Source organism: Streptomyces sp. P9(2023) (assembly GCF_032436795.1).
Classification (GTDB): Bacteria; Actinomycetota; Actinomycetes; order Streptomycetales; family Streptomycetaceae; genus Streptomyces.
Map to the genome: position 1 here is coordinate 1 of NZ_JAUPWM010000005.1, position 108146 is coordinate 108146.

The window sequence follows — 108146 nt, forward strand, 5'->3', positions numbered from 1 at the left end:
CCGGAGGCGACGCCCGCTCCCGAGGCCGAGCCCGCTCCGGAGGCGACGCCCGCTCCCGAGGCCGAGCCCGCCCCGGAGGCGACGCCCGCTCCCGAGGCCGAGCCCGCTCCGGAGGCGACGCCCGCTCCCGAGGCCGAGCCCGCTCCGGAGGCGACGCCCGCTCCCGAGGCCGAGCCCGCCCCGGACGCGGCACCCGCCCCCGAAGCGGATGGCGACACCCGACGTAACCCCACCGACCCCACCACCCCCGCCGGAGGCGATCCCGCGTGAACGACGCAATGGACGTCGCCATTCGGCTGCTCGTCGTCTTCGCCGTCTTCCTCGTGCTGCCCCTCGTCGTCGGGCAGACCGAGCACAAGGTCATGGCACACATGCAGGGGCGCCTCGGGCCCATGTACGCCGGTGGGTTCCACGGGTGGGCCCAGCTCGTCGCCGACGGGGTCAAGTTCGCGCAGAAGGAGGACGTCGTCCCGGCCAACGCCGACCGCCGCGTCTTCCAGCTCGCCCCCGCCGTCGCCCTCCTCCCGTACCTCCTCGTCCTCGTCGCCATCCCCATCGGCCCGAGCGAAGGCGCCGTCGGCCAGGTCGTCGACGCCGGCATCTTCTTCGTACTCGCCGTCATGGGCGTCGGCGTCCTCGGCAGCCTCATGGCCGGCTGGGCCTCCGCCAACAAGTTCTCCCTGCTCGGCGGCCTCCGCACCGCCGCCCAGCTGCTCGCCTACGAGCTCCCGATGCTGCTCACCGCCGCCTCCGTCGCGATGGCCGCCGGCACCGTCTCCCTCCCCGGCATCGTGAACGCCTTCGAGTGGTGGTGGCTGCCCTGGCAGATCGTCGGCGCCCTCGTCTTCTTCGTCGCCGGTCTCGCCGAGCTCCAGCGCCCGCCGTTCGACATGCCCGTCGCCGACTCCGAGATCATCTTCGGGGCGTACACCGAGTACACCGGCCTCCGCTTCGCGCTCTTGCTGCTCGCCGAGTACGCCGGCATCGTCGTCCTGTGCGGCCTCACCACCGTCCTCTTCCTCGGCGGCTGGCACGGCCCCTTCGGCGCCGACGGCCTCGGCTGGGTCTGGACCCTGCTCAAGACCGCGATCCTCGCCTTCGTCGTCATCTGGCTCCGGGTCAGCTACCCCCGGCTCCGCGAGGACCAGCTCCAGAAGCTCGCCTGGACCACCCTCGTACCGCTCGCCCTCGCGCAGATCGCGCTCACCGGCATCGTGAAGGTGGCGATCAACTAATGCCCACCGCGTCTCCCGACCACCACCCCTCATCGACGCCCTCCGGGCGGCCCCGCTCTTTCCCCGGCTCCGGCCTCGCCAAGGGCCTCGCCGTCACGCTCCGTACGATGACGAAGCGCTCGCACACCGCGCAGTACCCGGACAAGCAGCCCGAACTCCCGCCCCGCACCCGCGGTGTCATCGGGCTCTTCGAGGAGAACTGCACCGTCTGCATGCTCTGCGCCCGCGAGTGCCCCGACTGGTGCATCTACATCGACTCCCACAAGGAGACGGTCCCGGCCGCCGCCCCCGGCGGCCGCGAGCGCAGCCGTAACGTCCTCGACCGCTTCGCCATCGACTTCGCCCTCTGCATGTACTGCGGTATCTGCATCGAGGTCTGCCCGTTCGACGCGCTGTTCTGGTCGCCCGAGTTCGAGTACGCCGAGACCGACATCCACGAACTCACCCACGAGCGCGACAAGCTCCGCGAGTGGATGTGGACGGTCCCCGAACCGCCCGCGCTCGACCCGCGCGCGGAGGAGCCGAAGGAGTTCGGCGCGGCCCGCAAGGCCGTGGAGAAGGCCGCCGCCGCGGCGGCCGCCGCGGAAGCGCGGGAGGGGCAGGAGTGAACCTCGCCGCCACCACGCTCGCCGCCACCACCCCCGGCTTCCTCTCGCCCTCCGGCGTCGAGATCGCCTTCCTCCTCGTCGGCCTCGTGACCCTCGGCGCCGCCGTCGTCACCGTCACCACCCGCCAGCTCGTGCACGCCGCGCTCTGGCTGGTCGCCACGCTCGGCGGGCTCGCCGTCGAGTACCTCCTCCTCACCGCCGAGTTCATCGCCTGGGTCCAGGTACTGATCTACGTCGGCTCCGTCGTCGTCCTCCTGCTCTTCGGGCTCATGCTCACCAAGGCCCCCATCGGCCGCTCCCCGGACGCCGACTCGGGCAACCGCCCCGTCGCCCTCGCGGTCGCGCTCGCCGCGGCCGCCGCCCTCGTCTGGGTGGTCGTCGACGCCTTCCGTACGACCTGGATCGACCTCGACGGACCGGCCCAGGGCTCCACCGAGGTCACCGGCGAGATGCTCTTCCGGCACTGGGTGCTGCCCTTCGAGGCGCTCTCCGTCCTCCTCCTCGCCGCACTGGTCGGCGCGATCGTCCTGTCCCGCAAGAACGCCAAGGAGGCCCGGGACTGATGCATCTCGCCTACCCCGCCGTCCTCGCCGCCCTGCTCTTCTGCGTCGGCCTCTACGGCGTCCTCGCCCGCCGCAACGCGATCCTGGTCCTGATGTCCGTCGAGGTGATGCTCAACGCCGTCAACCTCAACCTGGTCGCCTTCGACGTCTGGCTCCGCGACGCCCTGCACGCGGGCCAGGCGCTCACGCTCTTCACCATCGCCATCGCCGCCGCGGAGATCGGCATCGGCCTCTCGATCGTCCTGATGGTCTACCGCAACCGCGGCAGCTCGGACGTCGACCGACTCCGCGACACCGCCGAGACCACGCCCGATCCCACGACCGGCCCCACCGCCGACACCGCGGAGCCGACCTCCGACGCCGACGAGAAGGCCGAGGCCGCCGCGTGACCACCACGACCCTCGCCCTGCTCGTCCCCCTCCTCCCCTTCCTCGGCTCCGCCGCCGGCCTGCTCCTCGGCCGGACCGCCCCCGGCTACGTCCGCCCCCTCGCGGTCCTGCCGACGCTCGCCGCCGCCGTCCTCGCCGCGATCGTCGCCGTCCGGCAGGGCGGCGGGAAGACGATCGAGGCCGCCACCCAGCTGACCCCCACCGGCTCGGTCCCCATCGACCTGGCCCTGAACATCGACGGCTTCGCCGCCCTCGTCGCCGTCCTCGTCGGCGTGGTCGCCACGTGCGTGCAGGTCTACTCGACCGGCTATCTGCGCGACGACCCGCGCTACCCCTCGTACGCCGCGCTCGTCTCCCTCTTCACCTCCGCGATGCTGCTCGTCGTCTACTCGGGCGACCTGATGGTGCTCCTGGTCGGCTGGGAGATCATGGGCATCTGCTCGTACTTCCTCGTCGGCCACTACTGGGAGACCCCCGAGGCGCGGGCCGCCTCCCTCAAGGCCTTCCTGGTCACCAAGCTCGGCGACGTCCCCTTCCTGTTCGGCCTCTTCGCGCTCGCCACGGACGCGGGCACGTTCCGGATCGACGGGATCCTCGAAACCGTCCGGCGCGACGGACTCGACCACCCCACCCTCATCGCACTGCTGCTCCTCGCCGGCGTGGCGGGCAAGTCCGCGCAGTTCCCGCTGCACAACTGGCTCCCCGACGCGATGGCCGGCCCCACCCCCGTCTCCGCGCTCATCCACGCGGCGACGATGGTCGCCGCCGGTATCTACTTCGTGGCCCGGCTGCTGCCCGTCTTCACCTCCTCCGCGGCCGCGCTGACGGTGCTCGCCGTGATGGCCGCGGTGACGATGGTCGGTTCGGCGCTCGCCGCGCTCGCCCAGGACGACATCAAGCGCGTCCTCGCCTACTCGACCATCGGCCAGCTCGGCTACATGGCCGGCGCCCTGGCCGTGGGCGACCGCGGTGCCGCCGTCTTCCACCTCATGGCCCACGGCGCCTTCAAGGCCCTCCTCTTCCTCGCCGCCGGCGTCGTCATCCACGCCGCCGGTACGAACTCGCTCTCGGCCATGTCCCGGATGAGCGGCCTGACGAAGCGGATCCCCGACGCGTACTGGACGATGACCGTCGCCCTCCTCGCGCTCGCCGCCCTGCCCCCGTTCGCCGGCTTCTTCTCCAAGGAAGCCGTCCTCGTGGCCGCCGAGCACACCGCCCTCGGGGACCGGACCGTCGCCCCCGCCGGGGCCGGCTGGACCGTCCTCGTCGCGGGCCTGCTCACCGCCCTCCTCACCGCCGCCTACGCGATGCGCCTCTGGCTGCTGGCCTTCCGGGGCCGGGGCGCCGAGGCCCCCGACCACGGTCGCCAGCCGCTCGCCATGACCACGGTCCTGTGGGTGCTCGCGATCCCCTCCCTCGGCTTCGGACTGACCGTCACGTACCTCGACGACTGGTTCGACGGGAACGACCTCACCCCGACCGTCACCACCGCCGTCCTCGGCACCGGCATCGCCGTGATCGGCGCGGCCGTCACCTACGCGGTCTGGCGCACCCTCGCCACGAAGGCCCCCGCCCGGGAGGCGGTCGCCGCGCACGTCGCCCACCCCGACGCCGACGCGGGCCAGGTCGAGGCCGAGGCGCTGCACCTGCCGCACCCCGCCGAGGACCCGACCGACCCCGGCCGCGCCCTGCTCGGCCCCCTGCACCGCCACGCGGCCGCCGGCTTCCACCTGGACGCCCTCTACGCCGCCGTGTTCGTCCGCCCCGTCCTGGCTGCCGCCTCGCTGGTCCGCTTCCTGGACCGCGAGGTCGTCGACACCTACGTACGCGGCGCGGGCACCGGCACCCAGTGGCTCGGCTGGCTCGTCCGCCGCGCCCAGACCGGCAACGTGCAGACCTATCTGAGCGCCCTGCTCGCCGGCTCCGTCGTCCTGGCGATCGCCGCCGTACTCGTCGCCGCCGGAGCGTGAGACGTGATCGATATCAGCGAATCCGTGATGCAGTTCCTTCTCGCGTTGATCGTCGCCGGCCCGCTCCTCGGTGCCGTCGCCGCTCTCCTCCCTGCCCCGCCCGGGCTGAAGGGGAAGTCCCCGGACCAGGCCGTGCTCCGCCACGGCGTGGTCGTCACCGGCGTGATCCTCGCCGCCGCGATCGTCCTCACGCTCGGCTTCGACCACGACCAGCCGTCGAGGATCCAGGCGAGCACGGACATCAAGTGGATCCCCGCACTCGACGTGCGGCTCCACCTCGGTGTCGACGGCATTTCCCTCCCCCTCCTGGTCATGACCGCGCTCCTGACCTTCCTCTGCGCGCTCTACAGCTACTTCAAGATGCCGAGCGGCCCTTCCCCCAGGGGCTTCGTCGCACTCCTCCTCGTCCTCGAGTCCGGCACCCTCGCCACCTTCGCCGTCCTCGACCTCGTCCTGTTCTTCCTGGCCTTCGAGATGGTCCTCATCCCGATGTACTTCCTGATCGCCCGCTGGGGCGGTGCAGGCAGGCAGGCCGCCGCCTGGAAGTTCATCCTCTTCACGCTGCTCGGTTCGGTCGTCATGCTGCTCGGCCTGCTCCTCATCGGGCTGAAGGCGGGCACGTTCGACATGGTGGCACTGGCCACTGACAACGGCCGTGGACTGTCCACATCCGTGCAGGTCATCGCCGTTCTCGCGATCGGGATCGGGCTCGCGGTGAAGACCCCGATGTGGCCGCTGCACAGCTGGCTCCCGGACGCCCACACCGCCGCCCCCACGGTCGGCTCCGTCCTCCTCGCCGGCGTCCTGCTGAAGATGGGTACGTACGGGTTCGTCCGGATCCTCCTGCCGATCACGCCCGACGGCATGCGGACCTTCGCCCCCTACCTCGCCGCCTTCGCCGCGGTCGGCATCGTCTACGGATCCCTCGCCTGCCTCGCCCTCACCCGCCCCGGCGTCAACGGCGACCTCAAGCGGCTGATCGCGTACTCCTCCGTCGGCCACATGGGCTTCGTGCTCCTCGGCATCGCGACCATGACCCCCACCGGCGTCAACGGCGCGCTCTTCGCCAACATCGCCCACGGCCTCATCACCGGCCTGCTGTTCTTCCTGGTCGGGGCGCTGAAGGACCGGTACGGCACCGCCGACCTCGACACCCTCGCCGGCGCCACCGGCGCGGCCCTCTACGGCCGGGCCCCGCGCCTGGGCGGCCTGCTCGCCTTCGCCGCCGTCGCCTCCCTCGGCCTGCCCGGCCTGGCCGGCTTCTGGGGCGAGATGCTCGCGCTCTTCGGCGCCTTCGAACCGGCCGAGGGCCTCAGCCGCCCCGCCTTCCTCACCTTCATGGTGATCGGCGGCATCGGCACCCTCCTCACCGCCGCGTACCTCCTCCTCGTCGTCCGCCGGGTCTGCATGGGCGGCCCCCGGCCGAGCGGCGAGACCACGATCGCCGACGTCCAGGGGTACGAGTTCGCCGCCTGGACCCCGCTCGTCGCCCTCACCGTCCTCGCCGGACTCTGGCCCGCGGTTCTCCTCGGCCTCACCGACCCGGCCGTGCAGAAGCTCCTCGCGGGAGGAAACTCGTGACCCCCACGACCCTCGTCCAGTCCGTCGACTGGCTCGCGATCGCGCCGCCCACCCTCACCGCCGTGGTCGCCCTGGCCATCCTCGTCGCGGACCTCTTCCTCCCCGCCCGCCACAAGCAGCTCCTCGGCTGGACCGCGATCGCCGGGCTCGTCGCCTCGATCGCCCTGCTCGTCCCGCTGCGCGCCGCGGACCGCTCGACCTTCTGCCTCACCACCGAACCGGCCGCGACCGCCGCCTGCAGCTACACCGTCGACCGGTTCACCCTGGTCATCCAGTTCCTGGTGTTCGGCGGCGCGCTGCTCGCCGCCCTGCTGTCGCTGCCCGACACGCGCGACAAGCTCCCCGCCGGCGAGTTCTGGTTCCTGCTGCTCTCCTCGGCCGCCGGCGCGGCACTGCTGCCCGCCTCCCGCGACCTCGCGACCCTCGTCGTCGCCCTCGAAGTGGCCTCACTGCCCGCCTTCGCGCTCGTCGGCATGCGCCGCGGCGACCGGCGGTCCAGCGAGGCGGCGCTGAAGTTCTTCCTCTCCTCGGTCACCGCGACCGCCGTGACCCTGCTCGGCGTGAGCTTCGTGTACGGGGCGACCGGCACCCTCCACCTCACGGAGCTCGCCCAGCGCCTCGACGACGTCCCCGGCCAGTTGCAGACCCTCGCCCAGGCGGGCGTGGCGCTCACGCTGGTCGGCTTCGCCTTCAAGACGGCCGCGGTCCCCTTCCACTTCTGGGTCCCCGACACCTACATCGGCGCCCCCCTGCCCGTCGCCGGCTACCTCTCGGTGGTCGGCAAGGCCGTCGGCTTCACCGGCCTCATCCTGGTGACGGTCGTCGCGTTCCCCTCGTACGCCGACGTCTGGGGCCCGGCGCTGGCCGTGCTCGCCGCGCTCACCATGACCGTCGGCAACGTGGCCGCCCTGCGGCAGGTCTCCACGCGCGCGTGGAGCGCGGTCCGGCTGCTCGCCTGGTCCTCCGTGGCCCAGGCCGGCTATCTCCTGGTGCCGATCGCCGCCGCCGCGTACTCCAGCGACGACCAGATCGGCGCCACCGTCGCGTACGCCCTGATGTACGCCGTCGTGAACCTCGGCGCGTTCGCGGTCGCCGCCCTGGTCGCCCGTACGCACCCGGAGAACCGGATCGCCGACTACCGCGGCCTGTACGCGGCCAGTCCGCTGCTCGCCCTCGTCATGGGCTTCTTCCTGCTGAATCTGGCGGGTCTGCCCCCCGGTATCATCGGCCTCTTCGCCAAGGTCACCGTCTTCTCGGCGGCGGTCGACGCCGGCCTCGGCTGGCTGGCCGTGATCATGGCCATCAACGTCGTGATCGGCCTCTACTACTACCTGCGGTGGACGGCCCTGCTGTTCCGCTCGCCGGAGGCGGAGGCGGAGGCCGAGTCGGCGGGGGAGCGGGCTCACGCGCGCGTGCCCGCCCCGATCACCCTGGCGATCGGGCTCGCGGCCGTCGTCGGCGTCGTGCTGTCGGGCTACCCGCAGTTCGCGCTCCGATTCGCCGCGAGCACCCTCTTCTGACCCCCCACAGAGAACAGCATCAAGGAGCTTCACCCGTGCTGAACGGTTTCAAGGACTTCATCCTCCGCGGCAACATCATCTCGATGGCCATCGGTCTGGCCGTCGGATCGGCGTTCACCGCCGTCGTCACCGGCTTCAGCAAGGCCTTCATCACCCCGCTGATCGGTCTGGCCACCGGCTCGGTCGGCGACTTCAGCGAGGCCAGCTTCAAGATCCGCGGTGCCGTCTTCCCGTACGGCCTGCTCATCGCCGCCACCATCGCCTTCGTGATCACCGCCGCGGTGCTCTACTTCTGCATCGTCGTCCCCATGGCGAAGATCCAGGCGAGGTTCGCCAAGGAAGAGGCCGACGCCAAGTCCGAGAAGCGCGACTGCCCCCGCTGCTTCACCGAGATCCCGGCCATCGCCACCCGGTGCGCCCACTGCACGAGCGAGGTCGAGCCCGTCGTCACCGCACTGGAGAAGGCGAGCCTCCTCCCCACCCCCCGCTGATCGCGGGTACGCATCACCCGTACGGCCCGCACCGCCCCCTGTGAGGGCCGGGGAACCCGCGCCTCCCGCCTGGCGTTGACCAGTACGGGAGGGTCCACTGGACGAGGTGGACCACCACCGAGCAAAGGGTTCCCCTGCCGCACCACTTGGAGGGCGTACCGTGCACCGCCGGCACAACGGGCTGAGGACCGCCGTACTCCTCGGAGGGCTCTCGGCCCTCATCATCCTCATCGGCAGCTTCTTCGGACGTACCGGGCTGATCGTCGCGCTCTTCGTGGCGCTGGGCACCAACGCGTACGCCTACTGGAACAGCGACAAGCTGGCCCTGCGGGCCATGCGGGCGCGCCCGGTGAGCGAGTTCGAGGCCCCCGCGCTCTACCGGATGGTGCGCGACCTCTCCACCCAGGCCCGCCAGCCGATGCCGCGGCTCTACATCTCGCCCACCCAGGCGCCGAACGCCTTCGCGACCGGCCGGAACCCGCGGAACGCGGCGGTGTGCTGCACCGAGGGCATCCTCGCGATCCTGGACGAGCGCGAGCTGCGCGGAGTGATCGGCCATGAGCTGAGCCATGTCTACAACCGGGACATCCTGATCTCCTCGGTCGCCGGAGCGCTCGCCTCCGTGATCATGTTCCTGGTCAACTTCGCCTGGCTGATCCCGGTCGGCCGCTCCAGCGACGACGACGGCCCCGGCCTGCTCGGTATGCTCCTGATCATGATTCTCGGTCCGGTCGCCGCCTCGGTCATCCAGCTCGCGATCAGTCGCTCCCGGGAGTACGAGGCGGACGCCTCGGGCGCCCAGCTCACCGGCGACCCGCTGGCCCTGGCCAGCGCCCTGCGCAAGCTGGACGCGGGCACGAAGCAGCTGCCGCTGCCGCCCGAGCCGAAGATCGAGACCGCGAGCCACATGATGATTGCGAACCCCTTCGGAGCGGGCAGAGGCGTTTCGAAGATGTTCTCGACGCACCCGCCGATGGCGGAACGCATCGCCCGACTCGAGCAGATGGCAGGTCACCGCCCGTGAAGACAATCCTCAACGTCATCTGGCTGATCCTGTGCGGCTTCTGGATGTTCCTCGGCTACATGCTGGCCGGCGTCCTGCTGTGCATCACGATCATCGGCATCCCCTTCGGCCTCGCCGCCTTCCGGATCGGCGTCTACGCCCTCTGGCCCTTCGGCTACACGGTCGTCGACCGCCGCGACGCGGGCGCCCCGTCCTGCGTGGGCAACGTCCTGTGGCTGATCCTCGCGGGCTGGTGGCTCGCGCTCGGCCACATCACCACCGGCATCGTCCTGTGCATCACGATCATCGGCATCCCGCTGGGCATCGCCAACTTCAAACTGATCCCGGTCTCCCTGCTCCCCCTGGGCAAGGAGATCGTCCGCACGGACCAGGCCGCCTACCCGTACACGGCCCACTGACCGCACTGACCGCACAGACCCCACCGACCGCACGCGTCCTCACGGACGCGGCTGGTGTTCGCGTCGTCCTCGGTTGACCGCGTAGGCGACCGCGCCCGCCGCGAGGACGCCGAGGCCGGCCAGGACGGCGCCGGGCGGGAGCGAGAAGGCCAGCGCCCCGCAGCCGGCCAGGCCCAGGGCGGCGAGGGGGCGGTGGCGGCGGCCCAGGGTCCAGGCGGAGGCGTTGGCGATGGCGTAGTAGACCAGCACGCCGAAGGACGAGAAGCCGATCGCGTCCCGTACGTCCGCCGTGGCCGCCACCACGGCCACCACCGAGCCCACCGCCAACTCCGCCCGGTGCGGCACCTGGAAGCGGGGGTGGACGGCCGCGAGCGCCGACGGCAGGTGCCCGTCCCGGGCCATCGCGAGGGTCGTACGGGACACCCCGAGGATCAGCGAGAGCAGCGAGCCCAGCGCGGCGACCGCCGCACCGGTCATGACGACGGGAACCAGCCACCCCGCGCCGGCCGCCCGGGCCGCGTCGACCAGCGGGGCGGGGGAGGCGGCGAGGGCCTGCGGCCCGAGGACGGCCAGGACGCACACCGCCACCGCCGCGTAGACGGCCAGCGCGATGCCGAGGGCGATCGGCACGGCCCGCGGGATCGTCCGGGCCGGGTCGCGTACCTCCTCGCCGAGCGTGGCGATCCGCGCGTACCCCGCGAACGCGAAGAAGAGCAGCCCCGCCGCCTGGAGCACCCCGCCCGCCGTCACCTCCGAGTCGAGCGCCAGCCGCCCGAAGTCGGCCTCCCCCGAGGCGAACGCCGTCACGACCAGGGCCGCCAGGACGGCGAGCACCAGCGCCACGACCACCCGCGTCAGCAGCGCGGACTTCCGTACGCCGCCGTAGTTCACGGCCGTCAGCGCCACCACGGCCGCGACCGCCACCGCGTGCGCCTGCTCCGGCCACACGTACGCTCCGACCGTGAGCGCCATCGCCGCGCACGAGGCCGTCTTGCCGACGACGAACGCCCAGCCCGCGAGGTAGCCGAGGAGCGGCCCGAGGCGTTCGCGACCGTACACGTACGTGCCGCCGGACGCCGGGTAGCGGGCCGCAAGGCGGGCGGAGGCCATCGCGTTGCAGTACGCGACGAGCGCCGCGACCCCGAGCGCCGGCAGCAGCCCCGCTCCCGCCGCCCCGGCCGCCGGGCCGAGCGCGACGAAGATCCCGGCGCCCACCATCGAGCCGAGCCCGATGACGACGGCGTCGAAGACGCCGAGGGAGCGGCGCAGTTCGTGTGTCATGCACGGCACACTACGGGTGCCCGCAACCGTGCCAGGCGCCCCCGCGTCCTTCCTGGCATGAACGTCATCAGCTGGATCGTCCTGGGCCTGCTCGCGGGCGTCATCGCCAAGGTCCTGCTCCCGGGCCGCGACCCGGGCGGCCTCATCGGCACGACCCTCATCGGCATAGCCGGCGCCTTCACCGGCGGCTGGATCTCGTCCACGTTCCTGGACCGCCCGATCGCCACGGGCTTCTACGACACCGCCACCTGGATCTCGGCCATCGGCGGCGCGCTGGTGCTGCTGATCGCGTACCGGATCCTCTTCGGCCACTCGCGCTCGCGCTGAAGCCTCAGAGTCCGGTCTCGCGCAGGGTGATGTTGAGCCGTCCGGTGAGCCCGAGCGCGGGATCGGCCGTACCGGCAAGGACTTTGGGCACACCGTGGTACGCGAACCGCGAAGGCCCGCCGAAGACGAACAGATCCCCGGACACCAACTCCACGTCGGTGTACGGCTTCCCCCGGGTTTCGGTGTTCCCGAACCGGAACACGCAACGGTCCCCGAGGCTCAACGACACCACCGGGGCCCCGGATCGCTCTTCCTTGTCCTGGTGCAGCCCCATGGCGGCGCCGGAGCCGTAGAAGTTGACGAGGGCGGTGTCGGGGCTGAAGCCGAGGTCCTCCCCATAAGCCTCACGCACCCCCTCCCGCCCCAGAGTGCGCAGCGACTCGGGCAGTGGGAGATCGACGGTGTCGAGATACCGGTACGGAACCCAGCGCCGCCCCAGACAGAGCGACCGCACCGACATCACCCCGCCGCCCGGCAGCACGGTGTGCCGGTACGGGACGGGCCCGCGCCCCCACTCCCGGCAGGCGGCCACCAACTCCCGCTGCCGGTCGAGGGAGAGCCACCCCGGCACGTGCACGGCACCGGGGCCGACGACGGCCCGCTCACGCGGGAAGAGCGTGTCCATCACACGGCCAGGGCGCCTTCGAGCCCGAGCAGCCGCTCCTTGCGCTCCAGACCGGCGGCGTACCCGCGCAGACTCCCGTCCGCACCGATCACCCGGTGGCAAGGGCGCACGACGAGCAGCGGGTTGCGCCCGATCGCGGTGCCGACGGCGCGGACGGCGGCCCCGGAGGACCCCACGATCCGGGCGATGTCCCCGTACGAGACGGTGGCCCCGTACGGGATCTCCTCCAGGGCGCGCCAGACCCGGCGCTGGAACTCCGTACCGCCGTCGGCGAACGGGATGTCGAACCGCTCGCGCCGCCCGGCGAAGTACTCGGCCAGCTGCCCGGCGATCTCCCCGAAGGCCTCGGGCGCGTGCCGCCAGCCGTCCTCGACGGCGGCACCACCCTTCTGCCCGGGCAGGGACAGCGAGACGAGCTCGACCGGGCCCGCCTCACCGGCGGTCTCCCCGACGAGCAGCATCTGTCCCAGGGGCCCGTCGACGTACGCGTACACCGTCATGGCTGTTCCTCTCCTCGCGCTCACTACCCGTCCAGTGTGCGAGGCCCGCCGGCGCGGAAGCTGGCGGTTTTCGGACACGCAGTTCGCTCGCGGCGGCGAGGTGACTAGCGGTAGTTCACGAACTGGATCGCGAAGTCGAAGTCCTTGCCCTTGAGCAGCGCCTGCACGGCCTGCAGGTCGTCCCGGCTCTTCGAGCTGACCCGCAGCTCGTCGCCCTGGACCTGCGCCTTGACGCCCTTGGGGCCCTCGTCGCGGATGACCTTGGAGACCTTCTTGGCGTTCTCCTGGGAGATGCCCTCCTCGATCGTCGCGAAGAGCTTGTACTCCTTGCCGGACAGCTGCGGCTCACCCTCGACGTCCAGCGACTTCAGCGAGATCCCGCGCTTGATCAGCTTGGACTGGAAGATGTCGAGGATCGCCATGACGCGCTCCTCGCCGTTCGCCTGCATCAGGATCTTCTCGCCCGACCAGGCGATCGAGGCGTTGGTTCCCTTGAAGTCGTAGCGCTGAGAGATCTCCTTCACGGCCTGGTTGAGGGCGTTGTCGACCTCCTGCCGCTCGACCTTGGAGACGATGTCGAAACTGGAGTCGGCCATGACGTGAGGCTCCTTGCGTCGAATGCGTTGCGGTTGCGTTGGCGTACGAGGCAAGCCTAGTCATCCGATCACCCCCGAACCGCTGATCAATCCGGTGGCGAACCACCCCCGGGGATCGGGTATCGTTTACGTCGTTGCCCCGGAGCGCAGCCGAAAAGCGGCTCCGAGCAGCGCTATCCCATGGCGGTGTGCCCGAGTGGCCAATGGGAACGGACTGTAAATCCGTCGGCTTAGCCTACCCAGGTTCGAATCCTGGCGCCGCCACGCGATACAGAAGGTCCCCGGTGCTTGCACCGGGGACCTTCTTCGTTGTGGGGGTCTCGCGGACTACTCGCCTGCCACTGCCTTCACCGCGACCGCCACCGGGCTTGAGCCGGCGATGAGTTCCAGGGTCAGGCCCGCCGTGGCCGGGGTTTCCAGGAGTTCGGCCAGGACCGCTGCCACGTCGTCGCGGGAGATCGGGCCGCGGCCCGTCGTGGCCTCCAGACGGACCAGGCCCTTGCCCGCGTCGTTCGTCAGCATGCCTGGGCGCAGGATCGTCCAGTCCAGGGCCTCACGCGCGCGTACGTCGTCGTCCGCCGCGCCCTTGGCCCGCAGGTAGGCGTCGAAGACCTCGTCGCCCTTGTGGGTCGCGTCGGCGCCCATCGAGGAGACGACGACGTACCGGCGTACGCCCGCCCGTTCCGCCCCGTCCGCGAAGAGGACCGCCGCCCCGCGGTCCACCGTGTCCTTGCGGCCGGCCCCGCTGCCCGCGCCGGCGCCCGCCGCGAAGACCGCCGCGTCCGCGCCCTGCAGGACCGCCGCGACCATCTCCGGCGTGGCCGACTCCAGGTCCAGGACGACCGGCTCCGCGCCCGCCGCCCGCAGGTCGTCGGCCTGATCCGGGTTTCTGATGAGGCCCACCGGCTCGTGCCCCACCGCCGAGAGCAGCCGCTCCAGACGCAGGGCGATCTGACCGTGTCCTCCAGCGATGACAATGCGCATACTCACGACCGTACGACGGGACCGGCCGGAGGGCTTCCCGGCTCGGGACGTTCCGGCCGCGCCTGGCGCGGCAGATCCAGCGCCGCCGCCGAGTCGCAGTACTCGCGCACCGCGCTCGTCCGGGCCACCACCCGCCCCCGGTGCACCACGATCCGGCTGTACGCGAGGGACAGCACGCCCGACAGGCGCTCGCCGCGCACCGCCAGGAGCTCGGCGGGGAACCCCGCCTCGACCCGTACCTCCGCCAGACCCATCGCCGTACGCGCCGCCGCGCTCACCGCCCCGTACGCGTCCTCCACCGGCAGCCCGCCCAGCGAGGCCAGCAGGTACGCGGCCTCCAGCGGATCCCCGCGCCCCACCGGGTTGGAGACGTCCCGCAGCGCCCCGCCGCCGGCCGCGAGCCGCACCCCCGCCGAACGCAGCAGCCGCACCGGCGCCGCCCCGCGCCGCTCCGTCGCCTCGCAGCCGCCCTGCGGCAGGCACACCACCGTCACGCCGGCCGCCGCCAGCTGGTCCGCGGCCCGCCGCGCCACGTCCGAGGGCAGCCGGGCGAGCCCCGCGCACGGGCCGATCGTCACGCCGGGCCGCAGCCCGCCCGCCATCGCCGCGAACCGGGCGAGCCGCGCCGGCTCGTCCGCGTCCGTGTGCAGGTCCACCGGGCAGCCCTGCTCGGCCGCCACCTCCAGGACCGCCTCCACATACCCCGCCGGGTCCGGGTCGAGGTCCGGGCAGCCGCCCACCACGCTCGCGCCCATCTTCACCGCGTCCCGGAGCATCGCGAGCCCGTCCGCGCCCGCCGTGCCGGTCAGCAGCCGGGGCACCGCGACCGTGGTCAGGTCCACGAGCCCGCGCAGCGAACGCCGGGCCTGCAGGACGGCCTCCAGCGGGCCGAGCCCGTGCACGTCACCGATCCGCACGTGCGCGCGCTGCGCGGTCGCGCCGTGGCCGAGCTGGAGCAGCGCCGCCTCGGTGGCCCGCCGCTGCACCTCCTCGGGGGCGTACGAGACGGGGCCCGGGGAGTCGGCGCTGAGCGCGGTGTCGGCGTGCGCGTGCGGCTCGGCGGGGGCGGGGAGCAGCAGGTAGCCGGCCAGGTCGACGCGGGCACCGACGGCGGTGAGGCTGCCCGCCGTGCCGACGGCCTCGATCCGGCCGCCGACCAGCCGTACGTCGACCGTCCGGCCGTCCGTGAGCCGGGCGTTGGAGAGCAGGAGCGAGGCGGAGTCGGCGGTGGCAGCGGACCGGTCGTCGGGCGGCTGGGGCTGCTTGCTGTCGGCTGACATCGGCCTCCTCAAGGCTCCTCGAGCTCACGATCACGTTCAGCTCAAGATCAAGATCACGCAGCGTGGGGCCGAGCCTAGGGGCGACCCGGTCGCCCTTCGAGGAGGTGGGCAATAGTCGTACTGATGAGGCCACGTGTGGCGTACGGGACGGGCGTGGCGGGCACGCGCGCGTGCCCGCACGAAGAGCGCGCGCGTGCCCGTCGGCTGGGCCGGGAAACGGATTTGGGCGATCGGCGGAGGACCGTGTAATGTCTTCATCGCTCGCCCCAATAGCTCAGTCGGTAGAGCGTCTCCATGGTAAGGAGAAGGTCTACGGTTCGATTCCGTATTGGGGCTCTGGTGAAGAGGAACCCGCCTCCGGGCGGGAACCCGATCATCAAAGCGGTGTAGCTCAGTCGGTAGAGCAAGCGGCTCATAATCGCTGTGTCACCGGTTCAAGTCCGGTCACCGCTACACACGGTAGCCGATTGTGGGGTCGGTCCTTCGATCGGCTACTCTTTTATGCGTTCATCCGTCCCATCCGTCCAAGGAGCACTCACGTGGCTGCCACCGACGTCCGCCCGAAGATCACGCTGGCCTGCGTGGAGTGCAAGGAGCGGAACTACATCACCAAGAAGAACCGGCGTAACAACCCGGACCGTCTTGAGATGAAGAAGCACTGCCCTCGCTGCAACTCGCACACGGCGCACCGCGAGACGCGCTAATCAGGCTCGTTCACGAGGCCGTCCCCGCCAGGGGGCGGCCTCGTGTCGTTTGTCGGCAACAAATCCAGGAGGTATCGAGTCCATGGCGCTCGACCAGTCCTTCGTGGGCCGGACCTATCCGCCCACCGCGGCCTACGAGGTCGGCCGGGAGAAGATCCGCGAGTTCGCCGAGGCGATCGGCGACGCGAATCCCGCCTACGTCGACCAGGAAGCGGCGAAGGCCCTCGGCCACCCCGATGTGATCGCCCCGCCGACCTTCGTGTTCGCGATCACGTTCAAGGCGGCCGGTCAGGTCGTCGAGGACCCGCAGCTCGGCCTGGACTACAGCCGTGTCGTGCACGGCGACCAGAAGTTCGTCTACACCCGGCCGGTGCGGGCGGGGGACCGGCTCTCGGTCACCACGACCATCGAGGCGATCAAGTCCCTCGCGGGCAACGACATCCTCGACATCCGCGGTGAGGTGCAGGACGAGACCGGCGAGCACGTCGTGACCGCCTGGACCAAGCTCGTGTCCCGCGCGCCCGAGGAGGCCTGAGCCATGACCGCGAAGATCGCTTACGACGAGGTCGAGGTCGGCACGGAACTGCCGACGCGGTCCTTCCCCGTGACGCGCGCCACGCTGGTGCGGTACGCCGGGGCCTCCGGGGACTTCAACCCGATCCACTGGAACGAGAAGTTCGCCCGCGAGGTCGGTCTGCCGGACGTCATCGCGCACGGCATGTTCACCATGGCCGAGGCGATCCGCGTCGTCACGGACTGGGCCGGTGACCCGGCGGCCGTCGTCGAGTACGGCGTGCGCTTCACCAAGCCCGTGGTCGTACCGAACGACGACGAGGGCGCCCTGATCGAGGTCAGCGCCAAGGTCGCGGCGAAGCTGGACGACAACCGGGTCCGGGTGGACCTGACGGCCGTCTCGGCGGGCCAGAAGGTCCTGGGGATGTCACGGGCCGTGGTCACGCTCGCGTAGCGCGAACAGTGGGGGAGGGCGGTCGTCGCGTCGAGCGGTGGCCGCCCTTTCCTTGGGCTTGCGTAGTTAGTGATTGAGTACTAACTTTGAACTCATGGTCAGGATGAGTGCGGAGGAGCGACGCGAGAGCGTGATCCGTGCCGCGATGAGCGAGTTCAGTCGCGGCGGGTACTACGGCACGTCCACCGAGGCGATCGCCAAGCGCGTCGGCGTCTCGCAGCCGTATCTCTTCCGGCTCTTCCCCGGCAAGAAGGCGATCTTCCTGGCCGCCTCCGAACGCTGCATCGGCGACACCGTCCGGCTCTTCGCGGAGGCCGCCGAGGGGCTGTCGGGCGAGGAGGCCCTGCATGCCATGGCCAACGCGTACACCCGGATCATCGCCGAGGACCCCGACCGGCTCCTGATGCAGATGCAGGTGTACGTGACGGTCGCCGCCGCGGAGGCGGCCGGCGACCACGAGTTCGGCGAAGCCGTGCGAGCCGGCTGGATGAGGCTCTGGGAGACCGTCCGGATCGCGCTCGGCGCGGACGTCGAGGAGACCACGACCTTCCTGGCGTACGGGATGCTCGTCAACACCCTTGTCGCCATGGGCTTTCCGCCGGAGCACAAGGTGTGGGAGGGGTTCTACCCGTCCGCCCGGCGGCTCGGCCGTCTGGAGAAGTAGGGCCACCGTCGCCCTGCAGAAGTAGCGCCACCGTTGTCCCGCGTACCGGCTTTTGCATGATCGTGAAAGTTAGTCATCAATAACTAACAACCGGAATCCGAGACCTGCTCCGAGACCTGCTCCGAGACCTGAGAGGCACACGATGAACCAGCCCGTCGCCCGCCGCGGTTCCGCCGCCTGGGCCCTCGTCATCACCAGCGTCGCCGGCTTCATGGCGGCCCTCGACAACCTCGTCGTCACCACCGCCCTGCCCTCGATCCGCGAGGACCTCGGGGGAGCGCTCGACGATCTCGAATGGACCGTGAGCGCGTACACGCTCACCTTCGCCGTGCTGCTGATGTTCGGCGCGGCTCTCGGCGACCGGTTCGGCCGCCGCCGGCTCTTCGTCGTCGGCATCGCGGTCTTCACCCTCGCCTCCGCCGGTGCCGCCCTCGCCCCCGGGATCGACGCGCTGATCGCCGCGCGCGCCGTGCAGGGCGTCGGTGCGGCGATCATGATGCCGCTCACGCTCACGCTGCTCACGGCGGCGGTCCCGGCGGCCAAGCGGGGCATGGCGTTCGGCATCTGGGGCGCGGTCAACGGACTGGCCGTCGCCTCCGGGCCGCTCATCGGCGGCAGCCTCACCGAGCACATCTCCTGGCAGTGGATCTTCTGGCTGAACGTTCCGCTCGGCCTCGCCCTGCTCCCGCTCGCCCGGCTGCGCCTCGCCGAGTCGTACGGCACCGGTGCCCGCCTCGACATCATCGGCACGCTCCTCGCGAGCGGCGGCCTCTTCGGCATCGTGTACGGGCTGATCCGGGGCCCGATCGACGGCTGGACCTCCGCGACCGTGCTCACCGGCCTCGTCGCCGGCGGCGCGCTCCTGGTCGCCTTCGTCCGCCACGGCATACGCGGCAAGGCGCCGATGCTGCCGATGCGGCTCTTCCGGAACCGCGCGTTCGCCGGCATCAACGCGGCGAGCCTGCTGATGTTCCTCGGCATGTTCGGCTCGATCTTCCTGCTCAGCCAGTACATGCAGGGCGTCCTCGGGTACTCGCCGACCGAGGCGGGCCTGCGGATGCTGCCGTGGACCGGCATGCCGATGCTCGTCGCGCCGCTCGCGGGCGCGCTGTCCGACCGGATCGGCGGCCGCCCGGTCGTCGCGGCCGGTCTGGCCCTCCAGGCGCTGGGCCTCGCCTGGTTCGCGCTCGTCGTCACCGCCGACGCGTCGTACGCCGTCCAGCTCCCCGCCCTGATCATCAGCGGCATCGGCATGGCGCTGTACTTCGCCCCGGCGGCCAACCTGGTCATGTCCAGCGTCCGCCCGTCCGAACAGGGCATCGCCTCCGGCGCGAACAACGCCCTCCGCGAGGTCGGCGGCGCGCTCGGTGTCGCCGTGATGGCCTCGATCTTCGCGGCCCAGGGCGGCTACGGGTCGGCGCAGCAGTTCGTCGACGGCCTGGAACCCGCGCTCTGGGTCGGCGCGGGCGCGGTCGCCCTCGGTGCCGTGTCGATCCTCTTCGCCCCGACCCGCCGCCGCCAGGCGCGGGACGCGGAGGCGGCGGAGGCGGCAGAAGCCGGGAAGCGTGACCTGATCACCGCGTGACGCCCGCGCGAGCCGCCCCTTCCGCCCGAGCCGGAAGGGGCGGCTCCGCGCGTGGCCGCCCGCCCGGGGATCGCGGATCACCCGCGCCGGGCTCCGCGCGTGCGCCGCGACGGGTCGGGCCCCACAGGCGGCTGCCCCCCGGGCGGCCCCCTGGGGGCGGGGCTCCGCCCCGCCGGGCCCGCCCGCTCGCGACGGGGCGCTCGCCACGGGGCGCTCGTCGACACCCCGCGCCGCCCGCCGTCGCGGCCCGGGTCCCCTCGCGCGCGAGGGGCGGAGCCGGCGGCCCGTACCCTTGGGCGCGTGCAGGAACTTCACGACGCTCCCCTCGCCCCCCTGACCACCTTCCGGCTCGGCGGGCCCGCCGCTCGGCTCGTCACGGCCACGACCGATGACGAGGTGATCGGCGCCGTTCGCGAGGCTGATGCCTCCGGGACTCCGCTGCTGGTCATCGGCGGTGGGTCCAACCTGGTCATCGGTGACAAGGGGTTCGACGGGACCGCTCTGCGGATCGCCACCGCCGGGTTCGTGCTCGACGGTACGAAGCTGGAGCTGGCCGCCGGGGAGGTCTGGACGGATGCCGTCGCGCGGACCGTCGAGGCCGGGCTCGCCGGGATCGAGTGCCTCGCCGGGATCCCCGGATCGGCGGGCGCGACCCCCATCCAGAACGTCGGCGCGTACGGCCAGGAGGTCTCCGCCACCATCACCGAGGTCGTCGCCTACGACCGCCGGGCCGACGAGACGGTCACCCTCACCAACGCCGAGTGCGCCTTCTCGTACCGCCACAGCCGCTTCAAGGCCGACCCGGACCGCTACATCGTGCTGCGCGTCCGCTTCGAACTGGAGGACGCCGAGGGGCTCTCCGCGCCGATCAAGTACGCCGAGACCGCCCGCGCCCTCGGCGTCGAGGCCGGCGACCGGGTCCCGCTCGCACAGGCCCGGGAGACCGTCCTGAAGCTGCGCGCCGGGAAGGGCATGGTCCTGGACCCGGCCGATCACGACACCTGGTCCGCCGGCTCCTTCTTCACCAACCCGATCCTGTCGGCGGGGGAGTACGAGACCTTCCTCACGCGCGTCGCCGAGCGGCTCGGCGACGACGTGACCCCGCCCGCCTTCCCGGCGGGTCAGGACGGGCAGGTCAAGACCTCCGCCGCCTGGCTCATCGACAAGGCAGGCTTCACCAAGGGATACGGCTCCGGCCCCGCCCGGATCTCCACCAAGCACACCCTCGCGCTGACCAACCGGGGCGAGGCCAGCACCGAGGACCTCCTCGCGCTCGCCCGCGAGGTCGTCGCCGGCGTGCGCGACGCCTTCGGGATCACCCTCGTCAACGAGCCCGTGACCGTCGGCGTCAGTATCTGAGCGTGGAGATCGATCTGAGGGTGGAGATCTGAGCTTGGAACCCTTCCAGGGCCCCACGTTGTCGAGTGGGTGACAGGCTCCCCGGACGAGGAGCCGCACACTCGTCGAGGGGGGAGCCGTGGAGGGGACCGGTCCACCGGACTTCGCCGACTTCGCGGAGTCGTCGTACGCCTCGCTCCTGCGCACCGCCCGCCTCCTGACCGGAGACCCGCACGCCGCCGAGGACCTCGTCCAGGCGGCCCTGGTCAAGGTCTATCTGCGCTGGGGCGGCGCGGACCGCTGGGACTCACCGCAGGCGTACGCCCGCAAGGTCGTCGTCAACCTCTACGCCACCTGGCGCCGCCGCCGCTGGCACACCGAGGTCGTACGCCCCGGCGACGACCGCGCGCCCGCGCCCGACACCCACGACATGGCCGGCGGCGCCGACGCCCGCCTCGAACTGGCCCGCGCCCTCGCCGCCCTGCCCCGCGCACAGCGCGCGGTGGTGGTCCTCCGCTTCTACGAGGACATGTCCGTGGAACAGACGGCCGGGCTGCTCGGCTGCTCACCCGGAACCGTCAAGAGCCGGACCAACCGGGCCCTGGAACGGCTGCGCACCACGGGCGCGCTCGCCGGATACGCCGGACCCGCGCGAAGGGGTGCCTGATGGACTTCTCCGAGGAATCCGTACGCCGAGGGCTGCGCGATCTCGCCGACGGGGACGCGGGACCGGCACCCGTCGGCAAGGTCGTGGCACGTGGGCGGCGGATCCGGCACGTTCGGCGCTCGCTCGCGGCGGGCGCGGCGACGCTCGTGGTCACGGCCGGGGCCGTCGTCCTGGGCGTGCGCTGGACGGATCCGGCCCCGTCGCCACTGGCTCCGCCGCCCCCGGGCCCGACCGCGCCCTCGTACCCGTACGACGGGAAGTACCCGCCCCAGCCGCCGTCCGGGGACCACGACCCGCTGGACACCGGGCCCCGCGCCCCCGTGGAGAACACCCGCTACCGCTACGACCTCTCCGCCGTCTGCGACCTCCGGTACGCCGTCTTCGGCGGGCGCCTCTGGGAGCGGGCCGACGGCGGGTCGTCGGTCGCCGTGCGGTGGGCGGGCGACCGGCTGCGCGGCTACATGAGCTGGACCGACGGCCGCAGTTCCCGCTCCGAACCGGACACCGCCGTCTTCGAGACCGACCCCCCCGCCGCCCTGCCCGCGCTCCGCTTCCGCCCGCTCGCCGGGCCCGCGCCGGAGTGCCTCGGTCAGGAGCCGGCGCGGCGGCACGGGGACGCCCCGGCCGGCACGCTCGGCCCTGAGCGGCCCGAACCCGGGGTCCGGTACCCGTACGACATGACCAAGGAGTGCGAGATGCGCTACGCGGTCTTCGCGGGCCGCCTGTGGCGGGCCGAGAGCGATGGCTCGCCCCAGACGATCATCGACTGGGTGAACGACCTTCCGCTGCCGGCCTTCATGACCCTGACCTCGGAGCGGACGGCGGTCCTGGAGTGGCCGGCCGGGGTCTTTGAGACCCCGAGGACGAGCACGTACCGCCCGGTGGAGACCCGGGGCGACGACTGCGCGTAGCCGACTCTCCGCAGGCGGCCGGCTCAGTACGCCACGCCCACGCCCTGCTTGACCGTCGCCGGGTCGTCGAGCACCGTCAGCATGGCGTGGGCGACGTCCGCGCGGGCGAGGGTGCGGCCCCGGGGCGGGGTGCCGCCGACGACCGTGCGGTAGCGGCCGGTGACGGGCTTGTCCGTGAGCTTGGGCGGGCGTACGGACGTCCAGTCCGTGGCGCTCGCCGCCAGGTCGGCCTCCATCACGCGCAGGTCGTCGTAGGTGTCCTTGAAGACGGAGTTGATGACCGTGAGCACGGCCTTGTCGAGGACGGACTGGTCGTCCGGGACGGGGCCGAGCGGGGCGGCGCTGACCACGACGAGCCGCCGGACGCCCTCCGCGTCCATCGCGCCGAGGACCGAGCGCGTCAGCTTCGCGGCGATGCCGGCGTCCGCGCGGCTGCGGGCGCCGAGGGCGGAGAGCACCGCGTCCTGGCCGGTGACCGCGCCACGCAGTGTGCCGGGGTCCGTGAAGTCCGCGCGGTAGACCTCCAGGCGCTCGCCCGTGAGGGCGAACCGCGCCGGGTCCCGTACGACGGCCGTCACCTGGTGGCCGCCGTCCAGCGCCTGCCGGACGATCTCCTGGCCGACTCCACCGGTCGCTCCGAAGACGGTGAGCTTCATGGCAGGCCTCCCTGAGATGGGGGTGGGTAAGTGTTCACTCACCACTAGAGTGGGTGAGTACTCACTCACCCGTCAAGTGTGGCTGGAGCATGCATGGACCAGAAGCCGACCCGCCTCCGGATCACCGACGCGGCCCACACCCTCATGCGCACCGTGGGCCTGGCCCGCACCACGACGAAGCAGATCGCCAAGGAGGCGGGCTGCTCGGAGGCGGCGCTCTACAAGTACTTCCCGAGCAAGGAGGACCTGTTCGTGACCGTCCTCAACGAGCGGCTGCCCCAACTCGGCGGACTCCTCGGCACCCTCGTCGCCGACCCCGGCGGCCGGGGGGTCGAGGAGAACCTCACCGAGATCGCCCGCCAGGCAGCGCTCTTCTACGAGCAGACCTTCCCGATCGCCGCCTCGCTCTACGCCGAACCCAGCCTCAAGCGCCGCCACGACGACGTCATGCGCGAACTGGGCGTCGGCCCGCACCGGCCGATCGAGGGCCTCGCCGCCTACCTCCGCGCCGAACAGCAGCACGGTCGCATCGGTCCCGACGCCGACCCGCTCGCCGCCGCCTCGCTGCTCCTGGGAGCCTGCGTCCAGCGCGCGTTCGCCTGGGAGATGACCCCGGACGGCCGGCCCCCGCAGGACCTCGACACCTTCGCGAGCTCCCTCGCCCGCACGCTGATGACGGGCATCGCCGCACCGGAATGACGTTGCCGCGCGGGGTCCCGCCGGGCCACGCTGTCTCCCATGCGCCTACGAGTCCGTGAGTTCAGGCCCCGAACCGGCCCGCGGGAGCACCGCGTCGTGCAGCCCTGGCACCCGCTGCGGCACACCACGCTCAACGACCCGCTCGGCGACAGCTGGGGCTATCTCCTCGGGGACCACGACGGGCTGTCCCGACTCGCCGCCCTGTTCTCCTTCGCGGCCTTCTCCCGCCACACGATCGTCCACGTGCCACTGCGCGAGAGCCTTCCGCGCACCTACGCCCCCGGGGTGCCGGTCGACCTCGTCCTCGCCCACCCCTCGGCCGGCCTGCGTCCCTCCGCCTGGCCGCGGCTGAGGGCCCGCCTCCGGGACGGCCGCCCGCTGACCGTCCGTACGAACGAGGAACGCACCGCCGCCCACGCGGCCACCTGGGACACGGAGTGGGAGCGGCGCCACCGGCGCGCGACGCACTGGCTTCGGCCGGAGGTGCACGCCCACACGCTCTTCCTCTTCGGCGGCCGGGACGTCTTCGCCGCCGCGGCCACCGCCCTGGAGGCGGCGGCCGGCTTCGGCCCCCTGCAGAAGCGCGCCCTGCAAGGACACGACGCCCTGGTCGCGTCGTTCACCTCCTACCTGGAGCCCGACCACCGGTGGGACCGGCTGGAGATCGGCATCGGTTTCCAGGCCCACCCGCCCCTGCACCGCTTCACCCCGCCGGGGCGGCCAGCCAGTCGTCGACGCCCGCGAGCAGCTTCCGCCTGACGTCCTCCGGGGCCGCCGACGCGCGGATCGACTGGCGGGCCAGCTCCGCCAGCTCCGCGTCCGTGAAGGCGTGGTGGCGACGGGCGATCTCGTACTGGGCGGCCAGCCGCGACCCGAACAGCAGCGGGTCGTCGGCGCCCAGGGCCATCGGCACGCCCGCCTCGAAGAGCGTCCGCAGCGGGACGTCCTCGTGCTTCTCGTACACCCCGAGGGCCACGTTCGACGCCGGGCAGACCTCGCAGGTCACACCCCTCTCGGCGAGCTTGCGCAGCACCCGCGGGTCCTCCGCCGCCCGGACACCATGTCCGATCCGCGCCGCCCGCAGATCGTCCAGGCAGTCCCGTACGGACGCGGGGCCCGTCAGCTCGCCGCCGTGCGGGGCCGCGAGCAGGCCGCCCTCGCGGGCGATCGCGAACGCCCGGTCGAAGTCACGGGCCATGCCCCGGCGCTCGTCGTTGGAGAGCCCGAAGCCGACCACGCCCCGGTCCGCGTACCGCACGGCGAGCCGGGCGAGCGTACGGGCCTCCAGCGGGTGCTTCATCCGGTTCGCGGCCACCAGGACCCGCATCCCGAGCCCGGTCTCCCGCGCGGCCGAGTCCACCGCGTCCAGGATGATCTCCATGGCCGGGATGAGACCGCCGAGCAGCGGGGCGTACGAGGTCGGGTCGACCTGGATCTCCAGCCACCCCGAACCGTCCCGCACGTCCTCCTGGGCCGCCTCGCGCACCAGCCGCCGGATGTCCTCCGGCTCCCGCAGACAGGACCGGGCGATGTCGTACAGCCGCTGGAACCGGAACCAGCCGCGCTCGTCGGTGGCCCGCAGCTTCGGCGGGGTACCGCTGCTCAGCGCCTCCGGGAGATGGACGCCGTACTTGTCGGCCAGCTCGATGAGCGTCGTGGACCGCATCGACCCCGTGAAGTGCAGGTGCAGATGGGCCTTGGGCAGCAGGCTGATGTCGCGGAATACGTGCTCGGAAACGTGCTCGTAAGGGTGCTCGGAAACGTGCTCCATTGAAGGATCTTGCCGCACCCGAATGGACGAATACAGCCCCTTTCCCCGATCGGGGCCTGGCTAGAACGTAAAAACGGGCCCCCGGTTCCGAAGAACCGGGGGCCCGTGGCAACCCACTCACGGTGAGTACGTACGTCAGTCGCGGGCCTCGGCCAGCAGCTTCTGGAGCCGGGACACGCCCTCCACCAGGTCCTCGTCACCGAGCGCGTACGAGAGCCGCAGGTAGCCGGGGGTGCCGAAGGCCTCGCCCGGGACGACCGCGACCTCGGCCTCGTCCAGGATCAGCGCGGCCAGCTCGACCGAGCTCTGCGGGCGCTTGCCGCGGATCTCCTTGCCGAGGAGCGCCTTCACCGACGGGTACACGTAGAACGCGCCCTCCGGGGTCGGGCACAGGACGCCCTCGATCTCGTTGAGCATCCGCACGATGGTCTGGCGGCGCCGGTCGAAGGCGCGGCCCATCTCGTCGACCGCGTCCAGGTTGCCCGAGACGGCGGCGAGCGCGGCGGCCTGCGCCACGTTGCTCACGTTGGACGTGGCGTGCGACTGCAGGTTCGTCGCGGCCTTCACGACGTCCTTCGGGCCGATGATCCACCCCACCCGCCAGCCGGTCATCGCGTACGTCTTGGCGACGCCGTTGACCACGATGCACTTGTCGCGCAGCTCGGGCATGACCGACGGCAGCGAGACGGCGGAGGCGTCGCCGTACACCAGGTGCTCGTAGATCTCGTCCGTCAGCACCCACAGACCGTGCTCGACGGCCCAGCGGCCGATCGCCTCGGTCTCGGCCTCGCTGTAGACGGCGCCGGTCGGGTTGGAGGGGGAGACGAAGAGGACGACCTTGGTCCGCTCCGTCCGCGCCGCCTCCAGCTGCTCCACGGAGACGCGGTAGCCGGTGGTCTCGTCGGCGACGACGTCGACCGGGACACCGCCCGCGAGCCGGATCGACTCGGGGTACGTGGTCCAGTACGGGGCCGGGACGATGACCTCGTCGCCCGGGTCGAGGATCGCGGCGAACGCCTCGTAGATCGCCTGCTTGCCGCCGTTGGTCACCAGGACCTGGGAGGCGTCGACCTCGTAGCCGGAGTCGCGGAGCGTCTTCGCGGCGATCGCGGCCTTCAGCTCGGGCAGACCGCCGGCCGGCGTGTAGCGGTGGAACTTCGGGTTCTTGCACGCCTCGATGGCGGCTTCGACGATGTAGCCGGGCGTCGGGAAGTCGGGCTCACCCGCGCCGAAGCCGATCACCGGGCGCCCGGCGGCCTTGAGGGCCTTGGCCTTGGCGTCGACGGCGAGGGTCGCGGACTCGGAGATCGCACCGATGCGGGCGGAGACCCGGCGCTCGGTCGGAGGGGTAGCAGCGCTCATACGGCCATGCTCCCAGACCCGCTTCCCACCCGGCACACAGGTTTCAGGGAGCGGACAGGAACGGTCATTCCTGGTCGTAGCCGGGTTGGCGGGGGCTCCCACGTGCTTTCTGTTCGACGCGGGGCTGATGAACACGTACACTCACTGCTCGTTGGCCCTCACCAACCACATCTCACGATGCGGTAGGTTGGGGAAGCCGCAAAGGGTCGTAGCTCAATTGGTAGAGCACCGGTCTCCAAAACCGGCGGTTGGGGGTTCAAGTCCCTCCGGCCCTGCTACACACACCGCCAGGATGTGTGCGCATGTACGTACTTCAATGCACCGCCGTGCGGATCCACCCGGCACGGCACTGCCATGACCCGGGATCAGGTGAGAAGCGTGACGGACGCCGTGGGCTCCATCGACATGCCTGATGCCGAGGACGAGGCGCCGGACTCGAAGAAGAAGGCCCGCAAGGGCGGCAAGCGCGGCAAGAAGGGCCCGCTGGGCCGTCTCGCGCTCTTCTACCGCCAGATCGTCGCGGAACTTCGCAAGGTCGTCTGGCCCACTCGCAGCCAGCTGACGACGTACACCACCGTAGTGATTGTCTTCGTTGTCATCATGATCGGCCTTGTGACCGTGATTGACTATGGCTTCCAGGAAGCAGTCAAGTACGTCTTCGGCTGACTTCTTGTTCCACCCCATCTGTATCCAGGAAGAAGCAGCCACCGTGTCTGACCCGAACCTGAACGAGTCTGTTTCCGAGGACGAGCTCGACATCCTCGAGGCGGCCGACGAGGACCAGGCTGAGGCTGCTGACGCCGCTGCGGGCGAGGCGGCCGAAGAGGCCGCTCTGAACGTCGAGGACGAGGTCGAGGAGTCCGAGGACTCCGACGAGGACGTCGCCGACGCCGAGGACGCAGAGGACGAGGACGACGTCGAGGAGTCCGACGAGGACACCGACGTCGACGCCGAGGCCGAGACCGAAGAGGTCGAGGAGGTCGAGGAGGAGCCCGCCGCTCCCGTCGACCCGATCCAGGCCCTGCGTGACGAACTCCGCGGCCTGCCCGGCGAGTGGTACGTGATCCACACCTACGCGGGCTACGAGAAGCGCGTGAAGGCCAACCTGGAGCAGCGCGCCGTCTCGCTGAACGTCGAGGAGTTCATCTACCAGGCCGAGGTGCCCGAGGAAGAGATCGTCCAGATCAAGAACGGCGAGCGCAAGAACGTCCGGCAGAACAAGCTGCCCGGTTACGTTCTCGTCCGCATGGATCTGACGAACGAGTCCTGGGGCGTCGTCCGGAACACCCCGGGCGTCACCGGCTTCGTGGGCAACGCCTACGACCCGTACCCGCTGACCCTGGACGAGATCGTCAAGATGCTCGCCCCCGAGGCCGAGGAGAAGGCCGCCCGCGAGGCCGCCGAGGCCGAGGGCAAGCCGGCTCCGGCCCGCAAGGTCGAGGTCCAGGTGCTGGACTTCGAGGTCGGCGACTCGGTCACCGTCACCGACGGCCCCTTCGCCACCCTCCAGGCCACGATCAACGAGATCAACCCCGACTCGAAGAAGGTCAAGGGTCTGGTCGAGATCTTCGGTCGCGAGACCCCGGTCGAGCTCAGCTTCGACCAGATCCAGAAGAACTGACCCTCCCGGACCCACCCGGGGCACAGGTTTCCGACCCAGGTCAGAGTGGCTCTCACAGCCGCTCTGACCTGCTCGGTTTTTAGCCGCAGCGCTATACCCGTTATCGTGGTGCGGTATGCCTCCATCCGGATGACCGGATGGCGGGCTGAACACTCTCACTAGGACCCGGAGAGAGCAATGCCTCCCAAGAAGAAGAAGGTCACGGGGCTTATCAAGCTCCAGATCAACGCCGGTGCGGCCAACCCGGCCCCGCCGGTCGGCCCCGCACTGGGCCAGCACGGCGTCAACATCATGGAGTTCTGCAAGGCCTACAACGCCGCGACCGAGTCGCAGCGTGGCATGGTCGTGCCGGTGGAGATCACGGTCTACGACGACCGTTCCTTCACCTTCATCACCAAGACTCCGCCGGCCGCCAAGCTGATCCTCAAGGCCGCGGGTGTGGACAAGGGCTCCGGCGAGCCGCACAAGACCAAGGTCGCCAAGCTGACGGCCGCCCAGGTCCGCGAGATCGCCACGGTCAAGCTCCCCGACCTGAACGCCAACGACCTTGACGCCGCGTCGAAGATCATCGCCGGCACCGCCCGTTCCATGGGCATCACGGTCGAGGGCTGATCACCCCCCTCGTGACCTCCAGTGGTAGGGCCGGCGCGGCCCGCACCACGACTCCATACCTGAACCAACAGGAGCAGAAGTGAAGCGCAGCAAGGCTCTCCGCAGCGCGGACGCCAAGATCGACCGGGAGCGTAACTACGCCCCCCTCGAGGCCGTCCGTATCGCCAAGGACACCGCCGCCACCAAGTTCGACGGCACCGTCGAGGTCGCCTTCCGCCTGGGCGTCGACCCGCGCAAGGCCGACCAGATGGTCCGTGGCACCGTGAACCTCCCGCACGGCACCGGTAAGACCGCCCGGGTCCTGGTCTTCGCGACCGGTGACCGTGCCGAGGCCGCAGTTGCCGCTGGCGCCGACATCGTCGGTTCCGACGAGCTCATCGACGAGATTTCCAAGGGCCAGCGCCTGAACGAGTTCGACGCCGTCGTCGCCACCCCGGACCTCATGGGCAAGGTCGGCCGCCTCGGCCGCGTCCTCGGCCCGCGTGGTCTGATGCCGAACCCGAAGACCGGCACCGTCACCCCCGATGTCGCCAAGGCTGTCAACGACATCAAGGGCGGCAAGATCGAGTTCCGCGTCGACAAGCACTCGAACCTGCACTTCATCATCGGCAAGGTCTCCTTCGACGAGACGAAGCTGGTCGAGAACTACGCCGCGGCTCTGGAGGAGATCCTCCGTCTGAAGCCGTCCGCCGCCAAGGGCCGCTACATCAAGAAGGCGACCCTGACGACGACGATGGGCCCCGGCATCCCGCTGGACTCCAACCGCACCCGCAACCTCCTCGTCGAGGAGGACCCGGCCGCGGTCTGAGCCCCACAGGCTCACTGAGTGGTCAACCGGCCCCCAGCCCTCTTCGGAGGGTCTGGGGGCCGGTTTTTTTCGTACGGGACCGTCGGTGGGGTGGGCTACCGTTCCTTCGAACGACGAACTGAAGATCAAGGGGTGGGGACTCATGGGCAAGACCGCGTGGAAGCGCGCCGGCGTCTCGCTGGTGGCCGTGGCCGTCGTGGCCGGTGTCGCGGGCTGTCAGGACGGCGACGGGGGCAGGAAGGCCGCGGACGCGCCGGCGAAGCCGCAGCTCCAGACGCACGAGGCCGTCACCAAGGTCATCCAGGCCGCGTACGAGAAGACCTCGGCCGCCAAGTCCGCGAAGCTCAAGATGACCATGACGATGCCGGCCGGCCTGGGGGACGGCGGCACCGTGGAGATCACCGGCGTCCAGTCGTGGAACCCCGGGGCCATGGACATCACCATGGACGGCTCCGTGCTGAAGGCCGGTGCCCCGGACGCTCCCGAGCAGATGCGCATGATCATGCTCGACAACGTCATGTACGTGGACATGGGTACCGAGCGGGCCGCCGGGATGGACGGCAAGCGCTGGATGAAGCTCGACATGAGCGCCGCGGCGAAGAGCGGCGACGAAGAGCTCCAGAAGTCGATGAGCAACAGCTTCGGGCAGATGAACCAGGACCCGGCGCAGCAGCTCGCGCTGCTCCTGGAGTCGCCGAACCTCAAGCACGTCGGCCCCGAGAAGATCAACGGCGTCGAGACCCAGCGCTACAAGGGCACGCTCAGCGTCGAGCAGATGCTGGACGCCAACAAGGCGAAGTCCGCGGTCCTCTCGGAGAAGGAGCGCAAGGAGCTCCTCGCCAAGGTCGAGAAGGTCGGCCTGAAGGGCTACGACACCGAGGTCTGGGTCGACGCCGACGGTTACCCCTCGCGCATGGCCGTCGGGATGACCATGGGCATGGGCACGGTCCAGCTGAGGGTCGACTACACCGACTACAGCGCCAAGGTCGCCGTCCAGGCCCCGCCGGCCAAGGACACGTTCGACCTCGCCGAGATGCTGAAGGGCATCGGCGGGGGCGCCGGCCAGGCCTGAGCCGGCTGAGCCGTACGGGCGGATTTGCTCCCCGCCGCCACCGTCGCGTACTCTTCCACAGAAGCCAAAGACCGCTGGTCGTTGCCGTGTCCCGTAAGGGATCCGGTGGCCGAAGGTTCGCTGAATTGCGAACGACCCGCGTAGGTGTTCGTGGAAGAGTTCCCGGATCTGATTCGGTCGAGCTACGCCCCGTGCCCCTGCGCCGGGGCGTTTTGTTTTGTTCAGCCCCTTCTGAGCGGTCCTCATCACCCGGAAGGAGGCCGACGCTCTATGGCAAGGCCCGACAAGGCTGCCGCGGTAGCCGAGCTTGAGGACCAGTTCCGCAGCTCGAACGCCGCTGTGCTGACCGAGTACCGGGGTCTCACCGTTGCGCAGCTCAAGACGCTGCGTCGTTCGCTCGGTGAGAACGCCCAGTACGCCGTGGTGAAGAACACGCTGACCAAGATTGCGGCCAACCAGGCCGGGATCACCGCGCTGGACGAGCACTTCGCTGGTCCGACCGCGGTCGCCTTCATCACCGGTGACCCGGTGGAGTCGGCGAAGAGCCTGCGTGACTTCGCCAAGGACAACCCGAATCTCATCATCAAGGGCGGTGTCCTTGATGGTAAGGCGCTCTCCGCCGATGAGATCAAGAAGCTTGCGGACCTCGAGTCCCGCGAGGTTCTGCTCAGCAAGCTGGCCGGCGCGTTCAAGGGCAAGCAGTCTCAGGCTGCCTCGCTCTTCCAGGCGCTGCCGTCGAAGTTCGTCCGCACCGCGGAAGCGCTTCGCGTCAAGCTCGCCGAGCAGGGCGGTGCCGAGTAATTCGGCTCGCGCACTGATCCACGCCGCCTAGTGCGTGGGTCGTAGCGGGCCGTTACGCCCGCCTCTATACACATCCGGCACCTGCCGAATTAGTGGAAGGATCGCCCATCATGGCGAAGCTCACCCAGGACGACCTCCTCGCCCAGTTCGAGGAGATGACCCTCATCGAGCTCTCCGAGTTCGTGAAGGCCTTCGAGGAGAAGTTCGACGTCACCGCCGCCGCGGCCGTCGCCGTCGCCGGCCCCGCCGGCCCGGGCGCCGTTGCCGAGGCCGTCGAGGAGCAGGACGAGTTCGACGTCATCCTCACCGGCGCCGGCGAGAAGAAGATCCAGGTCATCAAGGTCGTGCGCGAGCTCACCTCCCTGGGCCTCAAGGAGGCCAAGGACCTCGTCGACGGCACCCCGAAGCCGGTCCTCGAGAAGGTCGCCAAGGAGGCCGCGGAGAAGGCTGCCGAGTCCCTCAAGGCCGCCGGCGCCTCCGTCGAGGTCAAGTAACACCTCGCGAGTCTCCTGCCACGCGCCGGTAGGCGCATGTCAGGAACAGCCTCAGGCGCTGTTCAGGCGCCTCGCCAAGGGCGATCACCCATCCGGGTGGTCGCCCTTCGGCGTACCCGGGACGGGCGTGGCGACGGGTGTGAGAGCCGCCCCCGGCGGAGTATGGTGATCTTCGCCGTGCGCCCCCGCTGACCGGGGGGCCTTGACGAACCGCACGCAGCGCGCAATTCTCAGGACGCGTCGTCACAACGATCCGTATCCGAGGCATGGATCGACGGCGGAACGGGCAGTATCGAGGTGCGCCGCACGGCGCGAGGTACCGCGGAGTTGAGAACAACGAGGGTTGCGAATTACTCGCCCTGGACATCAGTGGGCCAAGTGGCTACACTGACCCTTTGCGCTGCCTGTTAGCTGCCCCCTGCCCGTCACCTGGGGCATACCCTCGCGAGAGCATTGTCGGCAGACCTGACCTGACCTGGACTTTTGGCCATATCGGGAATTGTCTGTCCCTCTGCGTCGCTGGGGACCGGTACGCGCGTAGTGAGTCCGAGCCCTCGGAAGGACCCCCTCTTGGCCGCCTCGCGCAACGCCTCGACCAATACGAACAACGGCGCCAGCACCGCCCCGCTGCGCATCTCCTTTGCAAAGATCAAGGAGCCCCTCGAGGTTCCGAACCTCCTCGCGCTGCAGACCGAGAGCTTTGACTGGCTGCTCGGCAATGCCGCCTGGAAGGCTCGCGTCGAGGCAGCTCTCGAGTCGGGACAGGACGTCCCCAGGAAGTCGGGTCTGGAAGAGATCTTCGAGGAGATCTCGCCGATCGAGGACTTCTCCGGGTCGATGTCGCTGACCTTCCGCGACCACCGTTTCGAGCCCCCGAAGAACTCGATCGACGAGTGCAAGGACCGTGACTTCACGTACGGCGCCCCGCTCTTCGTCACCGCCGAGTTCACCAACAACGAGACCGGCGAGATCAAGTCCCAGACGGTCTTCATGGGCGACTTCCCGCTCATGACGAACAAGGGCACCTTCGTCATCAACGGCACCGAGCGTGTCGTTGTCTCGCAGCTGGTCCGTTCGCCGGGCGTCTACTTCGACTCCTCGATCGACAAGACGTCCGACAAGGACATCTTCTCGGCCAAGATCATCCCGTCCCGGGGTGCCTGGCTGGAGATGGAGATCGACAAGCGCGACATGGTCGGTGTCCGCATCGACCGCAAGCGCAAGCAGTCCGTCACCGTTCTCCTCAAGGCTCTCGGTTGGACCACCGAGCAGATCCTGCAGGAGTTCGGCGAGTACGAGTCCATGCGCGCCACCCTGGAGAAGGACCACACCCAGGGCCAGGACGACGCTCTGCTCGACATCTACCGCAAGCTGCGTCCGGGCGAGCCGCCGACCCGTGAGGCCGCTCAGACGCTGCTCGAGAACCTCTACTTCAACCCGAAGCGCTACGACCTCGCCAAGGTCGGCCGCTACAAGGTGAACAAGAAGCTCGGCGCGGACGAGCCGCTGGACGCCGGTGTCCTGACCACCGACGACATCATCGCCACCATCAAGTACCTGGTGAAGCTCCACGCGGGCGAGCAGGAGACGGTCGGCGAGTCGGGCCGGGAGATCGTCGTCGAGACCGACGACATCGACCACTTCGGCAACCGTCGTCTGCGTAACGTCGGCGAGCTCATCCAGAACCAGGTCCGTACGGGTCTGGCTCGTATGGAGCGCGTCGTGCGTGAGCGCATGACCACCCAGGACGTCGAGGCGATCACGCCGCAGACCCTGATCAACATCCGGCCGGTCGTCGCCTCCATCAAGGAGTTCTTCGGCACCAGCCAGCTGTCGCAGTTCATGGACCAGAACAACCCGCTGTCGGGTCTGACGCACAAGCGTCGTCTCTCGGCGCTGGGTCCCGGTGGTCTGTCCCGTGAGCGGGCCGGCTTCGAGGTCCGAGACGTGCACCCGTCCCACTACGGACGTATGTGCCCGATCGAGACCCCCGAAGGCCCGAACATCGGTCTGATCGGTTCGCTCGCCTCGTACGGCCGCGTCAACGCGTTCGGCTTCATCGAGACGCCGTACCGCAAGGTCACCGACGGCCAGGTCACCGACGAGGTCGACTACATCACGGCCGACGAAGAGGACCGCTACGTCATCGCCCAGGCGAACGCGACCCTGAACGACGAGCTCCGCTTCACCGAGCCGCGCGTTCTGGTCCGCCGCCGTGGTGGCGAGGTCGACTACGTCCCGCCGACCGAGGTCGACTACATGGACGTCTCGCCGCGCCAGATGGTGTCGGTCGCGACGGCCATGATCCCCTTCCTCGAGCACGACGACGCCAACCGTGCCCTCATGGGCGCGAACATGATGCGTCAGGCGGTGCCGCTGATTAAGTCCGAGGCCCCGCTCGTCGGTACCGGCATGGAGTACCGCTGTGCCACCGACGCCGGTGACGTGCCGAAGGCCGACAAGGACGGTGTCGTCCAGGAGGTCTCGGCCGACTACATCACCGTCGCCAACGACGACGGCACGTACACCACGTACCGGATGGCCAAGTTCTCCCGCTCGAACCAGGGCACCTCGGTCAACCAGAAGGTCGTCGTCTCCGAGGGCGACCGGGTCATCGAGGGCCAGGTCCTCGCCGACGGGCCGGCCACCGAGAACGGTGAGATGGCGCTCGGCAAGAACCTGCTCGTGGCGTTCATGCCGTGGGAGGGTCACAACTACGAGGACGCGATCATCCTGTCGCAGCGCCTCGTGCAGGACGACGTCCTCTCCTCGATCCACATCGAGGAGCACGAGGTCGACGCCCGTGACACCAAGCTCGGCCCGGAGGAGATCACCCGGGACATCCCGAACGTCTCCGAGGAGGTCCTCGCCGACCTCGACGAGCGCGGCATCATCCGTATCGGTGCCGAGGTCGTCGCCGGCGACATCCTCGTCGGCAAGGTCACGCCCAAGGGTGAGACCGAGCTGACCCCGGAGGAGCGTCTGCTCCGCGCGATCTTCGGCGAGAAGGCCCGTGAGGTCCGTGACACCTCGCTGAAGGTGCCGCACGGCGAGACCGGCAAGATCATCGGTGTCCGCGTCTTCGACCGCGAGGAGGGCGACGAGCTTCCCCCGGGCGTGAACCAGCTGGTCCGCGTCTACGTCGCCCAGAAGCGCAAGATCACCGATGGTGACAAGCTCGCCGGCCGTCACGGCAACAAGGGTGTCATCTCGAAGATCCTTCCGATCGAGGACATGCCGTTCCTCGAGGACGGAACTCCGGTCGACATCATCCTGAACCCGCTGGGTGTCCCGTCCCGAATGAACCCGGGACAGGTCCTGGAGATCCACCTCGGCTGGCTCGCCAGCCGCGGCTGGGACGTCTCCGGCCTCGCGGACGACTGGGCGCAGCGCCTCCAGTCCATCGGCGCCGACGTGGTCGCCCCGGGCACCAACGTCGCCACCCCCGTCTTCGACGGTGCGCGTGAGGACGAGCTCGCGGGTCTGCTCCAGCACACGATCCCGAACCGCGACGGCGAGCGCATGGTGCAGCCGACCGGTAAGGCGCGTCTGTTCGACGGCCGCTCCGGCGAGCCGTTCCCGGACCCGATCTCCATCGGGTACATGTACATCCTCAAGCTCCACCACCTGGTCGACGACAAGCTGCACGCCCGGTCGACCGGTCCGTACTCGATGATCACCCAGCAGCCGCTGGGTGGTAAGGCCCAGTTCGGTGGCCAGCGCTTCGGTGAGATGGAGGTGTGGGCGCTGGAGGCATACGGCGCCGCGTACGCCCTCCAGGAGCTGCTGACGATCAAGTCCGACGACGTGACCGGCCGCGTGAAGGTCTACGAGGCCATCGTCAAGGGCGAGAACATCCCTGAGCCCGGCATCCCCGAGTCCTTCAAGGTGCTCATCAAGGAGATGCAGTCCCTGTGCCTCAACGTGGAGGTGCTGTCCTCGGACGGCATGTCCATCGAGATGCGCGACACCGACGAGGACGTCTTCCGCGCAGCGGAGGAGCTCGGTATCGACCTGTCCCGGCGCGAGCCGAGCAGCGTCGAAGAGGTCTGACGGGAGTCCGGTCCGGGGGCTCAGCAATGAGCCCCCGGCCGGCCCCAGGACCCCCGTTTCAGACCCCAAGACTTACAACCCTGAGAGGGATTGACGCATAGTGCTCGACGTCAACTTCTTCGATGAGCTCCGGATCGGTCTGGCCACCGCTGACGACATCCGTCAGTGGAGCCACGGCGAGGTCAAGAAGCCTGAGACCATCAACTACCGCACGCTCAAGCCTGAGAAGGACGGACTCTTCTGCGAGAAGATTTTCGGTCCGACGCGGGACTGGGAGTGCTACTGCGGCAAGTACAAGCGTGTCCGCTTCAAGGGCATCATCTGTGAGCGGTGTGGCGTCGAGGTCACCCGCGCCAAGGTGCGCCGTGAGCGGATGGGCCACATCGAGCTCGCCGCTCCCGTCACCCACATCTGGTACTTCAAGGGCGTCCCGTCGCGCCTGGGGTACCTGCTCGACCTCGCGCCGAAGGACCTCGAGAAGGTCATCTACTTCGCCGCGTACATGATCACGTTCGTCGACGACGAGCGTCGTACGCGTGACCTGCCCTCGCTGGAGGCGCACGTCTCCGTCGAGCGTCAGCAGATCGAGAACCGTCGCGACTCCGACCTGGAGGCCCGCGCCAAGAAGCTCGAGACCGACCTGGCCGAGCTTGAGGCCGAGGGTGCCAAGGCCGACGTGCGCCGCAAGGTGCGCGAGGGCGCCGAGCGTGAGATGAAGCAGCTGCGCGACCGTGCGCAGCGCGAGATCGACCGTCTCGACGAGGTCTGGAACCGCTTCAAGAACCTCAAGGTCCAGGACCTGGAGGGCGACGAGCTCCTCTACCGCGAGCTGCGTGACCGCTTCGGCACGTACTTCGACGGTTCGATGGGTGCGGCTGCTCTGCAGAAGCGTCTTGAGTCGTTCGACCTCGAGGAGGAGGCCGAGCGCCTCCGCGAGATCATCCGTACCGGCAAGGGCCAGAAGAAGACCCGTGCGCTCAAGCGCCTCAAGGTCGTCTCCGCGTTCCTGCAGACCGCGAACAGCCCCAAGGGCATGGTTCTCGACTGCGTGCCGGTGATCCCGCCGGACCTGCGTCCGATGGTGCAGCTGGACGGTGGCCGCTTCGCGACCTCCGACCTGAACGACCTGTACCGCCGTGTGATCAACCGCAACAACCGTCTGAAGCGTCTGCTCGACCTCGGTGCCCCCGAGATCATCGTGAACAACGAGAAGCGGATGCTCCAGGAGGCGGTCGACGCCCTCTTCGACAACGGCCGTCGTGGTCGCCCGGTCACGGGCCCCGGCAACCGTCCGCTGAAGTCCCTCAGCGACATGCTGAAGGGCAAGCAGGGTCGATTCCGTCAGAACCTGCTCGGTAAGCGTGTGGACTACTCCGCGCGTTCCGTGATCGTCGTCGGTCCGCAGCTGAAGCTGCACCAGTGTGGTCTGCCGAAGGCCATGGCGCTGGAGCTCTTCAAGCCGTTCGTGATGAAGCGCCTGGTCGACCTGAACCACGCGCAGAACATCAAGTCCGCCAAGCGGATGGTCGAGCGCGGCCGCACGGTCGTGTACGACGTCCTCGAAGAGGTCATCGCCGAGCACCCGGTTCTGCTGAACCGTGCGCCCACGCTGCACCGCCTCGGCATCCAGGCCTTCGAGCCCCAGCTGGTCGAGGGCAAGGCCATCCAGATCCACCCGCTCGTCTGCACCGCGTTCAACGCGGACTTCGACGGTGACCAGATGGCCGTGCACCTGCCGCTCTCCGCGGAGGCGCAGGCCGAGGCCCGCATCCTGATGCTGTCCTCGAACAACATCCTGAAGCCGGCCGACGGCCGTCCGGTCACGATGCCGACCCAGGACATGGTCCTCGGTCTGTTCTTCCTGACCACCGACGGTGAGCTCCGTGACACCAAGGGCGAGGGCCGCGCGTTCGGCTCCACGGCCGAGGCGACCATGGCGTTCGACAACGGCGAGCTCGCGCTGCAGTCGCCGATCGACATCCGCTTCCCGATCGGCACCGTTCCGCCGCGCGGCTGGGTTCCCCCGGTCCGCGAAGAGGGCGAGCCGGAGTGGCAGCAGGGTGACTCGTTCCGTCTGCGGACGACCCTGGGCCGCGCGCTCTTCAACGAGCTGCTGCCCGAGGACTACCCCTTCGTCGACTACTCGGTCGGCAAGAAGCAGCTCTCCGAGATCGTCAACGACCTCGCCGAGCGCTACCCCAAGGTCATCGTGGCGGCGACGCTCGACAACCTGAAGGCGGCGGGCTTCTACTGGGCGACCCGTTCCGGCGTCACCGTGGCCATCTCCGACGTCGTCGTGCCCGAGGCCAAGAAGGCCATCGTCAAGGGCTACGAGGAGCAGGACGAGAAGGTCCAGAAGCAGTACGAGCGCGGTCTGATCACCAAGGAAGAGCGCACTCAGGAGCTCATCGCGATCTGGACCAAGGCGACCAACGAGGTTGCCGAGGCGATGAACGCGAACTTCCCGAAGACGAACCCCATCTTCATGATGGTTGACTCGGGTGCCCGAGGAAACATGATGCAGATGCGTCAGATCGCGGGTATGCGTGGTCTGGTGTCGAACGCCAAGAACGAGACGATCCCGCGTCCCATCAAGGCGTCCTTCCGTGAGGGCCTCACCGTCCTCGAGTACTTCATCTCGACGCACGGTGCCCGTAAGGGTCTCGCCGACACCGCCCTGCGTACCGCCGACTCGGGTTACCTGACCCGTCGTCTGGTGGACGTCTCGCAGGACGTGATCATCCGCGAGGAGGACTGTGGCACCGAGCGCGGTCTGAAGCTGCGGATCGCCGAGAAGGGTGCCGACGGCATCCTGCGGAAGACGGACGACGTCGAGACCTCCGTGTACGCGCGGATGCTCGCCGAGGACGTCGTCGTGGACGGCAAGGTCATCGCGCCGGCCAACGTCGACCTGGGTGACGTGCTCATCGACGCGCTCGTGGGCGCCGGCGTGGAGGAGGTCAAGACGCGTTCGGTCCTGACCTGTGAGTCCGCCGTCGGTACCTGTGCCTTCTGCTACGGCCGCTCGCTGGCCACCGGCAAGCTGGTCGACATCGGTGAGGCGGTCGGCATCATCGCCGCCCAGTCCATCGGTGAGCCCGGTACCCAGCTGACGATGCGTACCTTCCACACCGGTGGTGTGGCCGGTGACGACATCACCCAGGGTCTGCCCCGTGTCGTCGAGCTCTTCGAGGCCCGTCAGCCCAAGGGTGTCGCCCCGATCTCGGAGGCGGCCGGCCGCGTCCGTATCGAGGAGACCGAGAAGACCAAGAAGATCGTCGTCACCCCGGACGACGGCAGCGACGAGACGGCGTTCCCGATCTCGAAGCGTGCCCGTCTGCTGGTGGGCGAGGGCGACCACGTCGAGGTGGGCCAGAAGCTCACCGTGGGTGCCACCAACCCGCACGACGTGCTGCGGATCCTCGGTCAGCGCGCGGTCCAGGTCCACCTGGTCGGCGAAGTCCAGAAGGTCTACAACTCGCAGGGCGTGTCGATCCACGACAAGCACATCGAGATCATCATCCGGCAGATGCTGCGCCGTGTGACGATCATCGAGTCCGGCGACGCGGAGCTCCTGCCGGGCGAGCTGGTCGAGCGGTCGAAGTTCGAGACCGAGAACCGTCGTGTGGTCACCGAGGGCGGTCACCCCGCCTCCGGCCGTCCGCAGCTGATGGGTATCACCAAGGCCTCGCTGGCGACGGAATCCTGGCTGTCGGCCGCCTCCTTCCAGGAGACGACCCGAGTCCTGACGGATGCGGCGATCAACGCCAAGTCCGACAGCCTCATCGGCCTCAAGGAGAACGTCATCATCGGTAAGCTCATCCCGGCCGGTACGGGCCTCGCCCGCTACCGCAACATCCGGGTCGAGCCGACCGAGGAGGCCAAGGCCGCGATGTACTCGGCCGTCGGCTACGACGACATCGACTACTCGCCGTTCGGCACGGGCTCCGGCCAGGCCGTTCCGCTGGAGGACTACGACTACGGTCCGTACAACCAGTAAGCGAGTCGCTTGAAGTACCGCAGGGCGGTCACCCCGTTTCGTACGGGGTGGCCGCCCTTCGGGGTTTCAGCGGCTCGCGATCTCCCACAGGGCGAAGCCGAGGCCGGCGGTGGCGGTGAGGGCGGCGACCGAGGCCAGGGGCCAGCGGGCGCGTTCCAGTGCGTCGAGGCGGGCCTCGTGGTCGGCGAGCTGCTTGTCGGTCTGGTCGCTGCGCTGGACGAGCAGCGCGAGCGAGCCGTCGACCCGGGCGAACCCGGCCTCAAGGGTGCCGCGCAGCCGTTCCAGTTCCAGCGCCACCGCCACCGGGTCGTTCGGGTCAGACTCGGTCATCGGCCGCCCCCGGGGTGGTGCGCAGCCAGGAGGGCAGCAGGTTCTGTACGGCCGGTACCGCCATCACCCGGGTGAGCGCGCCGGCGGCCGCCAGCGCCCCGGCGATCAGGGGGAGGGTCGCCGGTACGCCCGCGGCCTCCACGATCGCGGGCAGGACGACGGCGATGCCGACCGCGGTCTGCAGGACGGTACGGGCGGTGCGCCTGGTGTTCTCGGACAGGGCCATGGGGGCTCCTCAGATGTGGGGGACTTTGAGCGCGTTCCAGGAGGCGGCGCCCGGCCAGCCGTCGGCGTCGGAGCCGCGGAAGCCGAGCTTGCGCTGCCAGGCGGCGTACGACTGGCGGTCGGACTCGGACCAGCGGGGGCTCGGGCCGACCTGGTAGCGGCCGCAGCCCTCGGCGACCAGTCGGCGGCCCATCGCGGTGACGATCGGGGAGCTCGGGGTGGTCTTGAAGAACGACGTGCCCGGGAAGGGCTGGTAGCGGGGGGTGGCCGGCCCGGGCGGGGGCGTGGGCTTCGACGGCGCGGAGCCCAGCCGCTTCTGGACCCGGTCGCGCATCCCCGGCATCGCGAAGCCGCGCGGGTCGCTCTTCCAGTCGGACCACTCCAGGTGTCCGATGACGGACTTGGCGCCCCAGTCGTGGGCCCGGCAGAGCGCGGCGGAGGTCCGTTCGATGGCGTCGAGCTGGGCGGCCGGCCAGGGGTCGTCGCCGTTGCCGAGGTTGACGCACTCGAAGCCGTAGAAGCGGGAGTTGCCGTCCACGGCGCCGGGGCTGCCCTGGTGGTGGCGGGGGGTCGGCGGCCGGGTCCCGTAGGTCTCGCTGATCACGGCCTGGAGGACCGAGGGGTCGCCGCCGCCCGCGTGGTTGGCGCGGCCGTTGGCGATGAGGTGGACCGTGCCGTCCTTGGCGATCACGCCGTGGCAGAGCGGGCCCGGCAGTCCGGTGTAGCCGTTGTAGCAGAGCTCGACGGACGAGGCGGTACCGCTGGAGACGGTGTGGTGGATCATCACGCCGACGACGGGGCCCCAGGCTCCCGCCTGGTTGCGGTGGTGGGTGCGCCAGCCGTCGTGCTCGACGACCTTGACGCCTTCGGCGCGGAGCGCGGCGACCAGCCGGTCCGCCGAGAGGGGAGTGGCCATCCGGTGTTCCTCCAGACAAGCGAATGCCCCGGCCTTCGGGGCGCGGGGGCGGGGGTACGGGTGGGGCGCGGGGGCTACGGAGCGGGCTCGGGCTCCGGGTCGGGAGTCGGGGGCGGGGTCGGGGTCGGCTCGGGGTCCGGGGCCGGCGGGGCAGGCGCCCACGTCGCGCACAGGGCGGCGTACGCGGTGCGGCGGCTCTCGAAGTCGGCCAGGGCGGTGGTGACGGCCACTTCGACGGCGGTCGGGTCGGGGACGACCGGTTCGCCGTTCTCGCCGTTGACGAGCACCGTCGCGTAGCCGCGCAGTACGGCGTCCCGGACGCCGGTCTCGCTGGTCTGGGCGGTGACGTACACCGACGGGTACTGGCCGGTGACCGGGTCTCGCTCCAGCGTGTTGCCGAGGGTGCTGTCGTAGACGCGGACGTCGAGGGTGTGGCCGCCCTCGGTGACGACGGCGCGGCCCGCGTAGTCGATGGCCACGCCCCAGGGCTGTGCGGGGTCGATGTTCATGGTGGTGCTCCGATCAGGTCTGGGTGCCGTAGATCAGGACGGGCTGGGCGTAGACCGTCCCGCCGCCGGCCATGGCCTGGATCTCGATCAGCATGGTCTGGCCGAACCGGGTGTTCATGTCGCCGGGAAGCAGGCCGGTGTGGTCGTACGTCGAGCCGGCCGTGACGGTGGGGCCGAACTGCTGGCCGTCGACCAGGACCTTCACCTGGCCGGTGGCGCCGGTGGACACCGCCGTGTTCACGGACAGCCGCAGCTTCGGCTGCCAGACGGGGTTGAAGGAGCGGGCGACCGTGGTGAAGCCGGCGCTGGTGGTGGACGGCCAGTGGGCCTTGTCGACGTTCATCGGCGGCATCAGGTTCAGCCAGGGCCGGGCGAGGCCGCCGGTCATGATGTCGTCCGCGAAAATCTCGTGGCCGTAGCCGTCGAAGATCCGGAACAGCGGCCGGTTGATGGTGACGCCGCCGGTCTGGGCGGGCGGGCGGATCTCGCTGACGGCCGGCCGGGTGTTCACGGCCGTGGACAGGGCCTTGAGCCGGCGCTCCATCTGGTTGAGCCGGTCGATGATGTCCTCGGGCAGCTGGGGCATCAGGCCTCCTCGAGGTAGAGCTCGGCGGTGTCGGGGCGGCCGCGTTCCGGGGGAGTGACCTTGACGCCGATGATGCGGTAGCGGGCGTCGAGACCCTGGGAGTACCACTCGTCCGTGATGCGGATGCGGGCGACCCGGCCGATGAGCGCCGGCGGGACGATCCCGCCGAGGTGGATGCTGATCGCGGGGATCACGACGGCGCCCTGGGCCTCGGCGAGTTCCCGCTTGGCCAGCGAGTCGAGGGTGAGCGTGTCGGTGACCTCGTTGTGGTCGGAGGACAGGTCGATCAGCGGCCAGCCGTCCGCGAGCAGATCGCTGGCGACCTGCTCGGTGGAGACGATCGGCCGGGACTCGGTCCCGGCGTTGGAGTTCGTCGACGCGCCGCGGGCCAGCGCGGTGGTGCCGCCGCGGGTCGCGTCGTACGGGAAGGAGTACGACAGGATGACGCCGGGCCGGTCGAAGAGCAGATCGGTGGCACCGTTGACGATCTTGGGCCAGCCGAGCCGGAGCTGCCGGACCCGCTTGCCGTCGGTCGGGTCGCGGTAGACCAGGACCTGGTGCTCGAAGCCGTTCTGCAGGGCGGCCAGCTGGTCGAGCGCCTCCAGGTAGACGGTCTCGTCGCCCTTGCGCCAGGAGGCCGTCCGGAGGACCTCGGAGGCCTCGGTGCCGTAGGTGATCCCGAGGCGGCGCGGCTGCTTCCCGTCCGGCAGCGGGACGGTGGGGTCGTCCTGGCGGTCGAGTTCCTTCCACAGCCTGCGGGCGATCTCCAGCTGGTCGGTCGGGGTCGTGAACGTGATGTCGGTACGGATGCGGCGGCGGCTCGCGTACGAGTCGAAGGTGGCGGCCTGGATGCCGAGGGTCAGCACCCCGCGCCCGCTGGACTGCAGCGTGGTGGTCCAGACGATGCCGCCCCACCACAGGTCGCCGCCGCGCTCCAGGTAGACCGAGGTGCGGCCCTCGCGGACCTTCTTGACCCGGTCGGCGATGTCCTTGTTGGGGATGGGGATGGTGCCGGACAGTGAGCCGGCCTTGCCGATGTAGTCGTCGAAGGAGACGTCCCGCAGGGGCAGGATGTCGAGGGTCTGGTCGGTGATCAGGTCGCAGAAGATCGCCCGGTAGGGCGTGTCGAGTGCCATGGGGCGGGCCTCACTGGAGGATGTAGGTGGCGCTGACGCGGACGTTGCGGGCCGGGACCAGGGCTCCGTTCGAGGACCAGGTGCGCAGCGTCACCTGGCCGGAGGTCGAGATGTACGCCCCGCCGTCACCGAAGCCGTCGCTGGCCGGGGCCTCGACGGTGATGGCCGGGCGCCAGCCGGCCGGCAGGATGCACATCGGGTCGTCGGGGGTGTTGCCCGCGGAGCCGGCGTCGACCTGGCTGGTACGGGTGCAGGTGACGGAGACGGTGGCGATGCCGCGGGTGCGGCGGGCGTCGAACGCCACCACGGTCCAGTTGGCGAGCGGGGCGACACCGGAGTTGGCGCTCTCCAGCACGACGGGCGGGTAGGCGACCCAGGAGCTGCCGTTCCAGCGCTGGAGCTGACCGCCGCTGTCCCGGTACTGGCCGACGTAACCGCCGGTGGACAGCGTGCCGCTGGGCGCGATGCCGCCGATCTCCTTCGGGTACGCGACCCAGGAGGTGCCGTCCCAGCGCTGCAGGAGGTGGGCGTTGTCGTTGTCCTGGTACTGGCCCGGGTAACTGCCCGGCACCGCCGCGTTGTTGTAGACGGGCAGGATGCCGCCGACGCCCGCGGTGGTGACCCGCAGGTCGGTGACGGTCCCCGCCGTGGTCCAGGGGATGCCGCCGGTGCCGGCCGAGGCCGCGGCGGGGACCTTGACCGTGAACAGCGTGAGCGAGAGGGCCGGCGCGCCCGGGGGCTCCGGGACGGCCTTCGCCTCGCCCTGGACGATCTCGACGGTGGCCTCGCTCTTCTGCGAGCCGTCGAACTGGTCGTCCCGCACGCGCAGGACGACGAGGTCGATGCGCGGATGGAGCGGGCTGCCGTCGGCGAAGGTGAGGACGGTGTCCGCGTCGAGCGTGACGTGGTACGGCCCCTGGGCGGCCGGGCCCTGGATGACGGCCCGGCCGGCGAAGAGGGTGGCGGTCATCGGCCCGTTGCCGCTCATCCACAGCCCGCCGACGCGGTACTTGCCGTCGTCCGTGCCGGGCAGGATGCCGGAGCGGGCGGTGAGGGGTCCGGAGGGGGTGGTCGCACCGATGTCGGTGTGGCGGGTGTCGAGGCGGGTCTGGCCGGTGGGCGAGAGCCAGCCGGTACGAAGAGCCATGGGTCTGTCTCCTGGGATCGGTGGTTACGCCAGCGGGTCGACGCGGACGAAGACGTTGTCGAACCCGGCCTTGAGATTCAGGGTGTTGGCGACGACCCGGTGCACGACGGTGACCGTGTAGGTGAGGCCGGGGGTCAGGTTCCCCAGTCGCACGGACGTGGCGACCGAGGTGTTGTGCTCGCTCGCGCAGACCGCCGCGCGCTCGTCGTCCGTGCTGTCCAGGACCACCGTCGTGCCCTGCGTCACCCGGATGTTGACGTAGGCGTAGTGGTCGGGGCTGGTGGACTGGATCCGGGCGCCGAAGCCGATCAGGACGGTCTTGGACGGCGGGGCGGTGAAGTTCACGGTCAGCGGGTTCACCGCCCGCTCGGCGAGGATCGGGGTGTAGGTCGTCGACGAGGTGGTCCCGTGGTCCAGCGTGTCGTTGTACGCGGGTCCCGGTACGGCCGGCAGCCAGGCCGAACCGTTCCACCGCTGCAGCTGGCCGAGTGCCGACTCCCGGTACTGGCCCGTGTAGCTGGCCGGCAGGGTGCCCGCGGAGGCCGGGATGATGCCGCCGATCCCCGCCGGGTACGAGACCCACTTGCCGCCGTCCCAGCGCTGGAACTGGCCGTCCGCGGTGTCCTGGTACTGGCCCGGGTAGGCACCGGGGGCCACCGGGCCCTCGGCCGGGACGATGCCGCCGACGGCCACGACCGGGGTACGCAGGTCCTTGAGCGCGGTCGCCCACGGGATGCCCCCGTTGCCCGCGCTGACTCCGGCCGGCACGGTCACCTCGTACAGCGGGAGGCTGCGCGCCGGGACGGGCATCGCCTTCGGCGTCTGCTCGGGCACGCCCTCGATGACCTCGACCACGGCCTCGTTGCGCTGGCCCTCGTAGAGCCGGTCGTAGATCCGCAGGACGACCAGGTCGACCCGGCCGTACTGGGGGTTGCCCGGGGTGAAGGTGACGGTCTGGGAGGCCGGCAGGGTCACCGGGTAGACGCCCTGGGAAATCTCGCCCTGGACGACCGCGCGCCCCTCGGAGACGGTCGCCGACATGGCGGAGGCGTTCGTCATCCAGAAGCCGGACAGCCGGAACTGGCCGCTGTACGAGCCCGGCAGGATGCCGGAGCGGACCTGGACGGGGTTGAGCATGGTGGTGGCACCGGTCTGGGTGAGCCTGGTGTCCTCGCGGGTCTGGCCGGTCTCGGCGACCCAGCTGCTGCGCAGGTTCATGGGGTTCTCCAATCGAGGGAGGGGGCGACGTCGGGACGTCAGGACGTCAGGACGTCGGGACGTCAGGACGTGGGGCGGAGAGCGGAGTCAGGACGTGGGTGTCAGGACTTCAGCCACTCGGCGGTCAGGGCGCAGCCGTAGCCGGACCCGCCCAGGGTCTTGATCGCGGTGGTGTGGTTGTGGAAGCCGGCCAGCTGGACGGTGTTGCCGGCCTCGAGCCTGATCAGGCCGGAGCCGCCGATGGAGACGGCGCCGTTGCCGGCGGGACCGAGCCAGGTCAACCGGGACTGCCCGAGGCCGCCGACGTGCACGCGGGCGCCGCGCATCCCGGTCTGGGAGTCGTTCTGCCAGGTGGCGTGGGCGGCGATCCGCCACATGCCGGAGCGCGGCACGACGTACGTGTTGGTCCCGTTCCAGCTGTTGGTGTCGTCGACCTCGACGGTCGGCAGGTTGAGCGGGGTCCAGGTGTTGGGCTGGACGGTCTGCTGCTGGGCGGTCAGCCACTGGGTGGCGCCGAACAGGATCTTCCCCGCGCCCTCGGCGTACTGCCAGCCCGAGCCGTCCCAGCGCTGCAGGATCCCCGAGTCGTCCCGGTACTGGCCGGGGTAGCTGCCGGTCGAGGCCTGGGCCGCGGGCGCGATGCCGCCGATCGCCTTCGGGTACCCGACCCAGGCCGTACCGTCCCAGCGCTGCAGCTGGCCGCCCGCGTCGCGGTACTGGCCGACGTACGCGCCCTTGAAGCCGCTGGTGGGCATGATGCCGCCGAGCGCCACCACCGGCCAGTGCTGGGTGGTGACCCCGGTGGTGGTCCAGGCGATGCCGCCGTTGCCGGCCGAGGCGCCCTTGGGGACCCTGACCGTGTAGAGCGGCAGCGTGGAGCCCGTGGCGCTGACCGGCGGCACGGGGCTGGCGTGCGGGGCGCCCTTGACCAGGCGGATGACGGCGTCGGTGGTGCCGGTCTTGTCGTAGGCGTCGTCGATGACGGCCAGTTCGATCAGATCGATCCGGTCGTACTGCGGATCGCCGTCCTCGACGGTGATCGTCTCCGGCGAGATCGCGCTGACCAGGTAGGCGCCCTGACGGGTGTCCTTGCCCTGGACGATCGCGCGGCCGGTGCCGATGGTGCACTGCATCGCGGCGGTCCCGGTCAGGACGAAGCCGCCCGGCACGATGCCCGGTCGGGAGCGCAGCGGGGTCTCCTCGGGGGACTGACGACTGGGAGTGAGCAGGGCGGCCAGGGTGAGGCGGGTGTCCTCACGGGTCTGACCGGTCGACTGCAGCCAGGCGGCCCGTACAGTCATGGTTCACCTCTTTCGGTGGATTCAGCTGGAGGGAGAGGGGTCGGTCACCAGTCGGCGCTGCGCCAGCGGACCGTCATCAGGGCGTCCTCGGTGGCCTCGTCGGGCCGGAAGGACAGCTCGGTGCGCCCCGGTTCGAGCAGGAACAGCTCCTCCGGGCTGGAGTCCGCCATCGCGGTGTGCCGGCGGGAGGCGGTGCCGTTGAGCGTGACCGTGCCGCCGGCGGTGTCGACGACGAGCTCCTCGCCCGCGGCCAGGTCGATCGCGTACCGCAGCCGGCGCCGGCTGCCGCGCTCGGTGACGGTCGGCATGGAGCACGGGCCGCGGAAGGTGATCACCGGGTGGGTGGCGGCGGAGCCGGTGTTCTCGGCGACGGCGTCGCCGGTGGACTTGGCCTGGCCCCAGTCGAGCGGCCAGGTCAGCGGCCAGTTGAGGCCGGACTCGGGCTGCGGGGCGGTGGTGGAGGCGACCTGCTCGTTGACGGCGTAGCGGCGCGGGTCGGCCGCGAGCCACTGGATCGACATCTTCGAGCTGCCCTGGGTGGCGAAGCCCTGGTCGGCGGGGACCACGCGCTGGGCGATCCGGGCGCGTACGGCGAGCAGTTCGCCGTGCAGCCGGACGGTGAGCCAGCGCTCCTCGTCGAGCAGGGCGAGGGCCTGCCGCAGGGCGCGGATGGCCTGGGTGGCCGCGCTGTACTCCGGCATCAGCACGATCGTGCCGCCGACCTTGCGCGGCTTGGCGTACCGGGAGCCCGGCCAGGCGCCGTGCGAGGTCGGGCGGTCGGCGTCGGAGGAGTCGTACTCGGGCAGGTCCTCCCAGCCGGTCAGACCGGAACGGTCGACGGCGAAGGGGGTGCCGGGGCCGATGAGCAGCCCGGCCCACTGGATCTGCCCGTCCTGGGAGATCAGTGAGCCGGGCGCGAGGTCGGCGGTGAAGTCGCTTCCGGCGTATGCGGTCGTGGTCTCGGCCATGGGGCCGTCACCTCACTTCTGAGGGGCTGTCAGGTGGGCGGTCGGCGCGGGGTGGTCTTGCGCTGGGTGGTCGACGCGGGTGGCCCTGCGCTGGGGGTCAGCGGTGGGAGGCCGCGAGGAAGAGCAGGTCCTCGGCGGTCGACCGGGGTCCGGCGCCGGGCTCCTCGTGGAACTCCCGTATCCGGTGCGGCGGTCGGGGAGCCTCGGTGAGGGCCGGGACGCGGCGGTTCTCCAGGACGGCGAGCGGGTCGATGCGCGGGGCGTCCGCGGCGCCGGGGAAGACGACACCGCCGTCGGCGAGCATCGGGATCTTGTCGAGGTCGACGCCGAACTTCTTGCCGAGGATGTTGAAGCTCAGCTTGTTGAGGCCGTCGATGATCCAGTTGGCGAAGGCGATGAGACCGTTGATGGGTCCCTTGACGACGCCGATGACGGCGGTCAGGGCGCCCTTGATCAGCTCTCCCATGCCACCCAGGGCCTTGCCGACGGCGTCCTTCGCGTGCCGGAAGAACCCTGGGATCTTGTCGGTGATGAAGGACAGGACGGGCTTGACGGCGTTCTTGATGGAGCCGATCGTCCGGGAGGCGATGCCGCGCAGCGCGTTGGAGGCGGAGGTGACGGCGGCGCGGACCTTGGAGAGTCCGTTGATGCCGGAGCCGACGATCTTCAGGGCGGTGGTGAAGAGGGTCAGATACGCCTTGAAGTACGTTCCGACGGCCTGACCGAGCAGCTTCATGAGCGGCTGGAGGAACTTCCAGACCGACTGGAACCCCTTCAGGGCCTGCTGGAAGACCTGCCTGATGATCCGCCGGCCCGTCTCGCTGTTCACCGCGTACTCGATGAGCCAGGCGGCGACGGGCACGAGGATGCCGACGAGGAAGCCGAGCGGGTTCGCCCGCATGGCCACGTTGACGCCGGTCATCGCGACGGAGGCGATCGTCATGACGGTGCCGTACGTGTCCATCAGCTTGGTGATGACGTCGGTGACGGGGAGCAGCGGCGCGAGGATGGCGAGGATGCCGCCGATCGCGGGGCCGAACTTTCCGGCGGCGGTACGCGCCTTGGCCGCGGCGTCGCCGATCCGCTTGACGCCGGCGGCCCCCGTGGACCGCTGGATGCGGCGGACGGAGGTCGCGGCGCCGGACGCGTTCGTGCCGAGCGTGCGTACGGACGTGCCGCCGGACCGCAGGCCGGCGGCGAACGTGCCGATGCCGCCGGCCGCCCGCTGGGCGTCCTGCTTGAGCCGCTTGAGCCCGTCGACCGCGGGCCGGAGGGCACCCTGCACCGAGGCGAATGCCGGCGCGGCCCCCGCGAACGGGTTCAGGCCGGCCGCCGCGGCACTCATCCGCGCGCCTTCGCCAGGTACATCAGCGCGTCCGCCGTCGACTGCGGGTCACTGTTGCGGGCCGCGTGGTAGTGCTCGATGTGCAGCCCGGCGCCCGCGCCGCCGGCCAGGCCGGTCTGCGCCGACATGCGGGCGCGGCGGGCGGTGAGGGCGAGCAGCCGGTCCAGCTTGGAGAGCGGCAGGACGGCCTCGGCCTCGCCGGCCTCGGCGAGGATCGCCGGGACACCGCCGTGGCGGGGCATGACGACACCACCGGTGGCGAGCATCGGGATGGTCGGGATGTTGACGCCGAAGGTCTTGCCGCCGACGAGCGGCACCCAGCCGGGGACGCTGACCTTGACGCCGTTGACGGCTCTGATCATCCGGTTGATCAGTCCGATGACGGCGTTGATGGGACCGGACACACCGCTCTTGATGCCGTTGAACGCCCGGGACGCGATGTCCTTGAGGCCGTTCCAGATGGACGACATCTTGTCCTTGACGGCCCGGAAGGCGTTCGGGATCGCGGTCCTGATCCAGTTGACCACCGGGGTGATGACGGCCTTGATGCCGTTCCAGACGCCGCTGACGACGGACTTGATCGCCTTCATCACCGTGGTGATGACCGTCTTCCAGATGTTGACGTACGTCTTGATGACGGTGGCGACGGCCTTGACGACGGTGGAGATGGCCTTCTTGATGCCGTTCCAGACCGTCTTGATCAGGTCTCCGGCCTTCTTCATGATCGGGCCGACGGCCTTCATGACGGAGCTGATGACGGACTTGATGGCGCTGAAGGCCTTCTTCAGGATCGTCTGCATCGTCTTCGAGCGGGCCGCCATCTCGACGATCGTCTCGATGAGCGGCATGAAGAGTTCGAGCAGCCGGGCGAGGATGTTGCCCTTCATGGACTTGTTGAGCTTGTCCTGACCCTTGGCGGCCTTGCCGGCGCCGGACTCGTACTTGCCCATCTTCTTGCCGGCGGACTCGGCGGTCCTGCCCGCCTTCGTCATGGACTTCTCGGCCTGGTCCGAGGCCGTCTTGAGGTTCTTGAGCTGGGTGCTGGAGTTCTGGGCGTTGGTCCTGAGGTTCTTGAGCTGCCCGTTCGCCGAGTTGCCGGCGTCGCCGACCTTCTTGACCGAGGTCGCGGCGCCGGTCGCCTGCGTCTTGAACGTACGCAGGGAGTCGGACGCCTTCTTCATGGAGCTGGTGAGAGACATGGGTTACCTCCTTTCGGGGTGGGGTGGGGTCAGATCGCGGTGGCGGCCTGCTGGGCCGCGAGCTTGAGGGCGTCGAACGCGTCGCGGACCTGAAAGCCCGCCTTGGCGAGCCGCTCGGCCGACTTGGCGGCGGAGGAGAGGGTGTTGGCCTTCGGGAGCTGCTGCCACCGCTGCGGTTCGAGGTGCTGCTGGGCGCCGACGAGCTTGCCGACCGCCTTGGCGATCTCCCGCATCGTGGCGGGCTTGGACTTGTCGACGGCCTTGTTGAGGCTGTCGAGCTTGCGCGGGTCCGGCATCTTCGCCGGATCGAACGTGTCGACCGCGTCGGCGACCTGGCCGATCTTGGTGGGGTTGGCGGCCGCGATGGCCGTGTTGAGCTTGTCCACGGCGGCCGCGATCTTGGTGATCGCGCCGGCCTTCGGCAGCTTGCGGGCCTCGGTGTTGAAGGGGCCGATCTGTTCGTTGACCTCGACGAGCTTGCGCCGCAAGGGCTCCAGCGTGGTCGGGTCCGGGATGTTGCCCAGGCCGGCGAGGCCGGCGGTGCGCGCCTGTTCCCGGGCTTCGACGAAAGCTCGGTTCTGGAAGGTGGGGAGGGTCTGGCCCTCGTTCATCGCCAGGATCTGATTGCGCGGGATACGGCCGCGGCTGGCGATCGAGGCGAGGTTGAGAAGGGCCCCCTGGATGGTCCGCTGCAGGTTGGTGAAGTTGGCGATGAACAGGAGGGCGAGCACGCCGCCGACCATCGGGATGAACAGGCCGGCGATGGCCGAGAGGAGCCAGTCCTTCCAGTCCGCGTTCTTCTCGTAGAACTTCTCGTGCGCGGCGGCGAAGCCATCAAGGCCCATGGCCTCCAGGTACTCCGTCATCGGCTCCTTCTGGAGCTCCTCGTACATCTCGGCGAACCGCTTGACGAAGTCGTACGGCAGCATCGCGTCCGTGACGAGCCTGGGCTGGCCGGTGATGAGGGCGTGCTTGAACTCGGAGACCTTGAAGGTCTCCTCCTTCTCCTTCTTCGTCCCGTCGGGATCCTTCACCCCGGGGAGCTGGTCCATGGGGTCCTTGGCGTAGGTGACCTTGACCTCGAAGTCGCCCTTGGTGAGTCGGTTGTGGAGATCGTTGAGCTGCTTGCTGAGCTCCTCGTTCGTAACTGCCATGAGTCTGCTCCGCTTCCGGCCGGTGACGGCCAAGCGCCGAAAATCCCCTGCCGGCAAGGAACTCGGCAGGGGCTCGTGCGTGGAGGGCAGGGGGGGTCGGTCAGGCGTCGTCGTCCCGGCGGGAGCCGCGGCGGACCGTCGCGAGGGCGTCGTTCCAGCCGGCCGCGTACGCGAGGGTCTCGCAGCGGGAGACCTCGGCGTACAGGCTGCCCAGCAACGCTCTCTTGTCGAGGGCGACGGGTCCGTCGAGGAGCTGGCGGAGGCGGTCCTGGAGGGGAGTGTGCGGTCGGGGTGCCTCGGCCTGCTGAGTCATGGACGCCTGCCTTCCGTTTGCTTGCCCGTGCGTGCGTGGCGGCGCCGCGGAGTGGAGGGCGGGGGCACCACGTTATCGAACTTCTGTGCGAACGAAGTGTGGAACACCTGTTCGGTGTTTGTCGAGCCGGAAACGTCTGACGGCGTGTCTTCCGGCCCGTATACGGGTGAGGTTGGCTCCGGAGTGGAGCTTGCGTTCGACCGGGGTAACCTGGAGGACGCGTTCCCTGGACTCGACCGCTGCGGGGGGCGCGGGGTGGCGCGGGGGCGCGCGGGGGGGACGCCCTGGGGGCTGGAAGGCAGTACTGACGCATGGATACGGAGCCGGACGACAACCGGCGGGAGCGGGTCGCCGACTGGTTTGCGTCCCAGCCCGATCTGCCCCACCTCTTCGCACGCCTCTCGGAGCTCGTCCACGTCCACGGGTACGCCGCCGAGGAGCTCGTGCTGATCCCCAGGGTCGAGGTCGACCGGCGGGAGACGAGCGCGTTCACCTCAGGCTGGGCCGAGGCCGTGTCGGACGAACTCCCACGCATACGCCGGGAGTACGAGAAGCGCGTCGCCGACGCCTACGCGCAGGGCCAGGGTGACGCGCGTGGAATCCGCCGTCCCCAGCGGCGTACGGACGTCGGATCCGAGGGCGCCCAGGTCATCGCGCTGCCGTTCGCCCGCCTCCTCGAACCGCCGGCGGCCGTCGTCGAGGCGGAGGAACGGGTCCGCAGGGAGCGGGAACAGTTCGAACAGCGGCCGGAGCGTTCCGAGCGTATGGAAAGAACCGAACGCTCGGAAAGAACCGAACGGGTCGAACGCGCCGAACGGGTCGAACGCGCCGAACGGGTCGAACGCACCGAACGCACCGAGCGCGCCGAGCCCGAGCCCGAGCATCAGACGGGACGCGAGCCGGACGCGGACCTGGACGTCCTCCTGACCGTCCAGGAGAGCCGTACCCGCAAGAACCCGCAACCGGTACGGAAGGTCGTCCGGCGTAAGGGCGGGCGCCCGATCGTGCCACCGCTCGGGGTCCCCGCACAGCCGAGCCCCGGCGGCGACCGCCGTGAACCCGAGCCCGCCGAATCCGGTACGCGCCCGGGCAAGGGGCGCCGGCTCTCCGAACGCGCGAGAGCCCTGGAGGACGACCTCACGGGGGAGCGAGCACGGGAAGCGCCCCCGGAGCCCGCTCCCTGAGGGAACGGGCTCCGGGGGCAGCGGGGATCACCCGAAGAACCGGGCGAGGGTGTGGGGCGAGAGCGCCTCGCCCTCCTCGGCGGGCCTGGTCCGCCCGCCCCGGTCCTCGCCGTCCCCGCTCTCCTCGCTCTGCTCGTCCTCGTCGGCGCCACCGGGCCGCGGCACGGGCGTCGGCGGCTCCGGCGAGTCGTCGTCCTCGCCGGTGTTGACGCAGGCGAACATCCAGTTGGCGGCGGCCAGATGGTCCACCGCGGCCGCCAGCAGATGGTCGGTGACCGACCACTCGGCGGCCTCGCCGTGGAGTTCGCGCTGGACGGCGCTGTCCCGCGGCAGATGCTTGATCAGCAGCAGGACCCGCCGGCTGGAGAGCTCACCGCGGTGCCAGTCGAGGAGATCGGTGCCGTAGTAGCGGAGGAGGTCGGACTCAAGGGCCTCGGCGTGTTCTTCGACGAACTCGACGAGGCTCAGTCTTCCCCCAGGCCGAGCCCGGTCTCCTTGCCGTAGGCCTCCAGGATGGCGGCGATGTCCTGCATGGTGATGTCGTGCTGTTCGAAGCGGCTGAACTGCTCCTCACCCATCAGGAGCGCGAGCAGGCCGTCCACGTCGTTGTCGTCGAGCTTGCGCAGCGCCTTGGCGGTCGCGCGGGAGAGCTCGGTGGGCAGGGTGTAGGACTCGCCGTCCAGCTCGAAGGACCAGGCGCGGCCGTGGGCCTCCTGTCGCTGGGCGCGGGCGGCGTTGACGTCGAAACGGGCCATGGTGATGCGTACTCCTTGTTCGAGTGGGTGAAAGAGGAGAGGGGTGGGGCGAGGCGGCGGTGGGCCGCCCCGCCCCGGGTGGCGCGGGATCAGACGGTGGCGCTGTACTGGCCGTCCTTCATGAGGAAGGAGGCCAGCGGCTTGCCGTTGCCGCTCGACATGGCCGTGAAGGTGATGCCCAGCTGCGACGCCGCCTTGCGGGCCAGCTTGATGTCGTCGGACGCGGTGACCTGGCCGCGCGGGATGATGAAGCGGTACGTGACCGCGGTCGAGGTACCGGCCTTGACGTCGGTGAACTCCAGGCCGAGGGCGCGCACGTCCGCGAACGGACGCTCGGCGATCTCGTACTTGTAGGTGTCGGTCGCCGGCGCGGCCGCCGCCTCGACCTTGCCGCCGCCCATGAAGAACGGCAGCGTGTCCTCGTTGAACTGGAGCATGGAGAACTTCAGCGAGAGGTCACGGGCCGAGTAGATGTAGTGCACCGGGGAGACCGACTGCCACGAGTCGATGGCCTCCAGCTTGTCCTTCTTGGAGAAGGTGACGCCGTCACCGGTGGTGAAGCCGAGGTCCGTCCAGGACGCCCAGTCGGTGGCGGAGTCGGTACCGAAGGCCGGGACGTCGGTGCCGGCATTGGCCACGTAGAGCTTGCCGATGCCTGCGACGCGGATCTCGGCGGAGTTGTTTCCTGCCATGGTGGTTCTCCTTGTTAGGGGTGGGGGTGCCGCACCGGGCTCGATGTCCGGGTACGGCAAAGGCCCCGCCGGACGGCGAGGCCTGGTCTGTGGGTGAGCGCCCGTCAGGGAGTGCGGTGGGCTCGGAAGGCGCTCAGAAGACGCTCAGGGAGAGCTGGATCACGCAGAGGTAGCGGTTGGCGCCCCGGTAGAGGTAGTCGGGCAGCCAGCGCGGCCCGTCCATCTCCTCCACGTCGTGGACGAGGTTGACGCCGAGCTGCTTGCCGATGGTGGCGAGCAGCGCGCGCCGCGCCCCGTTGGCGAGGACGTGGGCCGCGTTCTTGGTCGGCCCGTACACCTCGAACTCGATCAGCGGCTTGTCGACGTGCAGGTCGCCGATCCAGGCGCCGCCGCGGCGGTTGACCAGGACGGCGTTCTGCGTGCCGTCGAAGCCGGCCGGCGCCTGGACGGCGATCGTGGCGCCGGCCAGGGCCTGGTCGGCCTTGAGGACGTCGACGACCAGCTTCTCGACGTCCGGGAACGCACTCGGGGGAGTGGTCATGACGGTTCTCCTCGGTGGAAGGGGAGGCGGGACGGGGCGGTGCGGGGTGGTACGGGGGTGGTACGGGGGCCGCCCGGGGCGCTCGACGCGGGGAAGGGGGGGCGGGGGCGCGGAGCGCTCCCGGGCGGCGAACGGCGAAGCCGCCGCCCGTCGTTCGGGCGCAGCTCCGCCGCTGCACCAACTGTGACAGAGAGCGTGCGCGCACGCAACTAGTTCGGGAAGCCGCTGGAAATCCGGTCCTGCGGCAGGCGGGACCGGGAGGGCAGGGCGACCACGACGAAGCGCCCCGCATCTCTGGAGAGACGCGGGGCGCTTCGTCGTTCGGTGCGTACGTACGGTCTACGCGGTACGAGGGCGGCGGCGGGCCGTCCGCTCCGCCGCGAACACGTCCTCCAGGCGGAACAGTTGGGCCCGGCCCGCCTTGCCGGCCGCTCGCAGATGGCCCAGCTGGACCCACTTGCGGATCGTCGCCGGGGCGACCCCGGCCTCCTCGGCGGCCAGCGGGCCGGGAATCAGGGCCGGCAGGCCCGGGGACTTCAGCACGGGCGCTCCTCGGTGGTGTCCATCGCCGCTTCGATCTCCTCCGTACGGGCGCCGGACGCGTCGGCCAGCTCGGCCCACCGCTCCGCCGGCCACAGGTGCCGGTACGCCGGGTCGTCCTGGCACCCGCACACCTCGTCCGTGCACACGCACGCCGGGTTCACGCAGAGCACCACCCGCCGGTCCGGGAACGCCCGCAGCGACACCGAGTCGCACCACGGGCAGCGTCCCGCCACCCGTACGACCGTCTCCGAGTCGCCGAGCGTGCGTGCGCAGCGCCGTGCCATCCGGCGGATCTCGTCGCGTACGTGCCGGGCGAGGTCGGGGTGGGGCGCGATGTCGTCGAGCAGACCGACGACGCGGCGGAGCCGTTCGATCACCCCGGCCCGGCGGGGCCGCGGCAGGCCGAGGCGGGCGCAGACGGCCTCCTCCAGCTCCACCACGCCGTCACTGATGTCCCGGATGGCGTCGGACACGTGCAGCCGGATCGGGGCGGCGCCGTGTCCGGGCACGGCCAGCCCGTGCCGCTGCTGGAGGAGCAGGGCCTCGCGGCGCTCCTCGCGGATGAGCTCGTCGCGGCCCGGGTGCGGCGCGGCGGGCGCGGTCCCGGCGGGGGAGCGGCGGCCGGGGGCCAGTTCCTCGGAGAGCTCGGGGAACTGCCGTACCAGGGAGGCGGTCCAGAGCGCGATGTCCCGCACGACCCGGTCGGCGGAGTGAGCGGAGCCGTCAGTCACGCTGACCCCCGGAGCGCGGCGTGCCTACGGCGGTGTCCACGGCGGTGCCGGTGCCCCCGGCGGGCGCCGTACCCGCCGAACTCCGGGCGCGGCGTGGGACGACGGGCCGGCCGTTGCGCCAGAGACGGCCCGCGCAGACGCCGTCGAACCAGCTCTCCGCGGGGGCCACCGCCGCCTCGCATTCGCGCCGGACCGGACAGCCGGCGCAGGCACGAAGCGCCGGGGCGGCCTGCTGGGCGCGGCGGGCGAAGACGACGGACGGGGAGAGGCCGACGCACGCGGCGGCGGCCTGCCATGAGGGTGAGTCGGGCAGGAGCAAGGTTCTTCTCCACGGTCCGGGGCCACCGAGCCCTGGGGCCTGTGCGACTCCTGGGACTCGTGAGGCCGACGAGTGCGGCGGCGAGTGAGAGAGTGACATGTTGCGTGCGAGCGCGCAACAAGTTTGTGGAGCTCCCTTCACCGATTCGACACGGTTGCGCGCTCAAAAGCACGTAATTCTTTGCGCGCAAGCACGCTAGAGTGGGCGGCCCGGAGGGGTGGGGAGTGATTAGGGAGCGGTACATGAGCACTCAAGGGCTCGACGAGTTCGCAGGCTGGGTGGAAGGCCTGATGAGAGCGCGCGGCTACGACATCGACAGTCCGCGCGGTGGAGGAAAGTCGCGGATCGCGGACGAGGCCGGCGTGCACCGGGCCGCCGTGACCCGGCTGCTGCAGCGGCAGAGCATGCCCGACCTGGAGACCATGCGGCGGATCGCCCCCCTTCTCGGGGTCTCCGTCCGCGACATGCTGATCCGGTCCGGCCGGGTCACCCCCGACGAGCTGCCGCTGGCGGCGGACCTGCTGCCGCCCGGTGACTGGCAGCCCACCATGGAGGACTTCGCCCGCTGGCTCGGCGTGCCCGACGAGCGGATGGGTGTGTTCGTCAAGGTCGTCAACCAGTTCCTGGAGCCCGGCGAGGAGGAGGCCGAGCCGCGAACCCCCGGCGAGCCGCGCCGCGCCACCAGGGACTGACCCCGGCCGCGAGACCGGGGGCCCGGATCCGGGGCCCCGGGGCCTCCGGGGGCTGATTCCCGCCCGAGTCCCGGGCGCCCGGGAGGCGTGATCCCGCCGGGGCCCCGGGCGCCCTGGGGGGGGTTCCCGGCAGGCTCGCGGCTCTCCGTGCCGGCCGCGACGCCGACCCGCTCTGGGCTCCCGGGGGGCTGATTCCCGCCCGGGCCCGGGTCCCCGGGGGGTGTGATCCCGCCGGGGCTCCGGGCGCCCTGGGGGGTTCCTGGCAGGCTCGCGGGCTCTCCGTGCCGGCAGGCGCGACGCCGACCCGCTCTGGGCTCCCGGGGGGCTGATTCCCGCCCGGGCCCGGGTCCCCGGGGGTCGTGATCCCGCCGGGGCTCCGGGCGCCCTGGGGGGTTCCCGGCAGGCTCGCGGGCTCTCCGTGCCGGCAGGCGCGACGCCGGCCCGCCCCGGGCTCCCGGGGGGCTGATTCCCGCCCGAGTCCCGGGCGCCCGGGAGGCGTGATCCCGCCGGGGCCCCGGGCGCCCTGGGGGGGTTCCCGGCAGGCTCGCGGCTCTCCGTGCCGGCCGCGACGCCGACCCGCCCCGGGCTCCCGGGGGGCTGATTCCCGCCCGGGCCCGGGTCCCCGGGGGTCGTGATCCCGCCCGAGCTCCGGGCGCCCTGGGAGGCGGTTCCCGGCAGGCTCGCGGGCTCTCCGTGCCGGCAGGCGCGATGCCGGCCCGCCCCCGGGCTCCCGGGAGGCTGATTCCCGCCCGGGCCCTGGGTCCCCGAGGGTGCGTGATCCCGCCCGGCGCCCCGGGTCCAACGGGAGGCGGGATCCCGTCCGGGCCCCCGGCCCCCGGGGGGCGTAACGCGGCGGGCTCGCGGGCTTTCCGGACCGGTCGGTGTGCCGACCCGTCCCGGGATTCGTTCTCCCACGTCGGCCGGGCTCTCGCACGCGTGGGCATTTGTTTTGACCGGAGTCCATGCGGTAGGTACGCTCAGACCTTGTGCCTGGGGTGTGCCTGGGCTCGCGTGCGTGTCCTCAACCGCAAGGCGAGTCCGTCAACGGCCACCGCAATCTGTGCGTTTTCCGCCCTCGGCGGAGGTCCGCAGTATTCGACACACCCGACCGCGTGGGTCGGAACAGTGTTCCAGGTTAGTTTTACGACGGCACACAGAAACCGGAGAAGTAGTGCCTACGATCCAGCAGCTGGTCCGGAAGGGCCGGCAGGACAAGGTCGAGAAGAACAAGACGCCCGCACTCGAGGGTTCCCCTCAGCGTCGCGGCGTCTGCACGCGTGTGTTCACGACCACCCCGAAGAAGCCGAACTCGGCCCTCCGTAAGGTCGCGCGTGTGCGTCTGACCTCCGGCATCGAGGTCACGGCCTACATCCCGGGTGAGGGTCACAACCTGCAGGAGCACTCCATCGTGCTCGTGCGTGGTGGCCGTGTGAAGGACCTGCCGGGTGTTCGCTACAAGATCATCCGCGGTTCCCTCGACACGCAGGGCGTCAAGAACCGTAAGCAGGCTCGCAGCCGCTACGGCGCCAAGAAGGAGAAGTAAGAATGCCTCGTAAGGGCCCCGCCCCGAAGCGCCCGGTCATCATCGACCCGGTCTACAGCTCTCCTCTTGTCACCTCGCTGATCAACAAGATCCTGCTGGACGGCAAGCGCTCCACCGCCGAGCGCATCGTCTACGGCGCCATGGAAGGCCTCCGCGAGAAGACCGGCAACGACCCGGTCATCACGCTGAAGCGCGCCCTCGAGAACGTCAAGCCGTCTCTTGAGGTCAAGTCCCGCCGTGTCGGTGGCGCCACCTACCAGGTGCCGATCGAGGTCAAGCCCGGTCGCGCCTCCACCCTCGCGCTGCGCTGGCTCGTGGGTTACTCCCGCGCCCGCCGCGAGAAGACCATGACCGAGCGCCTCATGAACGAGCTCCTCGACGCCTCCAACGGCCTCGGTGCTGCGGTCAAGAAGCGTGAGGACACGCACAAGATGGCCGAGTCCAACAAGGCCTTCGCGCACTACCGCTGGTAGTCCCAACCCACATCGAGACCGAGAGAAGACTGAGCCGATATGGCTACCACTTCGCTTGACCTGGCCAAGGTGCGCAACATCGGCATCATGGCCCACATCGACGCGGGCAAGACGACCACCACCGAGCGCATCCTGTTCTACACCGGTGTCTCTTACAAGATCGGTGAAGTCCACGACGGCGCTGCCACGATGGACTGGATGGAGCAGGAGCAGGAGCGCGGCATCACGATCACGTCCGCCGCGACGACCTGCCACTGGCCGCTCGAGGACGTCGACCACACCATCAACATCATCGACACCCCGGGTCACGTCGACTTCACGGTCGAGGTGGAGCGTTCGCTCCGCGTCCTCGACGGTGCCGTCACCGTGTTCGACGGTGTCGCCGGTGTGGAGCCGCAGTCCGAGACCGTTTGGCGTCAGGCGGACCGCTACGGCGTGCCGCGTATCTGCTTCGTCAACAAGCTCGACCGTACGGGCGCCGAGTTCCACCGCTGCGTCGACATGATCGTGGACCGCCTCGGCGCCGTCCCGATCGTCATGCAGCTCCCCATCGGCGCCGAGATGGACTTCCAGGGTGTTGTGGACCTCGTCCGCATGAAGGCCCTGGTCTGGTCCGCGGAAGCGACCAAGGGCGAGATGTACGACGTCGTCGACATCCCCGCCTCGCACGCCGAGGCCGCTGAAGAGTGGCGCGGCAAGCTGGTCGAGACCGTCGCCGAGAACGACGAAGAGATCATGGAGCTCTTCCTCGAGGGCGTCGAGCCCACCGAGGAGCAGCTCTACGCCGCCGTCCGTCGCATCACCATTGCCTCCGGCAAGGGTGGCGGCGAGAAGACGATCACCCCCGTCTTCTGTGGCACCGCGTTCAAGAACAAGGGTGTTCAGCCCCTGCTCGACGCGGTCGTGCGCTACCTCCCCTCCCCCCTGGACGTCGAGGCCATCGAAGGCCACGACGTGAAGGACGCGGAGCTGGTCGTCAAGCGCAAGCCGTCCGACGAGGAGCCGCTGTCGGCCCTGGCGTTCAAGATCGCGAGCGACCCGCACCTCGGCAAGCTCACCTTCGTCCGGATCTACTCCGGTCGCCTGGAGGCCGGCACCGCGGTGCTGAACTCCGTCAAGGGCAAGCGTGAGCGCATCGGCAAGATCTACCGCATGCACGCGAACAAGCGTGAGGAGATCGACTCGGTGGGCGCCGGCGACATCGTCGCCGTCATGGGCCTGAAGCAGACCACCACCGGTGAGACGCTGTGCGACGAGAAGAACCCGGTCATCCTGGAGTCCATGGACTTCCCGGCGCCGGTCATTCAGGTCGCGATCGAGCCCAAGTCCAAGGGTGACCAGGAGAAGCTGGGTGTCGCCATCCAGCGTCTCGCGGAGGAGGACCCCTCCTTCCAGGTGCACTCGGACGAGGAGACCGGCCAGACCATCATCGGTGGTATGGGCGAGCTTCACCTCGACATCCTCGTCGACCGTATGCGTCGCGAGTTCAAGGTCGAGGCGAACGTCGGCAAGCCGCAGGTCGCGTACCGCGAGACGATCCGTAAGGCCGTCGAGCGACTCGACTACACCCACAAGAAGCAGACCGGTGGTACCGGTCAGTTCGCGAAGGTGCAGATCGCGATCGAGCCCATCGAGGGCGGCGACGCGTCGTACGAGTTCGTGAACAAGGTCACCGGTGGCCGCATCCCGAAGGAGTACATCCCTTCGGTCGACGCCGGTGCGCAGGAGGCCATGCAGTTCGGCATCCTGGCCGGCTACGAGATGACTGGCGTCCGCGTCATTCTTCTCGACGGTGGCTACCACGAGGTCGACTCCTCCGAGCTCGCCTTCAAGATCGCCGGTTCGCAGGCCTTCAAGGAGGCCGCGCGCAAGGCTTCGCCCGTCATCCTCGAGCCCATGATGTCCGTCGAGGTCACCACGCCCGAGGACTACATGGGTGAGGTCATCGGCGACATCAACTCCCGCCGTGGTCAGATTCAGGCCATGGAGGAGCGCAGCGGCGCTCGCGTCGTGAAGGGCCTCGTGCCCCTCTCGGAGATGTTCGGCTACGTCGGAGACCTCCGCAGCAAGACCTCGGGTCGCGCAAGCTACTCGATGCAGTTCGACTCCTACGCCGAGGTTCCCCGGAACGTCGCCGAGGAGATCATCGCGAAGGCCAAGGGCGAGTAACTCACCCGAGTGCACGCTTTAGGCTTGACACCAGTCGCCGGGGCTCAGACCCCGAAACCCGAGGAACGGGCCCCGGCGGATGGCATCCCAGCAAAGATCACCTGGCGCCGATGAGTAAGGCGTACAGAACCACTCTCCAGGAGGACCCCCGTGGCGAAGGCGAAGTTCGAGCGGACTAAGCCGCACGTCAACATCGGCACCATCGGTCACATCGACCACGGTAAGACGACCCTCACGGCCGCCATTACCAAGGTGCTGCACGACGCGTTTCCGGACCTGAACGAGGCCTCGGCCTTCGACCAGATCGACAAGGCTCCTGAGGAGCGCCAGCGCGGTATCACCATCTCCATCGCGCACGTCGAGTACCAGACGGAGTCGCGTCACTACGCGCACGTCGACTGCCCCGGTCACGCTGACTACATCAAGAACATGATCACGGGTGCCGCGCAGATGGACGGCGCCATCCTCGTGGTCGCCGCCACCGACGGCCCGATGCCGCAGACCAAGGAGCACGTGCTCCTGGCCCGCCAGGTCGGCGTTCCGTACATCGTCGTCGCCCTGAACAAGGCCGACATGGTGGACGACGAGGAGATCCTGGAGCTCGTCGAGCTCGAGGTTCGTGAGCTCCTCTCCGAGTACGAGTTCCCGGGCGACGACCTGCCGGTCGTCAAGGTCTCGGCGCTCAAGGCGCTCGAGGGCGACGCCGAGTGGGGCAAGTCCGTTCTCGACCTGATGAAGGCCGTCGACGAGTCGATCCCGCAGCCCGAGCGTGACGTCGACAAGCCGTTCCTGATGCCGATCGAGGACGTCTTCACGATCACCGGTCGTGGCACCGTCGTCACCGGTCGTATCGAGCGTGGTGTCCTCAAGGTCAACGAGACCGTCGACATCGTCGGTATCAAGACCGAGAAGGTCACCACCACGGTCACCGGCATCGAGATGTTCCGCAAGCTGCTCGACGAGGGCCAGGCGGGCGAGAACGTCGGTCTGCTCCTCCGTGGCATCAAGCGCGAGGACGTCGAGCGCGGCCAGGTCATCATCAAGCCGGGTTCGGTCACGCCGCACACCAGCTTCGAGGCCCAGGCCTACATCCTGTCGAAGGACGAGGGTGGCCGTCACACCCCGTTCTTCAACAACTACCGCCCGCAGTTCTACTTCCGTACCACGGACGTGACCGGCGTCGTGACCCTCCCCGAGGGCACCGAGATGGTCATGCCGGGCGACAACACCTCCATGACCGTCGAGCTGATCCAGCCCGTCGCCATGGAGGAGGGCCTGAAGTTCGCCATCCGTGAGGGTGGCCGGACCGTGGGCGCCGGCCAGGTCGTCTCGATCAACAAGTAATTGTCGATCGCTTGACCTGTGCCGCTCCTGACGGAGCGTCATGAAAGGGCCCCCGGCCCGCCGTTCGCGGCGGGGCGGGGGCCCTTTTCTTGTTCTTCCGTGCTCTGTGTTTTCCGTGCTGTGTTCTTCCGTGCTCTACGAGCGCGAGGTCGCCGCGGACCGCTGCGCCGGCCGCCACACCCACGGGTGGGCGTCCGCGCCCAGGCCGACGGCGACCGGGCCGCCCGGGAGCAGCCGCAGGGCCGCCGCCTGCACGGGCGCCGTGCCCTGCGTACGGGTCCAGAGCCGGCCGCCGCGCCGCAGCTGGATCCGGCCGCGCAGGTCCCGGCCGAGCAGAACCGTTCCGTTCGCGTCGGCCGCCGCGGCCACGGAGCCGTACCCGTCGAAGGACGCGTTCCCGCGCCGCGACAGCAGCTCCTTGCCGGCCGGCCTGCGGTAGTACACGTCGAGCCCGGTGCGGCCCTTGCCCGGTACGGCGGCGACCGGGTCGCCCGCGAGAGGGAGCGGGGCGGCGGGGACGGAGTCGATCCAGTGCCGGACGGAGTCGTGTCCGGCGGCGAGGACATGGACGCGCCCTTCGGCATCGACCACGGCGTCAAGACCGTCCTGGATCTCCTCGCTACCGGGGAGCGCCGGGAGCGCACGCCACGCGGACCAGCTGCCGTCGGTGGCCCGTACCCGTGTCGACACACCCTTGTCCGCGTCGCGTACGAAGAGATGGACCCGGCCGTCGGGCGAGGTCACCGCCACCGGGACGCCGATCCGGCGGCCCCGGTCGGCCTTCCGCTCCGGGTTGCCCAGGCCCCGCCAGGCGAGGAACGGGCCGTCGGGGGAGCGCTGCTCCAGCAGGACGACCTCGCGCTTGTTGGGCCCGCCGCGGCCGGCGAACGCGGCGAAGCGCACTCCGAACAGCAGGACCCGCCCGTCGGGGAGCGTGGCCGAGTCGAGCGCGGGCGCGAGCGGCCCGCCGCCCAGGTCCTTCGGGTCGCCCCAGAGGCCCGAGCCGCGCTCGGTCTCCCGCCAGCGGACCGCGCGCAGACCGAGGACCCCGTAGGCGTCGAGCCGCCCGTCGGGCAGGGCCACCACCGCCGGTCCGGTGCCGGGCCAGCGGTGGTGGGTGGAGCGTACCCAGCCCTTGCGGTTGGTGAGGGGGCGCTCGCCGCTGACGCCGTAGTCGCCGCAGCCGGAGGCGTTGCCGCACTGCCAGGCCGGATCGCCGCCGTACGGGACGAGGTGGCCGGCCTTCTCCTTGAGGACCTGCGGGGGGAGGTTCTTGGGCCAGTGCCGGTTGTAGTAGCCCCGGAAGGCGGTCGCCGCGAACGCTGGTATCTCGCCCGGGCCCTTCTGGCCCTCGGCGACCCAGCGTATGAGCGCGGCCCAGGAGAAGCAGGCGGCGGCGGTGTGGTCCCCGTGGTCGGAGTAGCCGGCCTGCTCGCTGTCGCGCCGGCGGGTGGCCTCGCTGCTGATCTGGATGTCCGGGTCGGGGTCCAGGGTCTGCACGACGGTCGGCCGGTAGCGGTCGAGGAGACCGACGAGGACGTCGATCAGCTGGTCGTGGTCGTAGCTGTCGGACCGTTCGACGGGGGAGTCGGTGGACAGGTGCGTACGCAGTTCCAGCGCGCGGTCCTCCCAGAGGGCGGGCAGGGCCATGTAGCGGCGGGGCGTGTGCATGGGCAGGTTGAGGAAGATCAGCTCGACCCGGCGGCCGCCGTTCATGAGCGTGTTGATCTCGGCGCGCCGCCCGCCGTGCAGGGTGACGACGCCCTTCTCCCAGGGTGAGAACGTGTCGAGCCCGAGGGCCGTCGCGTACGCCTGGCGCAGGCCCTGGTGGCGCGCGGAGGAGTAGGCGGCCCGGTCGGGCGTGGTCTCGGCCATGCCCTTGATCCGGTTGACGCCGTTGTGCTCGCCGGCGGTGACGTAGACGGAGACGAGGGGGACTCCGGAGTCGAGCATGCGCTGGGTGTCCGGGTTCATGAAGTACAGGTCGTCGTCCGGGTGCGCGACGAACTGCATCAGCTGCGCCCGGCGGGTGGAGACGATCGGCACCCCGGGCGCGGGATCGGCGGTGGGCACGGCCTTACGGGGAGCGGGCACGGAACACCCGGCGAGGGCGGTACCGAGACCGGCGGTGCCGAGGGCGGCTCCCGCCGCGAGAACGCGGCGACGCCGCGGCAGCCCGGCGCCGGGCTCGGATATGTGGTCCATGTGCTGCGTCCCCCGTACTGCGTACCGTTCCCCGAATCGGCGGAGGGCCTGGTCGAGGCCGGCTTCCGCGACTGGCTAGACGGGGTTCGGGGGGCGGGGGTTGCGCGGGGGCAACGGATCCGTCAGTCCGCGGGCGGATACGGGAAGGACGCGCAGGTGCCGGAGGATCCGTCCGACTGGCGGCAGGTCACTTGCCCGTTCTTGAGCGTGGGGTGGGGACCGGACCGGGCCGTGCCCAGCGTGGGGCTGACCGTTCCGTCGGGGTCCTCGACCGCCCGGGCGACCCCTTGGAAGTCCGTGCCGTTCAGGCCGCTCACGGAGCATGACGCGAGGTCGCTGAACCAGATGCCCTCCGGGTCGATCAGGATGCCCTCCGGAGCGTAGGCCCCCTGAGGGCACTCCCTCTGGACGCCGTCCCTCGCCGAGTACTTGACGAGCACCTGGGCGACCACCTGGCTCTTGCCGACGTTCTTGACCATGGCGCCGAATGTCGCGCCGGCCCCGGCCACGTCGACCCGGACACAGGAGGAGACCTTGAGATTCGGCGAGTGACCGGAGGACCTCCAGGCCCCGCAGTAGAGGCTTCCTGGCGCGTACGGGATACTGCCTGTCGCGGCCACGGCCTTGCTCGTGGCTCTCGGAGCCGCGCTGGGGCGGGCCGCCGCTTCCGTCTTCGGCGTACCGGAGGGGGAGGGGCTCACGGTCGCCGAGGGTGTGCCCGTCGACGTGGAAGGCGTCGGAGTCGGTGCCGTCGTGCTCTGTGCCGGTGTTCCGGCCGGCTGATCAGGCGCCTCGCCTCCCTTGTCGGTGAGGACGAGGGCGGTCAGAGCCCCCACCAGCGCGAGCGCCACGACGGTGAGCCCCACCGAGCGCCCACCGAAGTGGATGTTCTTGGCCTGATAGGCATTGCCTCCGACCTGCGACCCGCCGGAAATCTCGTTGCCCGTCTGTTCGGACGGGGGCTGTGCGTCCACGGATCGATCGGTCACTTTCCGCCGCGCAGCCCGCGGAAGCTGAAGCGCCCCCGGATGTTCTGGCCCTGGATGACGTTCCCGTGCACGGTGCCGGAGACCTGGTTGCTGTTCTTGAGCTGGTTGGTCGGGGGTGTGGAGTCCGCATCACCGCTCTCGTACTCCTTGAGCCAGTCGCGCAGGTCCTCGGCGAAGGCCGGATCGCTCTCGATGTAACGCGACAGTGCCTCGATCAGGGGCTCGGCCTCCGTCCCTGCCGAATCGAGCGCGGTCATCGCCTCGTCATCACGGCGGAACCGGTGCCGGATCACGCCGAGCAGGCTGTCCAGGGCCCCGGCGCCGACGGCACCCAGTGCGCCTTGGGCGACCGCGGAGGCCACCGACTGGGCAAGCGAAACATCCATTGATCTCTCCGAAGGGTGACCCGCGCCAGGGACGGTGCGCCGCACTTCCTGGTCCATGATCCGACGTTGGGTCAGATGATGGCAGAGCGCTGCCTGATTCGACCAACCAAGCGTGAATACCGGTCAGTTGGCGCAAACGGAGTCGTTGCCTGGCGGGGATGCGCTGCTGGCCCGAGGCCCTCGGGGTGAGCGTTGCGCGTGGGCTTCTGGCGCCGGTCGCCCTCGTTCCGAGTGTGGCGACCGGAGGCGGTGCGTCAAGGGCGCTCCTTCGTCGCGTCGGCTGCGCCGATTCCGCTCCGCTCCACCCTTGACCCACCACCTCCGGTCGCCTTTCACACTCGAAGGGCGGCCGGGGGGTGGGGGTCCTGCGCGGGGGCTCGCTTGTGCCTGGGCTGGGATCGGCGCCTGCCGGTCAGAGCTGCGCGGCAGTGGAATGGGGCAGCCCGGCACCGGCTCAGCGACCGACGGCGGGTGGGCGGCCGGGACTCATGCCCCGCCGGTCACTGTCCGGTGGTGGGTGGGCGGAGAAACTGCACCGTACTGGCGGTAAGCCGGTACGGGGGGTGTGGTATTTCGGGCAAAACGGCCGCCTGGGCGGGACTTCGCGGCACTTACGTCCATACCGCGCCGGTTACGTCCTGAGGCCGTTGATGATGACGTCCGCGACGGATTCGGCGTGGCGGCGGATGGTGTTCTCGTCCGGAGTGTCGGGGGCGCCGAGGAGTCGCGCTTCTACGGGGCTGGCGAACAGGGCGCCGCCACCCCCGACGACCAGGTAGTGGAGGGTGGCGTAGGGGAGGGGGCGGATGCGGCCGGACGCGATGAGCCGGTCGAGGAGTTGTTCCACCAGCGGGCGCAGCGGATTGATGAAGCGGTCGACGATGAAGTGGACGCGCGGGCTGTCGGTGGCCCCCTCGTGGTTCATGATGCGCTGCACCTGGGGGTGGGTCGCCGCGAACATGACCTGCCGGACGACGCCCTGGCGCAGTGCTTCGAGGTCGTCGAGGTCCGGTGAGTTCGTGGCTTCCCGCCAGACGTGCTCCGTTTTCGTGAGCGCGTGCTCCATCGCGGCGAACCAGAGCCCTTCCTTGGAGCCGAAGCGCGCGGTCAACAGGGCGTGGCTGACGCCGATCCGGCGAGCCAACTCCCGTACGGACATCCCGTCGTAGCCCTTTTCCGCGAACGCGTCCAGGGCGGCCAGCAGCAGTCGGGTCGCGTCGAGTTCCTCGCCGGCGCGCGGGCGACCACGCCTCCGTATCGCCGCCGCATCAGCCATGGCGCGATCACCCCCATCCCTAAATGTCCAGTTGGTCATTAGGTTACGTCGGATCCGGGGTCCCGGCTTGCGGGAAGCGGACAAAAGGAGCATCCTGCTGGAGGGTCGTAAATAGACGACTGGTAATTAACCAGAGGAGCGCGATCACGCCCCGCAGCGACACCGCCCCCGCCCGTATGGTCGGCGCAGCGGCCGACTACGCCACGCTCGGCATCGAGCCCCACGCGATCAAGCCGTGGGAGGACGGCCTGCGCACCGACGGCTCGGCGGGTACGTACGAGTGGTGGTACTTCGACGCGCACCTGGACGACGGCGCCAAGCTCGTCGTGGTCTTCTACACCAAGGAGTTCAGCGACATCGACCGGCCGCCCGCGCCCGCGATCCGGCTGGAGCTGACGCTGCACGACGGCACCCAGGCGGACCGGCTCGTCCACCTGGACCCGGCGACGTTCTCCGCCTCCACCGAGACCTGTGACGTCCGGATCGGCGACAACGTTTTCGCCGGCGACCTGCGCACGTACACCATCCGCGCCGAGGTGGAAGGCGTCTCGGTCGACGTCACCCTGACCGGGCAGGTCCCCGCCTGGCGCCCCGAGACGGGGCATGTCCTCTTCGGTGAGCAGGGCGAGCAGTACTTCGCCTGGCTGCCGTCGGTGCCGCAGGGCGCGGTCGAGGCGACCTACAGCGTCAACGGCCACACCAGCACCACCACGGGCATCGGCTACCACGACCACAACTGGGGCAACGCCCCGATGCTCAAGCTCATGCACCACTGGTACTGGGCGCGCGGCGCGGCCGGCCCCTACTCGGTGATCGCCTCGTACATCACGGCGGAGAAGGCGTACGGCCACACGGAGCTGCCGATCTTCATGCCGGCACGCGACGGACAGCTCATCGCCGACGACAGCACCAAGGTCACCTTCGAGGAACTGGGCCGCTACACCGACACCACCACCGGCAAGCGGTCGGCAACGTCACCCGCTACACCTACGCGAACGGCGACGAGCGGTACGTGGTCACATGGACCCGCCACACCGACATGACCGCGTCGAAGATGGCCGACGAGATCAAGGGCCCCAAGAAGGTCGCGGCCAAGCTCACCGGCTTCGACGGCGCCTACCTCCGCTTCGCCGGAGAGCTCCGCGTCGAGCGCTACCAGGGCGAGGAATTGATGGAGACCCACACCGACGAGGCGCTGTGGGAGCTCATGTACTTCGGCAAGGCCCGCCCCTGACCCGCCGGCGAGTGCACGTAACCGCCCGAAGTCTCGCCCCGTGTGCCGCTTTGCCCGGAAGTATCCTCGATCTGTGAGACGTTACCGCGAGTACGGTGCGGTTACGTTCGCCCGCAGCCCCATCTGACCTGGCGTCTCCTCCCACCCACCGGGCGGCGCCCGGTGGGGCATGAGGCTCGGCCGCCCACTCGCCGTTCGTCGCTGAGCCGGTGCCGGGCCGCCCCATTGCACTGCCGCGCGATCCCACCCACCGGCCCGCGCGCGCTGAGCAGAGCTCGGCCGTGATCCGTGCTCTCGCGCTTGGCCCCCACCCGGGCCGCCCTCCGAGTGTGGAACCCGCCACTCTCGGAGAGAGGGCGGCCACCACCCGACGCTCGCAGGGGTCGCTCACCGCGAGTGCGTGGAAGCCGTCAGCCCCGGGGCGGCCCGCTGTACGTGACCTCCGCCCAGACCGTCTTGCGCGGCACGGGCCCGGTGCTGACGCCCCACTTCTCCGAGAGCGCTTCGACCAGGAGGAGCCCTCGGCCCGACTCGGCGTCTCCCGGTCGGCCGAGGGTGGGGAGGCGGTCACCACGTGTGTCCGTGACCTCGATACGGAGAGCGGTGCCCGTTGCCAGGAGTCCCAGGCGGAAGTCCCGCCCCGGGACGCGGCCGTGGGTGACGGCGTTCGCGGCCAGTTCGGCGACGACCTGGGCGGCTGCCTCCGATACGGCCTCCAGCTCCCAGGTGCGCAGCTGCTCGACGGCCAGGAGGCGGGCGAGGCGGGCGCCCCGGCTCGTAGCGGAGAGCTGGATTCCGAACTGGCGTACAGGCGCCAAGAGTTGGGTTTGCTCCTGATTCATGTGACTCAGCGTGGCGGGCCGTGCGTACGCTGCCCATCGAACGTGCCCTTACGTACGGTGACTGTCCGGAGACTGTCCGGTCTTGTCTCGACTGTCCGGTGCGACCGTCCGGGTAAGGGCCGCTGAGGAGGTGGGCGCGCATGGGCGTGGACGGTGTGGATGGTGTGGGCACGGAAGAGCCGGGCTGGGATGTCGACCCCGAGGACGAGTCGGGCGCGGCAGTCGTGGCGACGGTGGGCCGCCAGATCAAGCTGTGGCGGGAGGCGAAGGGCCTGCGGGCGGCGGAGTTCGGGGAGATGGTCGGCTACGGCGAGGACATGATCCGCAAGATCGAGCGCGGGGCACGGATCCCGCGCCCGGAGTTCCTGGACAAGGTGGACGAGGAGCTGGGGGCGGGCGGGCTGATCTCGGCCATGAAGCAGGACGTGGTGGAGGTGCGGTACCCGAAGAAGGTGCGGACTCTGAAGAAACTGGAGGCGCGGGCGGTCGAGTTCGGGCTGTACGAGAGCAACAGCATTCACGGGTTGTTGCAGACGCCGGAGCACGCACGAGCTCTCTTCGAAGCCGGACAGCCGGCGTACTCCGAGGACGACTTGGAGCGCATGCTCGCCGGACGGATGGCCCGGCGGTCGGTCTTCGAACGGTCGCCCGCTCCCGCGCTCAGTTTCGTTCTCGAAGAGGCGCCGCTGCGCCGCCCTGTTGGGGGCACAATGGTGTGGAGACAGCAGCTCGAACGTCTGCTGGAGGTGGGGCAGTTGCGCAGCGTCTCGCTCCAGGTGATGCCGACGCACAGCGATGCCCACCCCGGACTGGACGGCAGGATCGAGGTGCTGAAGTTCGGAGACGGAACGGCCGTGGGCCGTTCCGACGGCGCCTTCAACGGGCGCCCGGTCTCTGAGCCGAAACAGCTGCGAATCCTTGAGCTGCGGTATGGCACCATCCGGGCGCAGGCTCTCACCCCAAGGGAGTCACTGGCCTTCATCGAGCAATTGCTGGGAGAAACATGATCCGCAAGCCCGAGCTGGAGTGGTTCAAGAGCAGCTACAGCAGCGGCACAGATGGCGAGTCGTGTGTCGAGGTCGCCACCACCCCCGGCACCGTCCACGTCCGTGACTCCAAAGTCACCGAAGGCCCCCGCCTCACCTTCCCCCCGACCGCCTGGGCCGGCTTCCTCACGTACGCGTCCCAGGACTGACCTCGCCCGTCCCGAGCGCCACCGTCGCCCGTACCCGCATCGGCCCGTCCTCGCGGCGGGACAGCAGGACGACGTCCCTGACCCGGGCGGTCATCGAACCGAGCAAGGCCTCGGCGGTCGCGGCGAGGCGGTGCGGGTCGGTGCTCCGGCCGAGGGAGAGGTGCGGGGTGAAGCCCCTCGCCCGGTCACCGCACAGTGGGAACCGGGTCTCCAGGCCCTCCCGTAGCCGGGCCCAGGGCTCCTGGCCGTCCACGTCCGCGCACGGGTCGAGCCATACGGTGGCGTCCTCGCGGTGACCGAACCAGTGCACGCCCTCCAGCCGGGCCCGGAACGGCGGCACGTCCCGCGCCGCCGCCGCGACCAGCGGTACCGCCCGTTCGAAGTCGGCCTCCGGTACGAAGCCGAAGAGGACGTTGACGTGTGGCGGCCAGCGGTGGATCTGGCGGTCGTGATCACGCCGGATGTGCTGGATCGGGGGCCAGAGCTCGTCGGGTGGCAGCCAGGCGACGGCGGTCCGGCTCGTCGGCGGCACCGCGAGCACCTCCCCTGGCGGGACGGGTTTCTCGGCTGGGGGCGGAACCACCGAGTCGAGCCGGTCGACCCCCGTACCCCGGTCCCAGACGACCCGCCCGTCGACCTCGAAGAACACCACCCGGTGCCAGGGGATCTCCCCACCGGGCACGAAGTCCTCCAATGCGACCCGCTTCGGCTCGTCGACTCCCCGCTCGTGGACCCCCATCACGAACCGCTCGGGATCGAAGCGCGGATCCCACACCACCCGGTGGTACACCTCGTCGCTCGTGTGCACGCTGGGCGGCTGCCCCGAGTACGGCGGCTCAGTCCACCGCACTCGGCGGGATCGCCGGCAGCGCCCGGAGGAGGATCAGCTCGCGCAGGTGGGAGGTGTCCAGCTCGGCCAGGGAGGCAGTGACGCCGTCCAGGAGGACTACCTGGCCGTTGTTGTTGTGGGCGTAGATCAGGTTCCCGGTCGCCTCCTGGCCGCCGGCCTCGCGGCGTACCCACACGAGCCCGCGGGTGCCCGGGCCCGGCCCCTTGAGGGCCCTGATCACGTCGTTCCAGTCGCCCACAGGCACGGGCGCGAAGCCCGGAAAGTACCGCCGGCTCAGCCTGTCCCACCAGCCGGGGGCCTCGTGGGCGGGGCGCCACGGCAGGGCGACCGACCGGTACCCGCCGAGTGTGGAGTGCAGGGCGGCCACGCAGCCGCGAGCGTTGACACGGCGCGCCTGGTTCCGGACGCGAGCCGTGGCCTCGCGGGCGGGCGCCGGTTCCAGGTCCGCCAGTGGGGCGCTGGAGGCCGGGTGGAACGGGGAGCTGCCGTCCTTGGGCACGACGATCGAGGCCGCGAGCATCGGCGAGCGGGGGTAGCCGGGCTGCGGGAGGGCCCGGCAGGCCAGCAGCCAGGCGGTGTCCGTCTCGTACACCGGCTGCGGCACGGCGAGCTCGACGAGCCCGCCGTAGATCGCGTCCAGCCAGGCGGTCGCCTGCCGCGTGGGGTCCGGCGGCCGTGTCGAAGCCCGGACTTCCTGCGTCTCCATGCCTTTCATTTCGGTACTCAGTCCCAGAGCCGACCCAGGGCGCGGATGCGGTCGCGGTACTCCAGTACCTCGGTCCACTCGGGCAGCCAGTTCTCGGGCCCGTGCTTGGCTCCGGCGAAGGCGCCGGCGAGGGCTGCGATCGAGTCGGAGTCTCCGGAGGAGTGTGCTCCGCGCTGGATCGCTTCACGGGCATAGCCATCGACGACAAGGAAGCAGTACAGACCCGTCGCGAGGGCTTCTTCGGCGATCCAGCCGGGTCCGACGGCCTCGCAGGGGTCCCGGTGGATGTCAGGGCTGCGCAGGGCCTCGGTCACCTTGTCGAGGGCGCGCAGGCATTCGTCCCATCCGAATGCGATGTACGACTCGGGGTCCGGGGCTCCTGCCTTTTGTGCCAGGTTTCCGAGCCAGTCGGCGTGGTACTTCCGCCGCGACTGCAGTGCGTGGAGGCGCAGTTGAGGGAGGAGCTCGTCGAGGTCACAGCCGTGTGCGAGGAGCCAGATGGCGTGGGCCGTCAGGTCGCTGGCGGCGAGCGCGGTGGGGTGGCCGTGCGTCATTGCTGCCTGCAGCTGTGCGATGCCCGAGCGCTGCTCGGCCGACAGGCCGGGTACGAGGGCGACGGGGGCCACGCGCATGTTGGCGCCGCAGCCCTTGGAGCTGATGACCGTGGCGTCCTGCCACGGGATGTCGCGTTCGAGGGCCGCGCATGCGTTCAGGCAGGTCTGGCCGGGGGCCCGGTTGTTGTCCGGATCGCGGAGCCAGGTCACGAAGTGCCTTCGCAGGGCCGTTTCGACCTGGGCGGGGGCGATGGCCTGCGTTGCTCCCCAGGCCCCTCCTGCGTCGCGCGGACTCGTGGTGACTTCCGCCAGGGCTACCCCGACGGCCAGAGCCATCTGGGTGTCGTCGGTAACCCGCACGACGTCGCCTGCGGACAGGGGCATCTCCATCTTGTGCCAGGGGCCGAACGTGGCGGTGATCTGCTCCATGGTCAGGAACTCGGTGGGGTAGCCCATGGCATCACCAAGCGCCAGGCCGAGCATCACCGCGGTCGCCGCGTGCCACGGGCGCTCCTTGGGGGGGTGTCCGGCAAGGTCGCGGATCGCGTCCGAGTTGGGGGCCTCGGCGAGAGACCCTGGTACCACATGGCTACGGGAGCTGGGCGAGTCCCGGATCATCTGGGCCAGCGCTTCCAAAGGTGTGAGACCGCGCGCCTTGGCGTCCCGCAGCCCGTCGATCCACACCACGTCTCCGCTCGAGACGCCCCTCCGGGGGACCCAGTCTGCGGCTGCGTCCTCGCTGTTGATCCACAGGTAGCCGATCACTGTGCCGCTGGCGTCAGCCACAGCGACGTACTGGACGGGTTTGCGGGTCCGGCCGGCATATTCCGGAGGCCCCGATACGGTAACGGGTCCGTAATCTGATGAGTGTGCACCAGTTCTCCGCTTCACGAAGCGGAGTGTTTCTTTTTCGGGGTTCATTTTTGGAGCCTTCCTCAATTCCGGGGCAGGATTTCCCCGTAGATATGCCATTGCCCATTATCGTCCGTGAAGGCCCGAGTCACTTTGTAGTTCATACCCCGTCCGAGCAGCAGTTCCCGTTCGCCAGCGAAGTGGCTGACCTTCTCCACCCACAACGCATCGGTTCCCTCGGGGACGCGGAGATGCAGGATGCCCGGCTTGTCGTCGAAGGCCGCCCTGCCGAGTGAGGTGGACATGTAGCCCGGATCGCTCAGCGTCTTCCCTACCAGTTCTTCAGGTTCCTTGACGCCGAGGTGGCCCACCCCTTGGCCTCGCGCCACCGTGACATCCTCCGGCAGTGGGCGACCGGCGAGGGCCTTGTCGACCTCTTCGATGTTACGGAGGACATCCGGCGTTCCTAGTTCGGGATTTCCCCGGAGGTATCCATTCATCTCCGTGTAGGTGGCGTAACGGGGATCTGGCTTTCCGCCATGCTCATCCGTGTAGTCGAGGACGGATTTCCTGGTCGACTCCGGGAGGTTCTCCGCATAGTCGTTCCAATTCTCCCGGCCGTAGGCAATCGCCGCGTTGTTGTCCGGGAAGGTAACCGCCCCGTCGTTGATCTCGGCGGCGGCCACCTCGTGCTTCTGCTCGACGCTGAGGTTCTTGAACTCTTCCGTCGAGACAGTCGGAGAGCGATCGACGCCGGCGTCAGCCGTCCCGGGCCCCTCATTGACCCCCTTGAGCTCCGGATACTGGTCGTCCAGGAACTCCTGAGCCGTCTTGGGATCCACCGAATCCGCATGGACGGCCCCCTCGTCCACGAGGTGGGTGGGTTGGGCCAGGTCGTCCCAGTTCGGGGCGACCGACGTGTCGTCGAGAAACCCCGTCGGCGTCGGGTGGGCGGCCGGGTTGTCGATCGTCCAGCCCGGCGGCAGGTGGGACGCCGCGCTGTCGGCCGCTCCGACCGTCGGCGCGGGCGACACCGCTTCGTCCGCCAGCCCCGTCGGCGGGTGCGGCGGGGGAGGGGGGACGTCGTCCCCGTACTTCACGGCCCTCGACGCCGCGTTCGTCGCCCCCGCCTCCAGCCCCTCCCTGGCGGCGGCCCGCAGGCCGCCGCCGGCGAAGCCCGTGCCCTTCGTGCCGAACAGTTCGGGGATGAGACGGCCGATGAACTCGGCCGGGTCCTTCTTGAAGCCCTCGACCGCGGCCGTCACCACGCGGTCGGGGTGGGAGACCGTGGAGACAAGGCCGGAGAGCGTCATCGAGACGTTCTGCGCGTACGCGGCCGGGTGCGTCAGGTTGTACGGATCGAACGGGATGAGGCCCCGGGCGAAGTTGACCAGTCCCGCCGTTCCCTTGAGGACGCCGCCGAGGACGTGGACCTGCGCCATCTGGTAGGCCTGGTAGCCGTCGGCGATGTTGTCGCCCAGACGCTCGAGCGGCGGCGGTTCGGCCGGGGCGTGGGCCAGGGCCTTGTCGACCCTGCCCTGGGCGTCGGCCGCGGCGGTGTTCCGCTGCTCGCGGGCCTGGGCGAGCCGCGCCCTGGCCTCCTCCATGAGCGCCTTCGCGGCGGTCTCGGCCTCGGCGGCCCCGGCCTTCTCGGCAGCCCCGGCCTCCTTCTCGGTGGCGGCCGCCTTGGCCTGCTCCGAGGCCTGCTTGCCCTTCCGGTACAGGTCGATGGCGTCGTGCGCCTGACCCTGCGCCCACCGCACGGTGTCCGCGTAGGCCTCGAGCGCGGCGGCGGCCGTCTCGCACGCGTCGGCCGCGTGCAGCCATTTGGTGGGGTGGACGCCGAACTTCTCGCGGAAGGAGTCGCCGCCCACGCCCTTCCAGCGCGAGGAGTCGACCTTCCGCATGCCCTGGCCGACCTTCTCGAAGGCCGCCCGGAAGTCCTTCAGGTGCCCCGCGCTCTCAAGGATCTTGGCGGGGTTGCCGTGGACGAGCTCGTTCGCCTCCTCGGTCTGGCCGAGCTGCTGCTCACCGGGGGTCGCGCCGAGGTCCGACGCGACACCGTCGCCCCAGTCCGTGACCACGTCGGCGGCCCCGTGCAGACCGTACGAGTCGAGGCGCTCGCCCGCCTTGTCGGTCGCCCAGTCGACACCCTCGCCCAGCGCCTTCTTGCCGGAGTCGATGCCGTCCTCGATGGCGCCGAGGCCCTCGTTGATGCCGTCCTCGATGCCTTTGCCGAGGTCACCGATGCCTTTGCCGATGTCGTCGAGCAGGCCGCCCATCAGCCCCCGCCCCCACCTTGCCGCTGCGGCGGCACGCCCTGCTGTTGTTGCTGCTGGGCGGCCGCGGCCCGCTCCTCCGCCGAGGGCCCGAACATGTCGTCGAGCATCTCCTCGTACTGGGCGTCGGAGACGCCGGCGGAGGAGTGCAGGTTCTGCGGGTTGATGCCGGGCGGGCCGATCACCTGGGAGGTCATCAGATCGCGCCCGGCGTCCTTCCAGCCCTGGGCCGAGTTGTCCTTCGCCTGCTCGAAGGATTCCTTGCTGTAGTCGACTCCGCCGAAGACCCCGGACGTGGCGACGTCGCCCCAGCTCTGCTTCGTGACCTCGTCCTCGGACGCGTACGGGTTACCGATGGCAGCGTTGGTCACGATCTTGAACGTGCCCTCCACGTACTGCTCGGTCTCGTGGTACGTGCCGGCCGACAGGCCCGTCGCCGCGGCGAATCTGTTGCCCTCGTTGATCAGGGCGCGCACGCCCCATTCCCAGCGCTCGCAGAACGACGTGAACTTCCCCGTCAGCCCCTCGTGGCCCAGCGCCAGACCGGGCAGCGCGATGTCACCGAAGCCGCGGCCGGCGCCCGCCATGCTGTCCATGCCGAGTTCCTTCAGCTCGCTCAGCGCCAGCGTCAGGCCGTCCGCGATCTCGCCCAGGCCGCTCGTGGCCAGGTCCTCGTCGCCCTCGCCCCCGCTCATCGCGCGGCCCCCCGCTCGGTGGCTCCCGCGACGTCGCCGTCCACCGCCACCGCGTCCGGTACGACCCCGGCCACCGGCGGGAACAGCACCGCGTGCTCGGCGCCGTCCGCCGCGTCCAGGGCCACGCCGCACGCCACGCCCGCGCTCGGCACGGCCACGTCGAGCAGCCGCGCCCCGAGCACCGTCTCGTACTGCCACTCCAGGCCGCCCTCGCCCCGGGCGACGGCGTACCGGGCCAGCGCCGACCCGTCGGAGAACGCCAGGATCCACCGCACGCCGCCGAAGTCCACGGTCAGCCAGGCCCCGTCCCGGCGCGGCACGAGCACCGCCGTCGCCCGGAAGAGCTCCAGTACCGCTTCGAACTCCCGCCGGGCCGCTGCCTCCGCCTCCGCCTCAGCCCCCGCCTCTGCCTCCGCCTCCCGCGTCGCACCCGGCGACGGCGGTGGGGGAGACCACGATGGGGGAGACCACGACGGGGGAGACCATCCCGCCCGCGCCGGGTCCGGTGTGACGTCCGTCGCCCGTGTCGGCGCGCCCTGAGGCCCCACAGGCATGTCCGCGTAGTCGGCCAGCCGCGACCGCCGCACCGGCGTGTCCGAGCTGCCCCCGAGATCGATCATTGCGACACCCTGGCACAGCGGCTGTGACCGTTCCCACTCGCGCGGAAGCAATCCCTACATGCCCGGAATATCGCCCGGGCGGGTGCGGAGAAGGTGTGTGCGCCCTGTGTGCGCAGGTGGGGCGGTCGAGGAGGTCCGTGCCCGGCAGGCCGGTGGCCGGCGAGGGGGCGTGTCGCGCCCTGGGTTTGATCTCCGTCGCGACCGGGGTACTCTCTCCGGCTCGATTGGCCAGCCCAGCGCCCCGTATGGCAGACTGTCGGGGTTGCTCGGTTGAGTGCCGATGCTGCGCGCCTCCCGTCGGGGGGACCGGAAGCGAGTCCCACAGTACTCGTCGCTCCTTTTCAGGGGCGGACGTACGGGAATCTTCCGGGAAGTGTCAGCGGGGTGCCGACCAGGCGCTCGGTGGCCACTCGCAGACATTGCAGCCTGCCCCCGGCTTCGCGGTTCTTGGGACCGCACCCCCTTGGTTGGGAAATCCTTAGGGATTTCTGCGTAGAGGGAGTGCGACACGCCCGACCGCGTGGGTCGGAGGTCGGAGTCGCGGGGAACCTCCGGGTCCAGAGCGTTACCAAGAGACAGGACTACTGAGTAGCCATGGCGGGACAGAAGATCCGCATCCGGCTCAAGGCCTACGACCACGAGGTCATCGACTCCTCGGCGAAGAAGATCGTCGAGACGGTGACTCGCACTGGTGCGTCGGTCGCGGGCCCGGTGCCGCTGCCCACTGAGAAGAACGTGTACTGCGTCATCAAGTCGCCGCACAAGTACAAGGACTCGCGCGAGCACTTCGAGATGCGCACGCACAAGCGCCTCATCGACATCCTCGACCCCACGCCGAAGACGGTTGACTCGCTCATGCGCCTCGACCTCCCGGCGGGCGTTGACATCGAGATCAAGCTCTGAGGGCGCGCGAGATGGCTAAGAACATCAAGGGCATCCTGGGCGAGAAGCTCGGCATGACGCAGGTCTGGGACGAGAACAACCGGGTTGTCCCGGTGACCGTCGTCAAGGCCGGCCCGAATGTCGTGACCCAGGTCCGTACGAACGACAACGACGGCTACGAGTCGGTCCAGATCGCCTTCGGCGAGATCGACCCTCGCAAGGTGAACAAGCCCCTCAAGGGTCACTTCGCCAAGGCCGATGTCACCCCGCGCCGCCACCTGGTGGAGCTCCGCACCGCTGACGCCTCCGAGTACACGCTCGGCCAGGAGATCACCGCCGAGGTCTTCGAGGCCGGCGTGAAGGTCGACGTCACCGGTAAGAGCAAGGGCAAGGGCTTCGCCGGTGTGATGAAGCGCCACAACTTCCGTGGTGGCAAGGCCTCCCACGGTGCCCACCGCGTGCACCGTAAGCCCGGTTCGATCGGTGGCTGCGCCACCCCGGGCCGTGTCTTCAAGGGCATGCGCATGGCCGGCCGTATGGGCAACGAGCGCGTGACCACCCAGAACCTGACCGTTCACGCCGTTGACGCGGAGAAGGGCCTGCTCCTGATCAAGGGTGCGGTTCCTGGTCCGAACGGCGGCCTCGTCCTGGTCCGCACCGCGGCCAAGGGGGCCTGAGGATATGAGCACCATTGACATTCTGTCGCCCTCCGGCGACAAGACCGGGACCGTCGAGCTCCCGGCCGAGATCTTCGAGGCCAAGATCAGCATCCCGCTGATCCACCAGGTCGTCGTCGCGCAGCTGGCCGCCGCCCGTCAGGGCACGCACAAGGTCAAGCGTCGTGGCGAGGTCCGTGGTGGTGGCAAGAAGCCGTACCGCCAGAAGGGCACCGGCCGCGCCCGTCAGGGTTCGACCCGCGCCCCGCAGTTCGCCGGTGGTGGCGTCGTGCACGGTCCCGTGCCGCGTGACTACTCGCAGCGCACCCCCAAGAAGATGAAGGTCGCCGCTCTCCGCGGTGCCCTCACCGACCGGGCGACCCACTCCCGTATCCACGTCGTCTCCGGCGTGGTCGAGGGTGGCATCTCCACCAAGGCCGCCAAGACGCTGTTCGGCAAGATTTCGGAGCGCAAGAACCTGCTCCTGGTCGTCGAGCGCGCCGACGAGGCCGCGTGGCTGTCCGCCCGCAACCTGCCCCAGGTGCACATCCTGGAGCCGGGCCAGCTGAACACGTACGACGTGATGCGATCCGACGACGTGGTCTTCACCCAGGCCGCCCTCGAGTCCTTCGTGTCTGGCCCCAAGGCCGCTGACAACGAAGGGAGCGAGGCCTGATGTCCGAGGCCACGATCACCAGCAAGACCTTCACGGACCCGCGTGACATCCTCGTCAAGCCGGTTGTTTCCGAGAAGAGCTACGCGCTGCTCGACGAGAACAAGTACACGTTCATCGTTGCGCCCGGCGCCAACAAGACTCAGATCAAGCAGGCCGTCGAGGCGGTCTTCTCGGTCAAGGTCACCGGGGTCAACACGATCAACCGCCAGGGCAAGCGCAAGCGCACCAAGGCCGGTTTCGGTAAGCGCAAGGACACCAAGCGCGCCATCGTGACCCTTGCCGAGGGCAACCGTATCGACATCTTCGGCGGTCCGACCGCCTAAGGGCGGTCTGGATCGTCCGGAATCGGACGAGGACTGAGAAATGGGAATCCGCAAGTACAAGCCGACTACGCCGGGCCGTCGTGGCTCCTCCGTAGCCGACTTCGTCGAGATCACGCGGTCCACGCCGGAGAAGTCGCTGGTTCGCCCGCTGCACAGCAAGGGCGGCCGTAACAACACCGGCCGGATCACCGTTCGCCACCAGGGTGGTGGACACAAGCGCGCCTACCGCGTGATCGACTTCCGTCGTCACGACAAGGACGGCGTGCCGGCCAAGGTCGCTCACATCGAGTACGACCCGAACCGCACCGCGCGCATCGCGCTGCTCCACTACGCGGACGGCGAGAAGCGCTACATCATCGCCCCGAAGAACCTGTCGCAGGGTGACCGGGTCGAGAACGGCCCCGGCGCCGACATCAAGCCCGGAAACAACCTGGCCCTCCGCAACATCCCGGTCGGTACCACGATCCACGCGATCGAGCTCCGTCCCGGCGGTGGCGCCAAGTTCGCCCGTTCCGCGGGTGCCTCCGTGCAGCTGCTGGCGAAGGAGGGCACGATGGCCCACCTTCGTATGCCGTCCGGTGAGATCCGTCTGGTCGACGCCCGCTGCCGCGCCACCATCGGCGAGGTCGGCAACGCCGAGCAGTCGAACATCAACTGGGGCAAGGCCGGCCGTAAGCGCTGGCTGGGCGTTCGCCCGACCGTTCGCGGTGTGGCGATGAACCCGGTCGACCACCCGCACGGTGGTGGTGAGGGCAAGACCTCCGGTGGTCGCCACCCGGTCTCCCCGTGGGGTCAGAAGGAGGGTCGTACTCGCTCGCCGAAGAAGGCTTCGAGCAAGTACATCGTCCGCCGCCGCAAGACGAACAAGAAGCGCTAGGAGCGGGTTTAGATGCCGCGCAGTCTCAAGAAGGGACCCTTCGTCGACGGACACCTCGTAAAGAAGGTGGACGTACAGAACGAAGCCGGTACCAAGAACGTCATCAAGACCTGGTCCCGTCGCTCGATGATCATCCCGGCCATGCTCGGCCACACGATCGCGGTGCACAACGGCAAGACCCACATTCCGGTGTTTGTCACCGAGTCGATGGTCGGCCACAAGCTCGGCGAGTTCTCGCCGACGCGCACCTTCCGGGGTCACGTTAAGGACGACCGGAAGTCGAAGCGCCGCTAGTAGCGGGGTGGAATGACCATGACAGACACTGGAAGGACAACCATGGAAGCCAGGGCCCAGGCGCGGTACATCCGCGTCACGCCCATGAAGGCCCGCCGCGTGGTGGACCTTATCCGTGGCATGGATGCCACGGAGGCTCAGGCGGTCCTGCGTTTCGCCCCGCAGGCCGCGAGCGTGCCGGTCGGCAAGGTGCTTGACAGCGCCATTGCCAACGCCGCGCACAACTACGACCACAGTGACGCCTCTTCGCTGTTCATCAGCGAGGCGTTCGTGGATGAGGGCCCGACCCTGAAGCGGTTCCGTCCGCGTGCTCAGGGCCGTGCCTACCGGATCCGTAAGCGGACCAGCCACATCACCGTGGTCGTCAGCAGCAAGGAAGGAACCCGGTAATGGGCCAGAAGGTTAACCCGCATGGGTTCCGGCTCGGCATTACCACGGACTTCAAGTCCCGTTGGTACGCCGACAAGCTGTACAAGGACTACGTCAAGGAAGACGTCGCCATCCGTCGGATGATGACGTCCGGCATGGAGCGCGCCGGCATCTCGAAGGTTGAGATCGAGCGCACCCGTGACCGCGTGCGGGTGGACATCCACACCGCGCGTCCCGGCATCGTCATCGGCCGCCGTGGCGCCGAGGCCGACCGCATCCGCGGCGACCTCGAGAAGCTCACGGGCAAGCAGGTCCAGCTGAACATCCTCGAGGTCAAGAACCCCGAGATGGACGCTCAGCTGGTTGCTCAGGCCGTTGCCGAGCAGCTCTCCTCCCGCGTCTCCTTCCGTCGCGCCATGCGTAAGAGCATGCAGGGCACGATGAAGGCCGGCGCCAAGGGCATCAAGATCCAGTGCGGCGGTCGCCTCGGCGGCGCCGAGATGTCCCGCTCGGAGTTCTACCGCGAGGGCCGCGTGCCCCTGCACACGCTCCGCGCGAACGTCGACTACGGCTTCTTCGAGGCCAAGACGACCTTCGGCCGCATCGGCGTGAAGGTCTGGATCTACAAGGGCGACGTCAAGAACATCGCCGAGGTCCGCGCCGAGAACGCAGCGGCCCGTGCGGGTAACCGCCCGGCCCGTGGCGCCGGTGACCGTCCGGCCGGTGGCGGCCGCGGTGGTCGCGGTGGCGAGCGTGGCGGTCGTGGGCGCAAGCCGCAGCAGTCCGCGCCGGCAGCCGAGGCCCCCAAGGCCGACGCTCCCGCCGCCGCTGCTCCGGCTGAGAGCACCGGAACGGAGGCCTGACCGAAATGCTGATCCCCCGTAGGGTCAAGCACCGCAAGCAGCACCACCCGAAGCGCAGCGGTATGTCCAAGGGTGGTACGCAGGTTGCGTTCGGCGAGTACGGCATTCAGGCCCTCACTCCGGCGTACGTGACCAACCGCCAGATCGAGGCGGCGCGTATCGCGATGACCCGCCACATCAAGCGTGGCGGCAAGGTCTGGATCAACATCTACCCGGACCGCCCGCTGACCAAGAAGCCTGCCGAGACCCGCATGGGTTCCGGTAAGGGTTCGCCGGAGTGGTGGATCGCGAACGTCAAGCCCGGTCGGGTGATGTTCGAGCTGTCCTACCCGAACGAGAAGATCGCGCGCGAGGCCCTGACCCGTGCGGCCCACAAGCTGCCGATGAAGTGCAAGATCGTTAAGCGCGAAGCAGGTGAGCTGTGATGACCGCCGGTACCAAGGCGTCCGAGCTGCGCGAGCTGGGCAACGAGGAGCTTCTCAACAAGCTCCGCGAGGCCAAGGAAGAGCTGTTCAACCTCCGCTTCCAGGCGGCGACGGGCCAGCTCGAGAACCACGGTCGGCTCAAGTCCGTCCGTAAGGACATCGCCCGGATCTACACCCTGATGCGTGAGCGTGAGCTGGGCATCGAGACGGTGGAGAGCGCCTGATGAGCGAGAGCAATGTGACTGAGCAGAAGACCGCGCGCAACGCCCGCAAGGTCCGCGAGGGCCTGGTCGTCAGCGACAAGATGGACAAGACCGTCGTCGTCGCCGTTGAGGACCGCGTCAAGCACGCGCTGTACGGCAAGGTCATTCGCCGTACGAACAAGCTCAAGGCTCACGACGAGCAGAACGCTGCCGGCGTCGGCGACCGCGTCCTCCTGATGGAGACCCGGAAGCTGTCCGCCAGCAAGCACTGGCGCGTCATCGAGATCCTCGAGAAGGCCAAGTAATCACTTGAAGGGGTAACCCTTCGAGTTCGTTCCGCCAGGCTCGGCCGGGGCTTCCTCGTGAAGCCCCGGCCGGGAACCGGCAGACAATCAGGAGATAGACGTGATCCAGCAGGAGTCGCGACTGCGTGTCGCCGACAACACTGGTGCCAAGGAGATCCTTTGCATCCGTGTTCTCGGTGGTTCCGGTCGCCGCTACGCGGGCATCGGTGACGTCATCGTCGCCACCGTCAAGGACGCGATCCCCGGTGGCAACGTGAAGAAGGGTGACGTCGTCAAGGCGGTCATCGTTCGCACCGTCAAGGAGCGCCGCCGCCAGGACGGCTCGTACATCCGCTTCGACGAGAACGCCGCTGTCATTCTCAAGAACGACGGCGACCCTCGCGGCACCCGTATCTTCGGCCCGGTGGGCCGTGAGCTGCGCGAGAAGAAGTTCATGAAGATCATCTCGCTCGCGCCGGAGGTGCTGTAAGCATGAAGATCAAGAAGGGCGACCTGGTCCAGGTCATCACCGGTAAGGACAAGGGCAAGCAGGGCAAGGTCATCACGGCCTTCCCCCGCGAGAACCGCGTCCTCGTCGAGGGTGTCAACCGGGTCAAGAAGCACACCAAGGCCGGCCCGTCGCAGGCCGGTGGCATCGTCACGACCGAGGCGCCGGTCCACGTCTCCAACGTCCAGCTGGTCGTTGAGAAGGACGGCAAGAAGGTCGTCACGCGCGTCGGTTACCGCTTCGACGACGAGGGCAACAAGATCCGCGTTGCCAAGCGGACGGGTGAGGACATCTGATGGCTACCACCACCACTCCGCGTCTCAAGACGAAGTACCGCGAGGAGATCGCGGGCAAGCTGCGTGAAGAGTTCTCGTACGAGAACGTCATGCAGATCCCCGGTCTCGTCAAGGTCGTGGTCAACATGGGTGTGGGCGACGCCGCCCGCGACTCCAAGCTGATCGAGGGCGCCATCCGCGACCTCACCACGATCACCGGTCAGAAGCCGGCCGTCACCAAGGCCCGCAAGTCCATCGCGCAGTTCAAGCTGCGTGAGGGTCAGCCGATCGGTGCGCACGTCACCCTCCGTGGCGACCGCATGTGGGAGTTCCTCGACCGCACCCTGTCGCTCGCGCTTCCGCGCATCCGCGACTTCCGTGGTCTGTCCCCCAAGCAGTTCGACGGGCGTGGCAACTACACCTTCGGTCTCACGGAGCAGGTCATGTTCCACGAGATCGACCAGGACAAGATCGACCGTGTCCGGGGTATGGACATCACCGTGGTCACCACGGCGACCAACGACGCTGAGGGCCGTGCCCTTCTCCGTCACCTCGGCTTCCCCTTCAAGGAGGCGTAAGCGAGATGGCGAAGAAGGCTCTCATCGCGAAGGCTGCCCGCAAGCCCAAGTTCGGTGTGCGTGCGTACACCCGCTGCCAGCGCTGCGGTCGCCCTCACTCCGTGTACCGCAAGTTCGGCCTGTGCCGCGTGTGCCTTCGTGAGATGGCTCACCGTGGCGAGCTGCCGGGCGTGACCAAGAGCTCCTGGTAATCCCCGTACTTCTGGGATAACCGGAGTCTCTCGGTAAGCAATGGGTTGGCAGAGGCCCACCCTTCCATGGCTTAGGCTAGGAGGGTTGGGCGTCTGCCGCCCGTACGACTTACTACGCCGTAGGTCCCCGCGCCGCACCCGTCCCGCCCCTGTGTGGGGAGAGGGATGGCGCATACAGGAAACCCCGGCGAGAGAGGCCGAAGGCCAATTCATGACCATGACTGATCCGATCGCGGACATGCTGACTCGTCTGCGTAACGCGAACTCGGCGTACCACGACACCGTGGCGATGCCGCACAGCAAGATCAAGTCTCACATCGCGGAAATCCTCCAGCAGGAGGGCTTCATCACGGGCTGGAAGGTCGAGGACGCCGAAGTCGGCAAGAACCTCGTCCTCGAGCTCAAGTTCGGTCCGAACCGTGAGCGCTCCATCGCGGGCATCAAGCGGATCTCGAAGCCGGGCCTCCGGGTTTACGCGAAGTCCACCAACCTGCCGAAGGTCCTCGGCGGCCTGGGCGTGGCGATCATCTCCACGTCCCACGGTCTCCTGACCGGCCAGCAGGCAGGCAAGAAGGGCGTAGGTGGGGAAGTCCTCGCCTACGTCTGGTAGTCGGGAACGGAGGAATAGCTAATGTCGCGTATTGGCAAGCTGCCTATCCAGGTTCCCGCCGGCGTGGACGTCACCATCGATGGCCGCACGGTCACGGTGAAGGGTTCCAAGGGCACCCTGAGCCACACCGTCGCCGCGCCGATCGAGATCGTTAAGGGTGAGGGCGACGTTCTCAACGTCACCCGTCCGAACGACGAGCGTCAGAACAAGGCCCTTCACGGCCTGTCCCGCACGCTGGTGGCCAACATGATCACCGGTGTGACCCAGGGTTACGTGAAGGCGCTCGAGATCAGCGGTGTCGGTTACCGCGTGGCCGCGAAGGGCTCCAACCTGGAGTTCCAGCTCGGCTACAGCCACCCGATCCTGATCGAGGCGCCCGAGGGCATCTCGTTCAAGGTCGAGTCGCCGACCAAGTTCTCGGTCGAGGGCATCGACAAGCAGAAGGTCGGCGAGGTCGCGGCGAACATCCGCAAGCTGCGGAAGCCCGACCCGTACAAGGCCAAGGGCGTCAAGTACGCCGGCGAGGTCATCCGCCGCAAGGTCGGAAAGGCTGGTAAGTAAGCCATGGCATACGGTGTGAAGATCGCCAAGGGCGACGCTTACAAGCGGGCCGCCAAGGCCCGTCGCCACATCCGCATCCGCAAGAACGTGTCGGGTACGGCGGAGCGTCCGCGCCTCGTCGTGACGCGTTCGAACCGTGGCATCACGGCTCAGGTCATCGACGACCTCAAGGGTCACACCCTTGCGTCCGCGTCGAACCTGGACTCGTCGATCCGTGGTGGCGAGGGTGACAAGTCGGCGCAGGCCAAGCAGGTCGGCGCGCTCGTCGCCGAGCGTGCGAAGGCCGCGGGTGTCGACGCTGTCGTGTTCGACCGTGGTGGCAACAGGTACGCCGGGCGCATTGCCGCTCTGGCTGACGCCGCCCGCGAAGCCGGGCTGAAGTTCTAAGCCCCGGTTCCGGGACTAACGGACGTAACAGAGAGAGGTAATCCAATGGCTGGACCCCAGCGCCGCGGAAGCGGTGCCGGTGGCGGCGAGCGGCGGGACCGGAAGGGCCGCGACGGTGGCGCTGCCGCCGAGAAGACCGCGTACGTTGAGCGCGTTGTCGCGATCAACCGCGTCGCCAAGGTTGTCAAGGGTGGTCGTCGCTTCAGCTTCACCGCGCTGGTCGTGGTGGGCGACGGTGACGGCACCGTAGGTGTCGGTTACGGCAAGGCCAAGGAAGTTCCCGCGGCCATCGCCAAGGGTGTCGAGGAAGCCAAGAAGAACTTCTTCAAGGTTCCGCGCATCCAGGGCACCATCCCTCACCCGATCCAGGGCGAGAAGGCCGCGGGCGTCGTCCTGCTCAAGCCGGCTTCCCCCGGTACCGGCGTTATCGCCGGTGGCCCGGTGCGTGCCGTGCTCGAGTGCGCCGGCGTTCACGACATCCTGTCGAAGTCGCTCGGCTCCGACAACGCGATCAACATCGTGCACGCGACCGTGGCGGCCCTCAAGGGCCTGCAGCGTCCCGAGGAGATCGCGGCTCGCCGTGGTCTGCCCCTCGAGGACGTCGCCCCCGCGGCTCTGCTTCGTGCGCGTGCGGGAGCGGGTGCGTAATGGCCCGCCTCAAGATCACGCAGACGAAGTCGTACATCGGCAGCAAGCAGAACCACCGCGACACCCTGCGTTCGCTCGGGCTCAAGCGCCTGAACGACGTGGTCGTCAAGGAGGACCGCCCCGAGTTCCGCGGAATGGTGCACACCGTCCGCCACCTCGTGACGGTTGAGGAGGTCGACTGACATGGCGGAGAACAACCCGCTGAAGGTCCACAACCTCCGTCCCGCCCCGGGCGCCAAGACCGCCAAGACCCGTGTGGGTCGTGGTGAGGCGTCGAAGGGTAAGACGGCCGGTCGTGGTACCAAGGGCACGAAGGCCCGTTACCAGGTTCCGCAGCGCTTCGAGGGTGGGCAGATGCCCCTCCACATGCGTCTGCCGAAGCTCAAGGGCTTCAAGAACCCGTTCCGCACCGAGTTCCAGGTCGTGAACCTGGACAAGCTCGGCGCTCTCTACCCCGAGGGTGGAGAGGTCACGGTGGCCGACCTGGTCGCCAAGGGCGCGGTGCGCAAGAACAGCCTCGTCAAGGTGCTCGGCACCGGCGAGATCACCGTGGCGCTGCAGGTTTCGGTTGACGCCGTCTCCGGCTCCGCCAAGGAGAAGATCGCCGCCGCTGGTGGCACCGTCACCGAGCTCGTCTGAGCCCGGTACGACAGCACTGAGCCTGGCCGGTTCCCCTTCGGGGGAGCCGGCCAGGCTCATTTGTGTGCGCGGACGATCAGGCGGCCGAGGCGAGTCCATGTGCGATGCGGTCGACCGCCTCGGCCGAGACACTGAAGGTGCAGGCGCTGATCGTCTTCACGTACGAGAACGCTTCGACGATCTGGATGATGCCGAGGGCGCGGGTCGGGCTGTCGTCGCCGGCAAGGGCTTGGGCATGCGCATGGTGCTGGGCGCTCATTTCCCCCATTTCGCGATCGCTGAGAGGGCGGTCGCGCGTTTCCCCGCTCGCCCCCTGGGTCATCACGGCCGTGTCGACGCCGGTTGCAGGTGCACAGCCATGGGCCGCCCGCCACTGCGGGAGGGCGGGGTGGCGGCTGAGGCGGGTGCCGCTGATCGTGGAGCCGATCGAGCCGTCCGGCCGGGTCGTGGCGATGAACGGTTCCGGTCGGTCGAACAGGAGCGCTCGAACAGTCTTCCGAGAGCGTGACGCCCTGTCAGCACGGCTCTCGGTCGGGATGGGCACCCGAGGAAAGTCGGTTGTCCGCCACCCGGCGGGTGGTCCGTGACCGGTGCGGCGTTGACGGGCCTCGGAGACGTTTCCCGCTGGCTGTGGGGGCGGGTATGGTAGCGGCTGTTAGCTTCCCCGGCAGTCTGCGCTTGTGGCGTGCGGCTGCCGTGTTCTGTAATTGCTCGCATACAAACCGTCACCCTCACGCGCGTAACGCGGGGGTCGCAGGAGGCACCGTGCTCACCGCGTTCGCCCGGGCGTTCAAGACGCCCGACCTGCGCAAGAAGATTCTCTTCACGCTCGGCATCATCGTGCTGTTCCGGCTCGGGGCACACATCCCCGTCCCCGGTGTCAGTTACCAGGCCGTCCAGCAGTGCGTGGACCAGGCGAGCCAGGGCAACAGCTCCCTGTTCGGCCTGGTGAACATGTTCTCCGGCGGGGCGCTGCTGCAGATCACGATCTTCGCGCTCGGCATCATGCCGTACATCACGGCGAGCATCATCCTGCAGCTGCTGACCGTGGTGATCCCTCGCCTTGAGGCGCTCAAGAAGGAGGGACAGTCGGGCACCGCCAAGATCACGCAGTACACGCGTTATCTGACGATCGCGCTCGCCGTCCTCCAGGGCACCGGCCTCGTCGCCACGGCCAAGAGCGGCGCGCTCTTCAGCGGCTGCACGGTGGCCAACCAGGTCGTTCCGGACCCGTCCATCTTCACCATCGCCACGATGGTCATCACGATGACCGCGGGTACCGCGGTGGTCATGTGGATGGGCGAGATCATCACCGACCGCGGCATCGGCAACGGCATGTCGATCCTGATGTTCATCTCGATCGCCGCCGGCTTCCCGGGCGCGCTGTGGAAGATCAAGGTCGAGGGTGACCTGGCCGACGGCTGGATCGAGTTCGGCACCGTGATCCTCGTCGGATTCGCGATGGTCGGCCTCGTCGTCTTCGTCGAGCAGGCCCAGCGCCGCATCCCGGTGCAGTACGCGAAGCGGATGATCGGCCGCAGGTCCTACGGCGGAACGTCCACTTATATCCCTCTCAAGGTGAACCAGGCAGGTGTGATTCCTGTCATCTTCGCCTCGTCGCTGCTCTACATCCCGGCCTTGATCGCCCAGTTCTCGAACTCCGCCTCGGGGTGGAAGACCTGGATCGAGGCCTACTTCGTCAAGGGTGACCACCCCTACTACATCGCTACGTACTTCCTCCTGATCGTGTTCTTCGCCTTCTTCTACGTGGCGATCTCGTTCAACCCCGAGGAAGTCGCGGACAACATGAAGAAGTATGGTGGCTTCATCCCGGGTATCCGGGCTGGTCGACCTACTGCCGAGTACCTGAGCTACGTGCTCAACAGGATCACTTGGCCGGGCTCGCTGTATCTGGGTCTGATCGCTCTTGTGCCGACGATGGCGTTGGCAGGCTTCGGCGGTGCCAATGCCAACTTCCCGTTCGGCGGGACGAGCATCCTCATCATCGTGGGTGTCGGGCTGGAGACCGTGAAGCAGATTGAGAGCCAGCTCCAGCAGCGCAATTACGAAGGGTTCCTCCGCTGATGCGAATCGTCCTCGTCGGACCGCCCGGGGCCGGCAAGGGTACGCAGGCCGCGTTCCTTGCCAAGAACCTGGACATTCCGCACATCTCCACGGGTGACCTGTTCCGTGCCAACATTTCCAAGGGCACGGAGCTGGGCATGAAGGCCAAGGCGTTCATGGACGCCGGCGACCTCGTGCCCGACGAGGTGACCATCGGGATGGCCAAGGACCGCATGGAGCAGGCCGACGCCGCCAACGGCTTCCTGCTCGACGGCTTCCCGCGGAACGTGGCCCAGGCCGAGGCGCTGGATGTGGTCCTCAAGGCCGAGGACATGCAGCTGGACGCGGTCCTGGACCTCGAGGTCCCCGAGGACGAGGTCGTGAAGCGGATCGCGGGTCGCCGCATCTGCCGCAACGACAGCGCGCACGTCTTCCACGTGACGTACAACGCTCCGAAGACCGAGGGCGTCTGTGACGTCTGCGGCGGCGAGCTCTTCCAGCGCGACGACGACTCCGAGGAGACCGTCCGCCGGCGCCTGGAGGTCTACCACACGCAGACCGAGCCGATCATCGACTACTACCGGGCGCAGAACCTGGTCGTGACGATCTCGGCGCTTGGCAAGGTGGACGAGGTCACCGCGAAGGCGATGGCCGCGCTCAAGAAGTAACCCTGGTTCGTTCGATACGGCCGCGGTGCCCCTCGGGGGCGCCGCGGCCGTATCGTTGTTCTGTCCCGTGTACTCGTAAGGAAAGGCCCCCGTCACGATGGTGCAGATCAAGACCCCCGAGCAGATCGCGAAGATGCGCGAGGCGGGGCTGGTCGTCGCCGCCATCCACGCGGCCACGCGTGAGGCGGCCGTGCCGGGTGCCACGACGAAGGACCTGGACGAGGTCGCGCGGAAGGTGATCGCGGACCACGGGGCGAAGTCGAACTTCCTCGGGTACGGCGGCTTCCCCGCGACGATCTGCACGTCGGTGAACGAGGTCGTCGTGCACGGCATCCCGGACGAGAAGACCGTCCTCAAGGACGGCGACATCATCTCCATCGACGCCGGCGCGATCGTCGACGGCTGGCACGGCGACGCCGCGTACACGGCCTTCGTCGGCACCGGTCACGCCCCGGAGCTGATCGAGCTCTCCCGGGTGACCGAGGAGTCGATGTGGGCCGGCATCGCGGCGATGAAGAACGGCAACCGGCTGGTCGACATCTCGCGCGCGATCGAGACGTACATCCGCCGCCAGCCGAAGCCGGGCGGCGGCAAGTACGGCATCGTCGAGGACTACGGCGGCCACGGCATCGGTACCGAGATGCACATGGACCCGCACCTGCTGAACTACGTCGCCCGCAAGCGCGGCAAGGGCCCGAAGCTGGTCCCCGGCTTCTGCCTGGCGATCGAGCCGATGGTCGCGCTCGGTACGCCCCACACGGAGGTCCTGGCGGACGACTGGACGGTCGTCTCCACGGACGGCACCTGGTCCTCGCACTGGGAGCACTCGGTGGCCGTGACCGAGGAGGGCCCGCTGGTCCTGACCGCTCCGGACTGCGGCCGGGCGAAGCTGGCCGAGCTGGGCGTCGTGGCGGCGCCGGACCCGCTGGCGTAGGGGGCGGCGGGCTGCGCCGCCCGTGACCCCGATCCGCCGGTCGGAGGCCTGCGTCAAGGAATGGGTCTGCGGCCGGGCGAAGCTGGGCGTCGTGGCGGCGCCCGACCCTTCCCCTGGGCCCTGAGGGCCTGGGGAGACCCCAAGGGCTAGAGCGGGAAACCTGCGGCGTGGCTGCTTGCGTAAGGATCTTGACCGGTGGGCAAACTCTCCGGATTCGTCTTTTCCAGGGGCCTGACGTAGACTGATGCGTCGGCTCTCGTGTACCCGTGTGTCCGCACACGGATCGAGAGTCGATCAAGGTAGCCGATTCGAAAGGCGAAGCGTGGCCAAGAAGCAAGGTGCCATCGAAATCGAGGGCACCGTGATCGAGTCCCTCCCGAACGCGATGTTCAAGGTGGAACTCCAGAACGGTCACAAGGTCCTCGCGCACATCTCCGGCAAGATGCGGATGCACTACATCCGTATCCTTCCGGACGACCGGGTCGTCGTGGAGCTCTCTCCGTACGACCTGACGCGTGGCCGGATCGTCTACCGATACAAGTAGATCTTGCCCGCACCCCGGCTCCGCCGCGGGTGGTGGCACTGACCCGGAGAACCTCAGACACATGAAGGTCAAGCCGAGCGTCAAGAAGATCTGCGACAAGTGCAAGGTGATCCGCCGTCACGGCCGGGTCATGGTCATCTGCGACAACCTGCGCCACAAGCAGCGCCAGGGCTGACGCACGCCGACCGACCTGCATTTCGCAGTTCTTCGCGCGACGCACGTAATACGTAAATAAGCAAAGCCCGCCCAGCCCGCAAGGGTCGGCGGCACCTCCGGCGGGGGCCGGGGACCCGATGCGTACCACTTCCTCGAATCAGAGGGGTCGGCGTGCCGGGAGCGGCTTTGTTGAAGACCCCCGAACACACAGGAGCCATTGCATGGCACGCGTTTCCGGTGTTGACATCCCGCGCGAAAAGCGTGTGGAGATCGCACTCACCTACGTCTTCGGTATCGGGCGCACCCGGTCCAAGGAGATCCTCGCCTCCACCGGCGTGAACCCGAACGTCCGCGTTCGTGACCTGGCCGAAGAGGACCTGGTCAAGATCCGCGAGTACGTGGACGCCAACCTCCAGACCGAGGGCGACCTCCGCCGCGAGATCCAGGGCGACATCCGCCGCAAGATCGAGATCCAGTGCTACCAGGGCATCCGCCACCGTCGCGGTCTGCCGGTGCACGGTCAGCGCACGAGCACCAACGCGCGTACCCGCAAGGGCCCGCGTCGCGCGATCGCCGGTAAGAAGAAGCCGGGCAAGAAGTAGTCCTCAGCGGACGCTTGACCACACGGTCTTCGCTGTAGGACCGACCACCTCCCGTAGGAGATATAGATGCCCCCCAAGGGTCGTCAGGGCGCTGCCAAGAAGGTGCGCCGCAAGGAAAAGAAGAACGTCGCTCACGGCCACGCGCACATCAAGAGCACGTTCAACAACACGATCGTCTCGATCACGGACCCCGCGGGCAACGTGATCTCCTGGGCCTCCGCCGGCCACGTCGGCTTCAAGGGCTCGCGCAAGTCCACCCCGTTCGCCGCGCAGATGGCCGCCGAGTCGGCCGCTCGCCGCGCGCAGGAGCACGGCATGCGCAAGGTCGACGTCTTCGTCAAGGGTCCCGGCTCCGGCCGTGAGACCGCGATCCGCTCCCTCCAGGCCACCGGCCTCGAGGTCGGCTCGATCCAGGACGTCACCCCCACGCCGCACAACGGCTGCCGTCCCCCCAAGCGCCGCCGCGTCTGACGCACGGCTGCTTGACCTGTGGTTTCGGGCGGTACGGCTCTCCGGAGCGGTGCCGCCCGTACCCTTGCACTAGGTAGTACCCGTCGGGCGTCAAATAGTGGGCGTCCACGACTGAAGGAACACACACCATGCTGATCGCTCAGCGTCCGTCGCTGACCGAAGAGGTCGTCGACGAATTCCGCTCCCGGTTCGTGATCGAGCCGCTGGAGCCGGGCTTCGGTTACACCCTCGGCAACTCCCTCCGTCGGACGCTTCTGTCCTCGATCCCGGGTGCGGCCGTCACGTCCATCCGGATCGACGGTGTCCTGCACGAGTTCACCACCGTGCCGGGCGTCAAGGAAGACGTCACCGACCTCATCCTGAACATCAAGCAGCTGGTCGTCTCCTCGGAGCACGACGAGCCGGTCGTGATGTACCTGCGCAAGCAGGGTCCCGGCCTGGTCACCGCTGCTGACATCGCCCCGCCGGCCGGTGTCGAGGTGCACAACCCCGACCTGGTGCTCGCCACGCTCAACGGCAAGGGCAAGCTGGAGATGGAGCTGACCGTCGAGCGCGGTCGCGGCTACGTCTCCGCCGTGCAGAACAAGCAGGTGGGCCAGGAGATCGGCCGTATTCCGGTCGACTCCATCTACTCCCCGGTGCTCAAGGTCACGTACAAGGTCGAGGCGACCCGTGTCGAGCAGCGCACCGACTTCGACAAGCTGATCGTCGACGTCGAGACCAAGCAGGCCATGCGGCCGCGCGACGCCATGGCGTCCGCCGGTAAGACGCTGGTCGAGCTGTTCGGTCTGGCGCGCGAGCTCAACATCGACGCCGAGGGCATCGACATGGGCCCGTCCCCGACCGATGCCGCGCTTGCCGCCGATCTGGCGCTGCCGATCGAGGAGCTCGAGCTCACCGTTCGTTCGTACAACTGCCTCAAGCGTGAGGGCATCCACTCCGTGGGTGAGCTCGTGGCGCGCTCCGAGGCCGACCTGCTCGACATCCGCAACTTCGGTGCGAAGTCGATCGACGAGGTCAAGGCGAAGCTGGCCGGCATGGGCCTGGCCCTGAAGGACAGCCCGCCCGGATTCGACCCGACCGCCGCCGCCGACGCCTTTGGCGCCGATGACGATGCGGACGCGGGTTTTGTGGAGACCGAGCAGTACTGATCGGTTTTCGGCTGCCGGTCCGCTTCGGCTGATCGCGCAGTTCCCCGCGCCCCTAGGGGCGCGGGTCTCCGACGGGTAACCGCCCGCTCGGACACTGACATCGGTACCTCATACGGCCGGTGCAGATCACAAGGAGAAACACCATGCCGCGTCCCGCCAAGGGTGCCCGCCTCGGTGGCAGTGCCGCTCACGAGCGTCTGCTGCTCGCCAACCTGGCGAAGTCCCTCTTCGAGCACGGCCGGATCACGACGACCGAGGCCAAGGCTCGCCGCCTGCGTCCGGTCGCCGAGCGCCTGATCACCAAGGCGAAGAAGGGCGACATCCACAACCGTCGCCTGGTGCTGCAGACGATCACCGACAAGGGCATCGTCCACACCCTCTTCACCGAGATCGCGCCGCGCTACTCCGAGCGCCCGGGTGGCTACACCCGTATCACCAAGGTCGGCAACCGTCGTGGCGACAACGCCCCGATGGCTGTGATCGAGCTGGTCGAGGGCGAGATCGCCAAGAAGGCGACCGTCGCCGAGGCCGAGGCCGCCGCCAAGCGTGCCGTCAAGGAGGCCGACGAGGCCGCCACGACCGAGGCCGCCGAGGAGTCGAAGGACGCGTAAGCGTTCCGACGTTTCTCGTGTGCGGGCCCGTACCCCCTGGGGTGCGGGCCCGCTCCCGTGTTCTTGAGAGGATTTCCGCGTGAGCGACGACGTGCAGCCCGGGTTCGTACGGGTACGGCTTGACCTTTCCTATGACGGCAAGGACTTCTCCGGCTGGGCCAAGCAGGCCGCCGGGCGGCGGACCGTGCAGGGGGACATCGAGGACGCCCTGCGGACCGTGACACGGTCCCAGGAGACGTACGAGCTGACCGTGGCCGGCCGGACCGACTCCGGGGTGCACGCACGCGGCCAGGTCGCGCACGTCGACCTGCCCGTGGAGCTGTGGGCCGAGCACCACGACAAGCTGGTGCGGCGGCTCGCCGGGCGGCTCTCGCACGACGTACGGGTGTGGTCCCTGACCGAGGCGCCCGCCGGGTTCAACGCGCGTTTCTCGGCTATCTGGCGGCGCTACGCCTACCGCGTCACCGACAACCCCGGCGGGGTCGACCCGCTGCTGCGCGGGCACGTCCTGTGGCACGACTGGGCGCTCGACATGGACGCCATGAACGCGGCCGCCGAGCGGCTCGTCGGCGAGCACGACTTCGCCGCGTACTGCAAGAGGCGCGAGGGTGCCACCACCATCCGTACGCTCCAGGAGCTGCGCTGGGAGCGGCGGCCCGGCGGCGTCCTCGAAGCGACCGTGAAGGCCGACGCCTTCTGCCACAACATGGTCCGCTCGCTCGTCGGCGCGCTGCTCTTCGTCGGCGACGGACACCGTCCGGTGGACTGGCCCGCGAAGGTCCTGGCGGCGGGTGTACGGGACTCGGCGGTGCACGTCGTCCGCCCGCACGGGCTGACCCTGGAAGAGGTCGGCTACCCGGCCGACGAGCTCCTGGCCGCCCGTAACCGGGAGGCCAGGAACAAGCGCACGCTGCCGGGCGCCGGCTGCTGCTGACCGGCCGCCGCAGACCGGCCGTCCGCTACTGGCCGGGGGCGCCGGCCGCGGCGGAGGCCTGGGACTTGCCGCGGGCGTAGACCTGGTTGAACGTGAAGGTGCCCAGGTCGTCGCTGGTCCGGAAGACGGCCTTGTCGGACGTGGTCACCTTCTTGCCGTCGGTGAAGCCCGCCTGGGTGAAGTACGCGTACCGGCCGATCGAGTTCGCCCGGCGCAGACAGACCGTCGCGCGGCAGAAGTCCTTCACGCCCGACCCGGCGAGCGGGGCGATACCGCCGCTGGCCTGGTTCTTCGCCTTCAGCGCCGCCGCCTCGTTCGGGAAGACGGCCACGCCGACGGTGATGGCGACGCCGTCCTGCACGTAGGTGGCGCGGATCACCCGGTCGCAGCCGTTCTTCGTCAGGACCGCGCCGAGCCCGCCCTGCGCGACGCTCGCGCACTTCGTCGTGGAGGACGTGGCGCCCTTGGTGTAGGCGCGGCCGTTCATCGTCAGCTTCTTGCCCGGGAAGAGCCCCTCGGCGCTGAGCGGGGCCTTGTCCTTCTTCTCGTCGGAGATGAAGTCCTTGGGGTTGGGCGGGGGCGGCGGTGCGACGGAGGAGAACGTCGGGCCAGGGGTGGGGGAGGCGGTGGGGGCCGCGGAGCCGGTGGGGGTGACCGTGCCGTTCTTCCCCGTGGTGGCCGGCTTGTTGCTCTGCACGACCGCCGTGGCGACGATCGCGCCGACGGCGACGGCCGCGAGCACGCCACCGCCGATCAGGACCCAGCGCTTACGGCGCCGGCCTGCGGCGGAGGCGTCGGCGAGGGCACCCCAGTCGGGTGTCCCGTCCGCGGTCGCCCCCGGGAAGGGGCTGGGCTGTCCCCCTGGGCCCTGCGGCCCGGGAGGTACCCCCAGCCCGTACTGCTGCTGACTCTGCTGCCCGTACCCCTGCCCGTGCTGCTGTCCGAACGGCTGCTGTCCCGGCTGCTGCGGCTCCTGTGGCCACTGCGGTCCCCCAAAGCTCATGCCGCGCATCCTAATCCGGTTGGGTCGGAGCGGTGCGGGCGGCGACAATGCCCCTCATGGGACATGTCGAGGCCGCGCATCTGGAGTACTACCTTCCCGACGGGAGGGTCCTGCTCGCGGACGCCTCCTTCCGGGTCGGGGAGGGCGCCGTCGTCGCCCTGGTCGGGGCCAACGGCGCCGGGAAGACCACGCTGCTCCGGATGATCTCCGGTGAGCTCCAGCCGCACGGCGGCTCGGTCACCGTGAGCGGCGGGCTCGGCGTGATGCCGCAGTTCGTGGGCTCGGTGCGGGACGACCGTACCGTCCGTGACCTGCTGGTCTCCGTCGCCCAGCCGCGCATCCGGGAGGCCGCGAAGGCGGTCGACGAGGCCGAGCACCTGATCATGACGGTCGACGACGAGGCCGCGCAGATGACGTACGCGCAGGCGCTCAGCGACTGGGCCGAGGTCCAGGGGTACGAGGCCGAGACCGTCTGGGACATGTGCACCATGGCCGCCCTCGGCGTCCCGTACGACAAGGCGCAGTTCCGCGAGGTCCGCACGCTCAGCGGCGGCGAGCAGAAGCGGCTGGTCCTGGAGTCGCTGCTGCGCGGCACCGACGAGGTGCTGCTCCTGGACGAGCCGGACAACTATCTGGACGTTCCCGGCAAGCGGTGGCTGGAGGAGCGGCTGCGGGAGACCCGTAAGACCGTGCTCTTCATCTCCCACGACCGGGAGCTGCTCGCCCGGGCCGCGCAGAAGATCATCGCGGTCGAGCCCGGCCCGGCCGGGTCGGACGTGTGGGTGCACGGCGGTGGCTTCGAGACCTTCCACGACGCGCGGCGGGAGCGGTTCGCCCGCTTCGAGGAGCTGAAGCGGCGCTGGGAGGAGAAGCACGCGCAGCTGAAGAAGCTGGTGGTCAACCTGCGGCAGGCGGCGGCGGTCAGCCACGAGATGGCGTCCCGGTACGCGGCGGCGCAGACCCGGCTGAAGAAGTTCGAGGAGGCCGGCCCGCCGCCGGAGCCGCCGCGCGAGCAGGACATCCGGATGCGGCTGCGTGGCGGGCGGACTGGTGTACGGGCCGTGACCTGCGAGAACCTTGAGCTGAGCGGCCTGATGAAGCCGTTCTCGCTGGAGATTTTCTACGGGGAGCGGGTCGCCGTCCTCGGTTCGAACGGGTCGGGTAAGTCACACTTCCTGCGGCTGCTCGCCGGGGATCCGTCGGTGGCGCACACGGGGGAGTGGAAGCTGGGCGCGCGGGTCGTGGCCGGGCACTTCGCGCAGACCCACGCGCACCCGGAGCTGCAGGGGCGGTCGCTCGTGGACATCCTCTGGACGGAGCACGCGAAGGACCGGGGCGGGGCGATGTCGGTGCTGCGGCGGTACGAGCTGGAGGGGCAGGGGGACCAGGCGTTCGAGAAGCTGTCGGGTGGGCAGCAGGCGCGGTTCCAGATCCTGCTCCTGGAGCTCTCGGGCACGACGGCCCTGCTGCTCGACGAGCCGACGGACAACCTGGACCTGGAGTCGGCGGAGGCGTTGCAGGACGGGCTGGAGTCCTATGACGGGACGGTGCTGGCCGTCACGCACGACCGGTGGTTCGCTAAGACCTTCGACCGGTATCTGGTGTTCGGTTCGGACGGGGTCGTACGGGAGACGAGCGAGCCGGTCTGGGACGAGCGCAGGGTCGAGCGGGCGCGCTGACCTGGTGTCTCGCGGCGTTTTGACCCGTCGGGGGCGGCGCGGGTAGTGTTGCGGTTTGTTATGCGTATTGGCTTCGTCGTGCTCACACGAAGGGCCCTTACGCAGGTTCCCTGGAGCAGTTTCCAGTGGCTCGCATACGGGCAGTGTCCCGGCAGTGCAGGCCCCAGCTGCATGATCGCTTCAGGTGTGTCTGGACTCCATCCACTGAAGAAGCGAAGGCTACGAAGTGCGTACGTACAGCCCCAAGCCCGGCGATGTCACTCGCCAGTGGCACATCATCGACGCGCAGGACGTTGTCCTGGGCCGTCTGGCGACGACGGCTGCGAACCTCCTCCGGGGTAAGCACAAGCCCGTCTACGCGCCCCACATGGACATGGGCGACTTTGTCATCATCATCAACGCTGACAAGGTCCACCTGTCCGGCAACAAGAAGACCCAGAAGCTGGCGTACCGCCACTCCGGCTTCCCGGGTGGTCTGCGCTCCGTCCGTTACGACGAGCTGCTGGACAAGAACCCCGAGAAGGCCGTCGAGAAGGCCATCAAGGGCATGATCCCCAAGAACACCCTGGGCCGTCAGATGCTCTCGAAGCTGAAGGTCTACGCGGGCGAGAACCACCCGCACGCTGCCCAGCAGCCGGTCCCGTTCGAGATCACCCAGGTCGCGCAGTAGTTCCGGCCACACCCCCTAAGAACGAAAGAAATCTGAGGAGAATCGTGGCCGAGACCACTGTTGAGAACCCCATCGAGGGCGAGGAGACCTACGCCGAGGTCACCACCTTCGAGTCCGAGGTGCCCGTCGAGGGCGAGTACACCTCGGAGTCCCTGGCTTCCCGCTTCGGTGACCCGCAGCCGGCCGCCGGCCTGGGTCGTCGCAAGAACGCCATTGCCCGCGTCCGGATCGTTCCGGGCACCGGCAAGTGGAAGATCAACGGTCGCACCCTTGAGGACTACTTCCCCAACAAGGTGCACCAGCAGGAAGTCAACGAGCCCTTCAAGGTGCTCGAGCTCGACAACCGCTACGACGTCATCGCCCGCATCGCGGGTGGCGGCGTCTCGGGTCAGGCCGGCGCCCTGCGCCTCGGCGTGGCCCGTGCGCTGAACGAGGCGGATGTCGAGAACAACCGCCCGGCGCTGAAGAAGGCCGGCTTCCTCTCCCGCGACGACCGTGCGGTCGAGCGCAAGAAGGCCGGTCTCAAGAAGGCCCGTAAGGCCCCGCAGTACAGCAAGCGTTAATCGCCTGCTCGGTCTGCTTTGCACGTACGCCCCGGCGGCACTGCCCGTGCTGCCGGGGCGTACGTCTTTTCCTCCCCCTGGGCCCTTTCGGGCAACTTTGGCGTGAAAACGGGCATCAGGCGCTCAGGGGTTCGCACTTTTCGGAGCAGTTTCGGAGGACAGCTGTGGGACGACTCTTCGGCACGGATGGTGTGCGCGGTGTGGCGAACGCGGATCTGACGGCGGAGCTCGCGCTCGGCCTGTCGGTCGCGGCGGCGCACGTGCTCGCCGAGGCGGGGACCTTCCAGGGCCATCGGCCGACCGCGGTGGTCGGGCGTGACCCCCGCGCGTCGGGAGAGTTCCTGGAGGCCGCCGTCGTGGCGGGCCTCGCGAGCGCGGGCGTGGACGTCCTGCGCGTCGGCGTCCTGCCCACCCCCGCGGTGGCGTACCTCACCGGATCGCTCGGCGCCGACCTCGGTGTCATGCTCTCCGCCAGCCACAACGCGATGCCCGACAACGGCATCAAGTTCTTCGCCCGCGGTGGCCACAAGCTCGCCGACGAGCTGGAGGACCGGATCGAGTCCGTCTACGAGGAGCACCGCACCGGCGCCCCGTGGGAGCGGCCGACCGGCTCCGGTGTCGGCCGGGTCCGTGACTACGACGAGGGCTTCGAGAAGTACGTCGCCCACCTCATGGCCGTCCTGCCGAACCGGCTCGACGGCCTGAAGGTCGTCCTGGACGAGGCGCACGGCGCGGCCTCCCGCGTGTCGCCCGAGGCGTTCGCCCGGGCCGGCGCCGAGGTCGTCACCATCGGTGCCGCCCCCGACGGCCTCAACATCAACGACGGCTGCGGCTCCACCCACCTGGGGCTGCTCAAGGCCGCAGTGGTCGAGCACGGCGCGCACCTCGGCATCGCCCACGACGGTGACGCCGACCGCTGCCTCGCCGTGGACGCGTCCGGCGAGGAGATCGACGGCGACCAGATCCTCGCCGTCCTGGCGCTCGCCATGCGCGAGGCCGGGACGCTGCGCGGCGACACCGTCGTCGCGACCGTGATGTCCAACCTCGGCTTCAAGCTCGCCATGGAGCGCGAGGGGCTGCAGATCATCCAGACGGCGGTCGGCGACCGGTACGTCCTGGAGTCCATGAAGGAGCACGGCTACGCGCTGGGCGGCGAGCAGTCCGGGCACGTCATCGTGCTCGACCACGCCACCACCGGCGACGGCACCCTCACCGGTCTGATGCTGGCTGCGCGGGTCGCGGCCACCGGCAGGTCCCTCGCGGAGCTGGCCGGTGTGATGGAGCGGCTGCCGCAGGTCCTCGTCAACGTGCCCGACGTCGACAAGTCCCGGGTGAAGACCTCCGCCGAGCTGGCGACCGCGGTCACCGACGCCGAGCGCGAGCTGGGCGCCACCGGCCGTGTCCTGCTCCGCCCCTCGGGCACCGAGCCGCTCGTCCGCGTGATGGTCGAGGCGGCCGACATCGAGCAGGCGCGGTCCGTGGCCGGCCGGCTCGCCGACGTGGTGAAGTCCGCGCTCGGCTAGGCCGCTTGACCGACGGTCACTTGCGTCGTGGCGCACCCGGAGGGCGGGTCATCCGTCCCCGCTGGGTGCGCCACAGCGCTTTCCAGGCCAGCAGGGTGAGGATCCCCGCCACGATGATCCCGCCCAGGTTGAGCAGCAACTGCTCGACGGAGCCCCACATCTGGCCGAACTCGCCGTAGCTGAGCGCCACGGCGGCGTTCGCGCCGGCCGGGACCGTGGTCACCGAGATGGCCACGCCCACCAGCGCGCCGGACTTGGCCGAGGTCAGGGAGAGCATGCCGACCACGCCGGCGAGCAGCGCGACGACGAAGGAGAACGGGTCGGGCTGCCAGATGAAACTGGTGTTGGGGCGCGGGTCGTCGAGCAGGTCCTGATTGAACTGGCCGATCCCGTCCATCCCCAGACTGAACACGGTCGTCGCCACGATCGCCGCGGCGAAGCCGACCAGGAGCGCGATCAGCGAGCGGGCGGCGAGCTTCGGGGCGCGCTGCACCACCGCCGTACAGATGCCTGCGAGCGGGCCGAACTCGGGGCCGACGGCCATCGCGCCCACGATCAGGATCGCGTTGTCGAGGACCACACCGCAGGCCGCGATCATCGTCGCCACGATCATGAAAGCGGCGTACGTGATGGTGAGGGTGGACTCCTCGTGGGTCGACTCGGAAAGCTGCTCCCAGATCACCGCGTCCGCCGCCTCGCCCGGCGCCTCCTCCTCTGCGTGGTCGGCCCGCGTGGAGAGCGACAGGTCGATGTTCTCGACGGCGATCGACCCCTCCTTGTCGATGCCCAACTCCCGTAGCCCGTGCAGGAGTTTCTCACCGGCCTCGCGGGCCACGTCGCACAGCACGATGTCGCCGGCCGGGTCGCGGCCGACGTCCTTGAGGACGGCCACATGGGTGGTGCCCACGGTCGTGTCGATGAGGTCGAGAACGGCGTCCGTGTGGACGGAGGGCGCCATGATCCGCAGATGCAGCATGCTCAGAGCTTACGAAGACTCAAACGCTGCACCTTGTGATCCGGTCCCTTGCGTACGACGAGGGTGGCCCGGCCGCGCGTCGGCGCCACGTTCTCCAGCAGGTTCACCTTGTTGATGGTCCGCCACATCGTGCGGGCGTAGTCCAGCGCCTCGTCCTCGGAGACCTGGGTGTACTTCTGGAAGTACGAGAAGGGGTTCTGGAACGCGGTCTCGCGCAGTCGGCCGAAGCGGTTGAGGTACCAGCGCTCGATGTCCTCGGGCCGGGCGTCCACGTACACCGAGAAGTCGAAGTAGTCGGCGAGGCCGACCCGGGTCCGGCCGTCCTTGCCGGGCAGGGCCGGCTGGAGGACGTTGAGCCCCTCCACGATCAGGATGTCCGGGCGGCGGACCACGAGCCGCTCGCCGGGCACGATGTCGTAGATGAGGTGCGAGTAGACCGGGGCGGTGACCTCTTCCTTGCCGGCCTTGATGTCGGCGACGAAGCGGGTCAGGGCGCGGCGGTCGTACGACTCCGGGAAACCCTTACGGGACATCAGACCGCGCGCCTTCAGCTCCTCCATCGGATAGAGGAAGCCGTCGGTGGTGACCAGCTCCACCCGCGGGTGCTCCGGCCAGCGGGCAAGCAGCGCCTGGAGGAGACGGGCCACGGTGGACTTGCCGACGGCGACGGAGCCGGCGACTCCTATGACGAAGGGCGTGCCGCGCTGCTCCGCGCGCTCGCCGAGGAAGGTGTTGAGCGCGCCGCGCAGCCCGCTGGTGGCCTGGACGTACAGATTCAGCAGCCGGGAGAGCGGCAGGTAGACGTCCCGGACCTCGTCCAGGTCGATGACGTCGCCGAGGCCGCGCAGCCGCTCGACCTCCTCGGCGGAGAGCGGCAGCGGCGTCTTGTCGCGCAACGCGCTCCACTCGTCCCGGGTGAGGTCGACGTAGGGCGTGGCCTCGGGAGGCCGGCGCTGGCTTCGTGGCGGCGAAGTGATCACCCCGCCATTGTCGGGGTTGTGGGGTGGTTGTGGGCCGTGGGCTCGGTCACGTGGGTCACGTGGCTCGGTGGCGTGACGGAACGCGTAAATCCGTTGTCGTACCCCTGTCCTAGGGTGATCATCAGGAAGTTGCCCGCGTGGGCCGTGTACTTCACGCGGGGGGATGTGCCGCCCGAGGGCGGCGCGAAGTATCAGAAGGACATGGACATGCGTACGTTCAAGGGAACCGCCACCGTCGCCGCCGGCGCCGTCTCGCTGGCGCTGCTGCTCACCGCCTGTGGCGGGGGCGAGAAGAGCGACGACAAGGGCGCCCCGAAGGCGTCCGGGTCGGCGTCGGCGTCCGCCTCCGCCGCGCCCGACGCGAAGGCGCTGTCGGTGGCCGAGCTGGAGAAGCTGATCGTCGAGCAGGCCGACCTCAAGGGGTACCAGGTCCAGAAGGCCGAGGCCGCGGACGTGGTGAAGCCGGGTGACGTCGCCACGGACAAGCCCGCCTGCAAGCCGATCGCCGACGTCCTGTCGTCCATCGCGCCCGGCGGCCCGGCCGCCGATGTGCTGCGTCAGGCCATCGAGGTGCCGAAGAAGGAGGGGGCGACGGCGGCACCGGAGGACATCCTCGGCGCGTTCAGCGCCCCGGCGACCTCCGTCGTGCTCGGCTCGCACGACGGCGCGGGCGCGCAGGAGGCGCTGGCCTCCCTGAAGGCGGCCGGCCCGGAGTGCGCGGGCGGCTTCGCGCTCCTCGGCGGCGGCGAGAAGACGAAGGTCCTCAAGGTCGCGCCCGAGTCCATAACCGCAGGTGAGGAGGCGGTCGCCTACACCGTCACCACCGACGTGGAAGGCGCCGAGTGGGTCAGCAAGGTGGTCGCCTTCCGCAAGGGCAACACGCTGGCCTCGTTCGCCACCATCAGCCTCGGGGGCAAGGTCAAGGAGCTGCCCAAGACGGTCATCGACGCGCAGGCCGCCAAGCTGGGCTGAGTCCGGCGCTCCGCCCGCTTTCGGTCGTAGGCTGCCGCCATGTGCGGAATCGTGGGTTACGTCGGCGGGCAGTCGGCGCTTGATGTGGTGATCGCGGGCCTGAAGCGGCTCGAGTACCGGGGCTACGACTCGGCCGGCGTCGCGGTGCTCTCCGACGGGGGACTGGCCGCGGCGAAGAAGGCGGGCAAGCTCGTCAACCTGGAGAAGGAGCTGGTGGACCGGCCGCTGTCCAGCGGATCCACCGGCATCGGCCACACCCGCTGGGCAACCCACGGCGGGCCGACCGACGTCAACGCGCACCCGCACCTCGACAACGCGGGGCGCGTCGCCGTCGTCCACAACGGGATCATCGAGAACTTCGCCGCCCTGCGCGCGGAGCTCCAGGAGCGCGGCCACGACCTGGCGTCCGAGACGGACACCGAGGTCGTGGCCCATCTCCTGGCCGAGGAGTTCTCCTCCTGCGGGGAGCTGGCGGAGGCCATGCGGCTGGTGTGCCGGCGGCTCGACGGGGCGTTCACCCTGGTCGCCGTGCACGCGGACGAGCCGGACGTGGTCGTCGGGGCGCGCCGCAACTCGCCGCTCGTGGTGGGCGTCGGCGAGGGGGAGTTCTTCCTCGCCTCGGACGTGGCCGCGTTCATCGCGCACACCCGCTCGGCGATCGAGCTCGGCCAGGACCAGGTCGTGAAGCTCTCCCGGGAGGGCGTCGAGGTCACCGACTTCGGAGGCGCCCCCGCCGACGTACGGGCGTACCACGTGGACTGGGACGCCTCGGCCGCCGAGAAGGGCGGCTACGACTACTTCATGCTCAAGGAGATCGCCGAGCAGCCGAAGGCCGTCGCCGACACCCTCCTCGGCCGGATCGACGCGGGGGGCCGGCTCCGGCTGGACGAGGTGCGCATCCCGGACGCGGTGCTGCGCGAGGCCGACAAGATCTTGATCATCGCGTGCGGTACGGCCTTCCACGCCGGGATGATCGCGAAGTACGCCATCGAGCACTGGACCCGGATCCCGTGCGAGGTGGAGCTGGCGAGCGAGTTCCGCTACCGGGATCCGATCCTGGGGCAGCGGACGCTGGTCATCGCGATCTCGCAGTCCGGCGAGACGATGGACACGCTGATGGCGCTGCGGCACGCGCGCGAGCAGGGCGCGAAGGTGCTCGCGGTGTGCAACACGAACGGTTCGACGATCCCGCGGGAGTCGGACGCGGTCCTCTACACGCACGCGGGGCCGGAGGTGGCTGTCGCGTCGACGAAGGCGTTCCTGACGCAGCTGGTGGCCTGCTATCTGCTGGCGCTGTACCTCGGGCAGGTGCGCGGGACGAAGTGGGGCGACGAGATCCACGCCGTGGTCCGTGAGCTGTCCCGGATCGCCGACGAGGTGGAACGGGTCCTGGAGACGATGGAGCCGGTACGGGCGCTGGCCCGCTCGCTCGCCGACAAGAACACCGTGCTCTTCCTCGGCCGGCACGTCGGCTACCCGGTGGCCCTGGAGGGCGCGCTGAAGCTGAAGGAACTCGCGTACATGCACGCGGAGGGGTTCGCGGCGGGGGAGCTGAAGCACGGGCCGATCGCGCTGATCGAGAAGGACCTGCCGGTGGTCGTGGTGGTCCCGTCGCCGCGGGGGCGGTCGGTCCTGCACGACAAGATCGTCTCCAACATCCAGGAGATCCGGGCGCGGGGGGCGCGGACGATCGTGATCGCGGAGGAGGGCGACGAGACGGTCGTCCCGTACGCCGACCATCTGATCCGTATCCCGGCAACGCCTACGCTGCTTCAGCCGCTGGTCTCCACCGTGCCGCTGCAGGTGTTCGCCTGCGAACTCGCGACGGCACGGGGCAACGAGGTGGACCAGCCGCGGAACCTGGCGAAATCCGTGACCGTGGAATAGGGATGAGCGAATGATCATCGGGGTGGGGATCGATGTGGCCGAGGTGGACCGCTTCGCGGCGTCCGTGGAGCGGACCCCCGGGCTGCTCCAGCGGCTCTTCGTCGAGGGCGAGCTTCTGCTGCCGAGCGGCGAGCGGCGCGGCCCGGCGTCCCTGGCGGTCCGCTTCGCCGCGAAGGAGGCCGTGGCCAAGGCCCTGGGCGCGCCGGCGGGCCTGCACTGGACGGACGCGGAGGTCTACGTCGAATCCAGCGGCCAGCCACGACTGCGGGTACGCGGCACGGTGGCGGCCCGCGCGGCGGAACTGGGCGTCCGGCACTGGCATGTGTCGTTGAGCCACGACGCGGGGGTGGCGTCGGCGGTGGTGATCGCGGAGGGATGACCCTCCGCCCCACCCCCGGGTGGCGCGGATCGTGCGGCCGCGATCGGGTCCGTCGGGCAGACTTCGGGGTATGCGTACCGCTTATCGCGTGGAGACCGTACGGGCCGCTGAGGCCGAGTTGATGGGGGCGTTGCCCGAGGGGGCGCTCATGCAGCGGGCCGCGGCCGGGCTTGCCGCCGCGTGTCTCTCGCTCCTCGGGCGGGGGCATGTGTACGGCGCGCGGGTCGTCCTGCTCGTCGGTAGTGGGGACAACGGGGGCGACGCCCTCTACGCCGGGGTGCGGCTCGCCCGGCGCGGGGCCGGCGTGACGGCCGTCCTGCTCGGCGAGAAGGCCCACGAGCGCGGGCTCGCCGCGCTGCTCGCCGCCGGCGGCCGCGTGGCGGAGGACCCCTTCGAGGTGCTCGCCGTCGCCGACCTCGTCATGGACGGGATCACCGGCATCGGCGGCCAGGGCGGACTGCGCCCCGACGCCGTCCCGGTCGCGCGGGCGGCCCGCGGCTCGGACGCCGTCGTGGTCGCCGTCGACCTGCCGAGCGGCGTGGACGCCGACTCGGGGCGGGTCGCGGGCGAGGCGCTGCGCGCGGACGCGACGGTGACCTTCGGGACGTACAAGCCGGGCCTCCTCATCGACCCGGCCCGCGAGTACGCGGGGGCGCTGCGCCTCGTCGACATCGGGCTCGGCGACGTCCTGCCGTCCGTACCGGACATCGAGGCGCTGCAACACGAGGACGTGGCACGGCTGTTGCCCGTACCGGGCGCGGAGAGCGACAAGTACCGGCGCGGAGTCGTGGGCGTCGTCGCCGGTTCCGCCCGCTACCCGGGCGCCGCCGTGCTCGCCGTGACGGGCGCCCTGCGGGGCGGCGCGGGCGCGGTGCGCTACGTCGGGCCCGCCGCGGACGCCGTCATCGCCCGCCACCCCGAGACCCTGGTGCACCCCGGTCCGCCGGAGAAGGCCGG

General features: G+C 69.6%; 125 protein-coding genes, 4 tRNA genes and 1 pseudogene (1 of these 130 running past the window's edge). 85 read left to right on the forward strand and 45 right to left on the reverse strand.

All coding sequences use genetic code 11. The features are described from left to right. The 11 genes and pseudogenes from Q5762_RS09215 to Q5762_RS09265 form a co-directional block, all read left to right on the forward strand. Window positions 1-270: pseudogene (locus Q5762_RS09215) on the forward strand (NADH-quinone oxidoreductase subunit C); the annotation flags it as partial. Continuing rightward, the gene (locus Q5762_RS09220; protein ID WP_315891524.1) at window positions 267-1235 is read left to right on the forward strand and encodes a complex I subunit 1 family protein; all 969 of its coding nucleotides are present in this window, start codon (window positions 267-269) and stop codon (window positions 1233-1235) included. The pseudogene Q5762_RS09215 and the gene Q5762_RS09220, both read left to right, overlap by 4 nt. A gap of 107 nt (window positions 1236-1342) precedes the next feature. Continuing rightward, window positions 1343-1843: a 4Fe-4S binding protein gene (locus Q5762_RS09225; RefSeq protein WP_315891793.1), complete on the forward strand. Its 501-nt coding sequence runs from the start codon at window positions 1343-1345 to the stop codon at window positions 1841-1843. Next, window positions 1840-2406 carry an NADH-quinone oxidoreductase subunit J gene (locus Q5762_RS09230; RefSeq protein WP_315891525.1) on the forward strand — a complete coding sequence of 189 codons (567 nt, stop codon included), beginning with the start codon at window positions 1840-1842 and terminating at the stop codon, window positions 2404-2406. The genes Q5762_RS09225 and Q5762_RS09230 overlap by 4 nt, the downstream gene beginning before the upstream one ends. Next, window positions 2406-2795 (forward strand): NADH-quinone oxidoreductase subunit NuoK, encoded by a 390-nt coding sequence (nuoK, locus tag Q5762_RS09235; protein ID WP_315891526.1) that lies wholly within the window; start codon window positions 2406-2408, stop codon window positions 2793-2795. Before Q5762_RS09230 ends, nuoK begins: the two co-directional genes overlap by 1 nt. Continuing rightward, the gene (locus Q5762_RS09240) at window positions 2792-4765 is read left to right on the forward strand and encodes an NADH-quinone oxidoreductase subunit L (protein ID WP_315891527.1); all 1974 of its coding nucleotides are present in this window, start codon (window positions 2792-2794) and stop codon (window positions 4763-4765) included. Before nuoK ends, Q5762_RS09240 begins: the two co-directional genes overlap by 4 nt. A 27-nt stretch (window positions 4766-4792) precedes the next feature. Next, window positions 4793-6346 (forward strand): NADH-quinone oxidoreductase subunit M, encoded by a 1554-nt coding sequence (locus Q5762_RS09245; RefSeq protein WP_315891794.1) that lies wholly within the window; start codon window positions 4793-4795, stop codon window positions 6344-6346. Beyond that, window positions 6343-7866: an NADH-quinone oxidoreductase subunit N gene (locus Q5762_RS09250; RefSeq protein WP_315891528.1), complete on the forward strand. Its 1524-nt coding sequence runs from the start codon at window positions 6343-6345 to the stop codon at window positions 7864-7866. The genes Q5762_RS09245 and Q5762_RS09250 overlap by 4 nt, the downstream gene beginning before the upstream one ends. Before the next feature lie 35 nt (window positions 7867-7901). After that, on the forward strand, window positions 7902-8357 hold the full coding sequence (gene mscL, locus Q5762_RS09255; RefSeq protein WP_315891529.1) for a large conductance mechanosensitive channel protein MscL: 456 nt from the start codon (window positions 7902-7904) through the stop codon (window positions 8355-8357). 160 nt (window positions 8358-8517) lie between these two features. Continuing rightward, window positions 8518-9381 carry a zinc metalloprotease HtpX gene (gene htpX, locus Q5762_RS09260; protein WP_315891530.1) on the forward strand — a complete coding sequence of 288 codons (864 nt, stop codon included), beginning with the start codon at window positions 8518-8520 and terminating at the stop codon, window positions 9379-9381. Further along, on the forward strand, window positions 9378-9779 hold the full coding sequence (locus Q5762_RS09265; RefSeq protein WP_315891531.1) for a YccF domain-containing protein: 402 nt from the start codon (window positions 9378-9380) through the stop codon (window positions 9777-9779). The genes htpX and Q5762_RS09265 overlap by 4 nt, the downstream gene beginning before the upstream one ends. 39 nt (window positions 9780-9818) lie before the next feature. Here Q5762_RS09265 and Q5762_RS09270 read toward each other — a convergent pair whose 3' ends face one another. After that, on the reverse strand, window positions 9819-11060 hold the full coding sequence (locus tag Q5762_RS09270) for an APC family permease (RefSeq protein WP_315891532.1): 1242 nt from the start codon (window positions 11058-11060) through the stop codon (window positions 9819-9821). 57 nt (window positions 11061-11117) lie between these two features. Here Q5762_RS09270 and Q5762_RS09275 point away from each other — a divergent pair, with 57 nt between their 5' ends. Further along, window positions 11118-11387, forward strand: a complete 270-nt coding sequence (locus tag Q5762_RS09275; protein ID WP_315891533.1) for a GlsB/YeaQ/YmgE family stress response membrane protein — start codon at window positions 11118-11120, stop codon at window positions 11385-11387. 4 nt (window positions 11388-11391) lie between these two features. Here the strand turns inward: Q5762_RS09275 and Q5762_RS09280 are convergent, their stop codons facing one another. The 3 genes from Q5762_RS09280 to Q5762_RS09290 all read right to left on the reverse strand — a co-directional run bounded on the left by Q5762_RS09280 (window position 11392) and on the right by Q5762_RS09290 (window position 13108). After that, window positions 11392-12012, reverse strand: a complete 621-nt coding sequence (locus Q5762_RS09280) for an alpha-ketoglutarate-dependent dioxygenase AlkB (RefSeq protein ID WP_315891795.1) — start codon at window positions 12010-12012, stop codon at window positions 11392-11394. Next, a complete protein-coding gene (locus tag Q5762_RS09285) occupies window positions 12012-12512 on the reverse strand; it encodes a methylated-DNA--[protein]-cysteine S-methyltransferase (protein WP_315891534.1) in 501 nt (166 codons plus the stop codon). The genes Q5762_RS09280 and Q5762_RS09285 overlap by 1 nt, the downstream gene beginning before the upstream one ends. A 104-nt stretch (window positions 12513-12616) precedes the next feature. Beyond that, a complete protein-coding gene (locus Q5762_RS09290) occupies window positions 12617-13108 on the reverse strand; it encodes a YajQ family cyclic di-GMP-binding protein (RefSeq protein ID WP_315891535.1) in 492 nt (163 codons plus the stop codon). Window positions 13109-13290: 182 nt separating this feature from the next. Between Q5762_RS09290 and Q5762_RS09295 the strand changes: the two genes are divergently transcribed. Further along, a tRNA-Tyr gene (locus tag Q5762_RS09295) sits at window positions 13291-13372 on the forward strand. A gap of 63 nt (window positions 13373-13435) precedes the next feature. Here the strand turns inward: Q5762_RS09295 and Q5762_RS09300 are convergent. Continuing rightward, entirely contained in the window at window positions 13436-14092 is a 657-nt protein-coding gene (locus tag Q5762_RS09300) for an SDR family oxidoreductase (RefSeq protein ID WP_315891536.1), read from the reverse strand. 2 nt (window positions 14093-14094) lie between these two features. After that, complete coding sequence (locus Q5762_RS09305; protein WP_315891537.1) at window positions 14095-15372, reverse strand: amidohydrolase family protein; 1278 nt, start codon at window positions 15370-15372, stop codon at window positions 14095-14097. Window positions 15373-15635: 263 nt separating this feature from the next. Between Q5762_RS09305 and Q5762_RS09310 the strand changes: the two genes are divergently transcribed. The 10 genes from Q5762_RS09310 to Q5762_RS09355 all read left to right on the forward strand — a co-directional run bounded on the left by Q5762_RS09310 (window position 15636) and on the right by Q5762_RS09355 (window position 22208). Next, window positions 15636-15708 (forward strand) — tRNA-Thr (locus Q5762_RS09310). 44 nt (window positions 15709-15752) lie between these two features. Then, window positions 15753-15825, forward strand: a tRNA-Met gene (locus Q5762_RS09315). Window positions 15826-15911: 86 nt separating this feature from the next. Beyond that, on the forward strand, window positions 15912-16076 hold the full coding sequence (gene rpmG, locus Q5762_RS09320; protein ID WP_003956487.1) for a 50S ribosomal protein L33: 165 nt from the start codon (window positions 15912-15914) through the stop codon (window positions 16074-16076). Between the two features lie 82 nt (window positions 16077-16158). Continuing rightward, entirely contained in the window at window positions 16159-16611 is a 453-nt protein-coding gene (locus Q5762_RS09325; protein WP_315891538.1) for a MaoC family dehydratase N-terminal domain-containing protein, read from the forward strand. 3 nt (window positions 16612-16614) lie between these two features. Continuing rightward, window positions 16615-17043, forward strand: a complete 429-nt coding sequence (locus Q5762_RS09330; RefSeq protein ID WP_315891539.1) for a MaoC family dehydratase — start codon at window positions 16615-16617, stop codon at window positions 17041-17043. Between the two features lie 94 nt (window positions 17044-17137). Next, on the forward strand, window positions 17138-17707 hold the full coding sequence (locus tag Q5762_RS09335; RefSeq protein ID WP_315891540.1) for a helix-turn-helix domain-containing protein: 570 nt from the start codon (window positions 17138-17140) through the stop codon (window positions 17705-17707). A gap of 142 nt (window positions 17708-17849) precedes the next feature. Beyond that, the gene (locus tag Q5762_RS09340; protein WP_315891541.1) at window positions 17850-19292 is read left to right on the forward strand and encodes an MFS transporter; all 1443 of its coding nucleotides are present in this window, start codon (window positions 17850-17852) and stop codon (window positions 19290-19292) included. A 300-nt stretch (window positions 19293-19592) separates the two neighbouring features. Further along, window positions 19593-20651, forward strand: coding sequence for a UDP-N-acetylmuramate dehydrogenase (locus Q5762_RS09345; RefSeq protein WP_315891542.1), 1059 nt, complete (start codon window positions 19593-19595; stop codon window positions 20649-20651). 118 nt (window positions 20652-20769) lie between these two features. Further along, window positions 20770-21297: a SigE family RNA polymerase sigma factor gene (locus tag Q5762_RS09350; protein ID WP_315891543.1), complete on the forward strand. Its 528-nt coding sequence runs from the start codon at window positions 20770-20772 to the stop codon at window positions 21295-21297. After that, window positions 21297-22208 carry a hypothetical protein gene (locus Q5762_RS09355; RefSeq protein ID WP_315891544.1) on the forward strand — a complete coding sequence of 304 codons (912 nt, stop codon included), beginning with the start codon at window positions 21297-21299 and terminating at the stop codon, window positions 22206-22208. Before Q5762_RS09350 ends, Q5762_RS09355 begins: the two co-directional genes overlap by 1 nt. Window positions 22209-22231: 23 nt before the next feature. Here Q5762_RS09355 and Q5762_RS09360 read toward each other — a convergent pair whose 3' ends face one another. Continuing rightward, window positions 22232-22864 (reverse strand): NAD(P)H-binding protein, encoded by a 633-nt coding sequence (locus tag Q5762_RS09360; RefSeq protein ID WP_315891545.1) that lies wholly within the window; start codon window positions 22862-22864, stop codon window positions 22232-22234. A gap of 93 nt (window positions 22865-22957) precedes the next feature. Here Q5762_RS09360 and Q5762_RS09365 point away from each other — a divergent pair, with 93 nt between their 5' ends. Both Q5762_RS09365 and Q5762_RS09370 read left to right on the forward strand, forming a co-directional pair. Continuing rightward, on the forward strand, window positions 22958-23563 hold the full coding sequence (locus Q5762_RS09365) for a TetR/AcrR family transcriptional regulator (protein ID WP_315891546.1): 606 nt from the start codon (window positions 22958-22960) through the stop codon (window positions 23561-23563). Window positions 23564-23602: 39 nt separating this feature from the next. Next, window positions 23603-24322: a hypothetical protein gene (locus Q5762_RS09370; RefSeq protein WP_315891547.1), complete on the forward strand. Its 720-nt coding sequence runs from the start codon at window positions 23603-23605 to the stop codon at window positions 24320-24322. Here the strand turns inward: Q5762_RS09370 and Q5762_RS09375 are convergent. Then, window positions 24267-25334, reverse strand: a complete 1068-nt coding sequence (locus Q5762_RS09375) for an adenosine deaminase (RefSeq protein ID WP_315891548.1) — start codon at window positions 25332-25334, stop codon at window positions 24267-24269. The genes Q5762_RS09370 and Q5762_RS09375 overlap by 56 nt on opposite strands. Window positions 25335-25469: 135 nt before the next feature. Beyond that, window positions 25470-26696, reverse strand: coding sequence for a pyridoxal phosphate-dependent aminotransferase (locus Q5762_RS09380; protein WP_315891549.1), 1227 nt, complete (start codon window positions 26694-26696; stop codon window positions 25470-25472). Between the two features lie 202 nt (window positions 26697-26898). On the opposite strand from Q5762_RS09380, the gene Q5762_RS09385 reads away from it, so the two are divergent. The 10 genes from Q5762_RS09385 (at window position 26899) to Q5762_RS09430 (ending at window position 40157) form a co-directional block, all read left to right on the forward strand. Continuing rightward, a tRNA-Trp gene (locus Q5762_RS09385) sits at window positions 26899-26971 on the forward strand. Window positions 26972-27074: 103 nt separating this feature from the next. After that, on the forward strand, window positions 27075-27362 hold the full coding sequence (gene secE, locus Q5762_RS09390; protein WP_137993978.1) for a preprotein translocase subunit SecE: 288 nt from the start codon (window positions 27075-27077) through the stop codon (window positions 27360-27362). Window positions 27363-27405: 43 nt separating this feature from the next. Further along, window positions 27406-28317, forward strand: coding sequence for a transcription termination/antitermination protein NusG (gene nusG / locus Q5762_RS09395; RefSeq protein WP_315891550.1), 912 nt, complete (start codon window positions 27406-27408; stop codon window positions 28315-28317). Between the two features lie 177 nt (window positions 28318-28494). Then, window positions 28495-28929, forward strand: a complete 435-nt coding sequence (rplK, locus tag Q5762_RS09400) for a 50S ribosomal protein L11 (RefSeq protein ID WP_315891551.1) — start codon at window positions 28495-28497, stop codon at window positions 28927-28929. A gap of 79 nt (window positions 28930-29008) precedes the next feature. Further along, window positions 29009-29737, forward strand: a complete 729-nt coding sequence (rplA, locus tag Q5762_RS09405) for a 50S ribosomal protein L1 (protein ID WP_315891552.1) — start codon at window positions 29009-29011, stop codon at window positions 29735-29737. Window positions 29738-29879: 142 nt separating this feature from the next. Next, the gene (locus tag Q5762_RS09410) at window positions 29880-30809 is read left to right on the forward strand and encodes a hypothetical protein (protein ID WP_315891553.1); all 930 of its coding nucleotides are present in this window, start codon (window positions 29880-29882) and stop codon (window positions 30807-30809) included. Window positions 30810-31079: 270 nt separating this feature from the next. After that, on the forward strand, window positions 31080-31610 hold the full coding sequence (gene rplJ, locus Q5762_RS09415) for a 50S ribosomal protein L10 (protein WP_315891554.1): 531 nt from the start codon (window positions 31080-31082) through the stop codon (window positions 31608-31610). A 110-nt stretch (window positions 31611-31720) separates the two neighbouring features. Beyond that, the gene (rplL, locus tag Q5762_RS09420; RefSeq protein ID WP_315891555.1) at window positions 31721-32104 is read left to right on the forward strand and encodes a 50S ribosomal protein L7/L12; all 384 of its coding nucleotides are present in this window, start codon (window positions 31721-31723) and stop codon (window positions 32102-32104) included. A 570-nt stretch (window positions 32105-32674) separates the two neighbouring features. Then, complete coding sequence (rpoB, locus tag Q5762_RS09425; protein WP_315891556.1) at window positions 32675-36157, forward strand: DNA-directed RNA polymerase subunit beta; 3483 nt, start codon at window positions 32675-32677, stop codon at window positions 36155-36157. Between the two features lie 100 nt (window positions 36158-36257). Beyond that, complete coding sequence (locus tag Q5762_RS09430; protein ID WP_315891557.1) at window positions 36258-40157, forward strand: DNA-directed RNA polymerase subunit beta'; 3900 nt, start codon at window positions 36258-36260, stop codon at window positions 40155-40157. 66 nt (window positions 40158-40223) lie between these two features. Here the strand turns inward: Q5762_RS09430 and Q5762_RS09435 are convergent, their stop codons facing one another. The 14 genes from Q5762_RS09435 to Q5762_RS09500 all read right to left on the reverse strand — a co-directional run bounded on the left by Q5762_RS09435 (window position 40224) and on the right by Q5762_RS09500 (window position 52504). Next, a complete protein-coding gene (locus Q5762_RS09435) occupies window positions 40224-40487 on the reverse strand; it encodes a hypothetical protein (protein ID WP_315891558.1) in 264 nt (87 codons plus the stop codon). After that, the gene (locus tag Q5762_RS09440; protein WP_315891796.1) at window positions 40474-40707 is read right to left on the reverse strand and encodes a hypothetical protein; all 234 of its coding nucleotides are present in this window, start codon (window positions 40705-40707) and stop codon (window positions 40474-40476) included. Before Q5762_RS09440 ends, Q5762_RS09435 begins: the two co-directional genes overlap by 14 nt. Before the next feature lie 15 nt (window positions 40708-40722). Then, a complete protein-coding gene (locus tag Q5762_RS09445; protein ID WP_315891559.1) occupies window positions 40723-41628 on the reverse strand; it encodes a peptidoglycan-binding protein in 906 nt (301 codons plus the stop codon). A gap of 74 nt (window positions 41629-41702) precedes the next feature. Continuing rightward, window positions 41703-42137: an ATP-binding protein gene (locus Q5762_RS09450; RefSeq protein ID WP_315891560.1), complete on the reverse strand. Its 435-nt coding sequence runs from the start codon at window positions 42135-42137 to the stop codon at window positions 41703-41705. A 13-nt stretch (window positions 42138-42150) separates the two neighbouring features. Beyond that, window positions 42151-42723 carry a hypothetical protein gene (locus Q5762_RS09455; RefSeq protein WP_315891561.1) on the reverse strand — a complete coding sequence of 191 codons (573 nt, stop codon included), beginning with the start codon at window positions 42721-42723 and terminating at the stop codon, window positions 42151-42153. Further along, window positions 42723-43859, reverse strand: a complete 1137-nt coding sequence (locus tag Q5762_RS09460) for a hypothetical protein (RefSeq protein WP_315891562.1) — start codon at window positions 43857-43859, stop codon at window positions 42723-42725. The genes Q5762_RS09455 and Q5762_RS09460 overlap by 1 nt, the downstream gene beginning before the upstream one ends. A 10-nt stretch (window positions 43860-43869) precedes the next feature. Next, window positions 43870-45006, reverse strand: coding sequence for a hypothetical protein (locus Q5762_RS09465; protein WP_315891563.1), 1137 nt, complete (start codon window positions 45004-45006; stop codon window positions 43870-43872). A gap of 24 nt (window positions 45007-45030) precedes the next feature. Next, window positions 45031-46224 (reverse strand): hypothetical protein, encoded by a 1194-nt coding sequence (locus Q5762_RS09470; protein WP_315891564.1) that lies wholly within the window; start codon window positions 46222-46224, stop codon window positions 45031-45033. A gap of 101 nt (window positions 46225-46325) precedes the next feature. After that, complete coding sequence (locus Q5762_RS09475) at window positions 46326-47525, reverse strand: hypothetical protein (RefSeq protein ID WP_315891565.1); 1200 nt, start codon at window positions 47523-47525, stop codon at window positions 46326-46328. Window positions 47526-47569: 44 nt separating this feature from the next. After that, complete coding sequence (locus Q5762_RS09480) at window positions 47570-48493, reverse strand: phage distal tail protein (protein ID WP_315891566.1); 924 nt, start codon at window positions 48491-48493, stop codon at window positions 47570-47572. Window positions 48494-48590: 97 nt separating this feature from the next. Then, the gene (locus Q5762_RS09485) at window positions 48591-49838 is read right to left on the reverse strand and encodes a tape-measure protein (protein ID WP_315891567.1); all 1248 of its coding nucleotides are present in this window, start codon (window positions 49836-49838) and stop codon (window positions 48591-48593) included. Then, window positions 49835-51037 (reverse strand): phage tail protein, encoded by a 1203-nt coding sequence (locus Q5762_RS09490; protein ID WP_315891568.1) that lies wholly within the window; start codon window positions 51035-51037, stop codon window positions 49835-49837. The genes Q5762_RS09485 and Q5762_RS09490 overlap by 4 nt, the downstream gene beginning before the upstream one ends. Window positions 51038-51066: 29 nt before the next feature. After that, complete coding sequence (locus tag Q5762_RS09495; RefSeq protein WP_315891569.1) at window positions 51067-52191, reverse strand: hypothetical protein; 1125 nt, start codon at window positions 52189-52191, stop codon at window positions 51067-51069. A gap of 100 nt (window positions 52192-52291) precedes the next feature. Continuing rightward, window positions 52292-52504 (reverse strand): hypothetical protein, encoded by a 213-nt coding sequence (locus Q5762_RS09500; protein WP_315891570.1) that lies wholly within the window; start codon window positions 52502-52504, stop codon window positions 52292-52294. Between the two features lie 311 nt (window positions 52505-52815). Here Q5762_RS09500 and Q5762_RS09505 point away from each other — a divergent pair, with 311 nt between their 5' ends. After that, window positions 52816-53688, forward strand: a complete 873-nt coding sequence (locus Q5762_RS09505) for a hypothetical protein (protein WP_315891571.1) — start codon at window positions 52816-52818, stop codon at window positions 53686-53688. A gap of 27 nt (window positions 53689-53715) precedes the next feature. Here the strand turns inward: Q5762_RS09505 and Q5762_RS09510 are convergent, their stop codons facing one another. After that, entirely contained in the window at window positions 53716-54039 is a 324-nt protein-coding gene (locus Q5762_RS09510) for a hypothetical protein (RefSeq protein WP_315891797.1), read from the reverse strand. On the opposite strand from Q5762_RS09510, the gene Q5762_RS09515 reads away from it, so the two are divergent. Continuing rightward, window positions 53929-54192 (forward strand): hypothetical protein, encoded by a 264-nt coding sequence (locus Q5762_RS09515; protein WP_315891572.1) that lies wholly within the window; start codon window positions 53929-53931, stop codon window positions 54190-54192. The two genes, Q5762_RS09510 and Q5762_RS09515, sit on opposite strands and share 111 nt — an antisense overlap. Here the strand turns inward: Q5762_RS09515 and Q5762_RS09520 are convergent. From Q5762_RS09520 to Q5762_RS09545, 6 genes are all read right to left on the reverse strand, one after another. Then, window positions 54153-54443 (reverse strand): hypothetical protein, encoded by a 291-nt coding sequence (locus Q5762_RS09520; protein ID WP_315891573.1) that lies wholly within the window; start codon window positions 54441-54443, stop codon window positions 54153-54155. The genes Q5762_RS09515 and Q5762_RS09520 overlap by 40 nt on opposite strands. Window positions 54444-54532: 89 nt before the next feature. Further along, window positions 54533-55135, reverse strand: a complete 603-nt coding sequence (locus tag Q5762_RS09525) for a phage tail protein (protein ID WP_315891574.1) — start codon at window positions 55133-55135, stop codon at window positions 54533-54535. A 133-nt stretch (window positions 55136-55268) separates the two neighbouring features. After that, window positions 55269-55676, reverse strand: a complete 408-nt coding sequence (locus Q5762_RS09530) for a hypothetical protein (protein ID WP_315891575.1) — start codon at window positions 55674-55676, stop codon at window positions 55269-55271. Window positions 55677-56015: 339 nt separating this feature from the next. Continuing rightward, window positions 56016-56219: a hypothetical protein gene (locus Q5762_RS09535; RefSeq protein WP_315891576.1), complete on the reverse strand. Its 204-nt coding sequence runs from the start codon at window positions 56217-56219 to the stop codon at window positions 56016-56018. Then, the gene (locus Q5762_RS09540) at window positions 56213-56950 is read right to left on the reverse strand and encodes a hypothetical protein (RefSeq protein WP_315891577.1); all 738 of its coding nucleotides are present in this window, start codon (window positions 56948-56950) and stop codon (window positions 56213-56215) included. The genes Q5762_RS09535 and Q5762_RS09540 overlap by 7 nt, the downstream gene beginning before the upstream one ends. Next, window positions 56943-57269, reverse strand: coding sequence for a WhiB family transcriptional regulator (locus Q5762_RS09545; RefSeq protein WP_315891578.1), 327 nt, complete (start codon window positions 57267-57269; stop codon window positions 56943-56945). The genes Q5762_RS09540 and Q5762_RS09545 overlap by 8 nt, the downstream gene beginning before the upstream one ends. A gap of 242 nt (window positions 57270-57511) precedes the next feature. Here Q5762_RS09545 and Q5762_RS09550 point away from each other — a divergent pair, with 242 nt between their 5' ends. The 5 genes from Q5762_RS09550 to tuf all read left to right on the forward strand — a co-directional run bounded on the left by Q5762_RS09550 (window position 57512) and on the right by tuf (window position 63490). Further along, window positions 57512-57961 (forward strand): helix-turn-helix transcriptional regulator, encoded by a 450-nt coding sequence (locus Q5762_RS09550; RefSeq protein ID WP_315891579.1) that lies wholly within the window; start codon window positions 57512-57514, stop codon window positions 57959-57961. A gap of 1171 nt (window positions 57962-59132) precedes the next feature. After that, window positions 59133-59504 carry a 30S ribosomal protein S12 gene (gene rpsL, locus Q5762_RS09555; RefSeq protein WP_003948652.1) on the forward strand — a complete coding sequence of 124 codons (372 nt, stop codon included), beginning with the start codon at window positions 59133-59135 and terminating at the stop codon, window positions 59502-59504. A gap of 2 nt (window positions 59505-59506) precedes the next feature. Further along, window positions 59507-59977, forward strand: coding sequence for a 30S ribosomal protein S7 (rpsG, locus tag Q5762_RS09560; protein ID WP_007445917.1), 471 nt, complete (start codon window positions 59507-59509; stop codon window positions 59975-59977). Window positions 59978-60016: 39 nt separating this feature from the next. After that, on the forward strand, window positions 60017-62146 hold the full coding sequence (gene fusA, locus Q5762_RS09565) for an elongation factor G (RefSeq protein WP_315891580.1): 2130 nt from the start codon (window positions 60017-60019) through the stop codon (window positions 62144-62146). A gap of 150 nt (window positions 62147-62296) precedes the next feature. After that, window positions 62297-63490, forward strand: coding sequence for an elongation factor Tu (gene tuf / locus Q5762_RS09570; protein WP_315891581.1), 1194 nt, complete (start codon window positions 62297-62299; stop codon window positions 63488-63490). A gap of 135 nt (window positions 63491-63625) precedes the next feature. Here the strand turns inward: tuf and Q5762_RS09575 are convergent, their stop codons facing one another. The 4 genes from Q5762_RS09575 to Q5762_RS09590 form a co-directional block, all read right to left on the reverse strand. Further along, window positions 63626-65695: a PIG-L family deacetylase gene (locus tag Q5762_RS09575; RefSeq protein WP_315891582.1), complete on the reverse strand. Its 2070-nt coding sequence runs from the start codon at window positions 65693-65695 to the stop codon at window positions 63626-63628. A 122-nt stretch (window positions 65696-65817) separates the two neighbouring features. Next, window positions 65818-66669, reverse strand: coding sequence for a hypothetical protein (locus Q5762_RS09580; RefSeq protein ID WP_315891583.1), 852 nt, complete (start codon window positions 66667-66669; stop codon window positions 65818-65820). Between the two features lie 11 nt (window positions 66670-66680). After that, window positions 66681-67070, reverse strand: coding sequence for a hypothetical protein (locus tag Q5762_RS09585; RefSeq protein ID WP_315891584.1), 390 nt, complete (start codon window positions 67068-67070; stop codon window positions 66681-66683). Window positions 67071-67701: 631 nt separating this feature from the next. After that, complete coding sequence (locus Q5762_RS09590) at window positions 67702-68346, reverse strand: TetR/AcrR family transcriptional regulator (protein WP_315891585.1); 645 nt, start codon at window positions 68344-68346, stop codon at window positions 67702-67704. A 176-nt stretch (window positions 68347-68522) separates the two neighbouring features. Between Q5762_RS09590 and Q5762_RS09595 the strand changes: the two genes are divergently transcribed. Together Q5762_RS09595 and Q5762_RS09600 are read left to right on the forward strand one after the other, a co-directional pair. Further along, complete coding sequence (locus Q5762_RS09595; protein ID WP_315891586.1) at window positions 68523-69389, forward strand: lipocalin-like domain-containing protein; 867 nt, start codon at window positions 68523-68525, stop codon at window positions 69387-69389. Further along, window positions 69386-69580, forward strand: coding sequence for a hypothetical protein (locus tag Q5762_RS09600; protein ID WP_315891587.1), 195 nt, complete (start codon window positions 69386-69388; stop codon window positions 69578-69580). The genes Q5762_RS09595 and Q5762_RS09600 overlap by 4 nt, the downstream gene beginning before the upstream one ends. Before the next feature lie 410 nt (window positions 69581-69990). On the opposite strand, the gene Q5762_RS09605 is transcribed toward Q5762_RS09600, so the two are convergent. Then, a complete protein-coding gene (locus tag Q5762_RS09605) occupies window positions 69991-70422 on the reverse strand; it encodes an ATP-binding protein (RefSeq protein ID WP_315891588.1) in 432 nt (143 codons plus the stop codon). A 140-nt stretch (window positions 70423-70562) separates the two neighbouring features. Here Q5762_RS09605 and Q5762_RS09610 point away from each other — a divergent pair, with 140 nt between their 5' ends. Next, a complete protein-coding gene (locus Q5762_RS09610; RefSeq protein ID WP_315891589.1) occupies window positions 70563-71429 on the forward strand; it encodes a helix-turn-helix transcriptional regulator in 867 nt (288 codons plus the stop codon). Next, a complete protein-coding gene (locus Q5762_RS09615) occupies window positions 71426-71617 on the forward strand; it encodes a DUF397 domain-containing protein (RefSeq protein ID WP_315891590.1) in 192 nt (63 codons plus the stop codon). Before Q5762_RS09610 ends, Q5762_RS09615 begins: the two co-directional genes overlap by 4 nt. On the opposite strand, the gene Q5762_RS09620 is transcribed toward Q5762_RS09615, so the two are convergent. From Q5762_RS09620 to Q5762_RS09645, 6 genes are all read right to left on the reverse strand, one after another. Next, a complete protein-coding gene (locus tag Q5762_RS09620; protein WP_399494787.1) occupies window positions 71595-72425 on the reverse strand; it encodes an RNA repair domain-containing protein in 831 nt (276 codons plus the stop codon). The two genes, Q5762_RS09615 and Q5762_RS09620, sit on opposite strands and share 23 nt — an antisense overlap. Window positions 72426-72453: 28 nt before the next feature. After that, the gene (locus tag Q5762_RS09625; RefSeq protein WP_315891591.1) at window positions 72454-73173 is read right to left on the reverse strand and encodes a toxin glutamine deamidase domain-containing protein; all 720 of its coding nucleotides are present in this window, start codon (window positions 73171-73173) and stop codon (window positions 72454-72456) included. A gap of 17 nt (window positions 73174-73190) precedes the next feature. Continuing rightward, window positions 73191-74210, reverse strand: a complete 1020-nt coding sequence (locus Q5762_RS09630; RefSeq protein ID WP_315891798.1) for an ADP-ribosylglycohydrolase family protein — start codon at window positions 74208-74210, stop codon at window positions 73191-73193. A gap of 452 nt (window positions 74211-74662) precedes the next feature. Beyond that, entirely contained in the window at window positions 74663-76861 is a 2199-nt protein-coding gene (locus Q5762_RS09635) for a putative T7SS-secreted protein (RefSeq protein WP_315891592.1), read from the reverse strand. Then, complete coding sequence (locus Q5762_RS09640; protein ID WP_315891593.1) at window positions 76861-77553, reverse strand: hypothetical protein; 693 nt, start codon at window positions 77551-77553, stop codon at window positions 76861-76863. The genes Q5762_RS09635 and Q5762_RS09640 overlap by 1 nt, the downstream gene beginning before the upstream one ends. After that, window positions 77550-78173: a hypothetical protein gene (locus Q5762_RS09645; RefSeq protein ID WP_315891594.1), complete on the reverse strand. Its 624-nt coding sequence runs from the start codon at window positions 78171-78173 to the stop codon at window positions 77550-77552. The genes Q5762_RS09640 and Q5762_RS09645 overlap by 4 nt, the downstream gene beginning before the upstream one ends. A gap of 594 nt (window positions 78174-78767) precedes the next feature. Here Q5762_RS09645 and rpsJ point away from each other — a divergent pair. The 21 genes from rpsJ (at window position 78768) to rplO (ending at window position 88422) form a co-directional block, all read left to right on the forward strand. Beyond that, the gene (rpsJ, locus tag Q5762_RS09650) at window positions 78768-79076 is read left to right on the forward strand and encodes a 30S ribosomal protein S10 (protein ID WP_003948644.1); all 309 of its coding nucleotides are present in this window, start codon (window positions 78768-78770) and stop codon (window positions 79074-79076) included. 11 nt (window positions 79077-79087) lie between these two features. Continuing rightward, window positions 79088-79732: a 50S ribosomal protein L3 gene (rplC, locus tag Q5762_RS09655; RefSeq protein WP_132912399.1), complete on the forward strand. Its 645-nt coding sequence runs from the start codon at window positions 79088-79090 to the stop codon at window positions 79730-79732. Window positions 79733-79736: 4 nt separating this feature from the next. Beyond that, window positions 79737-80387 (forward strand): 50S ribosomal protein L4, encoded by a 651-nt coding sequence (rplD, locus tag Q5762_RS09660; protein ID WP_315891595.1) that lies wholly within the window; start codon window positions 79737-79739, stop codon window positions 80385-80387. Continuing rightward, the gene (gene rplW / locus Q5762_RS09665; RefSeq protein ID WP_260229396.1) at window positions 80387-80710 is read left to right on the forward strand and encodes a 50S ribosomal protein L23; all 324 of its coding nucleotides are present in this window, start codon (window positions 80387-80389) and stop codon (window positions 80708-80710) included. Before rplD ends, rplW begins: the two co-directional genes overlap by 1 nt. Window positions 80711-80750: 40 nt before the next feature. Further along, the gene (gene rplB, locus Q5762_RS09670) at window positions 80751-81587 is read left to right on the forward strand and encodes a 50S ribosomal protein L2 (RefSeq protein ID WP_315891596.1); all 837 of its coding nucleotides are present in this window, start codon (window positions 80751-80753) and stop codon (window positions 81585-81587) included. A 12-nt stretch (window positions 81588-81599) separates the two neighbouring features. After that, window positions 81600-81881 carry a 30S ribosomal protein S19 gene (rpsS, locus tag Q5762_RS09675; RefSeq protein WP_024755409.1) on the forward strand — a complete coding sequence of 94 codons (282 nt, stop codon included), beginning with the start codon at window positions 81600-81602 and terminating at the stop codon, window positions 81879-81881. A 42-nt stretch (window positions 81882-81923) separates the two neighbouring features. Next, window positions 81924-82271 carry a 50S ribosomal protein L22 gene (gene rplV, locus Q5762_RS09680; protein WP_135332555.1) on the forward strand — a complete coding sequence of 116 codons (348 nt, stop codon included), beginning with the start codon at window positions 81924-81926 and terminating at the stop codon, window positions 82269-82271. After that, complete coding sequence (gene rpsC, locus Q5762_RS09685) at window positions 82271-83113, forward strand: 30S ribosomal protein S3 (RefSeq protein ID WP_315891597.1); 843 nt, start codon at window positions 82271-82273, stop codon at window positions 83111-83113. Before rplV ends, rpsC begins: the two co-directional genes overlap by 1 nt. A 5-nt stretch (window positions 83114-83118) precedes the next feature. Beyond that, on the forward strand, window positions 83119-83538 hold the full coding sequence (gene rplP, locus Q5762_RS09690; protein WP_015035580.1) for a 50S ribosomal protein L16: 420 nt from the start codon (window positions 83119-83121) through the stop codon (window positions 83536-83538). Continuing rightward, window positions 83538-83762: a 50S ribosomal protein L29 gene (rpmC, locus tag Q5762_RS09695; protein ID WP_030214018.1), complete on the forward strand. Its 225-nt coding sequence runs from the start codon at window positions 83538-83540 to the stop codon at window positions 83760-83762. The genes rplP and rpmC overlap by 1 nt, the downstream gene beginning before the upstream one ends. Then, window positions 83762-84046 (forward strand): 30S ribosomal protein S17, encoded by a 285-nt coding sequence (gene rpsQ, locus Q5762_RS09700; protein ID WP_315891598.1) that lies wholly within the window; start codon window positions 83762-83764, stop codon window positions 84044-84046. Before rpmC ends, rpsQ begins: the two co-directional genes overlap by 1 nt. 100 nt (window positions 84047-84146) lie before the next feature. Continuing rightward, complete coding sequence (gene rplN, locus Q5762_RS09705) at window positions 84147-84515, forward strand: 50S ribosomal protein L14 (protein WP_003956455.1); 369 nt, start codon at window positions 84147-84149, stop codon at window positions 84513-84515. 2 nt (window positions 84516-84517) lie between these two features. Continuing rightward, window positions 84518-84829, forward strand: a complete 312-nt coding sequence (gene rplX / locus Q5762_RS09710) for a 50S ribosomal protein L24 (RefSeq protein ID WP_015035583.1) — start codon at window positions 84518-84520, stop codon at window positions 84827-84829. After that, window positions 84829-85386 carry a 50S ribosomal protein L5 gene (gene rplE / locus Q5762_RS09715; RefSeq protein ID WP_260229393.1) on the forward strand — a complete coding sequence of 186 codons (558 nt, stop codon included), beginning with the start codon at window positions 84829-84831 and terminating at the stop codon, window positions 85384-85386. The genes rplX and rplE overlap by 1 nt, the downstream gene beginning before the upstream one ends. 5 nt (window positions 85387-85391) lie before the next feature. Beyond that, entirely contained in the window at window positions 85392-85577 is a 186-nt protein-coding gene (locus Q5762_RS09720; RefSeq protein WP_003956452.1) for a type Z 30S ribosomal protein S14, read from the forward strand. Window positions 85578-85788: 211 nt separating this feature from the next. Further along, window positions 85789-86187, forward strand: coding sequence for a 30S ribosomal protein S8 (gene rpsH / locus Q5762_RS09725; RefSeq protein ID WP_018528360.1), 399 nt, complete (start codon window positions 85789-85791; stop codon window positions 86185-86187). Between the two features lie 21 nt (window positions 86188-86208). Then, window positions 86209-86748 (forward strand): 50S ribosomal protein L6, encoded by a 540-nt coding sequence (rplF, locus tag Q5762_RS09730; RefSeq protein WP_315891599.1) that lies wholly within the window; start codon window positions 86209-86211, stop codon window positions 86746-86748. Between the two features lie 3 nt (window positions 86749-86751). After that, a complete protein-coding gene (rplR, locus tag Q5762_RS09735) occupies window positions 86752-87135 on the forward strand; it encodes a 50S ribosomal protein L18 (protein WP_315891600.1) in 384 nt (127 codons plus the stop codon). Window positions 87136-87180: 45 nt separating this feature from the next. Next, window positions 87181-87783, forward strand: a complete 603-nt coding sequence (gene rpsE / locus Q5762_RS09740; protein WP_017239585.1) for a 30S ribosomal protein S5 — start codon at window positions 87181-87183, stop codon at window positions 87781-87783. Further along, window positions 87783-87965, forward strand: a complete 183-nt coding sequence (rpmD, locus tag Q5762_RS09745; protein ID WP_005313525.1) for a 50S ribosomal protein L30 — start codon at window positions 87783-87785, stop codon at window positions 87963-87965. The genes rpsE and rpmD overlap by 1 nt, the downstream gene beginning before the upstream one ends. Window position 87966: 1 nt before the next feature. Beyond that, window positions 87967-88422, forward strand: a complete 456-nt coding sequence (gene rplO, locus Q5762_RS09750) for a 50S ribosomal protein L15 (protein ID WP_315891601.1) — start codon at window positions 87967-87969, stop codon at window positions 88420-88422. 76 nt (window positions 88423-88498) lie between these two features. On the opposite strand, the gene Q5762_RS09755 is transcribed toward rplO, so the two are convergent. Then, window positions 88499-88966, reverse strand: a complete 468-nt coding sequence (locus Q5762_RS09755) for a hypothetical protein (RefSeq protein ID WP_315891602.1) — start codon at window positions 88964-88966, stop codon at window positions 88499-88501. Window positions 88967-89187: 221 nt separating this feature from the next. On the opposite strand from Q5762_RS09755, the gene secY reads away from it, so the two are divergent. The 10 genes from secY (at window position 89188) to truA (ending at window position 96557) form a co-directional block, all read left to right on the forward strand. After that, entirely contained in the window at window positions 89188-90507 is a 1320-nt protein-coding gene (gene secY / locus Q5762_RS09760; protein ID WP_315891603.1) for a preprotein translocase subunit SecY, read from the forward strand. Beyond that, a complete protein-coding gene (locus tag Q5762_RS09765; RefSeq protein WP_315891604.1) occupies window positions 90507-91154 on the forward strand; it encodes an adenylate kinase in 648 nt (215 codons plus the stop codon). The genes secY and Q5762_RS09765 overlap by 1 nt, the downstream gene beginning before the upstream one ends. A 97-nt stretch (window positions 91155-91251) precedes the next feature. Next, the gene (gene map, locus Q5762_RS09770) at window positions 91252-92088 is read left to right on the forward strand and encodes a type I methionyl aminopeptidase (protein ID WP_315891605.1); all 837 of its coding nucleotides are present in this window, start codon (window positions 91252-91254) and stop codon (window positions 92086-92088) included. A gap of 322 nt (window positions 92089-92410) precedes the next feature. Continuing rightward, window positions 92411-92632, forward strand: a complete 222-nt coding sequence (gene infA, locus Q5762_RS09775) for a translation initiation factor IF-1 (RefSeq protein ID WP_003956442.1) — start codon at window positions 92411-92413, stop codon at window positions 92630-92632. 61 nt (window positions 92633-92693) lie between these two features. Next, entirely contained in the window at window positions 92694-92807 is a 114-nt protein-coding gene (rpmJ, locus tag Q5762_RS09780) for a 50S ribosomal protein L36 (protein WP_003956441.1), read from the forward strand. Window positions 92808-93009: 202 nt separating this feature from the next. After that, window positions 93010-93390, forward strand: a complete 381-nt coding sequence (gene rpsM, locus Q5762_RS09785; protein ID WP_315891606.1) for a 30S ribosomal protein S13 — start codon at window positions 93010-93012, stop codon at window positions 93388-93390. A 66-nt stretch (window positions 93391-93456) separates the two neighbouring features. Continuing rightward, entirely contained in the window at window positions 93457-93861 is a 405-nt protein-coding gene (gene rpsK / locus Q5762_RS09790; RefSeq protein WP_006376016.1) for a 30S ribosomal protein S11, read from the forward strand. 128 nt (window positions 93862-93989) lie between these two features. After that, complete coding sequence (locus Q5762_RS09795; protein ID WP_003966937.1) at window positions 93990-95012, forward strand: DNA-directed RNA polymerase subunit alpha; 1023 nt, start codon at window positions 93990-93992, stop codon at window positions 95010-95012. A gap of 143 nt (window positions 95013-95155) precedes the next feature. Next, on the forward strand, window positions 95156-95623 hold the full coding sequence (gene rplQ, locus Q5762_RS09800; RefSeq protein ID WP_315891607.1) for a 50S ribosomal protein L17: 468 nt from the start codon (window positions 95156-95158) through the stop codon (window positions 95621-95623). A 79-nt stretch (window positions 95624-95702) separates the two neighbouring features. Then, window positions 95703-96557 (forward strand): tRNA pseudouridine(38-40) synthase TruA, encoded by an 855-nt coding sequence (gene truA / locus Q5762_RS09805; protein WP_315891608.1) that lies wholly within the window; start codon window positions 95703-95705, stop codon window positions 96555-96557. A gap of 25 nt (window positions 96558-96582) precedes the next feature. Here truA and Q5762_RS09810 read toward each other — a convergent pair whose 3' ends face one another. Further along, window positions 96583-97560, reverse strand: coding sequence for a hypothetical protein (locus tag Q5762_RS09810; RefSeq protein WP_315891609.1), 978 nt, complete (start codon window positions 97558-97560; stop codon window positions 96583-96585). Window positions 97561-97616: 56 nt separating this feature from the next. Here Q5762_RS09810 and Q5762_RS09815 point away from each other — a divergent pair, with 56 nt between their 5' ends. From Q5762_RS09815 to glmM, 4 genes are all read left to right on the forward strand, one after another. After that, the gene (locus Q5762_RS09815; RefSeq protein ID WP_315891610.1) at window positions 97617-99239 is read left to right on the forward strand and encodes an ATP-binding cassette domain-containing protein; all 1623 of its coding nucleotides are present in this window, start codon (window positions 97617-97619) and stop codon (window positions 99237-99239) included. A gap of 226 nt (window positions 99240-99465) precedes the next feature. Next, window positions 99466-99909 carry a 50S ribosomal protein L13 gene (gene rplM / locus Q5762_RS09820; RefSeq protein ID WP_015035600.1) on the forward strand — a complete coding sequence of 148 codons (444 nt, stop codon included), beginning with the start codon at window positions 99466-99468 and terminating at the stop codon, window positions 99907-99909. A gap of 44 nt (window positions 99910-99953) precedes the next feature. Next, window positions 99954-100472, forward strand: coding sequence for a 30S ribosomal protein S9 (gene rpsI, locus Q5762_RS09825; protein WP_315891611.1), 519 nt, complete (start codon window positions 99954-99956; stop codon window positions 100470-100472). A gap of 164 nt (window positions 100473-100636) precedes the next feature. Then, window positions 100637-101995: a phosphoglucosamine mutase gene (gene glmM, locus Q5762_RS09830; protein WP_315891612.1), complete on the forward strand. Its 1359-nt coding sequence runs from the start codon at window positions 100637-100639 to the stop codon at window positions 101993-101995. Between the two features lie 16 nt (window positions 101996-102011). On the opposite strand, the gene Q5762_RS09835 is transcribed toward glmM, so the two are convergent. Next, a complete protein-coding gene (locus Q5762_RS09835) occupies window positions 102012-102971 on the reverse strand; it encodes a DUF389 domain-containing protein (RefSeq protein WP_315891613.1) in 960 nt (319 codons plus the stop codon). 2 nt (window positions 102972-102973) lie between these two features. Further along, complete coding sequence (gene coaA / locus Q5762_RS09840) at window positions 102974-103951, reverse strand: type I pantothenate kinase (protein ID WP_315891614.1); 978 nt, start codon at window positions 103949-103951, stop codon at window positions 102974-102976. 207 nt (window positions 103952-104158) lie between these two features. Here coaA and Q5762_RS09845 point away from each other — a divergent pair, with 207 nt between their 5' ends. The 4 genes from Q5762_RS09845 to Q5762_RS09860 all read left to right on the forward strand — a co-directional run. Beyond that, a complete protein-coding gene (locus Q5762_RS09845; protein ID WP_315891615.1) occupies window positions 104159-104923 on the forward strand; it encodes a hypothetical protein in 765 nt (254 codons plus the stop codon). 39 nt (window positions 104924-104962) lie between these two features. Then, window positions 104963-106810 carry a glutamine--fructose-6-phosphate transaminase (isomerizing) gene (gene glmS / locus Q5762_RS09850; RefSeq protein WP_315891616.1) on the forward strand — a complete coding sequence of 616 codons (1848 nt, stop codon included), beginning with the start codon at window positions 104963-104965 and terminating at the stop codon, window positions 106808-106810. A 10-nt stretch (window positions 106811-106820) separates the two neighbouring features. Next, window positions 106821-107189 carry a holo-ACP synthase gene (locus Q5762_RS09855; protein ID WP_315891617.1) on the forward strand — a complete coding sequence of 123 codons (369 nt, stop codon included), beginning with the start codon at window positions 106821-106823 and terminating at the stop codon, window positions 107187-107189. A 70-nt stretch (window positions 107190-107259) separates the two neighbouring features. Further along, window positions 107260-108146 carry the 5' portion of an NAD(P)H-hydrate dehydratase gene (locus Q5762_RS09860; protein ID WP_315891618.1) on the forward strand. 550 nt of this gene lie beyond the right edge of the window, so 887 of the gene's 1437 nt are visible here — the first part of the coding sequence; the start codon lies at window positions 107260-107262; its stop codon lies off the right edge, out of view.

Bases quoted from the DNA above. Each gene is read 5' to 3' on its own strand.
- Q5762_RS09530 (WP_315891575.1), bottom strand. From the start codon at position 55,676: ATGACCACTCCCCCGAGTGCGTTCCCGGACGTCGAGAAGCTGGTCGTC.
- Q5762_RS09500 (WP_315891570.1), bottom strand. From the start codon at position 52,504: ATGACTCAGCAGGCCGAGGCACCCCGACCGCACACTCCCCTCCAGGAC.
- Q5762_RS09370 (WP_315891547.1), top strand. From the start codon at position 23,603: ATGCGCCTACGAGTCCGTGAGTTCAGGCCCCGAACCGGCCCGCGGGAG.
- rpsQ (WP_315891598.1), top strand. From the start codon at position 83,762: ATGAGCGAGAGCAATGTGACTGAGCAGAAGACCGCGCGCAACGCCCGC.
- Q5762_RS09335 (WP_315891540.1), top strand. From the start codon at position 17,138: ATGGTCAGGATGAGTGCGGAGGAGCGACGCGAGAGCGTGATCCGTGCC.
- Q5762_RS09615 (WP_315891590.1), top strand. From the start codon at position 71,426: ATGATCCGCAAGCCCGAGCTGGAGTGGTTCAAGAGCAGCTACAGCAGC.
- rpsK (WP_006376016.1), top strand. From the start codon at position 93,457: ATGCCCCCCAAGGGTCGTCAGGGCGCTGCCAAGAAGGTGCGCCGCAAG.
- rplX (WP_015035583.1), top strand. From the start codon at position 84,518: ATGAAGATCAAGAAGGGCGACCTGGTCCAGGTCATCACCGGTAAGGAC.
- rpmD (WP_005313525.1), top strand. From the start codon at position 87,783: ATGGCCCGCCTCAAGATCACGCAGACGAAGTCGTACATCGGCAGCAAG.
- rplP (WP_015035580.1), top strand. From the start codon at position 83,119: ATGCTGATCCCCCGTAGGGTCAAGCACCGCAAGCAGCACCACCCGAAG.
- Q5762_RS09610 (WP_315891589.1), top strand. From the start codon at position 70,563: ATGGGCGTGGACGGTGTGGATGGTGTGGGCACGGAAGAGCCGGGCTGG.
- Q5762_RS09855 (WP_315891617.1), top strand. From the start codon at position 106,821: ATGATCATCGGGGTGGGGATCGATGTGGCCGAGGTGGACCGCTTCGCG.
- rpsJ (WP_003948644.1), top strand. From the start codon at position 78,768: ATGGCGGGACAGAAGATCCGCATCCGGCTCAAGGCCTACGACCACGAG.
- Q5762_RS09290 (WP_315891535.1), bottom strand. From the start codon at position 13,108: ATGGCCGACTCCAGTTTCGACATCGTCTCCAAGGTCGAGCGGCAGGAG.
- Q5762_RS09625 (WP_315891591.1), bottom strand. From the start codon at position 73,173: ATGGAGACGCAGGAAGTCCGGGCTTCGACACGGCCGCCGGACCCCACG.
- Q5762_RS09515 (WP_315891572.1), top strand. From the start codon at position 53,929: ATGGTCCACCGCGGCCGCCAGCAGATGGTCGGTGACCGACCACTCGGC.
- Q5762_RS09435 (WP_315891558.1), bottom strand. From the start codon at position 40,487: ATGACCGAGTCTGACCCGAACGACCCGGTGGCGGTGGCGCTGGAACTG.
- Q5762_RS09445 (WP_315891559.1), bottom strand. From the start codon at position 41,628: ATGGCCACTCCCCTCTCGGCGGACCGGCTGGTCGCCGCGCTCCGCGCC.
- Q5762_RS09330 (WP_315891539.1), top strand. From the start codon at position 16,615: ATGACCGCGAAGATCGCTTACGACGAGGTCGAGGTCGGCACGGAACTG.
- rplJ (WP_315891554.1), top strand. From the start codon at position 31,080: ATGGCAAGGCCCGACAAGGCTGCCGCGGTAGCCGAGCTTGAGGACCAG.
- rplQ (WP_315891607.1), top strand. From the start codon at position 95,156: ATGCCGCGTCCCGCCAAGGGTGCCCGCCTCGGTGGCAGTGCCGCTCAC.
- rpsG (WP_007445917.1), top strand. From the start codon at position 59,507: ATGCCTCGTAAGGGCCCCGCCCCGAAGCGCCCGGTCATCATCGACCCG.
- rplV (WP_135332555.1), top strand. From the start codon at position 81,924: ATGGAAGCCAGGGCCCAGGCGCGGTACATCCGCGTCACGCCCATGAAG.
- Q5762_RS09270 (WP_315891532.1), bottom strand. From the start codon at position 11,060: ATGACACACGAACTGCGCCGCTCCCTCGGCGTCTTCGACGCCGTCGTC.
- Q5762_RS09375 (WP_315891548.1), bottom strand. From the start codon at position 25,334: ATGGAGCACGTTTCCGAGCACCCTTACGAGCACGTTTCCGAGCACGTA.
- Q5762_RS09305 (WP_315891537.1), bottom strand. From the start codon at position 15,372: ATGTCAGCCGACAGCAAGCAGCCCCAGCCGCCCGACGACCGGTCCGCT.
- Q5762_RS09505 (WP_315891571.1), top strand. From the start codon at position 52,816: ATGGATACGGAGCCGGACGACAACCGGCGGGAGCGGGTCGCCGACTGG.
- Q5762_RS09845 (WP_315891615.1), top strand. From the start codon at position 104,159: ATGCGTACGTTCAAGGGAACCGCCACCGTCGCCGCCGGCGCCGTCTCG.
- rplC (WP_132912399.1), top strand. From the start codon at position 79,088: ATGGCTAAGAACATCAAGGGCATCCTGGGCGAGAAGCTCGGCATGACG.
- Q5762_RS09550 (WP_315891579.1), top strand. From the start codon at position 57,512: ATGAGCACTCAAGGGCTCGACGAGTTCGCAGGCTGGGTGGAAGGCCTG.
- Q5762_RS09575 (WP_315891582.1), bottom strand. From the start codon at position 65,695: ATGGACCACATATCCGAGCCCGGCGCCGGGCTGCCGCGGCGTCGCCGC.
- rpsE (WP_017239585.1), top strand. From the start codon at position 87,181: ATGGCTGGACCCCAGCGCCGCGGAAGCGGTGCCGGTGGCGGCGAGCGG.
- Q5762_RS09245 (WP_315891794.1), top strand. From the start codon at position 4,793: ATGCAGTTCCTTCTCGCGTTGATCGTCGCCGGCCCGCTCCTCGGTGCC.
- Q5762_RS09520 (WP_315891573.1), bottom strand. From the start codon at position 54,443: ATGGCCCGTTTCGACGTCAACGCCGCCCGCGCCCAGCGACAGGAGGCC.
- Q5762_RS09300 (WP_315891536.1), bottom strand. From the start codon at position 14,092: ATGCGCATTGTCATCGCTGGAGGACACGGTCAGATCGCCCTGCGTCTG.
- Q5762_RS09720 (WP_003956452.1), top strand. From the start codon at position 85,392: ATGGCGAAGAAGGCTCTCATCGCGAAGGCTGCCCGCAAGCCCAAGTTC.
- Q5762_RS09640 (WP_315891593.1), bottom strand. From the start codon at position 77,553: ATGAGCGGGGGCGAGGGCGACGAGGACCTGGCCACGAGCGGCCTGGGC.
- Q5762_RS09810 (WP_315891609.1), bottom strand. From the start codon at position 97,560: ATGAGCTTTGGGGGACCGCAGTGGCCACAGGAGCCGCAGCAGCCGGGA.
- Q5762_RS09340 (WP_315891541.1), top strand. From the start codon at position 17,850: ATGAACCAGCCCGTCGCCCGCCGCGGTTCCGCCGCCTGGGCCCTCGTC.
- Q5762_RS09600 (WP_315891587.1), top strand. From the start codon at position 69,386: ATGACCGCGTCGAAGATGGCCGACGAGATCAAGGGCCCCAAGAAGGTC.
- nuoK (WP_315891526.1), top strand. From the start codon at position 2,406: ATGCATCTCGCCTACCCCGCCGTCCTCGCCGCCCTGCTCTTCTGCGTC.
- rpsM (WP_315891606.1), top strand. From the start codon at position 93,010: ATGGCACGCGTTTCCGGTGTTGACATCCCGCGCGAAAAGCGTGTGGAG.
- Q5762_RS09645 (WP_315891594.1), bottom strand. From the start codon at position 78,173: ATGATCGATCTCGGGGGCAGCTCGGACACGCCGGTGCGGCGGTCGCGG.
- map (WP_315891605.1), top strand. From the start codon at position 91,252: ATGGTGCAGATCAAGACCCCCGAGCAGATCGCGAAGATGCGCGAGGCG.
- fusA (WP_315891580.1), top strand. From the start codon at position 60,017: ATGGCTACCACTTCGCTTGACCTGGCCAAGGTGCGCAACATCGGCATC.
- rpmJ (WP_003956441.1), top strand. From the start codon at position 92,694: ATGAAGGTCAAGCCGAGCGTCAAGAAGATCTGCGACAAGTGCAAGGTG.
- Q5762_RS09815 (WP_315891610.1), top strand. From the start codon at position 97,617: ATGGGACATGTCGAGGCCGCGCATCTGGAGTACTACCTTCCCGACGGG.
- rpsS (WP_024755409.1), top strand. From the start codon at position 81,600: ATGCCGCGCAGTCTCAAGAAGGGACCCTTCGTCGACGGACACCTCGTA.
- rplB (WP_315891596.1), top strand. From the start codon at position 80,751: ATGGGAATCCGCAAGTACAAGCCGACTACGCCGGGCCGTCGTGGCTCC.
- Q5762_RS09490 (WP_315891568.1), bottom strand. From the start codon at position 51,037: ATGTCTCTCACCAGCTCCATGAAGAAGGCGTCCGACTCCCTGCGTACG.
- rplF (WP_315891599.1), top strand. From the start codon at position 86,209: ATGTCGCGTATTGGCAAGCTGCCTATCCAGGTTCCCGCCGGCGTGGAC.
- Q5762_RS09595 (WP_315891586.1), top strand. From the start codon at position 68,523: ATGGTCGGCGCAGCGGCCGACTACGCCACGCTCGGCATCGAGCCCCAC.
- Q5762_RS09285 (WP_315891534.1), bottom strand. From the start codon at position 12,512: ATGACGGTGTACGCGTACGTCGACGGGCCCCTGGGACAGATGCTGCTC.
- Q5762_RS09585 (WP_315891584.1), bottom strand. From the start codon at position 67,070: ATGGATGTTTCGCTTGCCCAGTCGGTGGCCTCCGCGGTCGCCCAAGGC.
- Q5762_RS09380 (WP_315891549.1), bottom strand. From the start codon at position 26,696: ATGAGCGCTGCTACCCCTCCGACCGAGCGCCGGGTCTCCGCCCGCATC.
- rplK (WP_315891551.1), top strand. From the start codon at position 28,495: ATGCCTCCCAAGAAGAAGAAGGTCACGGGGCTTATCAAGCTCCAGATC.
- Q5762_RS09475 (WP_315891565.1), bottom strand. From the start codon at position 47,525: ATGACTGTACGGGCCGCCTGGCTGCAGTCGACCGGTCAGACCCGTGAG.
- rpmC (WP_030214018.1), top strand. From the start codon at position 83,538: ATGACCGCCGGTACCAAGGCGTCCGAGCTGCGCGAGCTGGGCAACGAG.
- Q5762_RS09455 (WP_315891561.1), bottom strand. From the start codon at position 42,723: ATGCCCCAGCTGCCCGAGGACATCATCGACCGGCTCAACCAGATGGAG.
- Q5762_RS09485 (WP_315891567.1), bottom strand. From the start codon at position 49,838: ATGAGTGCCGCGGCGGCCGGCCTGAACCCGTTCGCGGGGGCCGCGCCG.
- Q5762_RS09590 (WP_315891585.1), bottom strand. From the start codon at position 68,346: ATGGCTGATGCGGCGGCGATACGGAGGCGTGGTCGCCCGCGCGCCGGC.
- rplO (WP_315891601.1), top strand. From the start codon at position 87,967: ATGGCGGAGAACAACCCGCTGAAGGTCCACAACCTCCGTCCCGCCCCG.
- Q5762_RS09525 (WP_315891574.1), bottom strand. From the start codon at position 55,135: ATGGCAGGAAACAACTCCGCCGAGATCCGCGTCGCAGGCATCGGCAAG.
- rpsH (WP_018528360.1), top strand. From the start codon at position 85,789: ATGACCATGACTGATCCGATCGCGGACATGCTGACTCGTCTGCGTAAC.
- rpsC (WP_315891597.1), top strand. From the start codon at position 82,271: ATGGGCCAGAAGGTTAACCCGCATGGGTTCCGGCTCGGCATTACCACG.
- Q5762_RS09480 (WP_315891566.1), bottom strand. From the start codon at position 48,493: ATGGCCGAGACCACGACCGCATACGCCGGAAGCGACTTCACCGCCGAC.
- Q5762_RS09365 (WP_315891546.1), top strand. From the start codon at position 22,958: ATGGACCAGAAGCCGACCCGCCTCCGGATCACCGACGCGGCCCACACC.
- Q5762_RS09280 (WP_315891795.1), bottom strand. From the start codon at position 12,012: ATGGACACGCTCTTCCCGCGTGAGCGGGCCGTCGTCGGCCCCGGTGCC.
- Q5762_RS09460 (WP_315891562.1), bottom strand. From the start codon at position 43,859: ATGGCACTCGACACGCCCTACCGGGCGATCTTCTGCGACCTGATCACC.
- Q5762_RS09470 (WP_315891564.1), bottom strand. From the start codon at position 46,224: ATGAACCTGCGCAGCAGCTGGGTCGCCGAGACCGGCCAGACCCGCGAG.
- Q5762_RS09410 (WP_315891553.1), top strand. From the start codon at position 29,880: ATGGGCAAGACCGCGTGGAAGCGCGCCGGCGTCTCGCTGGTGGCCGTG.
- Q5762_RS09630 (WP_315891798.1), bottom strand. From the start codon at position 74,210: ATGCTCGGCCTGGCGCTTGGTGATGCCATGGGCTACCCCACCGAGTTC.
- Q5762_RS09795 (WP_003966937.1), top strand. From the start codon at position 93,990: ATGCTGATCGCTCAGCGTCCGTCGCTGACCGAAGAGGTCGTCGACGAA.
- Q5762_RS09225 (WP_315891793.1), top strand. From the start codon at position 1,343: ATGACGAAGCGCTCGCACACCGCGCAGTACCCGGACAAGCAGCCCGAA.
- Q5762_RS09765 (WP_315891604.1), top strand. From the start codon at position 90,507: ATGCGAATCGTCCTCGTCGGACCGCCCGGGGCCGGCAAGGGTACGCAG.
- Q5762_RS09275 (WP_315891533.1), top strand. From the start codon at position 11,118: ATGAACGTCATCAGCTGGATCGTCCTGGGCCTGCTCGCGGGCGTCATC.
- Q5762_RS09465 (WP_315891563.1), bottom strand. From the start codon at position 45,006: ATGGCTCTTCGTACCGGCTGGCTCTCGCCCACCGGCCAGACCCGCCTC.
- Q5762_RS09450 (WP_315891560.1), bottom strand. From the start codon at position 42,137: ATGAACATCGACCCCGCACAGCCCTGGGGCGTGGCCATCGACTACGCG.
- Q5762_RS09605 (WP_315891588.1), bottom strand. From the start codon at position 70,422: ATGAATCAGGAGCAAACCCAACTCTTGGCGCCTGTACGCCAGTTCGGA.
- Q5762_RS09835 (WP_315891613.1), bottom strand. From the start codon at position 102,971: ATGCTGCATCTGCGGATCATGGCGCCCTCCGTCCACACGGACGCCGTT.
- Q5762_RS09360 (WP_315891545.1), bottom strand. From the start codon at position 22,864: ATGAAGCTCACCGTCTTCGGAGCGACCGGTGGAGTCGGCCAGGAGATC.
- Q5762_RS09635 (WP_315891592.1), bottom strand. From the start codon at position 76,861: ATGGGCGGCCTGCTCGACGACATCGGCAAAGGCATCGGTGACCTCGGC.
- rplE (WP_260229393.1), top strand. From the start codon at position 84,829: ATGGCTACCACCACCACTCCGCGTCTCAAGACGAAGTACCGCGAGGAG.
- Q5762_RS09355 (WP_315891544.1), top strand. From the start codon at position 21,297: ATGGACTTCTCCGAGGAATCCGTACGCCGAGGGCTGCGCGATCTCGCC.
- rplW (WP_260229396.1), top strand. From the start codon at position 80,387: ATGTCCGAGGCCACGATCACCAGCAAGACCTTCACGGACCCGCGTGAC.
- glmS (WP_315891616.1), top strand. From the start codon at position 104,963: ATGTGCGGAATCGTGGGTTACGTCGGCGGGCAGTCGGCGCTTGATGTG.
- rplD (WP_315891595.1), top strand. From the start codon at position 79,737: ATGAGCACCATTGACATTCTGTCGCCCTCCGGCGACAAGACCGGGACC.
- rplR (WP_315891600.1), top strand. From the start codon at position 86,752: ATGGCATACGGTGTGAAGATCGCCAAGGGCGACGCTTACAAGCGGGCC.
- Q5762_RS09495 (WP_315891569.1), bottom strand. From the start codon at position 52,191: ATGGCAGTTACGAACGAGGAGCTCAGCAAGCAGCTCAACGATCTCCAC.
- Q5762_RS09325 (WP_315891538.1), top strand. From the start codon at position 16,159: ATGGCGCTCGACCAGTCCTTCGTGGGCCGGACCTATCCGCCCACCGCG.
- rplL (WP_315891555.1), top strand. From the start codon at position 31,721: ATGGCGAAGCTCACCCAGGACGACCTCCTCGCCCAGTTCGAGGAGATG.